At 44.6% G+C, this 115,343-nt stretch carries 113 protein-coding genes and 1 riboswitch (2 of these 114 running past the window's edge); of the genes, 82 read left to right on the top strand and 31 right to left on the bottom strand.

The window, feature by feature from the left end; genetic code table 11:
• Positions 1–721: the 5' portion of an MFS transporter gene (locus ABJF92_RS12405; RefSeq protein WP_446816099.1), read on the bottom strand. It extends 470 nt beyond the left edge of the window; 721 of the gene's 1,191 nt are visible here — the first part of the coding sequence; the start codon lies at positions 719–721; the stop codon falls past the left edge of the window.
• 170 nt (positions 722–891) lie between these two features.
• Here ABJF92_RS12405 and ABJF92_RS12400 point away from each other — a divergent pair, with 170 nt between their 5' ends.
• Both ABJF92_RS12400 and ABJF92_RS12395 read left to right on the top strand, forming a co-directional pair.
• Positions 892–1,689, top strand: a complete 798-nt coding sequence (locus ABJF92_RS12400; protein ID WP_446816098.1) for an AraC family transcriptional regulator — start codon at positions 892–894, stop codon at positions 1,687–1,689.
• Positions 1,690–1,980: 291 nt separating this feature from the next.
• Positions 1,981–2,925 carry an AEC family transporter gene (locus ABJF92_RS12395; protein WP_446816097.1) on the top strand — a complete coding sequence of 315 codons (945 nt, stop codon included), beginning with the start codon at positions 1,981–1,983 and terminating at the stop codon, positions 2,923–2,925.
• A 70-nt stretch (positions 2,926–2,995) separates the two neighbouring features.
• Here ABJF92_RS12395 and galU read toward each other — a convergent pair whose 3' ends face one another.
• Both galU and ABJF92_RS12385 read right to left on the bottom strand, forming a co-directional pair.
• Complete coding sequence (gene galU / locus ABJF92_RS12390) at positions 2,996–3,826, bottom strand: UTP--glucose-1-phosphate uridylyltransferase GalU (protein ID WP_446816096.1); 831 nt, start codon at positions 3,824–3,826, stop codon at positions 2,996–2,998.
• Between the two features lie 97 nt (positions 3,827–3,923).
• The gene (locus tag ABJF92_RS12385; RefSeq protein WP_446816095.1) at positions 3,924–4,805 is read right to left on the bottom strand and encodes an ArgP/LysG family DNA-binding transcriptional regulator; all 882 of its coding nucleotides are present in this window, start codon (positions 4,803–4,805) and stop codon (positions 3,924–3,926) included.
• A 90-nt stretch (positions 4,806–4,895) separates the two neighbouring features.
• Between ABJF92_RS12385 and ABJF92_RS12380 the strand changes: the two genes are divergently transcribed.
• Positions 4,896–5,501, top strand: coding sequence for a LysE/ArgO family amino acid transporter (locus ABJF92_RS12380; protein ID WP_446816094.1), 606 nt, complete (start codon positions 4,896–4,898; stop codon positions 5,499–5,501).
• A gap of 27 nt (positions 5,502–5,528) precedes the next feature.
• On the opposite strand, the gene ABJF92_RS12375 is transcribed toward ABJF92_RS12380, so the two are convergent.
• The 5 genes from ABJF92_RS12375 to betI all read right to left on the bottom strand — a co-directional run bounded on the left by ABJF92_RS12375 (position 5,529) and on the right by betI (position 10,798).
• Positions 5,529–6,812 (bottom strand): MFS transporter, encoded by a 1,284-nt coding sequence (locus ABJF92_RS12375; RefSeq protein WP_446816093.1) that lies wholly within the window; start codon positions 6,810–6,812, stop codon positions 5,529–5,531.
• Between the two features lie 218 nt (positions 6,813–7,030).
• Positions 7,031–8,221: a choline ABC transporter ATP-binding protein gene (choV, locus tag ABJF92_RS12370; protein ID WP_446816092.1), complete on the bottom strand. Its 1,191-nt coding sequence runs from the start codon at positions 8,219–8,221 to the stop codon at positions 7,031–7,033.
• 3 nt (positions 8,222–8,224) lie between these two features.
• The gene (gene choW, locus ABJF92_RS12365) at positions 8,225–9,070 is read right to left on the bottom strand and encodes a choline ABC transporter permease subunit (protein WP_446816091.1); all 846 of its coding nucleotides are present in this window, start codon (positions 9,068–9,070) and stop codon (positions 8,225–8,227) included.
• An 82-nt stretch (positions 9,071–9,152) separates the two neighbouring features.
• Positions 9,153–10,088, bottom strand: a complete 936-nt coding sequence (locus tag ABJF92_RS12360) for a choline ABC transporter substrate-binding protein (protein ID WP_446816090.1) — start codon at positions 10,086–10,088, stop codon at positions 9,153–9,155.
• 107 nt (positions 10,089–10,195) lie between these two features.
• Positions 10,196–10,798 (bottom strand): transcriptional regulator BetI, encoded by a 603-nt coding sequence (gene betI / locus ABJF92_RS12355; protein WP_446816089.1) that lies wholly within the window; start codon positions 10,796–10,798, stop codon positions 10,196–10,198.
• A gap of 283 nt (positions 10,799–11,081) precedes the next feature.
• Here betI and ABJF92_RS12350 point away from each other — a divergent pair, with 283 nt between their 5' ends.
• The 4 genes from ABJF92_RS12350 (at position 11,082) to ABJF92_RS12335 (ending at position 15,090) form a co-directional block, all read left to right on the top strand.
• Entirely contained in the window at positions 11,082–12,233 is a 1,152-nt protein-coding gene (locus tag ABJF92_RS12350; RefSeq protein ID WP_446816088.1) for a MalY/PatB family protein, read from the top strand.
• Between the two features lie 212 nt (positions 12,234–12,445).
• Positions 12,446–13,225 (top strand): sterol desaturase family protein, encoded by a 780-nt coding sequence (locus ABJF92_RS12345; RefSeq protein ID WP_446816087.1) that lies wholly within the window; start codon positions 12,446–12,448, stop codon positions 13,223–13,225.
• A gap of 78 nt (positions 13,226–13,303) precedes the next feature.
• Positions 13,304–13,969 (top strand): YceH family protein, encoded by a 666-nt coding sequence (locus tag ABJF92_RS12340; protein ID WP_446816086.1) that lies wholly within the window; start codon positions 13,304–13,306, stop codon positions 13,967–13,969.
• Positions 13,970–14,046: 77 nt separating this feature from the next.
• Entirely contained in the window at positions 14,047–15,090 is a 1,044-nt protein-coding gene (locus tag ABJF92_RS12335; RefSeq protein WP_446816085.1) for a Gfo/Idh/MocA family protein, read from the top strand.
• A 98-nt stretch (positions 15,091–15,188) separates the two neighbouring features.
• On the opposite strand, the gene ABJF92_RS12330 is transcribed toward ABJF92_RS12335, so the two are convergent.
• Positions 15,189–15,983, bottom strand: coding sequence for an inositol monophosphatase family protein (locus tag ABJF92_RS12330; protein ID WP_446816084.1), 795 nt, complete (start codon positions 15,981–15,983; stop codon positions 15,189–15,191).
• Positions 15,984–16,274: 291 nt separating this feature from the next.
• Between ABJF92_RS12330 and ABJF92_RS12325 the strand changes: the two genes are divergently transcribed.
• The gene (locus tag ABJF92_RS12325; RefSeq protein WP_446816083.1) at positions 16,275–16,994 is read left to right on the top strand and encodes an RNA methyltransferase; all 720 of its coding nucleotides are present in this window, start codon (positions 16,275–16,277) and stop codon (positions 16,992–16,994) included.
• 70 nt (positions 16,995–17,064) lie between these two features.
• On the opposite strand, the gene gndA is transcribed toward ABJF92_RS12325, so the two are convergent.
• Positions 17,065–18,588: an NADP-dependent phosphogluconate dehydrogenase gene (gene gndA / locus ABJF92_RS12320; RefSeq protein WP_446816082.1), complete on the bottom strand. Its 1,524-nt coding sequence runs from the start codon at positions 18,586–18,588 to the stop codon at positions 17,065–17,067.
• A 510-nt stretch (positions 18,589–19,098) separates the two neighbouring features.
• Between gndA and ABJF92_RS12315 the strand changes: the two genes are divergently transcribed.
• The 4 genes from ABJF92_RS12315 to ABJF92_RS12300 all read left to right on the top strand — a co-directional run bounded on the left by ABJF92_RS12315 (position 19,099) and on the right by ABJF92_RS12300 (position 22,859).
• Positions 19,099–20,655, top strand: a complete 1,557-nt coding sequence (locus ABJF92_RS12315) for a phosphoenolpyruvate carboxykinase (protein ID WP_446816081.1) — start codon at positions 19,099–19,101, stop codon at positions 20,653–20,655.
• Between the two features lie 107 nt (positions 20,656–20,762).
• Positions 20,763–21,542, top strand: a complete 780-nt coding sequence (locus ABJF92_RS12310) for a TatD family hydrolase (RefSeq protein ID WP_446816080.1) — start codon at positions 20,763–20,765, stop codon at positions 21,540–21,542.
• Between the two features lie 5 nt (positions 21,543–21,547).
• Positions 21,548–22,435 (top strand): sugar nucleotide-binding protein, encoded by an 888-nt coding sequence (locus ABJF92_RS12305; RefSeq protein ID WP_446816474.1) that lies wholly within the window; start codon positions 21,548–21,550, stop codon positions 22,433–22,435.
• A 22-nt stretch (positions 22,436–22,457) separates the two neighbouring features.
• Positions 22,458–22,859 (top strand): hypothetical protein, encoded by a 402-nt coding sequence (locus tag ABJF92_RS12300; RefSeq protein ID WP_446816079.1) that lies wholly within the window; start codon positions 22,458–22,460, stop codon positions 22,857–22,859.
• 100 nt (positions 22,860–22,959) lie between these two features.
• On the opposite strand, the gene ABJF92_RS12295 is transcribed toward ABJF92_RS12300, so the two are convergent.
• The 3 genes from ABJF92_RS12295 to ABJF92_RS12285 form a co-directional block, all read right to left on the bottom strand.
• Entirely contained in the window at positions 22,960–24,954 is a 1,995-nt protein-coding gene (locus ABJF92_RS12295) for a TonB-dependent receptor domain-containing protein (protein WP_446816078.1), read from the bottom strand.
• Between the two features lie 175 nt (positions 24,955–25,129).
• Complete coding sequence (locus ABJF92_RS12290) at positions 25,130–25,993, bottom strand: hypothetical protein (RefSeq protein WP_446816077.1); 864 nt, start codon at positions 25,991–25,993, stop codon at positions 25,130–25,132.
• Between the two features lie 14 nt (positions 25,994–26,007).
• Complete coding sequence (locus ABJF92_RS12285; RefSeq protein ID WP_446816076.1) at positions 26,008–26,547, bottom strand: YceI family protein; 540 nt, start codon at positions 26,545–26,547, stop codon at positions 26,008–26,010.
• 143 nt (positions 26,548–26,690) lie between these two features.
• Here ABJF92_RS12285 and ABJF92_RS12280 point away from each other — a divergent pair, with 143 nt between their 5' ends.
• Entirely contained in the window at positions 26,691–27,587 is an 897-nt protein-coding gene (locus ABJF92_RS12280) for a LysR family transcriptional regulator (protein WP_446816075.1), read from the top strand.
• Here ABJF92_RS12280 and ABJF92_RS12275 read toward each other — a convergent pair.
• Positions 27,568–28,974, bottom strand: coding sequence for a histidine kinase sensor domain-containing protein (locus ABJF92_RS12275; protein ID WP_446816074.1), 1,407 nt, complete (start codon positions 28,972–28,974; stop codon positions 27,568–27,570). The two genes, ABJF92_RS12280 and ABJF92_RS12275, sit on opposite strands and share 20 nt — an antisense overlap.
• The gene (locus tag ABJF92_RS12270; protein WP_446816073.1) at positions 28,971–29,660 is read right to left on the bottom strand and encodes a response regulator transcription factor; all 690 of its coding nucleotides are present in this window, start codon (positions 29,658–29,660) and stop codon (positions 28,971–28,973) included. The genes ABJF92_RS12275 and ABJF92_RS12270 overlap by 4 nt, the downstream gene beginning before the upstream one ends.
• A gap of 193 nt (positions 29,661–29,853) precedes the next feature.
• Here ABJF92_RS12270 and ABJF92_RS12265 point away from each other — a divergent pair, with 193 nt between their 5' ends.
• From ABJF92_RS12265 to ABJF92_RS12250, 4 genes are read left to right on the top strand one after another with little or no spacing between them, the layout of a single operon-like run.
• Entirely contained in the window at positions 29,854–30,762 is a 909-nt protein-coding gene (locus tag ABJF92_RS12265; RefSeq protein WP_446816072.1) for a siderophore ABC transporter substrate-binding protein, read from the top strand.
• Positions 30,763–30,794: 32 nt separating this feature from the next.
• The gene (locus tag ABJF92_RS12260; RefSeq protein ID WP_446816071.1) at positions 30,795–31,757 is read left to right on the top strand and encodes an ABC transporter permease; all 963 of its coding nucleotides are present in this window, start codon (positions 30,795–30,797) and stop codon (positions 31,755–31,757) included.
• Positions 31,750–32,736, top strand: coding sequence for an iron chelate uptake ABC transporter family permease subunit (locus tag ABJF92_RS12255; RefSeq protein ID WP_446816070.1), 987 nt, complete (start codon positions 31,750–31,752; stop codon positions 32,734–32,736). Before ABJF92_RS12260 ends, ABJF92_RS12255 begins: the two co-directional genes overlap by 8 nt.
• Complete coding sequence (locus ABJF92_RS12250) at positions 32,733–33,491, top strand: iron ABC transporter ATP-binding protein (RefSeq protein ID WP_446816069.1); 759 nt, start codon at positions 32,733–32,735, stop codon at positions 33,489–33,491. Before ABJF92_RS12255 ends, ABJF92_RS12250 begins: the two co-directional genes overlap by 4 nt.
• Positions 33,492–33,562: 71 nt before the next feature.
• On the opposite strand, the gene ABJF92_RS12245 is transcribed toward ABJF92_RS12250, so the two are convergent.
• A complete protein-coding gene (locus ABJF92_RS12245; protein WP_446816068.1) occupies positions 33,563–35,479 on the bottom strand; it encodes a beta-ketoacyl synthase in 1,917 nt (638 codons plus the stop codon).
• A 120-nt stretch (positions 35,480–35,599) separates the two neighbouring features.
• The gene (locus tag ABJF92_RS12240) at positions 35,600–36,520 is read right to left on the bottom strand and encodes a glucosaminidase domain-containing protein (protein ID WP_446816067.1); all 921 of its coding nucleotides are present in this window, start codon (positions 36,518–36,520) and stop codon (positions 35,600–35,602) included.
• A gap of 341 nt (positions 36,521–36,861) precedes the next feature.
• On the opposite strand from ABJF92_RS12240, the gene ABJF92_RS12235 reads away from it, so the two are divergent.
• The 3 genes from ABJF92_RS12235 (at position 36,862) to ABJF92_RS12225 (ending at position 39,349) form a co-directional block, all read left to right on the top strand.
• Complete coding sequence (locus tag ABJF92_RS12235; protein ID WP_446816066.1) at positions 36,862–38,007, top strand: GGDEF domain-containing protein; 1,146 nt, start codon at positions 36,862–36,864, stop codon at positions 38,005–38,007.
• A 73-nt stretch (positions 38,008–38,080) separates the two neighbouring features.
• Entirely contained in the window at positions 38,081–38,725 is a 645-nt protein-coding gene (locus ABJF92_RS12230; protein ID WP_446816065.1) for a TetR family transcriptional regulator C-terminal domain-containing protein, read from the top strand.
• 3 nt (positions 38,726–38,728) lie between these two features.
• The gene (locus ABJF92_RS12225) at positions 38,729–39,349 is read left to right on the top strand and encodes a LysE family translocator (RefSeq protein WP_446816064.1); all 621 of its coding nucleotides are present in this window, start codon (positions 38,729–38,731) and stop codon (positions 39,347–39,349) included.
• Between the two features lie 65 nt (positions 39,350–39,414).
• Here ABJF92_RS12225 and upp read toward each other — a convergent pair whose 3' ends face one another.
• A complete protein-coding gene (gene upp, locus ABJF92_RS12220) occupies positions 39,415–40,071 on the bottom strand; it encodes a uracil phosphoribosyltransferase (protein ID WP_446816063.1) in 657 nt (218 codons plus the stop codon).
• Between the two features lie 265 nt (positions 40,072–40,336).
• Between upp and lon the strand changes: the two genes are divergently transcribed.
• A complete protein-coding gene (gene lon / locus ABJF92_RS12215; RefSeq protein ID WP_446816062.1) occupies positions 40,337–42,772 on the top strand; it encodes an endopeptidase La in 2,436 nt (811 codons plus the stop codon).
• 124 nt (positions 42,773–42,896) lie between these two features.
• Positions 42,897–44,276 carry an MATE family efflux transporter gene (locus ABJF92_RS12210; protein WP_446816061.1) on the top strand — a complete coding sequence of 460 codons (1,380 nt, stop codon included), beginning with the start codon at positions 42,897–42,899 and terminating at the stop codon, positions 44,274–44,276.
• A gap of 5 nt (positions 44,277–44,281) precedes the next feature.
• Here the strand turns inward: ABJF92_RS12210 and ABJF92_RS12205 are convergent, their stop codons facing one another.
• A complete protein-coding gene (locus ABJF92_RS12205; RefSeq protein ID WP_446816060.1) occupies positions 44,282–45,046 on the bottom strand; it encodes a TlyA family RNA methyltransferase in 765 nt (254 codons plus the stop codon).
• 113 nt (positions 45,047–45,159) lie between these two features.
• On the opposite strand from ABJF92_RS12205, the gene ABJF92_RS12200 reads away from it, so the two are divergent.
• Together ABJF92_RS12200 and ABJF92_RS12195 are read left to right on the top strand one after the other, a co-directional pair.
• Positions 45,160–46,005: a sulfurtransferase gene (locus ABJF92_RS12200; RefSeq protein WP_446816059.1), complete on the top strand. Its 846-nt coding sequence runs from the start codon at positions 45,160–45,162 to the stop codon at positions 46,003–46,005.
• A gap of 18 nt (positions 46,006–46,023) precedes the next feature.
• Positions 46,024–46,938, top strand: a complete 915-nt coding sequence (locus ABJF92_RS12195) for an aldose 1-epimerase (protein WP_446816058.1) — start codon at positions 46,024–46,026, stop codon at positions 46,936–46,938.
• A 68-nt stretch (positions 46,939–47,006) separates the two neighbouring features.
• Here the strand turns inward: ABJF92_RS12195 and ABJF92_RS12190 are convergent, their stop codons facing one another.
• A complete protein-coding gene (locus tag ABJF92_RS12190) occupies positions 47,007–47,324 on the bottom strand; it encodes a hypothetical protein (protein ID WP_446816057.1) in 318 nt (105 codons plus the stop codon).
• 213 nt (positions 47,325–47,537) lie between these two features.
• On the opposite strand from ABJF92_RS12190, the gene ABJF92_RS12185 reads away from it, so the two are divergent.
• Entirely contained in the window at positions 47,538–48,563 is a 1,026-nt protein-coding gene (locus ABJF92_RS12185; RefSeq protein ID WP_446816056.1) for a glycosyltransferase family 9 protein, read from the top strand.
• Between the two features lie 3 nt (positions 48,564–48,566).
• Positions 48,567–49,670 carry a glycosyltransferase gene (locus tag ABJF92_RS12180; RefSeq protein ID WP_446816055.1) on the top strand — a complete coding sequence of 368 codons (1,104 nt, stop codon included), beginning with the start codon at positions 48,567–48,569 and terminating at the stop codon, positions 49,668–49,670.
• On the opposite strand, the gene ABJF92_RS12175 is transcribed toward ABJF92_RS12180, so the two are convergent.
• The 4 genes from ABJF92_RS12175 to ABJF92_RS12160 all read right to left on the bottom strand — a co-directional run bounded on the left by ABJF92_RS12175 (position 49,667) and on the right by ABJF92_RS12160 (position 53,631).
• Complete coding sequence (locus tag ABJF92_RS12175) at positions 49,667–50,455, bottom strand: glycosyltransferase family 2 protein (protein ID WP_446816054.1); 789 nt, start codon at positions 50,453–50,455, stop codon at positions 49,667–49,669. The genes ABJF92_RS12180 and ABJF92_RS12175 overlap by 4 nt on opposite strands.
• On the bottom strand, positions 50,442–51,473 hold the full coding sequence (gene waaF / locus ABJF92_RS12170; RefSeq protein WP_446816053.1) for a lipopolysaccharide heptosyltransferase II: 1,032 nt from the start codon (positions 51,471–51,473) through the stop codon (positions 50,442–50,444). Before waaF ends, ABJF92_RS12175 begins: the two co-directional genes overlap by 14 nt.
• The gene (gene rfaD, locus ABJF92_RS12165; protein WP_446816052.1) at positions 51,466–52,413 is read right to left on the bottom strand and encodes an ADP-glyceromanno-heptose 6-epimerase; all 948 of its coding nucleotides are present in this window, start codon (positions 52,411–52,413) and stop codon (positions 51,466–51,468) included. The genes waaF and rfaD overlap by 8 nt, the downstream gene beginning before the upstream one ends.
• A 90-nt stretch (positions 52,414–52,503) precedes the next feature.
• On the bottom strand, positions 52,504–53,631 hold the full coding sequence (locus ABJF92_RS12160) for an AGE family epimerase/isomerase (RefSeq protein WP_446816051.1): 1,128 nt from the start codon (positions 53,629–53,631) through the stop codon (positions 52,504–52,506).
• A 100-nt stretch (positions 53,632–53,731) separates the two neighbouring features.
• Here ABJF92_RS12160 and hldE point away from each other — a divergent pair, with 100 nt between their 5' ends.
• The 7 genes from hldE (at position 53,732) to ABJF92_RS12125 (ending at position 62,542) form a co-directional block, all read left to right on the top strand.
• Positions 53,732–55,159 carry a bifunctional D-glycero-beta-D-manno-heptose-7-phosphate kinase/D-glycero-beta-D-manno-heptose 1-phosphate adenylyltransferase HldE gene (hldE, locus tag ABJF92_RS12155; protein ID WP_446816050.1) on the top strand — a complete coding sequence of 476 codons (1,428 nt, stop codon included), beginning with the start codon at positions 53,732–53,734 and terminating at the stop codon, positions 55,157–55,159.
• Complete coding sequence (gene msbA / locus ABJF92_RS12150; RefSeq protein ID WP_446816049.1) at positions 55,160–56,944, top strand: lipid A export permease/ATP-binding protein MsbA; 1,785 nt, start codon at positions 55,160–55,162, stop codon at positions 56,942–56,944.
• A gap of 2 nt (positions 56,945–56,946) precedes the next feature.
• Positions 56,947–58,173, top strand: coding sequence for a 3-deoxy-D-manno-octulosonic acid transferase (locus tag ABJF92_RS12145; protein ID WP_446816048.1), 1,227 nt, complete (start codon positions 56,947–56,949; stop codon positions 58,171–58,173).
• 24 nt (positions 58,174–58,197) lie between these two features.
• Positions 58,198–58,310: riboswitch (TPP riboswitch) on the top strand.
• Between the two features lie 56 nt (positions 58,311–58,366).
• Positions 58,367–59,371: a thiamine ABC transporter substrate binding subunit gene (gene thiB / locus ABJF92_RS12140; RefSeq protein WP_446816047.1), complete on the top strand. Its 1,005-nt coding sequence runs from the start codon at positions 58,367–58,369 to the stop codon at positions 59,369–59,371.
• Positions 59,355–60,971, top strand: a complete 1,617-nt coding sequence (gene thiP / locus ABJF92_RS12135; protein WP_446816046.1) for a thiamine/thiamine pyrophosphate ABC transporter permease — start codon at positions 59,355–59,357, stop codon at positions 60,969–60,971. Before thiB ends, thiP begins: the two co-directional genes overlap by 17 nt.
• On the top strand, positions 60,958–61,659 hold the full coding sequence (locus ABJF92_RS12130) for a thiamine ABC transporter ATP-binding protein (RefSeq protein WP_446816045.1): 702 nt from the start codon (positions 60,958–60,960) through the stop codon (positions 61,657–61,659). The genes thiP and ABJF92_RS12130 overlap by 14 nt, the downstream gene beginning before the upstream one ends.
• 22 nt (positions 61,660–61,681) lie before the next feature.
• Positions 61,682–62,542 (top strand): DMT family transporter, encoded by an 861-nt coding sequence (locus tag ABJF92_RS12125; protein WP_446816044.1) that lies wholly within the window; start codon positions 61,682–61,684, stop codon positions 62,540–62,542.
• A gap of 2 nt (positions 62,543–62,544) precedes the next feature.
• Here ABJF92_RS12125 and ABJF92_RS12120 read toward each other — a convergent pair whose 3' ends face one another.
• The 3 genes from ABJF92_RS12120 to ABJF92_RS12110 are packed head-to-tail and all read right to left on the bottom strand — an operon-like array spanning position 62,545 to position 65,146.
• Positions 62,545–63,441 carry a DMT family transporter gene (locus tag ABJF92_RS12120; RefSeq protein WP_446816043.1) on the bottom strand — a complete coding sequence of 299 codons (897 nt, stop codon included), beginning with the start codon at positions 63,439–63,441 and terminating at the stop codon, positions 62,545–62,547.
• Between the two features lie 25 nt (positions 63,442–63,466).
• Positions 63,467–64,363, bottom strand: a complete 897-nt coding sequence (locus ABJF92_RS12115) for a DMT family transporter (RefSeq protein WP_446816042.1) — start codon at positions 64,361–64,363, stop codon at positions 63,467–63,469.
• A gap of 57 nt (positions 64,364–64,420) precedes the next feature.
• Positions 64,421–65,146: a MipA/OmpV family protein gene (locus tag ABJF92_RS12110; protein WP_446816041.1), complete on the bottom strand. Its 726-nt coding sequence runs from the start codon at positions 65,144–65,146 to the stop codon at positions 64,421–64,423.
• 265 nt (positions 65,147–65,411) lie between these two features.
• On the opposite strand from ABJF92_RS12110, the gene rpsF reads away from it, so the two are divergent.
• From rpsF to ABJF92_RS12080, 6 genes are all read left to right on the top strand, one after another.
• A complete protein-coding gene (gene rpsF, locus ABJF92_RS12105) occupies positions 65,412–65,819 on the top strand; it encodes a 30S ribosomal protein S6 (protein WP_446816040.1) in 408 nt (135 codons plus the stop codon).
• Positions 65,820–65,842: 23 nt separating this feature from the next.
• Positions 65,843–66,073: a 30S ribosomal protein S18 gene (rpsR, locus tag ABJF92_RS12100; protein ID WP_067013623.1), complete on the top strand. Its 231-nt coding sequence runs from the start codon at positions 65,843–65,845 to the stop codon at positions 66,071–66,073.
• 21 nt (positions 66,074–66,094) lie between these two features.
• Positions 66,095–66,955: a hypothetical protein gene (locus tag ABJF92_RS12095; protein WP_446816039.1), complete on the top strand. Its 861-nt coding sequence runs from the start codon at positions 66,095–66,097 to the stop codon at positions 66,953–66,955.
• Between the two features lie 18 nt (positions 66,956–66,973).
• Entirely contained in the window at positions 66,974–67,417 is a 444-nt protein-coding gene (gene rplI / locus ABJF92_RS12090) for a 50S ribosomal protein L9 (protein ID WP_445975255.1), read from the top strand.
• 119 nt (positions 67,418–67,536) lie between these two features.
• Positions 67,537–68,913 carry a replicative DNA helicase gene (gene dnaB, locus ABJF92_RS12085; RefSeq protein ID WP_446816038.1) on the top strand — a complete coding sequence of 459 codons (1,377 nt, stop codon included), beginning with the start codon at positions 67,537–67,539 and terminating at the stop codon, positions 68,911–68,913.
• A gap of 99 nt (positions 68,914–69,012) precedes the next feature.
• Complete coding sequence (locus ABJF92_RS12080) at positions 69,013–70,575, top strand: methyl-accepting chemotaxis protein (RefSeq protein WP_446816037.1); 1,563 nt, start codon at positions 69,013–69,015, stop codon at positions 70,573–70,575.
• Between the two features lie 57 nt (positions 70,576–70,632).
• Here the strand turns inward: ABJF92_RS12080 and bioA are convergent, their stop codons facing one another.
• Together bioA and ABJF92_RS12070 are read right to left on the bottom strand one after the other, a co-directional pair.
• Positions 70,633–71,931: an adenosylmethionine--8-amino-7-oxononanoate transaminase gene (gene bioA / locus ABJF92_RS12075; RefSeq protein WP_446816036.1), complete on the bottom strand. Its 1,299-nt coding sequence runs from the start codon at positions 71,929–71,931 to the stop codon at positions 70,633–70,635.
• A 91-nt stretch (positions 71,932–72,022) separates the two neighbouring features.
• Complete coding sequence (locus ABJF92_RS12070) at positions 72,023–72,766, bottom strand: ComF family protein (protein ID WP_446816035.1); 744 nt, start codon at positions 72,764–72,766, stop codon at positions 72,023–72,025.
• A 38-nt stretch (positions 72,767–72,804) separates the two neighbouring features.
• On the opposite strand from ABJF92_RS12070, the gene bioB reads away from it, so the two are divergent.
• From bioB to ABJF92_RS11880, 38 genes are all read left to right on the top strand, one after another.
• The gene (gene bioB / locus ABJF92_RS12065) at positions 72,805–73,860 is read left to right on the top strand and encodes a biotin synthase BioB (RefSeq protein WP_446816034.1); all 1,056 of its coding nucleotides are present in this window, start codon (positions 72,805–72,807) and stop codon (positions 73,858–73,860) included.
• A complete protein-coding gene (bioF, locus tag ABJF92_RS12060) occupies positions 73,844–75,019 on the top strand; it encodes an 8-amino-7-oxononanoate synthase (protein WP_446816033.1) in 1,176 nt (391 codons plus the stop codon). The genes bioB and bioF overlap by 17 nt, the downstream gene beginning before the upstream one ends.
• A 54-nt stretch (positions 75,020–75,073) precedes the next feature.
• Positions 75,074–75,877, top strand: coding sequence for an alpha/beta fold hydrolase (locus ABJF92_RS12055; RefSeq protein WP_446816032.1), 804 nt, complete (start codon positions 75,074–75,076; stop codon positions 75,875–75,877).
• Complete coding sequence (gene bioC, locus ABJF92_RS12050) at positions 75,861–76,679, top strand: malonyl-ACP O-methyltransferase BioC (protein WP_446816031.1); 819 nt, start codon at positions 75,861–75,863, stop codon at positions 76,677–76,679. The genes ABJF92_RS12055 and bioC overlap by 17 nt, the downstream gene beginning before the upstream one ends.
• Position 76,680: 1 nt before the next feature.
• Positions 76,681–77,358: a dethiobiotin synthase gene (gene bioD / locus ABJF92_RS12045; protein ID WP_446816030.1), complete on the top strand. Its 678-nt coding sequence runs from the start codon at positions 76,681–76,683 to the stop codon at positions 77,356–77,358.
• 102 nt (positions 77,359–77,460) lie between these two features.
• Positions 77,461–77,931: a helix-turn-helix domain-containing protein gene (locus ABJF92_RS12040; protein ID WP_446816029.1), complete on the top strand. Its 471-nt coding sequence runs from the start codon at positions 77,461–77,463 to the stop codon at positions 77,929–77,931.
• The gene (locus ABJF92_RS12035) at positions 77,931–79,085 is read left to right on the top strand and encodes a sensor histidine kinase (protein WP_446816028.1); all 1,155 of its coding nucleotides are present in this window, start codon (positions 77,931–77,933) and stop codon (positions 79,083–79,085) included. Before ABJF92_RS12040 ends, ABJF92_RS12035 begins: the two co-directional genes overlap by 1 nt.
• 1 nt (position 79,086) lies before the next feature.
• The gene (locus ABJF92_RS12030) at positions 79,087–80,433 is read left to right on the top strand and encodes a sigma-54-dependent transcriptional regulator (RefSeq protein WP_446816027.1); all 1,347 of its coding nucleotides are present in this window, start codon (positions 79,087–79,089) and stop codon (positions 80,431–80,433) included.
• A 67-nt stretch (positions 80,434–80,500) separates the two neighbouring features.
• Entirely contained in the window at positions 80,501–80,863 is a 363-nt protein-coding gene (gene fliE, locus ABJF92_RS12025) for a flagellar hook-basal body complex protein FliE (protein WP_445975242.1), read from the top strand.
• Positions 80,864–80,890: 27 nt separating this feature from the next.
• Positions 80,891–82,570, top strand: coding sequence for a flagellar basal-body MS-ring/collar protein FliF (fliF, locus tag ABJF92_RS12020; protein WP_446816026.1), 1,680 nt, complete (start codon positions 80,891–80,893; stop codon positions 82,568–82,570).
• Entirely contained in the window at positions 82,571–83,584 is a 1,014-nt protein-coding gene (gene fliG / locus ABJF92_RS12015; RefSeq protein ID WP_446816025.1) for a flagellar motor switch protein FliG, read from the top strand.
• A 7-nt stretch (positions 83,585–83,591) separates the two neighbouring features.
• The gene (locus tag ABJF92_RS12010; RefSeq protein WP_446816024.1) at positions 83,592–84,395 is read left to right on the top strand and encodes a FliH/SctL family protein; all 804 of its coding nucleotides are present in this window, start codon (positions 83,592–83,594) and stop codon (positions 84,393–84,395) included.
• A gap of 5 nt (positions 84,396–84,400) precedes the next feature.
• Complete coding sequence (fliI, locus tag ABJF92_RS12005; protein ID WP_446816023.1) at positions 84,401–85,732, top strand: flagellar protein export ATPase FliI; 1,332 nt, start codon at positions 84,401–84,403, stop codon at positions 85,730–85,732.
• 52 nt (positions 85,733–85,784) lie between these two features.
• Positions 85,785–86,213 (top strand): flagellar export protein FliJ, encoded by a 429-nt coding sequence (gene fliJ, locus ABJF92_RS12000; RefSeq protein ID WP_446816022.1) that lies wholly within the window; start codon positions 85,785–85,787, stop codon positions 86,211–86,213.
• 112 nt (positions 86,214–86,325) lie between these two features.
• Complete coding sequence (locus ABJF92_RS11995) at positions 86,326–88,176, top strand: hypothetical protein (protein WP_446816021.1); 1,851 nt, start codon at positions 86,326–86,328, stop codon at positions 88,174–88,176.
• A gap of 165 nt (positions 88,177–88,341) precedes the next feature.
• A complete protein-coding gene (locus ABJF92_RS11990; protein ID WP_446816020.1) occupies positions 88,342–90,051 on the top strand; it encodes a SpoIIE family protein phosphatase in 1,710 nt (569 codons plus the stop codon).
• Between the two features lie 45 nt (positions 90,052–90,096).
• Positions 90,097–92,484 carry a flagellar hook-length control protein FliK gene (locus ABJF92_RS11985; RefSeq protein WP_446816019.1) on the top strand — a complete coding sequence of 796 codons (2,388 nt, stop codon included), beginning with the start codon at positions 90,097–90,099 and terminating at the stop codon, positions 92,482–92,484.
• 110 nt (positions 92,485–92,594) lie between these two features.
• A complete protein-coding gene (locus ABJF92_RS11980) occupies positions 92,595–93,113 on the top strand; it encodes a flagellar basal body-associated FliL family protein (RefSeq protein WP_446816018.1) in 519 nt (172 codons plus the stop codon).
• 6 nt (positions 93,114–93,119) lie between these two features.
• Positions 93,120–94,097: a flagellar motor switch protein FliM gene (fliM, locus tag ABJF92_RS11975; protein WP_445975232.1), complete on the top strand. Its 978-nt coding sequence runs from the start codon at positions 93,120–93,122 to the stop codon at positions 94,095–94,097.
• A gap of 1 nt (position 94,098) precedes the next feature.
• Entirely contained in the window at positions 94,099–94,560 is a 462-nt protein-coding gene (gene fliN, locus ABJF92_RS11970; protein ID WP_446816017.1) for a flagellar motor switch protein FliN, read from the top strand.
• Positions 94,561–94,613: 53 nt separating this feature from the next.
• Positions 94,614–94,985: a flagellar biosynthetic protein FliO gene (gene fliO / locus ABJF92_RS11965; RefSeq protein ID WP_446816016.1), complete on the top strand. Its 372-nt coding sequence runs from the start codon at positions 94,614–94,616 to the stop codon at positions 94,983–94,985.
• Positions 94,985–95,719, top strand: a complete 735-nt coding sequence (gene fliP, locus ABJF92_RS11960) for a flagellar type III secretion system pore protein FliP (protein WP_446816015.1) — start codon at positions 94,985–94,987, stop codon at positions 95,717–95,719. The genes fliO and fliP overlap by 1 nt, the downstream gene beginning before the upstream one ends.
• A gap of 2 nt (positions 95,720–95,721) precedes the next feature.
• Positions 95,722–95,991, top strand: coding sequence for a flagellar biosynthesis protein FliQ (gene fliQ, locus ABJF92_RS11955; RefSeq protein WP_445975228.1), 270 nt, complete (start codon positions 95,722–95,724; stop codon positions 95,989–95,991).
• A complete protein-coding gene (fliR, locus tag ABJF92_RS11950) occupies positions 95,991–96,773 on the top strand; it encodes a flagellar biosynthetic protein FliR (RefSeq protein ID WP_446816014.1) in 783 nt (260 codons plus the stop codon). Before fliQ ends, fliR begins: the two co-directional genes overlap by 1 nt.
• A complete protein-coding gene (flhB, locus tag ABJF92_RS11945) occupies positions 96,766–97,902 on the top strand; it encodes a flagellar biosynthesis protein FlhB (RefSeq protein ID WP_446816013.1) in 1,137 nt (378 codons plus the stop codon). Before fliR ends, flhB begins: the two co-directional genes overlap by 8 nt.
• Before the next feature lie 36 nt (positions 97,903–97,938).
• Complete coding sequence (flhA, locus tag ABJF92_RS11940; protein WP_445975225.1) at positions 97,939–100,056, top strand: flagellar biosynthesis protein FlhA; 2,118 nt, start codon at positions 97,939–97,941, stop codon at positions 100,054–100,056.
• A gap of 129 nt (positions 100,057–100,185) precedes the next feature.
• Entirely contained in the window at positions 100,186–101,466 is a 1,281-nt protein-coding gene (gene flhF / locus ABJF92_RS11935; protein ID WP_446816012.1) for a flagellar biosynthesis protein FlhF, read from the top strand.
• A 102-nt stretch (positions 101,467–101,568) separates the two neighbouring features.
• A complete protein-coding gene (locus ABJF92_RS11930) occupies positions 101,569–102,306 on the top strand; it encodes an RNA polymerase sigma factor FliA (RefSeq protein ID WP_446816011.1) in 738 nt (245 codons plus the stop codon).
• A 55-nt stretch (positions 102,307–102,361) separates the two neighbouring features.
• On the top strand, positions 102,362–102,742 hold the full coding sequence (locus tag ABJF92_RS11925) for a chemotaxis response regulator CheY (RefSeq protein ID WP_445975222.1): 381 nt from the start codon (positions 102,362–102,364) through the stop codon (positions 102,740–102,742).
• Between the two features lie 9 nt (positions 102,743–102,751).
• The gene (locus ABJF92_RS11920) at positions 102,752–103,534 is read left to right on the top strand and encodes a protein phosphatase CheZ (RefSeq protein WP_446816010.1); all 783 of its coding nucleotides are present in this window, start codon (positions 102,752–102,754) and stop codon (positions 103,532–103,534) included.
• Positions 103,535–103,546: 12 nt separating this feature from the next.
• A complete protein-coding gene (locus ABJF92_RS11915) occupies positions 103,547–105,808 on the top strand; it encodes a chemotaxis protein CheW (protein ID WP_446816009.1) in 2,262 nt (753 codons plus the stop codon).
• Positions 105,809–105,836: 28 nt separating this feature from the next.
• The gene (locus ABJF92_RS11910; RefSeq protein WP_446816008.1) at positions 105,837–106,901 is read left to right on the top strand and encodes a protein-glutamate methylesterase/protein-glutamine glutaminase; all 1,065 of its coding nucleotides are present in this window, start codon (positions 105,837–105,839) and stop codon (positions 106,899–106,901) included.
• Positions 106,901–107,638, top strand: a complete 738-nt coding sequence (locus ABJF92_RS11905) for a flagellar motor protein (protein WP_446816007.1) — start codon at positions 106,901–106,903, stop codon at positions 107,636–107,638. Before ABJF92_RS11910 ends, ABJF92_RS11905 begins: the two co-directional genes overlap by 1 nt.
• On the top strand, positions 107,631–108,464 hold the full coding sequence (locus tag ABJF92_RS11900; RefSeq protein WP_446816006.1) for a flagellar motor protein MotB: 834 nt from the start codon (positions 107,631–107,633) through the stop codon (positions 108,462–108,464). The genes ABJF92_RS11905 and ABJF92_RS11900 overlap by 8 nt, the downstream gene beginning before the upstream one ends.
• 68 nt (positions 108,465–108,532) lie before the next feature.
• The gene (locus ABJF92_RS11895) at positions 108,533–109,309 is read left to right on the top strand and encodes a ParA family protein (RefSeq protein ID WP_446816005.1); all 777 of its coding nucleotides are present in this window, start codon (positions 108,533–108,535) and stop codon (positions 109,307–109,309) included.
• A 6-nt stretch (positions 109,310–109,315) separates the two neighbouring features.
• Positions 109,316–110,284 (top strand): chemotaxis protein CheW, encoded by a 969-nt coding sequence (locus tag ABJF92_RS11890; protein ID WP_446816004.1) that lies wholly within the window; start codon positions 109,316–109,318, stop codon positions 110,282–110,284.
• Positions 110,285–110,315: 31 nt separating this feature from the next.
• Positions 110,316–110,807 carry a chemotaxis protein CheW gene (locus tag ABJF92_RS11885; protein ID WP_445975667.1) on the top strand — a complete coding sequence of 164 codons (492 nt, stop codon included), beginning with the start codon at positions 110,316–110,318 and terminating at the stop codon, positions 110,805–110,807.
• A gap of 22 nt (positions 110,808–110,829) precedes the next feature.
• Positions 110,830–111,234 carry a DUF2802 domain-containing protein gene (locus tag ABJF92_RS11880; RefSeq protein ID WP_445975214.1) on the top strand — a complete coding sequence of 135 codons (405 nt, stop codon included), beginning with the start codon at positions 110,830–110,832 and terminating at the stop codon, positions 111,232–111,234.
• Here the strand turns inward: ABJF92_RS11880 and ABJF92_RS11875 are convergent.
• Entirely contained in the window at positions 111,228–111,473 is a 246-nt protein-coding gene (locus tag ABJF92_RS11875) for an EscU/YscU/HrcU family type III secretion system export apparatus switch protein (protein ID WP_446816003.1), read from the bottom strand. The two genes, ABJF92_RS11880 and ABJF92_RS11875, sit on opposite strands and share 7 nt — an antisense overlap.
• Complete coding sequence (fliK, locus tag ABJF92_RS11870; protein WP_446816002.1) at positions 111,473–112,798, bottom strand: flagellar hook-length control protein FliK; 1,326 nt, start codon at positions 112,796–112,798, stop codon at positions 111,473–111,475. Before fliK ends, ABJF92_RS11875 begins: the two co-directional genes overlap by 1 nt.
• A 132-nt stretch (positions 112,799–112,930) precedes the next feature.
• Here fliK and ccmA point away from each other — a divergent pair, with 132 nt between their 5' ends.
• The 5 genes in view from ccmA to ccmE are tightly spaced (at most 6 nt apart) and all read left to right on the top strand, a layout consistent with a single transcriptional unit that may run on beyond the window.
• The gene (gene ccmA, locus ABJF92_RS11865) at positions 112,931–113,542 is read left to right on the top strand and encodes a heme ABC exporter ATP-binding protein CcmA (RefSeq protein ID WP_446816001.1); all 612 of its coding nucleotides are present in this window, start codon (positions 112,931–112,933) and stop codon (positions 113,540–113,542) included.
• The gene (gene ccmB, locus ABJF92_RS11860) at positions 113,542–114,207 is read left to right on the top strand and encodes a heme exporter protein CcmB (protein WP_446816000.1); all 666 of its coding nucleotides are present in this window, start codon (positions 113,542–113,544) and stop codon (positions 114,205–114,207) included. Before ccmA ends, ccmB begins: the two co-directional genes overlap by 1 nt.
• Complete coding sequence (locus ABJF92_RS11855; protein ID WP_446815999.1) at positions 114,204–114,950, top strand: heme ABC transporter permease; 747 nt, start codon at positions 114,204–114,206, stop codon at positions 114,948–114,950. The genes ccmB and ABJF92_RS11855 overlap by 4 nt, the downstream gene beginning before the upstream one ends.
• Positions 114,940–115,107, top strand: coding sequence for a heme exporter protein CcmD (gene ccmD, locus ABJF92_RS11850; protein WP_446815998.1), 168 nt, complete (start codon positions 114,940–114,942; stop codon positions 115,105–115,107). The genes ABJF92_RS11855 and ccmD overlap by 11 nt, the downstream gene beginning before the upstream one ends.
• Positions 115,108–115,113: 6 nt before the next feature.
• Positions 115,114–115,343: the 5' portion of a cytochrome c maturation protein CcmE gene (gene ccmE, locus ABJF92_RS11845; protein WP_446815997.1), read on the top strand. Its footprint extends 196 nt past the window's final position; the window shows 230 of its 426 coding nt (coding positions 1–230); its start codon is at positions 115,114–115,116; its stop codon lies off the right edge, out of view.

The raw sequence follows: 115,343 nt of genomic DNA, 5'->3' as shown, positions 1-115,343 counted from the left end.
AACCGAATTTTTCTACCATGAGGAAACCTGCAAATACAACAAAGATTTGCCTTCTCGCACCACTCATAAATACCAATGCATAGTATAGCCAGTAGCGCTTGCGCAAAATCAGCTTTTTATTCTGTATGGTTTTGCTTTCGAAGGTCGGGAAGGCTAACCAGATAAACAGGACTATGATTAGGGCTGTAGCGCCTGCAATTAAGTAGACCCATTGGTAATCTAGTGAGAGTTGCTCTAAGAGCACCCATAGCACACCATAGGTAATAAGCGAGGCGAGGGCGCCAACAGAAATCATTGTCCCTAATGTTTCAGGTGCCTCTTCTTTACTGAGCCATTGTAAAGAAAGAGATTGCTTTAAAGTTTCGAAATAATGGAATCCTGTAGACATCAATAGGGTCGTACAGAGTAAACCCGAAACAGAGGGGTAAAATCCAGTTATCGCCACGCCAAGAGTGAGCATAAGAAGCGCCAGTATCATGAATTTTTGTTCACGCATAAACAGTAAAATAAACACGGCGGTAAAGGCCAAAAAACCGGGTATTTCGCGAACACTTTGCAGTAAGCCAATTTCGGCTCCAGTGAAAGCCGCTTTTTCTATGGCGAAGTTATTAAGCAGAGCCTGCCAGCTGGCGAAAGATATCGGAAGGATAATCGCCAGCAGAGTGAGCAATGTTTTTGGATTTCGCCATGTGGTATGAGTTGGCTGTGAGGGGGAGGTCATGTCTACTTCCTTATCTTACTAAATGGTTTCGTGCTAAGTAAGTTCGTATTGAGCCAGTTCTGACTGAGTGTCAAATGCTGCTTAAGCTTGATAGTTATTAGATTAGCAGGTATGTTTTTGTCGGTCTTTCTGCTTTAAGCCAAATTGTATCGATAAAGAGACAGATTCTTATGAAGACAGGATTGTCGTTTAAAAACTCGAGCTGGCAAATTAATGAGCACGTGGAAGCTCAAGATGATCAGATGACGTTGGCACGTCAATATAATATGCCTGCTGGGTATCAGGGGAAACGGCATAGTCATGATTGGTTTCAGCTGATGTATGCGTCGAGTGGGTTGTTAAATGTCGAATTTCAAGGCCAGTTTATGGTCATGCCACCACAAAAAGCGATCTGGCTCCCTCCGCAATACGAACACAGTGTACGTGCACCAACTGGGGCAAGGTTTCGTAGTTTGTACTTTAATCCAGATCGGGTCAAAAGCATTGGTCAGGATGCGAAAATTTTTAATGTGTCATCGCTTATCAAAGAGTTAATTTTGGCTGTAGTTGAGCGTTGCGATATAGATATTTCATGGCAAGATCATGATGAGAGATTATTGACAGTGTTGTTAGATCAACTGGCAAATCAACCTGTGAACTCTCTAAGTTTGCTTATACCGAAGGATACTCGAGTTTCTAAATTGGTCGAAGTCTTACAGTCGGACCCGTGTAATGCATTGAGCTTAACCGAGTGGGCAAATACACTAGGTGTATCCAGTCGTACTTTGACGCGTATTTTTATCGCTGAAACAGGTGTGGGCTTTAAAGAGTGGCGTCAGAAAATACGCTTGTTGCATTCTCTTTCCTTGCTTGAGCAGGGGCTTTCTGTGACCCAAGTTGCCTATGAGGTTGGCTATCATTCCTCCTCAGCTTTTAGCTATGCGTTTCAGCAGCTTTTTTCCGTATCACCTAAACATTATTTCTTATAGGCATATGAGGTGCCATCGCCGGAATATTTTTATAGCGACATAGTGAAATTGGCCACTTGATTAGAGGTGATCGAGGAGTTTTTTTACGGCAAGCTGAATAAAATTTCTATTAAGTATTTGTAATTAAGGCTTAATGAGTGGTTCTCTCATCTCTCTAAAGAGCGTTATGTGTTAACTTAGGTGGCGGATAGTAAGTGGCTCGACGGAGAGTTTTCGATCATAGATTGTTGATCGATTTTGCTAAGCCTGTGAGTCTATTTAGAATGTACAAATTGCGTTTAAGGATGACCCGTGTTCGCACTTTCTCTGACAATTCTACCGGTTTTTTTATTACTATTAGCGGGGGCAGTCTGCCAGCGTTTACGTTTTCCATCTCCTGCTTTCTGGCCAAGTGTCGATAAATTAAGTTATTGGTTGTTATTTCCCGCATTACTCTTCCATAAAACCTCACAAATTGATTTTAGTAACCCTCTACTTTCCAACTATGCATTAGTACTGATATTAGCCTTGTTGGTGACGGCTGGAGTGGTGTTTATTATGGCTTGGTTCGCTAAGGAACCTCCACCAACGGCATCGTCTATGCTACAAGCTGGGGTGCGTTTTAATACCTTCATCGTCCTAGCGTTGGCGGGGAGTGTATATGGTGAAGAAGGGTTAGTACTTGCGGCGCTCGGGGCTTCCGTTTTGATTCCTGCTGTTAATGTATTTTTAGTCGTTAGTATGGTGCTGATGCATGGGCCACGATCTTCAACGGGTAAAACATATGGATTAGGGCGGTTGGTGAGCGGTGCGTTAATCCGTAATCCGTTAGTGATTGCTATTGTATTAGGAAGCGGTACGAATCTATTAGGGCTCACTCCGATACTACTTATCTCGGATATGATCGCTATGCTCTCGCAAGCCGCTTTACCTATGGTGTTGTTGGCGGTGGGTGCGAGTGTCCAACTCGATGCTGTTCGCCGAGTTGGTTTGTCTTTTTGCTTGTCAGCGAGTGCACGCTTTGTGGTCTTTCCTATCACAATTGGTTTGCTGTGTTGGTTGTTGGGTATTCAAGGATTACCTGCTTTAGTGGCTGTGCTGTTTGGCCTTGCTCCAACTGCCACATCTGCTTATGCTCTGGCACGACAGCTTGGAGGTGATGCTGAAAAAATGGCCGCCTATATTACATTACAGACTATATTATCGATTCTGACCGTGCCGTTGAGTGTCTGGTTGAGTCAATACGTATTTGGTTGATGAATTTATAGCAAAAAAAACCACCGGGCCTATTAGGCCAGGTGGTTTGTGTGTACTTGAGTAATTAAACTTAATCGTTTTTGTAGATATTTTCGTAGCAGTAATTAGTTGCTTGAACAAAGCCATCAACACTGCCACAGTCAAAGCGCTTACCTTTAAATTTGTAAGCCAGCACGCAACCTTCTTTGGCTTGTTGCAAGATCGCATCGGTAATCTGTACTTCACCATTACGGCCAGGTTCTGTGTTTCGGATTTTGTCGAAAATATCTGGTGTCAGGATGTAGCGACCAATAATTGCAAGGTTAGATGGGGCTTCTTCTTTACTTGGCTTTTCCACCATGTCCGTGACACGATAAAGACCATCCATCATGGATTCACCTTTAATCACACCATATTTGTGCACTTCGTCTTCTGGAACTTCCTCGATGGCCACAATGGTGCAACGGAACTGATTGTAGAGTTTTACCATTTGTGCCATGACACCGTCATCTGTTTCACCGAAGCAAAGGTCATCGGCGAGTACCACACCAAAGGCTTCATCGCCGATTAATGGCTCGCCTGTCAAAATCGCGTGACCTAAGCCCAGCATGTTGTTTTGACGGGTGTAGGAAAAGTTAATGTTGTTCATCAAGTGGCGAATGCCGTCTAAATATTTTTCTTTGGATGTACCAGAAATTTGATGCTCTAGCTCGTAACTAATATCGAAATGGTCAGCAATAGCGCGTTTACCGCGTCCAGTAACGAAGGTGATATTATTAAGGCCTGCGGCTTCCGCTTCTTCTACACCGTACTGTACCAATGGCTTGTTGACGATTGGGAGCATTTCTTTAGGCATGGATTTCGTGGCTGGTAAGAAACGAGTACCGTAGCCTGCGACAGGGAATAAACATTTACGAATCATATAACATCCTTAATTTGAGCGAAAAATGGCATTCAACAATGAAAAAATCGCCATCGTGTTGTCGTGTCATTTAGAGTCAACGCACGGTAATTGGGCATTAGTATAAAACATTTGTTGTGACGTTTAGTATCACTTTACTTAATCTATGCAATACTGCCGAATTTAATTCATACCAGTGCCAATACACAGGAACAGAGATTGTTTGCTGTGGAAAAAGTGACACTAGCTCACCGCGTTTCAACTCTTTTTGCACTTGAACCCTAGGGACTAAAGCACAGACTGTGCCACCCAAAACCAGTTCAACAAAGCCATGGGAAGATGGATACCAATGGCTGTTATCGTTATTTACCGTGACATGCAGGCACTCGTTCTGATATCGACTCCACAATTCATCGTTCTGGTCATATATTAGCGAAGGCACCTTAAGTATGTTTTGGGGGCAAATATCATTTTTTAAATACTGATGAATAAATGCTGGTGTTGCCACCAATTCATACACCATATTTCCCACAAAAGTGGATGTCCCCCCCGATACCGGCGTACCAATATCGCTTAAGCAAGCAATGACTTCTCCTGTTTTTAGTAATTCACGTGTTAGTCCTTGATCGATGGCTTGAATATGTAATTTGACGCTGTCTTGCTGTGCAAATTCAGTGACGACCTGAGGAAACCACGTTGCCAGCACATCATTGCTAACCGCCAGATTAATAGGTTGGCTTTGACTGGCTTGTTGCCAAGTGTCGGTAAGGTCGTCTTCTAACAAAGCCACCTTATTGATATGGGCGAGTAAACGCTCTCCTAATGGCGTCGCCACTACGGGTCTAGCTCGAATCAATACCGGGCTGGCGAACTTTAGTTCGAGCTTTTTTATGGATTGAGACACGGCGGATTGAGTGAGGTGCAAATGTTGAGCAGCTTTCTCGAAACTTTGAAATTGTATAACCGCTTTTAAGCAATTGAGAGCTTTGTAATCCATCATTAGATTAATTAATCCATATTAATTTTGATTAATTATAATTTATCGATCCGCTGTTTTATTATCAAGTTCTAATTTTAGAGTGAGGTGAGTATGTTGGCATTTATGAGTGGTGCGATAACCGGGGGTGGCTTAATTGTTGCCGTGGGCGCTCAAAACAGCTTTTTATTAGAACAGTCCTTAAAGCGGCACTATGCTTTTCCTTTGGCTATGCTGTTTGTGCTCAGCGATGCTTTGTCCATCATGATGGGAGCATTTGGTGTTGGCTTACTGATTGAATCTAACGCATGGCTTCTCGATGTGTCTCGCTGGGGAGGCGTATTGTTTCTGGCTTGGTTTGCCTATATCAAGTGGCGTGCTTCGTTTATGGATGAACAGTTAATATTGCAACAGTCGGCAAAGCGTCTTCCATTAGGTCCTTTGTTGTTAATGAGCCTTGCGGTTACTTGGCTTAACCCGCACTTTTATCTGGATACTATGATACTCATGGGGAGCTTGGCGAACCAATGGCAAGACACCAAGTGGGAGTTTGTTTTTGGCGGTATCAGTGCCTCATTGATTTGGTTTCTAGGGTTGGCCATGGTGGGGAAAATGTGCGCAAGATGGCTTGAAAAGGCGGTATTTTGGCGTTGGTTTAATCGACTTAATGCCATACTGATCTGGGGAATTTCTCTCAAAATTGCGACTCAGCCCCTATAACCTAGGGAACTGAGTCATGACATAGATTTAGAGTTTAATTTCTACTTCGTGAATTTCTTCTTCCACTGGCGTGGAAGAATCGGCTTCAACCAACATCTCTGCGGTGGCCACAGGACTGACGGCCAAGGCGACTTGGATTTGATCACCTTGATCTTCAATGATCATTGGCGGTTGAACGTTAATTCGATAAGCCGCCATCAAGGCAACAATTAAGTTCATGCTGGCGATGAATAGAAACAACGCTTGAATGCTAAATATATCCATTAACGATGCTGCCACCAAAGGCCCCATCATACCGCCTAAGCCATTCAATAAAATCATGCCACTACTGGCCGAGAGAATTTGTTCAGGGCGCAACTGGTCGTTCATGTGAGAAGAGGCTAAGGAATACATAGGGAAGGTGAAGGCCCCAACCGTAAACATACCTATCATCATTATGAGACGATTATCCATTCCTGCTCCTAAAGGAACAATGAGTGCTGTGACTGCGCCGACAATACCTACCCAAAGTATGGTGACTCGCCTGTCTTGGCGATCCGATAATAGACCAATTGGCCACTGTAAAATCATACCGCCGATATAGCTGGCACCAATAAATAATGAGATCTCCCCAATACCCATACCAATACTTTTTGCGTAAAGGGCACCAAGACCAAGCAATGCCCCAGAGGTAATGCCTGCAATAGAGACCCCTGTTGCGCCAAGAGGAGCAGTTTTGATCAGCCCCATAATGTTTAACTTTTCAGGAATACTGATGGTTGGCGAGGGGGTGCGAACTAACAACAGAGGCACCAAGGCCAAGGAGATAAGCACGGAGGTTAAAATGAATAGCCCAAAACCACCCGGGGAGGCGGTATTCAGCAGGAATTGCCCTAGTGTTTGGCTAGCCCAAATTTCAATTATATAAATAGAAAACAATCGGCCGCGTGTTTTATTCGTAGCAATGTCATTGAGCCAGCTTTCGGTGACAATGAATAAACCCGCGTAACATAGACCTGTCCCCATACGCATAAGCATCCAGAACCAAGGGTCGACAATTACGGATTGCATTAAAATTGTGATGGATGCTAAAGAAGCGACAGCAGCAAATACTCGAATATGACCTACGTTCTTCACCCAACCTGGCACCAATAAAGAACCCGCAATAAAGCCCAAATAGTATGCGGACATGATCAAACCAGTCGCCGTGGTATTGAAGGATTCGATAGAAGCACGAATACCAATCAAAGAGCTTTGTAGCGCACTGGCCATGGTTAAAATTGCAATACCAAAGAGTAGGCTCCAGATCGGCACTAGGGTTTGCTTAAGCATGCTGTTTCCTTGGGGGTAGTGGCTTTTTTCTGATTGAAATTCGAAGCGCGTAATTTTTGCAGACTATACCTTTCAAAGCCTTAAATGCAATGTTTTTGCCGGTAGTTTATGAATGAGTGGTTCATCATAAGGCGGCTTTATAAGCGTACAACTAGCTTAGTAAAAAGTTAGTCTAGTTACAAAATCCAGACGCTTTGTAACTAGACTGTCAAGGAGGATTATAAAGTACTCGGGTCAATGCTAAAGTGCTTTCCTAAGAGGGCATGGTAAAAGCGACTATCGGTCAGGATACCGGTGCATAAGCCATCTTTTTCAAGTACTAAGAATTGATTGCACTGGTAGCGAATTTCAACCGCATCACGCATGGCAATGGTTTCAGGGGCACTTACCACAGCGTTGCTAGGTAGGTCACTAATGTTATCACTTTCTTTGAAAGGCGCTGTATCTATCTTACCGTTATGATTGTGGGCGGCGACAAATTTACCCTCGACGATTTCTAACCAGACGTTATCATCTACCCAAGTTTTACCGTCTTCTTGCTTGAGCTCACCTATTGGGGTCATTAATGAGTTGCCGCAAAGAACATTGAGAGGGTTGGTGTGGGCAACGAATTTCTCAACGTAAGGTGTGGCTGGGTTAAGGACGATTTGTTCCGGTGCGTCTTCTTGAATAATTTGCGCAGATTCCATAATGGCAATTTTGGAACCAATTTTTAACGCTTCATCCAGATCGTGACTAACAAAGACGATAGTTTTATTGAGACGTTGTTGCAGTTCAATGAGTTCATCTTGCAGTTGGGAGCGAATTAATGGGTCTAACGCCGAGAAAGGCTCATCCATTAACAAGACATCTGTATCCATTGCGAAAGCTCGGGCTAACCCCACTCTTTGTCGCATGCCGCCAGACAGCTCATCAGGCTTTTTGTCTGCCCATTGATCTAGGCCCACCATCGCCAACTGTTCACGGGCTTTAATAAGTCGCTCTGTTTTGCCCATGCCTTGCATTTCCAAGCCAAAGGCCACGTTTTCCAGCACGGTAAGCCAAGGCATAAGGGCAAAGCTTTGGAAAACCATGGAAACACGATGAGTACGCATATGGCGCAGCTTGGTTTCGTCACAATCGGCCATGTTAACCATGGTATCGCCATCACGAACGAGGCAACGACCACGAGCTATCTTGTTCAATCCGTTGATTGCTCTGAGAAGCGTGGATTTACCTGAACCAGATAATCCCATGAGTACACAAATCTCACCTTCATTAATTTCTAAACAAGCATTCTGAACCCCGACGACATCACCTGTAAGGCCAAGAATTTCAGCACGGCTGTGTCCTTTATCCATTAAAGGTAAAGTTTTTGCCTGTTGCTCGCCAAACACAATATCAACATTTTCAATACTTACGACAGGCATGGCTTAACTCTCTTTTCTGGCGGTTGGGGATTTACAAATACGATCAAGCATAATCGCCACAAGAACAATAGCGATACCAGCCTCAAAGCCCTGGGAAATATTCACCGTATTCAAAGCTCGTACAACGGGTTTACCTAAGCCATCGGCACCAACTAATGCGGCGATAACCACCATAGACAGAGACAGCATAATACATTGGGTGATGCCGGCCATGATGTTGGGCATGGCGGAAGGTAGCTCTACTTTATAGAGCAGTTTGGATTTAGTGCAACCGAAGGCTAAGCCTGCTTCTCGTAATTCATTAGGCACTTCACTGATGCCTAAATAGGTCAGTCGTATTGGCGCGGCAATGGCAAAGATGATGGTGGAAATCAATCCCGGCACATAACCTAAACCAAATAAAATAAGGGTGGGAATGAGGTATACAAACGTTGGGATGGTCTGCATTAAATCCAGTATCGGGCGCAAAATTGTGTATAGCCAAGGACGATGTGCGGCCGCTATTCCTATTGGCACACCAATTAAAACGCTGATGGTCGTGGCCGTGATGACTAAGACGAGCGTCTGCAATGTTTCGACCCAATAGCCCATGTTAATAATCAGTAACAGTGCGGCGGCAATGAAAATGATTAAGCCGATGCTGCGGTGTAAAAACCAAACAAGTCCTAAAATAACGCCGATGACGGCCAGCGGGTGCATCCATTCTATGGCATCTACCATGGAGACGATCATTGTCTCTAGGGTGATTGAGATAAGATCGAAAAAAGCGGCGGCGGCATCAACCAGCCAATCGACAAAATTTTCCATCCAAGCGCCAAGCGGGATTTTATTATCCGTTAGCCAGTTCATAATTGTGTCTCCAAGGTGTAAAAGTCTTTCTCAGCCTATAAGGTTTAGGCTGAGAAAGTTGTGCTGAGTCATGGCAGGAGGCTTATAGGCCCAAGTGAGACTGGACAGCTTGCAGGCCGTTGCCACCAGATTGAGTAGTAACGCCTTCTAACCAAGGCTCGATCGCGCTAGGGTTGGCTTTTAGCCAAGCTTTGGCTGCTGCCGCTGGTTGTTGGCCGTCATCAAGAATGGCGCCCATAATTTCGTTTTCCATCGCAAGGGAAAACTGTAGGTTGCTGACCAATTTGCCTACATTGCCACACTCTTGTAAATATCCTTTGCGGATATTGGTGTGAACATTGGCACCACCAAAGTTTGGCCCGAAAAAGTCATCGCCACCATCTAGGTATTCCATGTCAAAGTTGGCGTTCATTGGGTGAGGCGCCCAGCCTAAAAATGCAATCCACTTATCGCGACGTAAATTACGGCTTACTTGCGAAAGCATGCCCGCTTCACTGGATTCAACCAATTGGAAATCGGCCAATTCAAACGCATTGCTATCAATCATGTCTTGAATGATGCGGTTACCGTCGTTACCAGGCTCAATACCATAGATTCGTCCAGAGAATTCTTTACGGTGTTTAGCCAGGTCCGCAAAACTTTTCACACCAGCATCATAGGCCGCTTTGCTAACCGCTAAGGTGTATTTTGCGCCCATTAAATTAGGACCAAGATCTTCCACCGTACCGGCTTGTAGGTAAGGTTCAATGTCCGCTTGCATGGTCGGCATCCAGTTTCCTAGGAAAACATCGATATCGCCATTGGCAAGAGAAGTGTAAGTAACAGGTACCGAAAGGAGTTGGGTTTTGGTTTCATAGCCAAGGCCTTCTACGATTTCACTGGCGACAGCTGTCGTCGCGGTAATGTCTGTCCAGCCCACGTCTGAAAATCGCACGGTTGAACATTCCGCCGCGAGAGTTAAGCCTGATAGGCTGGCCATAGACAGGGCGAGGGCAGTTTTTTTGGTCTTGCTAAACATAATTTCTCCTTTCAATTTTATGAATACTGTTGAGATGAACGTTTGCTGTGACGCATTTTTGAGCGTGAAAATACACTCAAGATTATTTATGAGCTTTTAACCCAACACTATTGCAGGCGCAATGCGTGGTTGTATCTCATAACGAGATCTAAGTAATACTGTATTTGCTGCATGGTTACAGCTTTATTAATACCGCCATCCAATGATCCTCTTAACCACATACCATCAATCAAGGCACAAACTGTGGATGCCACGTTACGAGCCTGATCAACTTCCAGCTCTTTTTTCAATTCAACCACCAAGGTGGTTTGGAGGCGTTTGGAATATACTCTTTGTAGTCGGAATAAAGATTTTGTATGCATGGATGAGGCCCAAAAACCAATCCAAGCTTTGACCACTTGAGGATGCGTCTGTGATTGACTAAAACTGGCTTTGACGATGGCCATGACTCGGGCATGGGCGGTGGTATTTTCAGGCTTGTTCAATTCGTGTTTAAGGACTTGGAAAAATTCTGCGATTAGGCTTTTCATGGTTTCGTCGAATAAACCACTTTTACCACCAAAATAGTGATTAATAATGGCAGGAGATACATTGGCTTTTTTACCGATGATACTCACGGTAGCACCAGAAAAACCGTATTCATTTATGGCCGAAATTGCTGCTTCAATGAGTTGAGGTTTACGAATTTTTTGCATTCCAACTTTCGGCATAGTTGCCCCTTTTTTATTAAACGCCTGTTCAATAAAACCTATGGTAGGCTGTTTTACTGAATTAGGTCAACTTATATCGGTTAAAAAGATTAGTGTTCTAATAAAATTAACTGTCTGATTTTTATATGAAAGCGCTAAAAAAACGCTCTTTATGAGTCTTTTTTTGATATGCTTTTGTCGGTTTCAGATAACAAAAACGCGTATTTTACCTAGCAGTTTTTATTAAAATAAGGCAATTTTTTAGGAAAATGAAAACGCGCTTAAATTAGAGGAAATGCTAGAGATGACAGCTGAGTCAATTTTTGATCAAGAAATAGATCGTACCCAAATGGATAGTGATAAGTGGTCTAAATATCCACCTGAGATATTACCTATGTGGGTAGCAGACATGGATTTCGATGCACCAGAGGTGGTAAAAAAGGCATTAGCCCAGCGTGTCAATGACGGTGTGTTTGGTTATACCCACGCACCAAAGCAATTAACGAAGAGTATCATTTCGCATTTACAAACGCGTTATCAGTGGTCTATTTCAGCCGCTCATATTCTACATTTACCTGGGCTGGTGTGTGCCTTGCACCTTAGTGTGCGTGCTTATACTCAAAAAGGAGAGGGTATTATTGTTCCTGGCCCTGTGTATTACCACCTAACCAAAGCTCCGGAGCTTGCGGATCGAGATTTGACTCGTATTGATATGCACCTAGAAAATGATCGCTGGGTGATCGATATGCAGCAATTTGAACAAGCTTGTCTGCAAAGCCATAACAAGATGATTCTGCTGTGTAACCCTCATAATCCTGGTGGCACGGTTTATACCAGAGAAGAGCTAGCTAAGATTCATACATTGGCGGAAAAATACGATTTACTGGTAGTGAGTGATGAGATTCACTGTGACTTAATTCTCGATCAAGTGACTCATGTGCCTTTCGCCAGCCTAAATGAAGATGCCGCCAATCGCTGTATCACTCTCATGGCGCCAAGTAAAACCTTTAACCTAGCTGGCCTTGGTTATGCGTTTGCCGTGATTGCAAACAGTCAGCTGCGTACTGTATTTAATCAAGCCAAAGCTGGGGTAGTACCTTCTCCCAATATGTTAGGGTTCACCGCCGCAGCGACGGCTTATGCAGAAGGTCAGTCTTGGCATGAGGAATTATTAGCGTATCTGCGTAACAACAGTCTTTATTTGCAGCAAGCTCTAGAAGGCACGCCGCTGCGCCTAAATGCCACCCAAGCCACTTACTTGGCGTGGATCGATGCATCCAAGCTCAAACTAGAAAGCCCTTACGAATTTTTCCTCAAGGCTGGAGTTGGCGTTTCGGATGGTAAAGACTTTGGTAACTCGCAATTTGTACGTTTGAATTTTGGTTGCCCAATCTCTCGTCTAGAAGAAGCGGTTAAGCGCATTAAACAAGCACTAAAAGAAGCGGGCTTTAGCTAAGCGTGAAGTGTCTGGATGATCTATAGGCTCTTTTAAACAAAGAGCCTATAGATTCTATTTAAAGTGTTTTAAGCCTATTGCCATCATTTTGTTGTTATCATCCTTCCTTATGGACGGAACTAATTCCTGACAATAGCGTCTATTTTATCAAGGTGCACAGTCGCATTTTGCTAGGGGCTCTGATGCCTTTTTATGACAGGGTGGTTCTCTAGATGATTGATTTTTCCCTACGTATGGGAGTGTTCTTTTCAGTTTTAATCCTTTTGCTTATTTGGCAAGCTTTGGCCTTACGAAGCCCTTTGCCGAAATGGCGCCAACGCTGGTGGCACAATGGTTTGTTACTGGTTTTGGGGGCGTTATGTGTTCGTCTCTTCCAACCAATCCTATTTGCTGTTATCGCTTCTCTCAGCCCACAAAGATTCTTTCTTGATTTCCTCGGTTGGCCTTTTTGGACGACCCTGATAATAGGTGTGTTGGTGCTGGATTGTCTGATTTATTGGCAGCACAGATTGTTTCATCAAGTACCGATATTGTGGCGCCTACATAGAGTGCATCATACGGACACAGAACTGGATACTAGCTCTGCAGTGCGTTTTCATCCTGTCGAAATCGGACTTTCTTTGATCATCAAAGCAAGCGTGATTTGGCTGTTGGGCATTCCTCTGGAAGTAGTACTTTTATTCGACATTTTGTTGAATGCTTCCGCTATGTTTAACCATACCAATGTGCGTCTGCCAAACGCTCTGGAGGGTAGAGTTAAAACGCTTCTTGTAACACCGGATATGCACCGCATTCATCACTCCCGTATAGCCCAAGAGGCGAACAGTAATTATGGTTTTTGTTTAAGCATTTGGGATCGCCTATTCGCCAGTTATACCCAGCAAGCGAAAGGGGGTGATGAGGCGATTAATATTGGTTTACCCGATACCAAAACGTATGAAGTTAGCTCATTTAAGGCGCTACTTTTAATGCCGCTTAAGAACTTTAAATAAGATTAATTGATTGTTTATAAAGAAAATTTTCTATATAACTTGCTTGTCTAATGGATCTATTAAAAATAAGGGGAATGCATGAGCTACCATGAACTTAACCCAATTGAGATGCGCGTCATCGGTTGTTTGCTGGAAAAGGAGGTCACTACACCCGATCAATACCCGTTAAGTCTAAATGCCCTCGTAAATGCCTGCAATCAAAAGTCGAACCGTGAACCTGTGATGATGTGTTCTGAGCTTGAAGTACAAGATGCTCTGGATGCCTTAGTGGCTCGTAGCCTAGTGACAGAAATCAGCAGCTTTAACAGTCGAGTTAATAAATACCAACATCGTTTTTGTAACACTGAGTTTTCCGATTTGCAGTTCTCATCTGGACAAACGGCCATTGTGTGCTTGCTGTTTTTAAGAGGGCCGCAAACGCCGGGAGAATTACGTTCTCGTAGTGGTCGTTTGCATGCTTTTGCGAGTCGAGAAGAGGTCGAAGAAGCGCTATCTGCGCTGCAGTCCATGACTGGTGGGCCATTCGTACAACAGTTGCCGAGAGAAGCGGGTAAGCGAGAGTCCCGTTATTTAGCTTGTTTTATGGATGCACAAGAGCAAGCGGACATGGTCGCGAATCTATCGACAGCCGTCAGCTCCTCATCTGCCCCGAGCAATATTGAAAGCCGTATGGCTGAATTGGAGCGACAAGTCGAAAAACTTACGCTACGTATTAGTGAATTAGAAGAAGAACGTGGACTATAATATCGCTAAGCATCAAATAGCGTACTTTCAAGCTGTTCTACATCGCTCATAGCGATGGATTTAATTAGGAGTAATCCATGTCAAAATATCGTTGGGGTATTATTGGTACAGGGGGCATTGCGCACGCTTTTGCCCGTGACTTTCGCTATGTTAAATCAGGAGTCCTAAGTGCTGTTGCCTCTCGCAAGAAAGAAACAGCAGACCAATTTGCCAACCAATTTGATATCGAATTAGCCTTTAATGACTACTTTTCACTGATCAATAGTCAACAAGTGGACGTCATTTACATTGCAACCCCCCATGTTTATCACTACGACCTAGTAAAAACCTGTATTTTGGCTGGGAAGGCCGTGTTGTGTGAAAAACCATTCACATTGAATGAGCGTCAATCGAAAGAGCTTTATGATCTGGCCGAACAGCAACAAGTGTTTGTTATGGAGGCTATGTGGACTCGCTTTAATCCTGTAATAGAGCAAGTCATTGAGTGGGTAGAAGAAGGTGAAATCGGTGATGTGCACAGCATCCAGGCCAACTTCAATTTTGTTGCGCCGACTGACCCCAACCATCGCTTGATGAATATTGAAATGGGCGGTGGCGCGTTATTGGATATTGGTATTTACCCTGTCTTTTTAGCGCAATTGTTCTTTGGTAAACCAGACTTTATTCAGAATCAGGCGGTTATTGGTGATACCGATGTAGATGTTTTCGAACAAATTTTACTTGGTTGGGAGAGTGGGAAGTTGGCGTCACTGGAGTCGTCATTAATTTCTCACAATCCTAATCGCGCGGTGCTGTCTGGGTCGAAGGGTTATATCGAAATAGGCTCTGAGTGGCACATGGCGAAATCTTGCCGCATCGTCAAAGGAGAGGATCACCAAGAGCGCGCGGTGGCGTTTGATTTTCCGGGATTAGGTTATCAATTTGAGGCCGAGGAAGTGAACCGTTGTCTGCAAGAAGGCTTGATTCAGAGCCCTAACTACAGCTGGCAGGATAGCCTAGAATTAATGGCGACTCTTGATGAGGTACGCCAAGATATCGGTCTTAACTACCCTGGTGAGAATGAGATAGACGCCGAGGAATTAGAGCATCACCACCACGAACATCACCATCATAAGCACTGATTCATTTTATATTGAGACATAAAAAAGCCCCCTTAACGGATCGACCAAATCTGGTGATCTATTAAGGGGGCTTTTTATGCTTTATTGGTTCTAATGCATTAAGCGAGTGCTAGGTGCTTTCTTAGCAAAGGAAGCAACGTCTTGAACAGGCGTGGGTTGGCACACAACACATCACCGCTTTCTACACTGGTAGCGCCGTCAAAAGCGCCAAACAAGCAGCCCGCTTCTTGAGCGATGAACAAAGGTGCTTGCATTTCCCATTCTTGTAACTTGATACCCCATGCGGCGTCCAAACGGCCAGCGGCCACATTGGCAAGCATTAGTGCTGGTGCGTCTTGCATAACAGCGCGAGCGCCATGCTCAGCAACACTTGCTAAAACAGCAAGTTGGCCTTCTAGGAAAGGACGAGTACGATCTGTGGCAGGGAATTGTGCTGCTAGGGTCGTGTTTTCTATACCACGAGCATTGCCTGTGCGGATACGGGAATTGTTTAGGTAAGCGCCGCGACCTTTACTTGCGTAAAACTCGTCTTTGCTATGAGGGTTCAGCACGATAGCGTGTTCCACTTTGCCAGCAACCTTGTAGCTCATAGTAATAACATGACCTGTTAGACCACGTGAAAATAAATGCTGACCTTGGATTGCATCAATGATCCATTCGCCTTCTTCACCCTGTTGAACAGAACCTTGTAAACGAGTGGTAATAGTATCCGCAGGGTAGGCTTTTTCTAGGTGATAAACAATGCTGCGTTCAGCTCCAGAGCAAACCGCTTGATAAACTTGCTCGGCGGATTGTCCTTGTTCTTTATCGAAAAGTAATTTTTCTTGAGAGTGAACAATGTATTCTGCTGCAGCACGGGCAGCTTTAAGTGCGATACTGATTCTAGGTTGCATAATTTACCATTAATAATCTGTGGTTAAGGTGCATTTACTGTGAGTAAAACAGTAGGTTGCCATCAAAGTGTTAAAGAGCGACGACAATACCGAGCGTTTTCCACCAAAAGCATATTGTTTTGGCTTTTCTAGTCGATATTGCTGTGTATAAATCTGAGGGCGGATTCTAGCTTAATAGGGTGGTTTTGGCTAGTGAAGTTTTGGTTAAAAAATGATCGTAACAAGGATTTAGCTATAAAATCTGTTACCATGCCAACCAACAAAAGATAGTCAGAGTGGATGTTTTAACACATGCAAAATAAAGTAAGAATTGTACTGGTGAATACCTCTCATCCAGGCAATATTGGTGGCGCTGCTAGAGCCATGAAGAACATGGGGTTGGCGGATCTATATTTGGTTGCCCCAAAAGTTTACCCAAGCGAGGAAGCCGTTAGCCGAGCTTCTGGCGCGACCGATATTTTAGATCAAGCTGTCGTGGTGGAGACGCTTGAAGAAGCTATTGCCGATTGTCAGCTAGTGATTGGCACCAGCGCCCGAGAGCGTCATATTCCTTGGCCATTAGTTGACCCAAGACAAGCGGCAGACATGGTTTATGATGAAGGTTTGGAGGCTGCTTTTGTGTTTGGTCGAGAAGACCGTGGCCTAACAAACGAAGAGTTACAACGCTGTCACTATCACGTACACATTCCATCTATTGAAACCTTCAGCTCACTTAATCTAGCGGCAGCAGTGCAGGTGATCGCTTATGAATTACGCATGAAATCACTGCTGATGAAAGATGCCCCTGTGGTAACCCCAAAATGGGATGTACCCGCAGCAACTTCCGAGCAAATGGATCATTTTTTAGCCCATTTGGAAGAGGTGCTCACCAAGACAGAGTTTCTAGACCCGAAAGTGCCTAGAAAGGTGATGACTCGCTTTCGTCGCTTATACCAACGTGCCCAGTTGGACCAGCAAGAAATGGGCATGCTAAGAGGCATGTTGACCTCGGTTGAGAAGCAAATAAAGTAAACTGAATAACTAAACTTCCATAAAAAAGCCGCTGAAAAAATCAGCGGCTTTTTTGCAAGAGTAGTTTGTCTTAAGCTTTGCGCTCAGGACGACCTTCTTCTTGCCAGTAAGTGTGGAATTTCTGACCCGCTTCAGCATCTACACGCTCATATGTGTGAGCGCCAAAGTAGTCACGCTGAGCTTGCAGTAGATTGGCTGGCAATACTTCAGAGCGGTAACCGTCGAAGTAAGCAAGCGCTGAGAAAATAGACGGTGCAGGAATACCAGACTGAGCAGCTAAGACAACGGTTTGGCGAAGTCCAGCTTGTTTGTCTGCCATCGCGTCTGCAAAATAATCACTCAACAATAGGCTTTCAAGTTCTGGGTTAGCAGTGAAAGCATCGGCGATTTTTTGTAGGAATGACGCGCGGATAATACAGCCGCCACGCCAAATTTTAGCGATGTCACTAAAGTTCAACGTCCAGTTGTATTCTTTTTGCGCCGCACGCATCAATTGGAAGCCTTGAGCATAAGCACAGATTTTTGCACAGTAAAGTGCTTCTTCAATGGCTTTTTCCACATTTTGAGCATCTACTTCGCCACTTTGTACATCGGCAACCAGTTTGCTCGCTGCGTGTTCACGTTCTGCCGTTAAGGTGCTCAATGCACGGGCATAGACAGATTCACTGATGATGCCAGCTGGCACACCCATTTGAGTGGCACTGATAGAAGTCCAACGGCCAGTACCTTTTTGCCCAGCACTGTCGAGAATCATGTCAACGAGCGGTGCACCCGTTTTTTCATCGTACTGCTGTAAAATGTCAGCGGTAATTTCAACTAGATAGCTGTTTAGAATGCCTTGGTTCCACTTTTCAAACAGCTTACCAATTTCTTCTGGCTCGTAGCCTAATAAAGAGCGGAGTAAATGGTAGGCTTCACAAATTAGCTGCATATCAGCATATTCAATGCCATTGTGTACCATTTTGACATAATGTCCTGCGCCATTTGGCCCAAGGTAGGCCGTACATGGCTCGCCTTGTGTAACCGGTTTGCCTGGTGTGTTGCTGACAATTGGTTTGCCGTTTTCGTCTACTTTTGCCGCAACCGCTTCCCACATTGGCTGTAGATATTTCCAAGAGTCTGCGTCGCCACCAGGCATTAAAGATGGTCCAAAGCGCGCGCCAACTTCGCCACCCGATACAGCGGTGCCGAAGAATTTGAACTTCGCTTTGTACTCAGCTTCACGACGAATGGTGTCTGTCCATTGGCTGTTACCACAATCTACGACAATATCGTCGCTTTCTAGACCCGCTTGGATCAGATTGTTGCAAACCGCATCCACTGGCGCACCAGCAGGAACAAGTACGACGATAACGCGAGGTTTTACCAAGTTAGCTAACATGTCTTCCATGCTTGAGCAGCCAATGATGCGGGCTTCAGAGACGTCAGCAGGGCGTTCTTTTGCTTCCGTATCTAATACATCTTTTACTTTTGCTGCATCAAGATCAAAACCTGCAACTCGGTAACCATGGTCCGCAAGATTTAAGGCCAAATTTTTGCCCATCACGCCGAGGCCGACAAACCCTATATTGCAGTTATGATTTGTTTTTAACATAAGTATCGAGCAACCTTTTGAAATAGTTGAAATTCGTTCTCGAATCTTATCATGAAGGTTGGAGTTTCTGGATAAATTAGCGCAATAAAAATGCAAAAAACCGCAAAAAAATCTCTTTTTTTAAGCAAAAACCGCATACTTTATGAGGGGATGTATGGCTAACTGGCTGTTTTTGAGTACTTTGCGTAGTTGTTAGTCGTTCTCATTAAATGCTCTATTTTGTTCTTATCCTACCAAAAAGTAATTTTATTACGGACATTCATTTTTAAAATGATACGTTTTTTCCTTAGAACTCTCTAGATTGTGAAAAACCTTCTGATTTAACTGTTTTTGTCATACAAATCAAAGCGTTAAAGTTGTTATTATTGTTACAAAATAGTAATAAAATAACATATTGTTATAAGGATATGTTTTTTTAGATTGTTTTGTTACTATCGATTTTACCGGCAGAATCATCCAAAAGTGGACTGGATGATCAGATATTACTTATGAGTTCAGAGGGCAGATACAATGAGTTTGGCATCAGGCGACGCGACAATTTTTTCAAATCTAACCACACCTCAATTAGTGGAAAAAGCGCTGCAAAATGGCGAGGGAGTGTTAGCGGATAATGGCGCTTTAGTCGTAGAGACTGGCGAGCGAACAGGTCGTTCACCAATGGATCGTTTTATCGTTGAAGAAGCGACGAGTAAAGACAGTATCCATTGGGGTGCGGTGAACCGTCCATTCCCGGAAGATAAGTTCGGGCCTTTATGGGACCGAGTGGTGGCGTACTTAGACACTAAAGAGTCGTTCCAATCACAAGTTCATGTTGGCGCCGGTGAAGAATATTATCTGCCTGTTAAAATGCGAACAGAAACTGCTTGGCAACAACTGTTTGGCCGCAACTTATTCATTCGTCCAGACGTTTACAACCCAAATGCTAAATCAGAGTGGCAAATTGTCAATGCCGCTGGTTTCCAATGTGATCCAGAGCGTGATGGTACGAACTCAGAAGGCTGTGTCATTCTTAACTTTGCTGAGCGTAAAGTGCTGATTGCCGGTATGCGTTACGCAGGCGAAATGAAGAAAGCCATGTTTTCTGTACAAAACTATCTACTACCTCAATACGATGTTTTGCCCATGCATTGTGCTGCAAACGTTGGTGTTAATAATGACGTTACTTTGTTCTTTGGTCTTTCCGGTACCGGTAAAACCACCTTGTCTGCTGATCCTGAGCGCTTTTTGATTGGTGACGATGAACACGGTTGGGGTAAAGGAACCGTCTTTAATATCGAAGGTGGTTGTTACGCCAAGACTATCGATTTGTCTCAGAAGAACGAGCCTATTATTTGGGATGCCATCAAGTTTGGCACCATAGTCGAAAACGTTGTGTTAGATAGCGAGACACGTGTTGCCGATTACAGTGATACTTCTCTTACCCAAAATGGTCGAGCAGGTTACCCAAGAGAACATATTGAAAAGCGTGCGGCGCAAAACCGCGCGGGTGAGCCCAATGCCATTATCTTTTTGACTTGTGATTTAACAGGGGTGTTACCACCTGTCTCTATCTTGAGTAAAGAAGCTGCGGCTTACCACTTTTTAAGTGGCTACACAGCATTAGTAGGTTCAACTGAGATGGGAGCGGGCAGTGGTATTAAGTCGACTTTCTCTACGTGTTTTGGTGCGCCTTTCTTCCCCCGCGCTGCAGATGTATATGCTGATCTCTTGATTAAGCGAATTGAAGAGTTTGGTAGCCGTGTTTACCTTGTTAACACAGGTTGGACGGGTGGGGCTCATGGGCAAGGCGGTAAACGCTTCAGTATTCCAACAACACGAGCGGTTATTGCTGCTATTCAATCCGGTGCACTTATAGATGTTGCCACAGAACATTTAGATGATGTGAATTTGGATGTACCAACCCATGTGCCAGGAGTGGAGAGCATTTTATTGAATCCTCGTAACACTTGGGCCGATCAAGCTGCTTACAAAGCACAAGCTAGTAACCTTATTTCACAATTTGTAGAGAACTTTAAAAAGTTTGATACAGTTGCTGACACAATTGTAAAGGCTGGCCCTAGCCTTTAATAAAACATTACTTTTGAGTTGTAAAAGCCGTGTAAAATTGCACGGCTTTTTTGTGTCTTGGAGTTTACAAGCTGGTCGTGATCCTAGGCTTGGGGTAATCTATAGGCATGTATATAGACAGCCATTGCCATCTTGATTTTTCAGTATTTGACCCACAACGACAAATGCTGATGCAGCATTGCCAAGATCAACACATAACGGGATTTTTGGTGCCTGCAACCACTTATGCGAGTTGGAAGCCCTTGGCTCTGTTAGCGCAAAAATTCCCGCAATGGCGCACAGCTTATGGGTTACATCCGTATTTCCTAGCAACGGCGAATAAGTCAGAAGTGGCGTTGTTGGGGGACTGGTGTGAGAACCATGACAGTTTAGCGGTTGGCGAAATAGGCTTAGATAATTGGCCTGGATCGGTGGATATGGCTGTTCAAATTGATTTTTTTAACGCGCAATTAAATGTCGCTAAGGCCATTAAACGGCCAGTAATTTTGCATGCGCGTAAAAGTTATGATTTAGTGCTAAAAAGCCTTCGAGAAACGACTTTTGAGCATGGAGGCATAGTTCATGCCTTTAATGGCAGTCTTGTTCAAGCAAAGCGATTTATTGATTACGGGTTTGTATTGGGAGTGGGTGGAACGATTACCTATCCACGAGCTCAAAAAGCATTGCGGGTATTGGCATGCTTAAAGGACAGTGACTTTGTGCTCGAAACGGATTCACCCGATATGCCTTTGCATGGCTTTCAGGGGCAGAATAATACGCCTTTGGCTGTCCCATTAATCGCTGAACAGGTCGCTCAAGTTCGCGGGCAGACAAAAGAGTTGGTGGCACACTATACCTATAATAATCTATTGAGGGTCTTTCCTCAGTGGCATAAGGATTCACTTTGAGTAACATGATAGAAATTAACGCACCGATAAAGGTGCTATTGTTGGGTGCGGACACAGAAATTGGTGCAGCATTACTACAATATTCCAAAGACCGTAGTGAGTTTGAATGGTTGTGCCCAAGTGAGTCGGTATTGCTTGGTCCCCAAAGTATCGATGCCTTGTCTGCTATGGAGCATGACATAGTGGTTGATGCCTTGAGTTTACGTTATGCCTTACAAGACGATTACAGTCGCTACCAGAGCACCTTGTCCCATTTAAGTCAGGCAGATAGCGCGCCACTTATCATGCTAAGCAGCGCTCGCGTGTTTTCTGGGGATAAGTTGGTGCCTTATTCAGAAAATGATGCCCCGGATTGTCTTGAGCCGTTTGCTAAGGCATTGATTGAATCTGAAAAAATTGTGCTACAAAGCGAGCGTAATTTTGTGCTGAGAACGGGTTGGTTGTTTAGTGGGCAGGGGGACGATTTCGTCTGTCGTACTTTGGGGTTGATACAAGATGGCGTTAACCTTGCTTACAAAAATGATTTAGTGGGTAGTCCAACACCTGTATCCGATTTGTCACGAGTGATTTTGTCCATGGTTAGCCAAACCCATTATGGTGCCAAAAATCATGGGGTTTACCATTATTGCTGCGCTGAAGAAATTAGCTGGATTAAGTTGGTGGAAGCAATCGTCGCTACATCAGGTCAATTTGATCCAAAAGCACAAGTAGAAGTAGAAACTATAGGTGATGCGTTTGAAGGGATTGAAGAAACCTTACAGATAAAACGACAGTCTTTGTCTTGTCGCCGTATCTTTAATCACTTTGGTATTAAGCAGCGACCTTGGCGCTCAAAATTACGTAATTTGGTGAAAGAGCTGTACGTATCTGGCTTATCGCACGATAAACGATAGAGATTATTTTTAGAGGAACGCTGTGTACAAAATTAATCATAAAGCCATTATTTTGATTTTCATCTTACAATTATTGGTAGGGACTGTGTGGTATGCCGCTGCACCTATGTCGTTGCTACCTGTAGATGGTGTCACAGCGTCTATGGGGTTAAAGTTATTTTTTGCCTTTGCGACTTTAGTGTATTTGTACTTTACCGCTTGGTTGCTGGTTCGATTGAAGTGGGCTTCAAGTTTTAGCATGATGTTGCTGGTGATTGGTATTTGGTTATTTGTTGTTTTGCCCAATTTCATTTTTGTCAGTGTTCATCTTGGTTTGTCTGCTTCAGATGCGTTTTATTTATTATCTTATGGTGCGATTAATTGTCTGATAGCCGCTTTTATTTTACCTCTATGGCGATCGTCTCGATCTATCTTTAAAGGCTGATTCAGTACTCAAAGTTGCTAAACTCGCCCATTTCTATAGCCCAAAAGAAAGCCCAGTGGCCATTACGCGACTGGGCAAAGGGAATCAAATATTCTGGTTATCAGAATTGATAAGCCGCACTCAGTTTAATGTTTCGTCCAGCCTCTGGGGTGCCAATAACACCGCTATACCCTGAGTTACTCGTGAAGTCTTCAACACTTGCATGATCAAGATACTGACGATCAAACAGATTGTTTACTGTAAGGTTAATCGTTAGATCCTCAATGCTCTCTGGCGTCCAGCGGGCATAAATGTCGTGAACAGTATAACCTGCTTTATCAAGTGATAAGTCCTGGCCGCCTAGGTTGAAGTTAATGTCGTTGATGTCTTTCACATGAACCATGTTCCAACCGGCTTCGAAACCTGTTGTAAACTGATAGCTTGCTTCAAGGGTGATGGTGTCTCCAACGGATACAGCGGAAGAGCCGTATACGTAACGAGTGGCATCAATGCCATCAACAGTAACCTCTGATGTTAAGTAGCTTGCACCCAGCACTAGTTTATCCAATTGGTATTTAACACGCAGGTACTGGCCGTTGGACTTAACATCATCCTCTAAGTTCATGTAGGTGTCTGTCCAAGGTAGCTCGGGTGCAATAAGATCTTCAATTCGAGTTTGATACACACCTGCTACGAAGCTCAGAGCATTCTTTTGGTAGTTTAAGGCGATTTCAGTGTTGTGGGCGTTTTCAGCGGTTAGATCACTCGCATTGTCATAGTCGTCTAGATCAAAGGCATCATGTACTGTGACGCCGCGCAATGCTTGAGCGTAACTGGCGCTTAATGAAACTTCTGGAGTGATTTGATAGTTACCACTAATGTTGGGGGAGACACCACTATCGGTTAGGTTTTGACCATTGATGTCGTCAATCTCATAACGATCTAAGCGTGCGCCAGCGGTCAGTGTTAAGTCTTCATTAACGCTATAAATATCTTGGATAAACAAGCCTATTGCTTGGCCTTCTTCCGTATGAGGAGAAGGTGTTGCTTCTAAAATAGATTCATCTTTACGGTAATCAACGCCATAAATAATCTCATTACGGTCCGTGAAACTGGTATTTTTGATAGTCATCCCGGTGGACTCAACACGACCGACAAAGTTTGAATCAAATCGAGAGGAATAACGTTCTTGTTCGTTATCGGTTTGATATAAGTTAATCGACAAATTAACCCAGTCATTTTGTTTTGGCGAAAAATTGTAATTTAGAATGGTTGTTTCCCTATGGGCAGAAGCGGCGGAAATAGGGCTGGAACTCGTTGATTGTCGCCATTCTGGGCGGTAAGGAATGTCGCCTTCTTCTGTAAGATTCTCATGGCTTATAGAGAGGCTTTGCTCGTCATCTAGGTTAACAATAAACTTAGCGTAACCTAGTTGCTTTTCCGACTCGGTACCCGCCACTTCTGAGCCTTCACCGTCTTCGATATTGTCTTGGTCTGCGTTCAGTAGACTTATCATACCGCTGAATTTCTTACTCTCGTCTTGACCATAAACAGTAACGCTATTTTTAAATCCGTCGCCGTTAGATGAGTAGGTAGATTTGATTAAAGCACCAAGGTTTTGGCCTTCTTTTAGAAGATCTTCTGGGTCTTTTGTTACAAATCGAATAGAACCGCCTAGGGCACCAAACCCTGCTGTTGCACTGCCAGCGCCAGACTCAACTTCAACTTGTTTTAGCAGTTCTGGCTCTAGGGTAACACGGCCCGCATGGTGGAAAATTGGGCCTGCTTGTTCTGCGCCATCGACGGAAATGTTGAGTAAATCTTCGCCTATGTTACGAACGTAAAGCTTTTGCCCCATAGAAACGGTGCCGCCAGCGCTGACATTTGGATCGTGTCTAAACACTTCACTTAGCGTATTTGCTTGAGCTTTTTCAATGTCGTCAGCGCTGACAAGATTATCGACACCGCTAGTGGCTTCGCCGACGACAAATAAAGTGTCTAGCTGCGTAGCGTTTTCACTGGTGAGCGTTTCGGCAACAGCGACAGGGCTAAATAGGGCTGCGCTAATAGCGCTGGCAATAATGGAACGGTGAAACACTGGCGGGATGGACTGCATATCTACCTCTAAATGATAATTATTAACAATTGAGGCTTATTATTTACATTTCCATGACGGAGGATAGCTTATTTACATTTGTTACATTCTCAAATTATCTTATGGCAGAGGGGTCTAGAGCCGACAAGGATTTAGCAAAAGTGCTATCTCTAGTCGGCTCTATAGTTTTGATCATCTAGTAAAGGCTTGAAGCAGGCCAGACCCAATATAAACTTACCGCCATCACCGCAGCGCTTACTACTGCTTGGCGGGCTAATAGCATTAGTGCCTGTTTCAGTGAGGGCGGGCGTTTTAGCGTTAATAAGCTTAAGGGTATCAATAAGCTTGTGAGTATTGATAAAGCGACCACTCCGATTGAAATATCTGCCAGTACATGGCTTTGTGCCATAAGACCTGCATAAATTAGCCAAGCTCCGAAGGGACTCAAGGCTTTTTGTTTGAAACCTACGGCGAGCAAACAATAAGCGAACATTGCCGCAGCAAATGCCCCAAGCAGTTGTGCTAATAACAGGCTACCACCAATGCCGACAACAGGTGCAGCCGCAGCGGCTATCACCATGAGTGCCACATAAGGCAAGACACTGACCAAAGGCGTATTAGAGATTAATCTTCTTCTCGATACTTTTTCAAGCTGTAAGTACACACCACTCACTAGAGTACAGATGAATACACCCAATAGGCTCACGGAAAGGCCAGTGTGCTTTAGGACAGGGTTTAACAGCCAATAAAAAGATAAGGCAACTAGAGAGTAAATAATGGCAATAGAGTACTTTTTATCTGTCTCGCGTAGCTCAATTAGATGCCCAATTAAACCAATCACAATGGTAGCACTTAGGTAATCTATCGCTTGTTTTGGGGGCAAGCTAAAGCCTGAATGAATCAGGCTAAGGCCAACAAAAAATCCCGCTAGATAGCCAAGGTAAGTTCCGCACTTAAGCCATTTTGAGGCGATGTAGCCAATGGCTAAGCTGGCCACAAAAGGCAATAAAGCAGTGTTTAATAGCATTATGAGATTGGCGTTGCCTGCTTCTTGATACATGATGGTTACCTTACTTATTCTTTTATGCCTTCAACAAAGACATCAATCTGTGTTTCGTCAGATACCCCAGGTATAAAGTAGGTGATACCAAAATCGCTACGCTTGAATGTCGTGCTGGCTTCAAAGCCCGCGCGGTAGCCTCCCCAAGGATCATTGCCTTCTCCAACCTTAGTCACCTCGAAACTTACTGGTTTGGTAATCCCGTGTAGGGTGAGGTCACCGGTAAGAGTTTGGCCATCAAATTGTGTACTCTTGAATGACAGCGTTGGGAATTGTTTAACATCCAGAAAATCTGGGCTACGTAGATGTTTGTCACGGGCCTCATGATTAGTATCCACACTGTCGGCTTGGATGATAAAGCTAGCGCTCCCAGATTGACCTCCTTCTGGGTAACTGAATTTGCCAGAGAACTCATTAAAAGAGCCTTGTGTTGTGCTCACCCCAAGATGGCCGACTTTAAAAGAAACAAAAGAATGCCCTGGATCGACATTGTAATCGGCGGCCATGCTTAAGCTTGATAATAGGGCTAGGGTAGTGCTTGCTATGATTTTCATGTACGTACTCTCTGTTTAATTAAGGAATTAGAGGGAGTGTATATTAAAACTTTCAATACATGATCTTCCTAAAAATCAATTCACAATTAACTAAAATGAAATAATAATGGTGTTATGTTGAGTTTTTAAAATCAGAGGTTTAAATGGATAAATTGCAAGCGATGCGAGTGTTCTGCCGAGCATACGAAACAGAGAGCTTTAAACTCGCCAGCGATACGCTTGATATTTCTCGGCCAATGGTGACGCGCTATATCAGCAGTATTGAAGAGCAGTTAGGCACAAAGTTATTTGTCCGTAATACCCGTAACATCAGTATTACCTATGCAGCACAGCGCTATTATCGTCACTGTGTTGATATTCTTGATGCTATAGAGGAAGCCGAGAGCGAAATAGGTGAATTGCTACATAAGCCAAAAGGCCGACTTAAAATGAGTGTGCCGATGGATTTTGGTATGTCTCATGTTATGCCATTACTAGATCAGTTTATTCAGCATTATCCCGGGATAGATTTAGAGGTGGACTTTAGTGATAAACGTGTGGACATGACTGAGTCCGGTATTGATCTTGCTATTCGTGGAGGCAATCTGGGAGGTGATCAATTTGTTGCGCGTCATTTATGTCACTTACGAGGTTACGTGTGTGCAGCACCCTCCTATCTTGAACAATATGGCACACCAGTGCAATTGGAAGATTTGTCGCAACATAAATGTTTGCTCTATAGCCTTTCGTTAACACCTCGGGTTTGGACCCTGAAGGACTCTCAAGGAGGCGAGCGCTCGGTAAATGTCTCCGGCCCTTTTCAGAGCAATAATGGGGGGGCCTTGACGGCAATGGCGATAAGTGGGGCGGGGGTGATTTACCAACCGGACTTTTTGGTCGCCAAGTATATTCGTAATGGTCAATTAATAAATGTATTTCCTGATTACGAGGGTTATCAATTGAGCTTTCATGCCATTTATCCTGAACGTAAGTTGTTGCCACGTAAAACTCGTTTACTACTCGAGTTTTTACAACAAAAGCTTAGCAATGATCCTCTTTAAGTGAAGGCAAATTGATGGTGATGGCTAAGCCAGTAATGTCTTGAGCGTTGCTTTGGTGGCGGTTGAGGGCATAGATACCACCGCCTATGAGGTGGATTTGACGCTTTGCAAGAGCAAGCCCTAAGCCAAAACCTTGTTTACGTTTGCCATCCAATAACGGTAGATGTTTACGTTGTTCTCCCTGCTGAGGATCAATTTGAAAGAAAGGGGTGAACATTTCCCTTAGGAAGGTCTCTGGTACACCCGTGCCTTGATCGAGTATTTGAATGCACACTTTCTCTCCATTTTGTTCCGCATGAACCTGAATTTTATGGTGTAGCGGCGTGTGTTGGTGGGCATTGCGAATAATGTTCTCGAGAGCCTGTGCGAGGGCTCTTTGGTTAGTAAAGTACTCTATCGTTTGTTGGTTATGAGTGAGTTCCAGTTGATGGTTTGGGTATTCAAAGCGAGCGTCTTCACATATCACTTCCAGCAAACACACAACATCAACATTTTCTTTGTTCTCTACATCATGCTCTTGATTCAACCAAACCAGCATCAAAGTATCTTCAACCAGCTCTCTCATAATGCTTGATTCATTGCGCAATCTGATCAGTGCCTGCTTATTACCTTGGGCTGCATCTATATTATCGAGGGTTAACTCTAGTCTTGATAAGGGCGTGCGCAATTCATGAGATAAGTTTTCCAGCAGTTCTCGCTGTTGTTTAATAAGTCGGCTGGTTCTCATGGCCATATTGTCGAAAGTTTCGGCTAAGCGAGAAAATTCATCATTACGATTGACCAGTAATGGGGTGGCGCGAGCCTCAAGATTACCTTGGCTAAATGAGTCAGTAGCACTGGCTAACTTTCGTAATGGCCCCATAGCATGCTGGTAGATCAGCCATGACATTAGACAAAGAATTAACAATGGAAGAGCCAGTTGAAGTACGACATAAGCCTGGGATTGATAAGCACCTGGTCGCATGTGCTGAGGTAGCTGAATCAGAAAGAACATGTGTTGCTGCTTAAAGGGGATTTCCATAATGGGGTTTTCTGGGAAATCCAGATGAACCTTCCGCTCTACGCGTCGACCTAAACCGTAACCACGCCAAAAGCGTTCATTGAGTTGGCTATTGGCACGAGGTAAAACTTGGCCTTCTACTATAGCCGCCCAGGTGTTTTCTTTCGTTTGTAAATCCATGAGCCAGGCATCTAATGCTTGTTTATCTCCAGCTAAAAAAAGCTTCTCAGCGTGTCGGCCATATTCTGTCAGGGTGTCTTGATTTGCTTGACTGATAAAACTCATTTGGGTTTCGGTGTGGCGAGAAACCAGATCGATTGCCCAGAAAAGTGTGACAGAGCCTAGGGCAATGATCGCAAAGAGGCGCAGTAAAAATTTATTCTTCATCGGAATAAATAGCCTTTGCCGTGAACGGTAGTGAATCGTTCAGTACTTATGCCCGCGTCTAATAGTTTTTGTCTGATGCGACTCATATGCATGTCTAAACTACGATCAAAGCGACTGTAATCACGATTGAGAACGGCCTTGTATAGATACAGTTTACTGAGCACCTCACCTTTATTTTCCATTAATTCCCAGAGAAGGCGAAATTGACTATCCGTTAACTCTAGAGCCTCATTCATAACTAGGGCATCACGTTTCTCTCGACAAACCAGTAATTGGTCTTCCTGAATTTGTTCTTTGCGGAGACTGCGATTTGTTTGTGGTGTGCGTGTTCGTTTTAATAAGGCATGGATTCTTAGGACCAGTTCAGTGGCGTTAAAAGGCTTGGCGATATAATCATCAGCGCCACTACCATACCCTAGGATTCTTTCTTGTTGGGAGTTACGACCTGTGATCATGATGACAGGCGTTTGATGCTTGCGTCTAAACCTCTCTAACAATGCGAAACCATCTAAGTGTGGAAGCTGTACATCCAAAAGAATAAGGTCAAATGAGTTACGCAATGCGGTGATAAGTCCTTGTTTTCCATTATGCTCTTGCTTGGTTTTGAATCCTTGAGCTTGCATTATTTGGGCTATTTGATCGCTCAATTGCAAATCGTCTTCAATTATTAGAATGTTTTCTGTCATGAAGTAGGGCTCAATCAAAGATATCAGTTGTTATGAATCAGGGCAGTCTATTATCTTACTTAGATGATAACCTTTTTCATTTGCAATTTAAATGGAAGTAAATATCAAGAAAGTATATGAATATTGACCTTAGTGAATGTGATATATAGAATGCCTTTGATAATTGTTTTCATTCGCATGGTGGTGGTTAAAAATGTTCGCTTCAATTGTGCTGCGTTGCGCTCAGTTCGGTTTTTTATTCTCTTTGGTGACAGCAAGTTATGCTGATACGACACTGACCCATGCTCAAGGTGAGACTAGGGTGGCGACGCCGCCTGCCAAGGTGCTAACGTTTGATTTAGCGACACTGGATACGTTAGATGCATTGGATGTTCCTGTCGCAGGCCTTCCTCAAGCAATTATGCCGGAGCGTTTGCAAAAATATACAACGGGCGACTACGTGAATATTGGTTCTTTATTTGAACCGGACTTCGAGCTTATTGCATCAATGCAGGCGGATTTAATCGTTGTCGCTAACCGTTCATCTAAGTCTTATAAAGATTTATCAGCATTAGCACCAACGGTGGATCTAACGATCTCAACGAAAGGCTTTATGGACAGCTTTAAGTCCGTCAGCCGCGATATTGGCACTCTGTTCCATAAAACTGAACAGGTTGATGCCCACCTAGCTCGTATTGATGAGAAGGTAGCGGCGGCAAAAAAACTTGCAAAATCTGCTGGTAAGAGCCTGATCATCATGACCAACGGTGGCAAGTTATCGGCTTATGGCGAAGATTCACGTTTTGGCTGGATCCATACCGAGTTAGGTTTTGAGCCAGCAATTGCCGATTTCAAGAAAGGCCCACATGGTGATCCGATCTCATTTGAGTACCTATTAGATGTGAATCCTGATGTCTTGTTTGTTGTAGACCGCGACGCTGCGGTAAACGCGAGCAAAGGTGCTGCTCGTGCCACGTTGGATAACGATCTGGTAAAGCGTACAAAAGCTTTTAAAAACAGCCGTATTGTGTATTTAAACTCGTCTAACTGGTACATAGTCATGGCGGGTTTAAACACCGTTGAGTTAATGATTGATGAAATTATTCAAGGTGTTTCTCGCTAAGTGACCGTAGTAATGCAGGTAAAACGCACTTTATGATAACCCCTTGGTATGCTTGGCCATTAGCATTAGCGTCTTTATTGTGTTTAATGGTGGTGAGTTTGCTGGTGGGAGTCGCCGACTTTTCATGGACTGTGAGCACCGTCCATGATCAGCAAATTCTATTTATTAGTCGTATCCCTCGTACTCTCGCACTTGTCTTGACAGGTATGTCGTTGGCTGTCGCTGGCCTATTAATGCAGATGTTGGTGCGCAATCGCTTTGTCGATCCGGGCACCACCGGCACGATAGAATCGGCTATGTTGGGGCTGTTGCTGGTGGCATTGTTGGCACCGGATCTTAGTGTTTTGAACAAAATGCTCGTATGCTCCGTTTTTGCCATGCTGGGCAGTTTTGTCTTTATGGGACTGCTGCGCACTATTCCATTACGCTCTCCTATCATGGTGCCTTTGGTCGGTATCATGTTCGGTGGGGTGATCAGTTCCATAACTTTGTTTTTTGCATACCGTTTTAATCTCTTACAATCTCTTTCTAATTGGATGAACGGAGACTTCTCAGCCATTCTACGTGGTCGTTATGAACTACTTTGGGCGGGAGCAGCACTGACATTGGTGGGATATTTAGCGGCTAACCGCTTTACCTTGTTGGGGTTAGGACGTCATCAAGCCATTAACCTTGGCCTTAATTACCGAACTGTGATGTTTTTAGGTCTATTAATCGTCTCTTTAATGTCTTCAGTGACAGTTGTTACCGCCGGTGTTATCCCCTTTCTTGGGCTTATAGTTCCTAATGTGATTAGCATTTTCTTGGGGGATAACCTAAAGAAGAGCCTACCTTGGGTCGCTTGGTTAGGGGCTATTCTGGTGTTGTTTTGTGACCTGCTTGGACGCCTATTGCGTTATCCCTACGAAATTCCAATTGGAACCGTAATGGGAGTATTGGGGAGTGCTTTGTTTATCTATCTATTGTTGAAACGGACACAAAATAATCATGGGTAATGGCGCGGATAAAGCACAGCATGTCACGGGGCATGACCCAAATGTACGCATGTTAATTATGGGAATTATTGCTCTGCTATCCATCGTGGCATTTTTAACCCTGAATGTACGAGCCAGCTGGGCTTTCACTCTGCCATTTCGAGCTGAAAAAGTACTGGCAATCGTATTCGTTGGGATCGCGATCGCCACCTCGACCGTGTTATTCCAAACCCTTACGCAAAATCGAATTTTAACTCCGGGAATCATGGGCTTCGATGCTTTCTTTATGTTATTGCAGTCTATTATGTTGCTTAGCCTTGGGCGTATTGCTTTTGTGCAATTTAACCCACAGGTTAAATGGCTCTTTGAAGTAGTGATGATGTCGGGAGCGTTATGTGGCTTATATTATTGGCTGTTTTTACGTCAAAAGCGGGATATCGCTGTCTTAGTGTTGGTAGGCATTGTACTTGGGGTGCTGTTTCGAAGCTTAAACAGCCTGATCGGGCGTATGATAGATCCTGTTGAATTTGATGTCTTGCAAGATCTTATGTTTGCCAGCTTTAATCGTATTGATAGTACGTTGTTAACCATTGCTGGTAGCACGATGACGTTAGTGTTCGTTTGGTTATGGCGCCAACGGTTTGTGTTGGATGTATTGCAGTTAGGGGATGCCGTTGCTGTCAATTTGGGTGTGAACCGTCGAGCGGTAACGTTAAAGCTGATCGTCGCAATTGCTTTGCTGGTGTCGGTTTCTACCGCTTTAGTGGGACCGGTGACCTTCTTTGGTATCCTAGTGGCCAACATTGCTTATGCTATTTGTGGCAGTTACCAACACAGGTATGTCATCCCAATGGCTGCGCTATTGGCCATTGTTGCTTTGGTGGGTGGTCAAGCCTTATTGGAATATGTGCTTAAATTTGGCACAAGCCTGAGTATCGTCATCGAATTTCTTGGCGGTATGTTCTTTCTTTGGTTAGTGATACGACAAGGTCGACGATGATTGCAGTACAAGCGGTAAATAAACATTACGGTCGCCATGCGGTGCTTAAAGACATTAATTTTAGTCTTGCTGAGCAAGGTGTGACGGCTCTAATTGGCCCCAATGGTGCGGGTAAATCCACTTTACTAACCATTATGAGCCGCCTACAAGAAGCTGATTCCGGTGTGGTTATGTTGGATGGCGTGGATGTGCATAAAGCTGATAATGCTCAATTGGCTAAAAAAATGGCTATCTTGCGACAAGATAACGCCATTAACATGCGATTGAGTGTGTACGATTTTGTTGCCTTTGGTCGTTACCCTCACAGTCAAGGGCGACTAACCAAAGAAGATTTAACCCATATAGATCAGTCGCTTAACTATCTGAATTTAACGGATCTGAAAGATCGCTATATTGATGAGTTGTCGGGCGGGCAGCGCCAGCGTGCTTGTATCGCCATGGTGTTGTGTCAAAACACTCAATACCTATTGCTAGATGAGCCATTGAATAATTTAGATATGAAGCATGCGGTGGATATTATGCGCCTGATACGCCGCGCGGCAGATGAACTGCAAAAGCAAGTTGTGGTTGTGTTGCACGATATAAACTTTGCCTCGTGTTATGCTGATCGCATTATCGCCATGAAGGATGGGGCGATCGCTTATGATCACCCGCCTGAGAAGTTGATGACCCAGGAAATCATGCGAGACCTGTACGATATTGATATGTCGGTTCACTCGATTAATGATAAGCCTGTGGGCTTTTACCATTGTTAATGCGCTTTTATCGGACATAAAAAAGCCTTGATTCAGTGAATCAAGGCTTTTTGCTTTCTGGTGAGAGAGGCTTATTTTAGATCTGCGAACTCATTCTCAAGCTCAAGATCAACACTTAGATCATAGCCTGGTAAGCTGATGTGCTTATCCGTGATCTCAAGTTCTTCTCCACCAAGTACATTGAAGCCAAATTTATAGATCGGCAAGCTTTCACCGCGAATCATAGCTTGGTTATAACTTTCCGCTTCAGCAGCAACTTGAAGGTTTTTCTCTTGGTAGCTGTCCATTTGTGCTTGGCTGTAACGCTTCGATAGCATGGTCATCACTTGCTGAGGAGAGAGCAACACAGCGGTTGCGTTGTTACCACCAAAACCTTTGGAGTTAAGCAGGGCTGCGTCGAAATACTCTTTTCCGTACATCTGATGCTTCAATTGGAAGCTTAAGCCTTCTTGATAGACATCGTCAGCCAGCTCTTGAGAGGTGGTGATGCCAGGTAGAATACCATCTTTCCAAACCCCTAGAGATAGGTGTAATTGATCCCCTCCAGCAGTGCCTTGGGAGTGACCTAGAAACGCCTTCATGGCGGTGACTGGCATAGCGGTTGCTCCAAAACTGGCTGCGGCTTTGCTCAGTACATGAGACTCTGTAACTCTGTTTTGCGGTGTGCTGGTACCATGGGCTTGAATAAAAGTACGCTGGGTTAGACCATCGTTACCGATGATGTTTTGCAGGTATGCCATGGCTTTGCTCATCGTTAGGTAATTACCAATACCCGGCGCCGAGATGGATTTCTTGTGGCCGTCAGCATAAGAAAACACCGCAGGTACAGCCCCAAATATTTGTGCACCCAGTTCTATGGCAAGCTCATCATCCATGAGCAAGGTCCACTGGCTTGATTCACCTATGGTGAAGCCACAGTTTTGGGCAAAGGGGCGACAGCTGCGACGGTGGTCTGGCTCGGCTTGGTTCTCAAGTTGATCTAATGCTAGCAGGGCGGTATCTTCTGCCAAAGCGCCCATGGTACGGAAGCCTTCGATAATCTCAGGGGTAATCGGGGCATCACTACCACCCACCATGGCAACACGGAATTTACCGGACTTAATACCATCAACCGCTTTCTCAAGATTGAAAAAGTAGGTCGCACAGGCACCGATGGCGGTGCCTATATTACCAACACTGCCTAAAATGTAGGCATTCACAAAATCTGCAGGCATTTGAGCATAACCTAGCGGTAGATGCTTAGAGGTAGTGCGTTTACCCATTAGAGCGGATTTCAGCATGCCACCAAAGCCAAGGTCGTCCATTTGGCCGATAGAGTTTGCTGCGTACACAGCCATTTGGTCTGGGGCGACATGACTGCGAATAGTTTCCCAATCAATACCGCTGCTACGGATAGCATCGGAGGCGCCATAAACCGTCATTTGCAGACCGCGTGGATGGTTACGACTTTGATATAGTTTTGAGGGTTCAAACCCGGTAGGTAATTGGCCTGCCGATTTTACCGAAAGTGCACGTGTATCTTTAATGAAGGTTTCTAGATTGCCATCCACAACAACTTCACTCAACGTGTCAGAAACTTCTGTAACCTGCCAGTTGGTTGGGCGGTTGTTTGGCAGTGAGCGAGTTTTTATAGTGAAACTGAGTTTTTCACTATCATGACCGGCACTGAGTGTTGAGGTCTTGTGAACGACGACTTGATCAACATCAAATAAGCTTGGGTGGATTCGGCGAATGAGAGTGCGTGCTAGTAGAGATTCGCCAATGCTGTCGATCAGAGCGCTAGCATCCAGTGCTTCGCCACTATCTGTGTGCCAAAGGCCATTTTTGTATTCAGCGGCATTCGTAATGGTGGCAAGATCAAGTAATACGTCCTGCTGGATTGACGCTGGAAGAAGTTCTAAAACAATTCGGCGATAAGCTTGATGTGAAGATGTACGACCAGCCGAATTGATTCCGCCAAAGCCAACGATAACAGGTAAACGGGCCAATTGAATTTCCTCGTTTTATGAGTGGGTAAAATATTCGGTTATTGTAAAGGAAGGGGGGTGTAGTTAGCCACCCCAAGCTAATGTAATTTATCCGCAAGGATGATTATATATTCGAATACGTTAGGGTGTGACTTGGTTGATAGGGTGATTAAAGCGCCATAACTTGTTGTATTCAATTAAACCTTTAATTTCATCGACATAGTCCTCACCACGTTGTGAGTAACTAAGCAGACCTTCGGCCAAGGCAAGGCCCGAAATACTTTCTTGGTTATCGCGAAGTGTTTTGCGAGTAGCGCGTAAAGATTTATAGGCAGCATTACGATTAAGATTATCGATATAAGCGAATACCGATTCGCGGGCGTCGTGAAATTTGCGGACTTCATGATCCGCATCGTCATCGCGAGATTCCGGCACTAAGCCACATCCTTTACGGAAACACCATTGCCCAAAGTAATTATTACCCATAGTAGCAAAACGCGAGGTCCCCCAGGCAGATTCATTCGCCGCTTGGGCTAATACTAAGGAAACAGGGATAATATCTAAACGATTTAATAGCGTGTTAATGTCTGCTTTGGCGTAGCTTTCCTTCTCTTCCAACTTAAGACTTTTACGTAAGGCTGAAATCCATTGGACATCATTCGCTGTTAGCTTTCGTTTGTTGTTAAGAAACGTTTTTAAACGTTTGCGGTCCTGCAGGATGAGCTGGTTTTTCTCATCCACATAAGGTTTTAGGAAATTGAAGAACGCTTTCTTGCGCTCTTTGATATTAGCAATGCTGGCAAAGTTAGGTGCTTGTCCTGAAACAGGGTGAGACTTGAAGTAACTTTTTTCTTCTTCTGAAGCATCGTTATCATCAGTATCTGAATCCTTTTCAACCACGGAAGTTTTTGCTTGCGTGGGCTTCTCCTGCAGCTTAACTGCAGGTGTCGTCGTTGTGTTGACTTGTGTATCTGATGATTGATTTGGCGTAGAGTGCTCTACTTTAATCCATAAAATACAGATTAAGACAAAGGATATAAGCCATAAAATTTTTCGTTCCATAAATGATCACAAATCTCGGTTATTTTCTTTAGCGACGACAACACAAAGAAAGAAAAAGGCATTTAGTTTGGTATTTTTGAGAGGCTATTATCGCCAAAAAGGCATTAATTTAATAGACCTATTTGCTCTCCCTTTGTTTGCATGCAGAATCTAGAGAGTTTGTGTTGAGAGAATTAATATCTACTAAGTCTACGGGGAAGTATTATTTTTGAATTTTGTTGGTGCTGTATGCCACGGTCATTGTTCAATCTGTTATTCTTTGTAAGCCGTCTCAGTGCCGTTATTTTATTGGTTATTTCTGAGCCTTTTTGTTAGTGAGTAAGGATGGTTTTATTTTATTTATGTTAGAGCGCTTAAGGTCTTTATTGGTGCCTTTTGTCATTTTTTTGGCAAGCGCCTATGTATGTTTACAGATAAGGGAATTAACGCCTTTGTGGTCGCAGTTGCTGGCATTTTCACCGATTATTTGTGCGTTGATGGGAAGTTTTCTAGCTTGGCACTTTAATAAAGGGCGAGCGCTCATTGCGATTCTTCTATTACTTGCTCCGATTGTTTTATCAAATCTCAATCAGCTAGCATTTCTTTCTGGCTATTGGCTGGCTTCTTGCGTTGGTTTTGCCATGATGACCTTGCTACAGGAGCGAGGATTTTTTAACCGATTCGCCATCAATCGCTTGTTATTGATAGGTGCGCTTATGGCCTGGAACTACGTACTGGATCAGCAATGGTTAGGTTTTGGTGTTCTATCCAACACAAGGGTCTATGGGGATTTAAGTCTGTCGATCCTGTTGTATTGGGTAACTTTCTCTGTTTCTTGCTTAGTGATTGGATTAGGTTGGTGGCGCCATGGAGATATGTATCGAGCCTGTAGCTTAATTAGCCTTTTGGCGATGTTTGTGATGGCGAAGGCACCGGTAACACCAATGCAGTTTACTGTGTTGCTGTCAGCAAGTTTATTGGTTTGGGTTTGGTTTTCGTTACAAGAAAGTCATCGTATGGCTTATGTGGATGATTTAACCCTTTTACCCGGGCGACGTGCATTAAACGAAAGGCTGGTGAGTTTGCCGAAAAACTATGCCTTGGCCATGATCGATGTGGACCATTTTAAGAAGTTTAATGACACTTATGGTCACGATATGGGCGATAAAGTTCTTAGGCAGGTGGCGAAAAAAATTAAACAGGCTGCTAAGGGTCGCGGTTACCGTTTTGGTGGTGAGGAGTTTACGCTTGTTTTCACTCATAAGCGTTTAGAGGATGTTAAAGACATCCTAGAAGGTTTGAGGGAAGAGATCGCAGAGGCGGAAATTTATGTGGTTGAGCCCAAGACACAGCAAGAAATAGAAGTAAGTGTTACGGTGAGTATAGGTTTGGCAATCGCTGAGGCTGGAGACAAAGCCACACAAGTACTTAAGCGTGCCGACGAAGCCTTATATCAATCCAAGAAAAAAGGTCGCAACCGCATTAGTGTCGGGGCCGTTAAGTCTTAACAATGACCAAAGGGATGTTGGCAATTAAAGTTTAGTTTGCGACATCTTAAATTACCTTCTAAGGGGCATATTTTTGGAACCACAAAAGCGCGCGAAGAATCAGCTTAAGACTCATATTCGAGCTCAAAACCAAGAACTCATTTTGGATACGGCAGAGCGTGTGTTTGCTCGTCAAGGTTTGGCGAAAACAACCACGCAAATGATCGCTGATGAAGCGAGCTTACCCAAGGCAAATGTTCATTACTATTATCGCTCTAAGCAAGATCTGCTCGATGCGGTTCTGGAGCGCATTTTAACTATGTGGTTGCACTCGGTAAGTTTATTTAACCCTGAAGAAGGGCCTAAGGTAAATTTGACCCGTTATATCAGTGAAAAAATAGATCAATCCCGTGCACGGCCGAATGCCTCAAAAGTCTTTGCCATGGCGTTAATTGGTGAAGAGGAATTTGTCCTGCAATATCTACGAGATTATTTTGTCACTGAACTGAGTCGCGAAAGGGCCATTATCGAAAAGTGGATTGGTCTTGGTTTGATGCGTCCTGTGGACTGCCAACACCTTTTTATTAGCATGTGGGCTATGACCCAAACTTATGCAGACTTTGATGCGCAAATAAAAATTGTTTTGAATAAAGACGAACTAGATAATAACGATTATGATACAGCGAAAAGCTTTATAACCAGTATGGTGTTGGCTGGCTGCGGTATTACAGAGGATTAGAACATGACATTAGAGAGCTCACTGACTTTTTTTGTCGCCATTTTTATTTTTAGTATCACACCAGGACCTGGAGTGTTCGCGATTTTGGCACGCAGTATGACGATGGGGGCTAAAGCCTGTGTTGGTTTGTGTGTGGGTATGGCGTTAAGCGATATTGTGTATTTAGTAATGGCATGCTTTGGTTTGGCAGCCATTGCAACAACATGGGAGGAGGTTTTCTTAGTCATTCGCTATCTAGGAGCTGCCTATCTCATTTATTTGGGCTGGAAAATGTGGACAGCAAAACCTGTGTCTTCCGCTGAGGGTAACGAGCTGACGAATCATAAAAATGGTTATGCTAGCTTCATACAAGGCTTTATGATTTCTGCTTCGAACCCCAAAGTGATCTTGTTTTACGTGGCCTTCTTACCCACTTTTATGGATCTTACCGTGTTGGATGGTGCCGATATAGTACTGGCATCGGTGCTTGCTTTTGCAGCTTTGTTGCTTGGTCTAACGTTAATCGCTATCAGTGCTGCACAAGCGAGACGCTTGATGAAATCAGAGAAATCTATGGTCACGTTAAACCGTAGTGCTGGTGGCATTATGGCGAGTGCTGGCGCATTTTTAGCGCTTAAGAGCTAATACAAAAAAGCCTCTTCAGTATGAAGAGGCTTTCGTTTGGCACGTCATCTTAGGTGTCATTATGACTACTGAGTACCGTAAATACGATCCCCTGCATCACCTACACCTGGACGGATGTAAGCTTTTTCATCCAAGCCACGGTCAATTGCGCCTATGTACATTGCTGTATCTGGATGCGCTTCTTTAAAGGCTTCGATGCCCTCTGGCGCAGCAAAAAGACAGATAAAGCGTATGTCTGTAGCACCCATCTCTTTCATCTTATCAATGGCCATGATCGCAGAGTTACCTGTTGCCAGCATCGGATCCACAACAATAATGGTACGCTCACTCACGGAATGCGGCATTTTTAAGTAGTATTCCACAGGTTGTTTTGTTTCTGGATCTCGGTACAGGCCAACATGGCCCACACGTGCAGAAGGAGAGAGTTTTAGCACACCTTCTGCCAAGCCATTACCTGCACGCATGATGGTCACAACGCACAATTTTTTGCCTTTTAAAACAGGGCACATAGCCTTTTCAAGAGGTGTTTCTACTTCAATTTCTACTGTATCTAGGTCGCGAGTCGCTTCGTAGCCAATTAAAGTGCCAAGCTCTTCCACCAACATGCGAAATTCACGAGTGCTGGTGGTTTTGTCTCGCAAGCTGGTTAATTTGTGCAGAATGAAAGGGTGATCGGTAAGGGTGATGTCGGAATATTTGCTAAGAATGTCTTCGCGAGTCATTTGGGCGTCCTTAAAATTGATGAAAGGCATGGTCACTGGTTTTGTTGCAGGGATCATACCATAAATTCATCTAGGCCAGAGGCTAATCTTGTCTTTACAGTCAGCAGGTGAATAAATAGCGGAAAAAAAACTCAAATTTTTGCGAGGGATTGTTTTCAGCTAAATTGACATTACATAAATGAATATCGAATTCACCAGTAGTTGAATACTGGGTGACCGCTTGACCAAATCTGGGGGGCACCCAGTGAAGTAATAGAGAAAGTATATGAAAAATGATGATCCGTATTTAGACAAAGAGAATGATGATTTTATAGAAGAAGATACCGAGGTTGTGATCAGCGACCCTAGAGCGTTAGCGCTTCCTGACGATGTATTACCGGACACCTTATATATACTGCCGATTTCCAGCCGACCTTTTTTTCCAGCACAAGTGCAACCTGTCATGGTTGATGCAGACCCTTGGGAAGAGACTTTAGAGCGTCTAGCCGAGCAACCACAAGCCGCGGTGGGGTTAGTGTATGCAGATAAAGTGGGCAAATCGGCGCCATCAGTGGAAACCTTCCGAGATATCGGTTGTGTCGCCCGTATCCATAAAGCAGAAAAACAAAATGATAAAGTAACCTTTCTAGCGCAAGGGGTGAAGCGTTTTGAAGTGGTTGAGTGGCTAAGCGAAACTAGCCCTTTCTTAGCAAAAGTTCGTTATCTACATGATGCCAAAACTAAGGACGATGAATCCAAAGCTTATTCCATTGCTATTTTGGATGCGATTAAAGAACTGATCCGTTTGAACCCGTTGTTTAGTGAGGATTTACGCCAATATCTTGGTCGTTTCTCCTTCTCGGAATCTGGTTTGTTGGCAGATTTTGCTGCCTCAATTACCTCTGCAGAAGCAAACGAGTTGTATGAAATTCTGGCGACGTTAGAGGTTCATTCGCGTATGAATTTGGCGCTAACCCTGCTTAAGAAAGAGCTTGAAATAGCCCGTTTGCAGAATGAGATCAGTGCTGAGGTTAATGAAAAAATCAGCGAGCATCAAAGAGAGTTTTTCTTAAAAGAGCAGCTTAAGGTCATTCAGAAAGAGCTAGGCCTCTCCAAAGATGATCGTACGTCGGATATTGAAACCTTTGAGCAGCGTCTAGAGAGCAAGCAGGTCCCAGAGGCGGCGTTGAAAAAGATACGAGATGAATTGCATAAATTAAGCATTCTGGAAACGGGTTCACCTGAATACGGTGTAACACGCAATTACCTTGATTGGGCTACCGCATTGCCTTGGGGAGTTCACTCCGAAGACAATTTGGATATTCAAGCTGCACGCCGAGTACTAGATGCCCATCATTCAGGTTTAAGTGATATTAAAGATCGCATTATTGAGTTTTTAGCATTGGGTGCACAGCGCGGTGAAATGGGCGGAAGCATCCTGTTGTTGGTGGGGCCGCCAGGAGTGGGGAAAACCTCCATAGGTAAGTCGATTGCAGAATCATTGAACCGTAAGTTTTATCGATTCAGCTTAGGGGGAATGCGGGATGAGGCCGAAATTAAAGGACATCGTCGTACCTATATTGGTGCGTTACCGGGTAAGTTTGTTCAGGCTTTAAAAGATGTCGAGGTTGAGAACCCAGTCATCATGCTCGATGAAGTGGATAAAATTGGCTCATCCTTCCAAGGTGACCCAGCGTCTGCCCTATTAGAGGCTTTGGACCCAGAACAAAACAGTGAATTTTTAGACCATTATTTAGATATGCGCATTGACCTGTCTAAGGCCTTGTTCGTATGTACTGCTAATCAGTTGGATACCATACCTTCGCCTTTGCTAGATAGAATGGATGTGATTCGCCTTTCTGGCTACATCAGTGATGAAAAACTGGCGATCGCTAAACAGCATTTATGGCCTAAATTACTGAAGAAAAACAAATTACTGAAACGTCAGCTTAATATTACGGATGCGGCGTTGCGTCATATTATCGAGCATTACGCCCGTGAGGCAGGTGTTCGAGGGCTGGATAAGTTGTTGCAAAAAGTGTTACGCAAGTCGGTGGTGACGCTCCTTTCTCAAGAGACTGACCATATAAATGTGGGTGTGAAGGACGTTGAGAGCTTGTTGGGTATGCCTTACTTCCGACCCGAAAAAACCTTGCATGGTGTCGGTGTGGTGACAGGGCTTGCTTGGACATCTATGGGTGGGGCAACCTTACCGATTGAAGCCAATAAAATCCATGAGTTAACCCGTGGTTTAAAACTCACCGGTAAGCTGGGCGATGTCATGAAGGAGTCCGCTGAGATTGCTTATTCTTATGTTTTCTCCCATACCAAGAGTTATCAACGTCATCCGGAGTTTTTCGACAAGTGCCTAGTGCATCTGCATGTGCCAGAAGGTGCTACCCCGAAAGATGGCCCTAGTGCGGGGATTTCCATGGCCACCGCCTTGATGTCTCTAGCGAAAGGTGAACCCGTACGCAAAGGTTTGGCGATGACTGGTGAGCTAACGCTGACAGGTCAGGTATTGGCTGTGGGTGGCATCCGAGAAAAGATCATTGCCGCGAAGCGAAGTAAAATCAGTGAAGTGATATTACCCGAGCCGAATCGTCGGGATTTTGAGGAGTTACCAGACTCGGTGAAAGAAGGTGTTACGGTTCACTTTGCAGAGCGTTTTACGGATGTGGAAAAAGTGGTATTTAATCGTGTAAATAACGATATTCACTAATAGATTGGTTTGTTAAGCATTCTATCGTGCCGCTATACATGAGAAAATAAAAAGAGCCAGACCTTGTCTGGCTCTTTTTATTTGGCCCTGCACCAAAGATGCAGATATTGATCAGGGGAACTGAATGCCGGTACAGGCAAAGTTGACACAAGGCTCGACCTTTAAACATGTGGTTACCATGTCGGTAACAGGGGCTTTAGGCCTCATGTGCATGTTTTTAGTGGACTTAGTGGACATGTTGTTTTTGTCCATGTTGGATGAGAAGGAAGCGGTGGCGGCGGTGGGTTTTGCCAGTACACTGGTGTTTTTTACCGTGTCCATCAGTATTGCTGTGTCGATATCTGCAACCGCATTAGTCTCCAAGGCCATTGGCGAGGGTGATCTGGCGTTAGCCAAGCGCCGAGCTGTTAATGTGTTAGCTTTTGGTATTGTCTTTTCTTCCTTTGTGGTCTGGTTATTGTGGCCGAAAATTCCTCATCTGTTATTTTACATAGGTGCGACAGGTCGTACCTTGGACTTATCCACTGAATATTTGCAAATACTGGTTCCGGCCATGCCAGCGGTGATGATAGGCATGATATGTTCAGGCATTATGCGTGCCCTAGGGGATGCCCGACGGGCTATGTATGCCACACTGTTTGGTGGGTTAGTGAACGCCATTTTGGACCCGATTTTAATCTTTGGGTTTGGTCTAGGAGTCCAAGGGGCGGCCATTGCTTCCTTGATTGCACGTTTGTCTATGGTGGCGGTATCTTATTATTGCGTGGTGCATGTGCATAAGATTTTAGGTGAGTTTGACCTAATGGACTTGCTGAAAGATTCTCGCGCTATTTGTAAAATCGCTATACCTGCCATGCTTACCAACATGTCTTCACCTTTGGCAAATGCGATTGTTATGGCGCAAGCGGCAGACTTTGGTGTCGATACTGTGGCGGCTGTTGCGATAATAGGTAGAGTGATTCCTGTGGTGTTTGGGGGCTTGTTTGCACTTTCCGGTGCTGTCGGTCCTATTTTGGGACAAAACTATGGCGCGGGGCGGTTTGATCGTATGCACAGTACCATCAGTAGTGCCGTGGTGTATGCCTTTATCTATTGCTTAGTACTGTGTCTGTCTTTATATCAGATACAGGATTGGTTGGTTCAAGTGTTTAATGCCACCCCTGAAACCGCTAAGTTGATTCGCTTTTTTGCCACCTTCGCATCATTTAGCTTTTTCTTCCAAAGTTTGCTGTTTATCGCTATCGCGGTATTTAATAACCTAGGACGTCCTTTTAATAGCACTATGCTTAACTTCGGCCGAGCGACTCTTGGCACTTGGCCATTGATTGCTTTCTTTGCCTTCTTTATGGACGCGGAAGCCGTATTTTTTGGTCAAGCAGTGGGCTCTATTATTTTTGGATGTTTAGGCTTTGTTATGGCGCGCAACTATATTAGTGAGCTTGAAGAAAAGGATGCTGAAAGCATTGTAGTCACCAACAGCAGCCAATATGAAGAGGTGATTTAGTCTTTTTATACTGGGTTATATTGCGCCCACATCAAATACTCTTGGTTGCCATCTCCTCCCTTAATGGGGCTATCGATATAACATTTAACTTGAAAGCCTAAAGCCTTCACTAACTCTTGCATGTCTTTGGCGAGTTGCGCGATGGGCGCTTTGCCCTTCACTAGACCACCTTTACCGATAAACTCTTTGCCCACTTCAAACTGTGGCTTCACCAAGGTGATCAGGTGGCCTTGGCTTTTTAATAGCGCAGGCAACTGAGGTAAGATCTTGCTTTGCGATATAAAAGACACATCCATAACCACTAGGTCAAAACCTGCAGGCGGGCAGTGTTCACCTAAATCTGCCGGACTAAGATGGCGAGCATTGATGCCTTCTAGGCAGGTGATACGGTTATCATTTCGTAGTCTTTTATCGAGTTGGTCGTGTCCAACCTCCACCCCGACAACATGCTTAGCGCCATGTTGAATAGCACAATCAGAAAACCCACCAGTAGATTGTCCAATATCAAGGACTTGATAACCTGTAATGTCTAATTTTGTGTGTTTTAGTGCGCCTTCAAGCTTTAGTGCCCCACGAGACACATATTTGTCCGCCTCATGAGGTGTTACTTTTAGCTCGCATTCGGAGGCTAATTTGAGGCTAGTCTTAGTGGCGGTTAACCACTTATCCTCTTGTTGATAGCTTACCCGACCTTCGTTAATGAAGGTTTGGGCCTGGGATCGGGATTTAGCTAGGCCACGTTCTGCAAGGAGAAGGTCGATTCGTACCATGGATTACTCAATGAAAGGGTGAAATAAACATGGACATATATTAGCAAATTGCATCGAATCAAAGTAGATTTAAGCTTGAGAATAAGCCTTTATAGGGATCGGATGAGAGAGGAATGCCAGTGATTACACATACTCTAATGAGTGCAGAGCAAATGCAAAATGCAATGAACCAAAATGATTGGGTCATACTGGATTGTCGATTTTATCTAACCGATCACCATAAAGGTAAACAAGAGTATGAAAAAGGTCATATACCCAATGCCATCTTTGTGGATGTTCACAATCAGTTAGCCGGCACAATTACAGAGCTAACAGGACGTCACCCTTTACCGAACGAAGAAGACTTTAGTCGTTGCTTGCAGGTTTGGGGGATAGGACGACAGAGCAAGGTACTGGTATATGATGATATGAGTGGCGCCATCGCCGCTCGTGCTTGGTGGATGCTGGCGCAGCTAGGGATAGAGGTTTATGTATTGAATGGTGGCTTTCCTGCTTGGCGTAAAGCAGGCTTTGCTATTACCACAATTCCAGCGACAGGTGACGCTAGCCCAGACTCTATTGAGGTAAGCTTCCCGTGGGCGGTTAGCGAACAAGAAGTGATTAACAATATTGAAAGCGACCGTTTTCAATTAGTGGATGCAAGAAGTGAAGATAGGTTCTATGGCGAAAATGAAACCATAGATCCTGTGGCTGGGCATATTCCCGGTGCCATTAATCGCCCCTTTGCAGCGAATTTAGCTCCTGAAGGTTTGTTTAAGCCTGCAGAGCAGCTGCATGTAGAGTGGCAGGATTGGCTATTAAATAGTGACGATTATGTCTATTACTGTGGTTCTGGAATTACTGCCTGTCATAATGTCTTAGCTCTTAATTATGCAGGGATTGAAGCTGAGCGTGTGTATGTTGGCTCTTGGAGCCAATGGTCTAAACGTATGCTACGAATGTCGCAAGAGAATAATTAAAAAATGTTAGAGGTAAGTATGAAAGAGCAGTTAAGTCAAAATGTGTGTTTGACTCATGACTCAATATCTGTAGTGATATCCCCTGAGTTAGGGGGCACAATTTTATCCTATCAAAGTCTTGATCAAAACGGCGAAAAAATCGATTGGCTGAGAGCTGCACAAGCGAATGAGCAAAGAGAACCAAAAGCGTTTCAAACGGGCTGTTTTCCATTGTTCCCTTTTTCCAATCGTATTGCTGAGGACCGTTTGTTTTTTGAGCAGCAAGAATACCCATTGTTAAGTAATTTGTCTGGCAGCTTTATGATCCATGGGCATAGCTGGATGGGGGCTTGGCGAGTCACAGAACAAAGTACCTCTAGCCTGAGTATCGTTTTTGAGATGCCTCATCAAGACGTTGCTTCCCACGGCTGGCCATTTTCTTACTTGGCCGAGCAGAGGTTTGAATTGTCCGACCAGGGGTTGAAAGTTACCCTAAAATTGACCAATACGTCGACACAAACCATGCCGGCAGGTATGGGCTTACATCCATATTTTAATTGGCTAGAGGGCATGCAGGTTACGGCTAAATGTGAAGGAATGTGGTTAGGCTCTGACAAAAATATTCCGGAACAAGAGGTTTTTTCTCATGAGGCGACCGCTGCGCTTGCTCAAGGAAAGCTGCTTAAGGGGTTAGATAATAACTTTACCCAGTGGGACGGATTGGCACGTATTGAGTGGCCAGACAACAAAGCCTGTATGACAATTAAGGCCTCCGATATGTTTCGCCATCTAGTGGTATACAGCCCAGAAGGAGAAGATTATTTTTGCTTAGAGCCTGTTTCCCATGTGACCAATGCTTTCAACCATCCTGAATGGAGTGACGCTCAAGGTGGTATGCAAATACTGTCGCCGAACGAAACGATACAGGGTGATATTCGCTTTTTAGTAAAGTGAGTTAGTGTAGTGAGTTTGAGAGTGGTCAGTGGGCAAGTAATTTGCCCACTGACCAGCGGGTAGACGAATTACTTTGGTGTCACTCCTGCCATGAATATTTGCACTTGTTGATGGGCGTCTCCCCAAATATGTGACTTGATAGCTTGTAAGAAAGTCTCGGCTTCTTTGAGAGTGACTATGCCATCAAGGAGCCTGATACCTATGCCTTCATGGGTAAAAAAGAATTGCCAGCTATGGCCGTCGATAAGGACTTCTCCTTCGCCATTTTGATAATTAGTCTGCTGAAATGTGTAGGCGCTGGGAACAAAACACGCCAGCTCTTGGCCGCTTTCCCCGTAGTTTAGATCTGGGATATAACCTTGTCGATCAACCAGTTCGAATTTCATGCAACGCTCCTTTTTGTTTTTCTTTTAGACTAGTGTGAATTAGCCTGTTTGCCTACTCTTTTCGTTGAAAGCCTAGAAAAACCTACTTAGAATGACGTGGATATTAACTACTGTCTGTCGGTTTCACTCGCTATAATAGTGGCTTCAGGTGCAGTGCCTGCATTTAAAGTATTTGCCCTCATGCATGCCAAGTGAATCTTAAGGAAAGATTGAATGCCCGAAATAACCAAAATACTCGTGGTCCGCAATGATAAAATTGGTGACTTTGTATTAGCTTTGCCGGCCATTCAGGCAATTAAAAAAGCCTTCCCTAGCGCTACCGTAACGGCCTTAGTTCCCAAATACACTCAAGCTATTGCCGAATCATTCGCATGGATTGATGACGTCATCATCGACACTAAAGATCCAGAGCATAAAGACGTGTTAGCGAAACAGTTACAAGAACATGGTTTTGATGCGGCAATCTGTCTATTTTCTGATCATTATAATGCAACCTTAGTGAGGCAGGCGAAAATACCTGTGCGCCTTGCTCCCGCAACAAAGTGGGTGCAGTTTCTTTACACCCACAGGCTGAAACAGCGCCGTTCGCAATCCTTAAAACCAGAGTTTCGCTACAATCTAGATTTAGCATATTACTTTATTGAAATTTTAGGGGGCAAGGTAAGCGCTGACGTCTCGGAAATCTTTTCTTACTCTGATGAGGCGTTAACTCAGCAACGGGTAAAGTTGGAAAGTATTGGCGTGCAGGCGAACAAGAAGCTTTGTTTTGTACATCCTGTGACTGGTGGTTCCTCTAACACATTAAGTAATGATCAATGGGGGGAGCTGATTTGCTTTCTCGATGCGTTAGATGACTTTCAATTTGTGATTACCGCAGGGCCAGGAGAGTCTGAAGCATCACAAGGTTTGGTGGATAGCCTAGCTGGTAAGGTGAAGGCCATCTTATATGATAAGAACGATGGCCTTGCAGACTTTATGCGCTCTATTGCCACCGGCAGTTTATTCCTGGCAGGGTCCACAGGGCCTTTGCATATTGCTGGAGCGTTAGATGTGCCAACCATTGGTTTCTACCCCAAGAAGCGTTCTTCCACCCCGTTACGCTGGCAAACGTTAAATACCTCCGGTCGTTGGTTGCCTATTTCTCCTAACGAGCTAGAGGATCAGTTAATGGATATGAAGGTAACGTCAAGGTTCGCTGAAATTGAAGCTTGGTACAAAGAATTAATAAGGAAGAACTGATTCATGGTACAGCCAGTAAATGTCTTGCACATGTGTTTATCCAGCGGTTTTGGTGGCTTGGAAATGTACCCAATTCGCGTTGGTAAAACCATGTTGCAACAAGGTCAAAATGTCTATGGTATTGCTCAATCTGGTACGCCGATTCACCAAAGCATGGCATCCGTATTCAAGGATACCTTTACGCTTTCGAGTCGTGGTGAAGGCTATCGCCAGCTTTTCACAATGGCAAAATGGATAAAGCAGCATGCTATTAGTCATGTGCACTGCCATAAATCCAGCGATCTAATGCTGGCAGTGCTGTTAAAAAAACTCTGTGGCTTTACTCTTATCTTTACTGACCATATGGGAGTGAAGCGCCCTAAACAAGATTTCTATCATAGATTTATCTATCGTAATCTTGATCTATTATTATCCATTAGTCATTTTACTCGCTCCTTTAATGTAAAGGCTTTGCCTGTTCCTCCTGAGCGCAATAAAACCCTATGGCTGGGAACCGAGATGCCAGATCAAGGGTTGCAAGGTTTGGGGTTGAAGCAAGAGTTAGGCTTGTCTGAAACATGCAAAATCATTGGCATTGTGGGGAGGGTATCCCATGGCAAAGGTCATGAGGAATTGCTAAAAGCCTTTTCTGTACTGGCCCAAGAAGATACCCATCTAGTGATTGTGGGTGGCCTAAGTCCAGAAACGGGCGGCTCAAGTGAATATGCTCAAATTTTAAAAGACTATGTCGAAGCGAATGGACTTGAATCCAAGGTGACCTTCTATGGCTTTAGCGAGCAGACACAAGCCTTGCTTATGGACATGGATCTGGTGGTTATTCCTTCTCAATTAGAAGCGTTTGGTTTGACGGTAATCGAGGCTATGGCGGTGGGTAAAGCTATTGTCGGCTCATGCCACGGCGCTATTCCAGAAATTATTGCCGACACAGGGATGCTCGTTGATCCAGCGGATAGCGCCGCGTTTGCTAAAGCACTGGCGCTACTATGTGATGATGTGAGCGAGCGTGAACGCCTATCTGTGTTGTCTAAGCAACGTGCTCAAGAGTATTTTGATCAACACAAACACGTACAGGCGTTGTTAGCTTTATATCAAGAAGCAACCGCTTAGTCTGGTCGTTTAGGTTGGGAGCGAATCCATAGGTCGGCATATTTTACAAAAGTAGAGTGTGCCGATAATACTGCTAGTAAAAAACCTTGCTTACCATCTAAAAAGCCTCGTTTAATCACATACATTTTCACGAAGCAGGCGAAGGCATGTAAGCTAGCATTGCTTAAGGAAGTCGTTTTGCCACGAGCTTGTTTTTGATCGGCGGAAAGCTTAGCGTAAGACGCGGATTTAACCAGATAATGCTGTAAATCATCATAGGTGTAATGAGTAAGGTCTCCTACTAGGCTATCAATTTGGATGCCTTGCTCTAAGATAACCTTTTCATGTACTAGGTCATCAGAATAACGTCCCTCATCAATTTTGTAGAGCCTGGTGACATAATCAGGATACCAACCAGAGTGTTCAATAAAGCGTCCAAATACCCAACTTTTACGGTTTATTTGATAGGCTGTTTGCGGCTTATCGTTAGACACGGCGTGTAAAATATTCTTTTTCAGTTCGTCTGTGACGACTTCGTCGGCGTCAACCCATAGTACATAGTCTGTAGAGACAAATTTTTGGGCTGCTTGACGCTGAAGGCCAAAGCCTTGCCAGTCTTCTTTGAGGTGAAAATGAGGGGTGTATTTTGCTGCGATTTGCTGAGTATCATCGGTACTACCCGAGTCAAGAATGACAATTTCATCAACCCATCCTGCTAGACTTTTTAAGCAGGTCTCTAGGTTTTTAGACTCATTTTTCACAATTAATGCTGCGCTTAGGGTGGGTGTCGTCCTAGGTAAGGTCATGCAGGGTTTCCGAATTGGGTAGATTTAACGCATTAATGATGGTTTCTGGGTAGAGCTTGTTTTGGCAGTCAGTATGACCAAGTGGGCACTGACGTTTGAAACAAGGGGAGCAATCAAGATGAAGGTTGTGAATATCGGCTTTTTCAGTAAGTGGTGGTGTAAAGAGTTCGCTAGTGGAGCCATAAATGCCGTGCACGTGAGTGCCTACGGCGGCCGCCACATGCATTAACCCAGAGTCATTACTGATGGCCTGCTCTGCGGCCCCCAATAAATCAATCGCGTCAATTAGAGAAGTACGTCCACACAGGTTGATGGCATATTCACCAAGGTCGGCGACGATTTTATCTCCATCAGTTTGATCTTTTGGCCCACCCAATACCCAAACTTGAAAACCAGAGGCAATCGCGTGCTGGGCAACTTGATGAAAATAAGCAATAGGCCATTGCTTAGAAGGGCCAAACTCGGCCCCAGCCATTAACGCAATTGCAGGGCGTTGTGAAAGATTGAGGCTGTCATACAAGGCTTGTTGATTAGTTGCATCGAGTTCAAGTTTTGGTTGCGGAAGCTCAAGCGGTGGATAAGCCTGTTGCTTAGGCAAACCAAGGGAGACAAAACGCTTTACTGTTTGGTTTAAGATGCTTTTATCAAGCTTACGACGCTCGTTTAGCAATCCATATCTCTGCTCACCATGAAAGCCAACTCTATGTTTGGCTTTCGCAAAGAAGGGAACCAAAGCCGACTTCCAAGAGCGAGGCATCACAATAGCTTCATCATACTGCTCATGACGTAAGCTATGACCAAGCTTTCGGCGGGTGCTAATACCCCATTCCCCATGACCAGTAGGTAGGGCAATGGCGTTTCTAACTTGGGGCATGCGGGCAAGAATCGGCAGTGACCAATTTGGACCAATAACATCAATAATGGCCTTTTCATCTGCTTGTTTAAGGGAAATGAAAAGGCTTTGTGCCATCACCATGTCGCCAACCCAAGAAGGTCCGACTATCAGGTATTTAGCCATTAGTGTCTAGCCAGTTTAGGTAGTCTTGTACCCCTTGTGCTAAGCCGCGGAAGTTGCCTTGATAGCCAGCATCACGCAATTTAGTAATGTCTGCTTGAGTAAAGCTTTGATAAGCCCCTTTTAAGTGTTCTGGGAAAGGAATGTACTCGATTTCCCCTTTACCATAATGGCTGATAACGGTTTCTGCTATGGTTCTGAATGGCTCTGCGTTGCCAGTACCTAAATTGAAAATACCGCTTTTATCAGTGTTTTCTAAGAACCAAAGTTTGGTATTCACCAAATCTTCTACATAAATGAAGTCACGGCTTTGGCCACCGGCTTCATAACCATCATAAGCACCAAATAACTTAGGGTTTTCGTCAGCAAGCACCTGATTTCTTAAGTGGAAAGCGACACTTGCCATACTGCCTTTATGTTGTTCACGAGGTCCATATACATTGAAGTAACGGAAGCCAACAATTTGGCTACTAGCGGTTGGTAAGATGTTGCGAATGTACTGGTCAAATTGAAATTTAGAATACGCATACATGTTAAGAGGCTTTTCATTTTGACGAGATTCTTCAAATACCGGACCAGAACCATAAACAGAGGCTGAAGAGGCATAAGAGAAAGGTGCTTTATGCGCTAAGCAAAAATCTAATACCGCTTTGGAGTATTGGTAGTTAACATCCATAACATATTTACCATTCCATTCAGTGGTCGCAGAGCAAGCACCCTCATGGAAAACAGCGGTCGGTACAATGTTTAAAGTGTTGTTTTTAATCGCTTCCAGAAAATCATACATATCCATGTAGTCGGCGATGTTGAGATCGGAAAGGTTTAGGCACTTTTTGCCGTCGGTTAGGTCGTCGACTAATAAGATGTTACTGATGCCCTTGTTGTTCAAGGCTTTAATGATGTTGCTGCCGATAAATCCGGCGCCGCCTGTGACGATATACATAATGTTGTGTCCTAAATGAGTCAGTGGAAGTTGGCTCTTATAGAGCCAACCCCTTAATTCAGTGTGAAAAGAAGTCTAAACTCTAGATCCTTAGTTTGCTTGCTGCCATGTTAGCACTTCCACTAGGCCGAGAAAAATGTGATAGCTACTGGTGCCGGGTAATGGGAAATCTTTCGCATTATTTTCTTTGTCTAGGTATTCATTCCAGCGACCATCTTCTTGTAAATAATACTGCTGCATAAATCCCAAGGCGCTTTCTAATCTTAATTGCTTTTCTTCTTTCCCAATCGGTATAACCGTAATGGCTTTAAGGTATTCAGTGATAGGCCAAATACGCTTTTCTTTATCTAGAGGGACATAAGTATTGGCATCTATTTGATTGTAGACGCCACCTTCTTCACTCATGCCATGACGTGTGCCGGTGGAAAACAACTGCTGAGCGAGCTCTAGATGAACAGGGTCAGGGCAGATTTTATAAGCCTGGTATAAAAGCCAGACCCACTCAAAGTGGTGGCCAGGCTCTACCTGATGACCAATTTCTGGGTGTATTTGCCAATCATTAGTAAAAAACTCTCTAAGTGTTCGAGAGTTTTTATCATAAAAGTGCTCATGGGTGAGGTTGAGTAAAAGCTCGATACTTTGTTTATATTGAATATCGTCACTGACTTGGTAGGCAGCAATATAGCCTTCCAGTAAGTGCATGTGTGGATTTTGGCGACGAACCTGAGTGAGGTCTACGGGATAGGCTTCATAAAAACCACCCGTTTTGGCTTGCATATTTGCCATTAAAAATTGGTGCGTTTGTTTCATATAAGACAGCGCACGCTGGTCACCGCTAAATTGGTAATAATGACTAAACGACAGCAATACAAAGGCCAGTGCATAGGCGTCAGATTGTTCGTCTTTGACGGTTAGGTCGTCATTTAATGAAAATATCCAACGATCATCTAGGTAATAATGACTAATAATAAATTCAAACAGTGGTGTGAGCTTATCGCGCCAAGGGCTGTCTTCTTTTAGCTTACAAGCGTGGCTAAAAGTATATAACTGTCGACATTGAGTGAGTAAACGCAGGCGACCTACACTCGTTCGGCTCCAGTCGTGGTTTAAACTTTCATAACTGTATCCGTGTTCTGCATCGATACCGTGCTCCGACCAGTTTGGTAAGAGATGTTCAAAGAGGAACTTTTCACAGGTAGAAAGAGTAGAATTAAGCATTATGTAAATAGCCTTATTTCGTATGATCTTGGTATGTCCAACTTACATTATGAGTATGATAAGATGGTCGCTCTCAAAAATCGATTAATATGTTGTTGATATGAACTCTTCTTATTTAAATTTCAAGGACAAACACATCCTCGTCGTAGGGGATGTTATGTTGGATCGCTACTGGCATGGTGGCACATCTCGTATTTCACCAGAAGCACCGGTGCAAGTAGTTAAAGTATCTGACATAGAAGACCGCCCAGGTGGTGCCGCTAACGTTGCGTTAGGCTTAGCTAAATTAGGCGTGGCCGTTACCTTAGTTGGGGTGGTTGGGGAAGACGATAACGCACAGGTCTTAAAGCGCTGCTTGGAAGCTGAAGGTGTTAATTGTCAATTTGTACACTCACCTGATTTACCGACCATCACAAAGTTGCGTGTGATGAGTCGTCATCAACAATTGATTCGCCTAGATTTTGAAGAACGTGCTGACAGCTTGTCCCAGAACAGAGCTGTTGCAGAGAAAGTGAAAGCCTGCCTTGAATATTCTGATGCGGTTGTTTATTCCGATTACGCAAAAGGTTGTTTGGCCGATGTGCAAACCCTAATCCAACTTTCGAATGCGGCCAAAGTACCGAGCTTTATTGATCCGAAAGGGGATGACTTCTCAATTTATCAAGGGGCAACTCTAGTCAAACCTAACTTGTTAGAGTTCGAAAACATTGTTGGTCCATGTAACTCAACAAAAGAGTTAGAAGAAAAAGCCAAAGCCTTACGGGATAAATACTCGTGGCAAGCATTGTTAGTGACCCGTGGTGAAGATGGCCTAGTGCTACTTGAAAGTGGCAAGGCGCCTTTCTCGTTGGCCACTGCCGCGCAAGAAGTATTTGATGTGACTGGTGCAGGAGACACTGTTGTTGCTGTGTTGACTGCAGTTTTTGTGACCAGCAAGCGTTTTACCGATGCGGTGGAATATGCCAATCAAGCCGCTGGCTTTGTGGTGGGTAAATTGGGCACGGCTTCTATCAGTGCCGAACAATTAGAAGCCATCATGTTTCAGCGTAATCGCACCACTAATTTTGGTGTTTTATCTCCGACCGATATTTTGGAGCAGATTAAACTGGCGCAAATGGATGGTAAAAAAGTGGTCTTCACCAATGGTTGTTTCGATATCCTACACCCGGGTCATGTGGCTTATATGAAACAAGCGAAGGCTTTGGGTGATCGTTTAATCGTTGCAGTGAATACTGATGAATCCGTAAAACGCCTTAAGGGGGAGAAGCGTCCTATCAATAACCTTGCTCATCGCATGGCAGTATTGGAAGGCGTCGGTGCTATCGACTGGGTCACCTGGTTTGATGAAGACACACCAAAAGAAATTATCGAAGCTTTATCCCCCGATGTTTTGGTGAAAGGCGGGGATTACACGATTGATACTATCGTCGGTGCGCAGCATGTGCTCGACCACGGTGGTGAAGTAAAGGTACTGACTTTTGTCGATGGTTATTCAACCACCGCAATCATCGAAAAGGCGAACTTGTAAATGCAAAATCAAGAGCCACTTGAGCTTGAGCAACCGGCTAAAAAAGTATCCAGTGCAAAAGTCTATTTTCGCCTATTAGGGTACTTACGCTCTTCTTGGTTTTATGTGCTTTTGAGTATTGTCGGTTACCTTATGTACTCAATCATGGAGCCTGCATTGGCAGCTCTGCTTAAACATATTGTTGATGTTGTCTCGAATAATAAGGTCTCAGAAAGCCGATTGGTGATTCCTGCGGCGATTTTAGGGGTTTTTATTATTCGTGGTATTGGTACGTTCTTAGGGTCTTACTTCATGGCGAAAGTCGCCAATCAGGTGGTTTTTGATCTTCGCACCAAGATGTTCGATAAGCTGGTGTCTTTGCCGTCGAGCTATTATCACGCAACCCCAACAGGTCGCTTGCTAGCCAAACTCACTTACGATACCGAGCAGGTTATTGGCTCTGTCACACAGGCGGTTCGTGTCTTGCTGCGAGAAGGCTTTACTGTGATCGGCTTGATGGGCTATATGCTCTATACCAACTGGCGTTTGTCTTTGCTGTTTTTGCTTATCATCCCTTTAATCGGTGTAGTGGTTTCTTATGCATCTAAGCGCTTCTTAAAGCTGAGTACACGCATTCAGGATGCTATGGGCGGTGTCACTGATGTGGCATCTGAGGCCATTAAAGGGCATGAGGTTGTCAAAATTTTCGGTGGCAACCAATATGAAAAACAGCGTTTTCGTGATGCCGCAGAAGAAAACCGCCGCTCGCAATTGAAAATGGAGATGACTCGGGCGCTGAATGTGCCAATCGTCCAGTTCATTGTCGCCGTGGCCTTAGCAAGCTTAATTTGGCTGGCGCTTGATCCTACGATTAGTGCATCCATGTCGGCTGGTGATTTCGTTGCCTTCATTGGTGCTGCCGGCATGCTAAGTAAACCAATGCGTCAGTTAACGGAAGTGAACAGTATTCTGCAAAAGGGTATTGCAGCGGCCTACAGTATTTTTGCTTTTCTAGACATGGCGGAAGAAAACGATTTTGGTAAAAAAACAGTCGGCCGTTTCACTGGCGCCTTGGATTGGAACAGTTTGACCTTCCAATACCCTGGTGCAGAAAAACAGGCTTTGAAAAACATTAATCTATCGTTGCCAGCAGGTAAAACCCTAGCCTTGGTGGGCCGCTCTGGTAGTGGTAAGTCGACCATGGCGAACCTGATTCCACGTTTTTATGATGTGGCGGAAGATCAGATTCAAATCGATGGCCATTCGATTAACAGTTACCAGCTGAAAGATTTACGCGCCAACATCGCTTTGGTTAATCAGCAAGTGGTCTTGTTCAACGGCACTATTCGAGAGAACATAGCCTATGGCAGTTTGCGTGATGCTAGTGATGAAGCGGTTATTGACGCAGCCAAGGCGGCGAATGCTTGGGACTTTATACAACAGCTAGAATCTGGTCTAAACACCATGGTTGGGGAAAACGGTGTACTGCTTTCTGGTGGCCAGCGTCAGCGCATTGCGATTGCTCGAGCCATCTTGAAAAATGCGCCGATTCTCATTTTGGATGAAGCGACTTCAGCTTTGGATACCGAGTCTGAGCGTGCAATTCAATTGGCGTTGGAAAACTTGATGCAAAATCGTACCACCATTGCTATTGCTCACCGTCTATCTACCATAGAAAAAGCCGATATTATTGCGGTTGTAGATGATGGGCAGATCATTGAGCAAGGAACTCATGCTGAGCTGTTGGCGCTTAAAGGTGCCTATGCTCAACTTCATAGCCAACAGTTTAGTGATGTTAAAGACTAAGTATGTGGTTTTATAGCCTCCTTCTTTTGCTGTTATCGCCGGTGATCTTGTGGAAAATTATCGGTTTTAAGCGACGTTATCCTAATTATCGTTTGGCTCAGGCCTTTGGTCTTGGGCCAAAGGTTGAGGCAGATTTATGGATACATTGTGCGTCGGTAGGGGAGGTGTTAGCCGTTAGACCCTTGGTGTTGGCTTGGCAGAAAAGACGTCCAGCAGGTCGATTGTTAATCACTACCGTTACCCCAACTGGGGCAGAACAGGTAGCGAAAAGCTTTCCGCAGGCGCAGCATAAGTATTTGCCTGTGGATTGGCGTGTCGCGGTAATGTTGGGCTTATCTCGTATTCAGTGTCCGCATTTGTGGATAGTTGAGACAGAACTTTGGCCAAACCTATTGCGGCAAGCTAAACGACAAAACCTCACGGTAGACGTGATCAATGCTCGCTTAAGTGATCGCTCATTTCGCCAGTATCAGCGTTTTGCTCTGGTTTCGAAACCTTTAATGTCTTTGCCTGATCGTTTTTTTGCCCATGCTGAAGACGATGCTCAACGTTTAAAGCGGCTTGGTGCCAAGCAGGTGTTGGTCACGGGCAATGTGAAGTTTGATCTTACCCTACCAGATGAGGTCATTAACTGTACTTGGCGAGAGCAAATATCTTCCTCTTTTGTGTGGATTGCTGCCAGTACCCATGAAGGGGAAGATGGCTTATTTCTCGAAGCTCATGCACAACTGCTAAAACAATGCCCTGATGCCTTGTTGCTGATCGTGCCTCGACACCCTGAACGTTTTGAACAGGTCTTCCAACAAGCCCGTCAATGTTTTACCAAGGTGGCGCGTCGTAGTGCTCATTATCTGACGACATGGTCTGACCATGCCGTTGTGGTTGGAGACTCCATGGGGGAATTGTTGCAGTATTATCAAGCATCGGATGTGGCGTTTGTGGCGGGCAGCATGATTGAGCGGGGTGGCCATAACCCTATTGAAGCAGCATTGTTGGCGAAGCCTGTGCTGGTTGGCCCACATACTTTTAACTTTAAAGATATCACTGAGCAATTAGTAGCGGCTGGTGGTGCTCTGCGCTGTGATAATTTGGCTGAGTTACAAGAGGATCTCAACGCACTGGCTGCGAACCCTACAAATAGGGTTTTACAAGGCCAAAAAGCTTTGGCCTTTGCTCAGCAGAACCAAGGTGCTGTAGAGCGCATTCTTTCTCAAATAGACATCGCCTGAACGACTCTTTACAATAGTCTCTCAAAATATCTCATGGGGTGCTTTGTGTTTAACAAAGCTGAGAAGCGGGTTTGCCTGCTAACCCACCGAACCTGATCCAGATTATGCTGGCGTAGGAATCGAGATAGCAAGAGCCCTATTACGCCTTGCCATTTCCCTGTACGCCGCTCATGTTTTTTATAGGAGCGTCACGTTGAAAAAATCCTTACTTCTTAAAGCCGCGGCTTTGTCCATTGCAGCAAGCTTTTCGCTATTGGCGACAGCTAAAGATACCTTGAATGTTTATACCTATGATTCCTTTGCGGCAGAGTGGGGGCCAGGTCCTAAAATCAAGAAAAATTTTGAGGCTGAGTGTCAGTGTGAGCTAAATTTCGTTGCCATGGACTCTTCTGTGGGGATCTTGTCTCGAGTGCAATTAGAAGGTAGTGCAAGCGAAGCAGATGTTTTGTTGGGTCTAGATTTAAATCTAATGCAAGCGGCAAAAAACAGTGGCTTATTGGCGGCTCATGGTGTGGATACGAGCCCTGTAAACCTTGCTGATGGCTGGAGTGATACACATTTTGTACCTTTCGATAAAGGTCATTTTGCTTTTATCTACAACACAGAAACCTTATCGACCCCCCCTGTATCACTAAAAGAAGTGGTAGAAAATCAGGACTTGCGAGTTATTTATCAGGACCCTCGTACTAGTACGCCAGGACTTGGCTTGTTGTTATGGATGAAGGCCGTATATGGCGATCAAGCACCAGAGGCTTGGGAGAAATTAGCGTCCCATACGGTCACTGTGACCAAAGGCTGGTACGACGGTTACAGCTTGTTTTTGAAAGGTGAGGCTGATGTTGTGTTAAGTTACACCACATCACCGGCTTACCACATAGTTGCGGAAGATGAGCATAAGTACAAAGCGGCTTTGGCCAGTGAAGGTTATTACCCACAAATTGAAGTGGCGGCGATGCTCAAGAATAGCCAGAACCCAGAGTTGGCTAAACGCTTTATGCAGTTCATTTTACAGCCAGGTTTTCAATCCACTATCGCGACCGGAAACTGGATGTTACCAGTGGTGGATCAGGCGGAAGCTCTGCCCACTGCCTTTGATGCGCCTTTAGCGGTTACCAACACATTGTTGCTACCAGCAGAACAAGTGGCAAAACAGCGTAAAGCTTGGGTGAATGAGTGGTTAAATGCCACAACTCGCTAAGTCTTTAGCAAACTCCTTACCTTGGCTGGCGCGTTTGAGCCCAGCCTTGCTAGGAGTGATGATATTCGTTTTCATAGGGGCGGCCAGTTTGGCGGCTCTTTTGCGTTATAGCGACCTTAGCTTATGGCCTCAGTTCCTCGGTGAGGCCTATTTATGGCGGGTGATACGTTTCTCTTTGTGGCAAGCCTTATTAAGCAGTGGCTTAAGTGTCATGGTTGCCATTCCAGTGGCATCTTGCTTGATGCATCGAAGTTTTCCTGGTCGTGGATTATTATTGCAGCTCTTTGCTGTGTCTATGGTGGTGCCAACCATAGTAGCGATCTTGGGTATTGTTGTGGTGTATGGTCGCTCAGGTTGGTTATATCAACTGTTTGGCCTGCAGGTGCCCTTGTACGGGTTGTTCGGCATTCTTATTGCGCATGTGTTTTTGAATATGCCCCTCGCCACACGTTTGTTGTTGCAAGGCTATGGTTTGATACCTGCTGGGCAATGGCGACAAGCCAGTCAATTAGGACTAGGGCGCTGGCAAGCATTTCGGTTAATCGAATGGCATTATCTTAAGAAGGTTTTACCGGGCACTTTTGTGCTCACCTTTATGTTGTGCTTTTCAAGCTTTGCGGTCGTGCTGAGTTTAGGGGGAGGGCCCAAGTCTAGCACTCTAGAAGTCGCTATTTATCAGGCCTTACGCTTTGACTTTGACTTAAATAAAGCGAGTTTTTTGGCCATTCTGCAAGTGTGCATTTGTACCTTATTTGCCATGCTTGTTTATCGACTCACGCCTACTAATCGTCAGGATATGAGTCTATTGGGTAGTAACCGTTACTTACTGCGTGACTCTTGGGAGGCCAAAGCAAGCGATGGTGTGTTTTTTGCTGTTATGCTATTGCTAGTATTGCCGCCTTTTATTGCCATTTTTGATCCACTGTTTTCAGTCACCTTCTGGCAAACCCTGCAGTCTGCAGGTTTGTGGCGAGCGGTTGGCATTTCCTTGAAAATAGCACTGCCCGCTGCGTTATTGAGTGTGATACTTGCGGTGTGCTTTGCTGTATTGGCTCGGCATTGTTTAGGACGTGTTGGCGTACGATGGTTGCCGGATAAATTGGAGCATCTGAGTAATTTGATTCTAATGGTGCCAGGCTTGGTGATCGCTACTGGGTTATTTTTATGGCTTCGAGATTTTGGTTGGGGATTGTCATCCGGTTATTGGGTGGTGGTATGGGTGAATGCTGTCATGGCTTTGCCTTTTGTAATGCGTGCCTTAATGCCTACCTTATACCAACAGGAAAAAAGATTTCGGCATTTGTATTTAGGTCTAGGTGTCTGGGGGATTTCTCGATGGCGGTTGGAATGGCCCTTGATACGTTTAAGTTTGGCGCAGGCCTTCGCCTACGCGTTGCTTTTATCGCTGGGGGATATGGGAGTGATCGCGATTTTTGGCAGCCAAGATCTGTTGTCTTTGCCGCTTTATTTGTTCCAGTTGATTGGATCTTACCGCCTAGAAGAAGGTGCTTGTGTTGCGGTTGTGTTGATAAGTTTATGTATCTTGCTGTTTTATTCTTCACTGCGTTTGATTGGAGGAAAGTCTCATGCTGTCCATTAATATAAAGTACAGCTGGGAGCGATTTTCGGCGGATTATCAGTTGGAGATTGCGCCGGGAATGACCACCTTATTAGGCGCGAGTGGTGAGGGCAAAAGTACGCTGTTGCATTTACTTGGCGGTTTCTTAAGTGGTCAGGGTGGGCTGAGCTTTCAAGGCCAGTCATTATTGCCATTACCCGCCTATCAACGACCCATTACTACTTTATTTCAATCCGATAATCTATTTCCGCAATTGACGGTCTGGCAGAATGTTGCCATTGGTTTAAATGCTAGTTTAGCCTTGAGTACTGATCAAAAACAGCGAGTGGCTTGGGCTTTAGAGAAAACTCAGTTACAAGATAAGGCCGAGCGCTTTCCGCAGGCTCTATCGGGCGGGCAGGCCCAGCGGGTGGCTATCGCCAGAGCCTTGGTGCGCAAAAAACCAATTCTGTTATTGGATGAGCCTTTTAGTGCCTTGGACCCAGCGTTACGCGAAGAGATGTTGCAATTAGTGGCGGCGGTCACTGAAGAATATGACTTAACCACCTTGCTGGTTTCTCATTTGCCACAAGAGGCGCTGTTGGTGGGCGGGCGTGTGGTGTTGATTGAAAAAGGCAAAGTAGTGGCCCATGAATCAGTGGCCGTTTTGCAACAACCGCAAAAAATAGCGGCTTTTGCCGAATACTTTGGTCACAATAAAGGCTCATAATTTTCCCTAAGGTGGATGTATAGTGGAACCCAAAGCGCTAATAAAAAAAGGTATTCTGCTGACCATAGTTTATGCCTTTATTATGTCCATTACAGCGCTGGTGGCGAAGCAACTGCAAACACAGGTGGCAGTATTTGCTGTAGTGTTTTGGCAAAGTGTGATTTGCTTGATTATTCTCTTACCGCAGATGAAAGGACGCATAAAGGCCCGCTCATTTGTGATTTGGAAAATCCATTTAGTGAGGAGTGTCGGAGGTTTTGCGGGTTTCCTATTTTACTATTGGTCCTTGAATCATATTCCGCTGGTTGAAGCTTCGTTGTTGAGAAGCTGTGCGCCGTTATGTGTACCGTTAGTGGTGTTGCTAATCCATAAGATAGGTATGCCAAGAAACCGTTGGTTACCCATGGTTGTAGGTTTTATCGGAGTGGCTCTCATCATTCAGCCTATTCCGAGCCACATTAATCCTTGGCATCTTATCGGCTTTCTTTCTGCTTTGGGTCTAGCGCTTTCTATGGTGACAACTCGTATGCTGTCCCGGCATGTGACAGGGCAAGAAACCTTGTTTGTTTATTTTTTCCTATCTTGTGTGTTGTCTGCAGTGCTTGCAAGCTTAATGTCGGAAAGCCTATTTGTACCTATGGGGTTATGGCCGCAAATGCTCGTCGTCGGCCTGACCTTATACGTTGGAATGTTTTTATACAACAAGGCTTACAGCTATGCTCCGGCCAGTGTAATTTCTCCTATTAGCTATATTGGTGTGGTATTCAGTGGACTGTGGGGCTTGCTGGTGTGGCAGCACCTACCTGATGTCTATGCACTATCCGGTATGGTGCTGATTTTTATTAGTATCTTGATCAGTGCTCGAATGGTGAAAAACGCTTAATATTAAAGCGTTTTTTTCTGTAGTCTCTGGTTCAGCAGAGTGGCAACAAAAATGCCTGAGAAAATTAACACAATGCCAATGTAATGAAAGCTGTAAAGACTCTCTCCTAGAAATATTACCGATAAAGCAATGCTGAATACGGGCATGAGATGTATAAAGTGCCCTGCTGTGGCGGCACCTAATTTTTGAACACCTGTATTCCAACATAAAAATGCGCCAATGGATGCAAATATCCCCATGTAAACAATGCTGCCCCAATGAGTGCTGTTAAGTTCTGCTATGGGGGTGTGTCCAAACAGTAAAAACAGTGGTGCTTGAAAGCCTGTGCCAATGAGAGCTGTGCAGGCGAAGAAGCCGATAAGGCTCATGCCTTTAGGACGTTTCGCAATCAGTACTGAATAAACAGCCCAGCTTAACGCTGCCGTTATAATCCATAAATCCCCTTGTGACATGGTGAGGTGTAGTAGAGTATCTAAGCTGCCGCGACTGACGATTTCTATGGCACCAATTGAGGAGATAATAATACCCACATTCTGTAACCATGTGGTTTTTTGGCCAAGCAAAATACGCGCTGTGATCAGAATAATAACGGGCATAACCGAATTAAGTAGTACGGCATTCGTAACACTGGTGGAACTGAGTCCGATGTATAAGAAGAGATTGTAATTACAGATTCCTAACCAGCCAAATAGGATGAGTAAAGGAAGGTTTTCTCGGATGATTTGACGCTCCTGCCAGAGTTTTTTATAAGCGAATGGCAAAATAAGCACGCAGGCAAGGCTCCATCTTAAAAAAGAGATGGTGTATGGGTCTATGCCGGTGGAAACGGAAACACGCCCTAGAATATAGTTGCCAGACCAAAATAGAATAGGCAGTAATAAGTAGACAAAAGCAGGCATTGTTAGTCCTTATAAGAGAAGGGTTTTATTGTTGTTTTGAATTGGCACTATTTTGAATAAAGAGGCCGATTAAAATGCACCCTAAGCCGACTAGGGTGGAAGGTAAGATTGGCTCATTAGCGATTTGAGATAGCCATATTATGGATAATAATGGAGCTAAAAAAATCAAATTAGCGACCTGGCTGGCTTTAGTGGTAAGTTTTAAAGCCTTGTTCCAAAGTACAAAACTTAACCCCATTTCAAATAAACCAACATATACAGCCCCCCATAAACCCTCTGAATTCCATTCGCTTAGCTCTCCTGTAAAAGCGGCGTAAGTCAGAATAAGGGGTAAAGCAAAGGCAAAATTTAAAGTTAAACCGATCAGGCTTGGACGAGTATCTTTGGCATTAAATAGCCAATAGCTTGCCCAAATAAAGGTGCTGAACAGGGCAAAGGCAACCCCAGGTAAATTGGAAAACTCTAAATCAGACAGCTCCCCTCGGGTGGCGATATAGAGAACGCCAAAATAACAAGCACAAGCTGCAATATAATCTTTCGCTTTCAGCCGTTGCTTTAAAATAGGCACGGCCATAAAGCTCAGTACAATGGCCCATGTGTAATTGATGGCTTGGGCTTCTTGGGCGGGTAGTGTGTCGTAGGCTTGAAGTAATATTAGGTAATATAAAAAAGGATTTATGGTGCCGAAGAATAGGGAGGCTTTCCAAGAGTTTTTGGCTTCTTGTTTTAGCTTTGTGAAATCTCCTTTTACAGCGGTTAAGGCAAGTAAAAATATAAGCGAAATACTGCAGGCGATAATGAGAAGTTGGACGGGCGATAAATGCTGTAAAGAGATGCTGAACGCTGTGGCTACAGTCGACCATAATACAACTGCTCCGAAACCAAAGAGCATCGCTTGAGCGTTGTTAGAAAGTTTATTCATATATACTGACGAATCCTTTGTCTAAAATAATGCGACAATCTGCCATGAGCCATGACGCTAAAAGTTATAAAGCAGAGCCGCCGTAATGGAGTTGATCTTGTTTCCCGTCACGATAGGGCTTTGTTTGATCTCTTCGTCATATTCTGTGTGCTTTACATTTAACATAAAGCTGGTGTTTGGTGAGATCGGATAGATAGCACGTATTCCCACAGATAGCTCTGTGGTAGAAGGCGAATCATAGGTGCTAATACTGCCGCCAGTGCGACTAGCATCACTTGAGGAAACGCCAAATAAGTAGTTGCTCATTTTATCACTCAAATAGCGATAGCTTACTGAGGGGATCAGTTGCCAGATGGATGTTTGGATCGGATAGCCTAATGATACTTGTCCAAAGTAGCCATCATGAACACCACTGATATCTTGCGCCATTTTTAGGCTTACTGGCCCCCAGCGATAATTAACAACGGCCATAGTGCTGTCATCTCTGTCATCCATTAATTGAATGTGGTTGTCATTGCTGTCATCTGGATCAAAGGCTGAAGGTTGGTATCTTAATCCTACTGAAAGACTCTGGTAAGAAGCTTTTGGTGTTAGGTGATACCCTATTTCAGGCAATTTTACATAGGCGCGCTCGCCTTCGTAAGAAAAAGCCGGCAACACTTTTGTTTGATTATCCGTGTCTTTGTATAGGCTTTGTGAATAGTCACCAACAATACCAATACTCCCATTTGCTTTGGCAAGCAAAGGCAATAAAGTGAAACATGTTAGAAGGACTTTTTTCATTGTCGAAACATCCATTAATTCGCTGATTCCTAGGTGCGTTAGATTCTATAGCGCTTATCCTTTAGCTGCAAAAGCATTCCTTGAATAATGCTGTTCTTTACACAAATAATTTCTTTCATAAGCTTTTGTTTCTAGGGGGGGACAATTCGTTTACATCTTGACCATTAGTGCTATATAATGCGCGTCCCTGTAAATCAATACTCCTTGTCTCACAGCTTTATAACAGGGGAAGCGTGGAGACTAAGAACCCATAAGGAGAGCTTAAATGCGTCATTATGAAATCGTCTTTCTGGTTCACCCAGATCAAAGCGAACAAGTACCAGCAATGGTAGAGCGTTACACTAACCTAATCACTGAAGATGGTGGTCAAGTTCACCGTCTAGAAGATTGGGGTCGTCGTCAACTAGCTTACCCAATTAACAAAATTCACAAAGCACACTATGTTCTTATGAACGTTGAGTGTTCTGAAAGTGTTTTGTCTGAACTAAACGACACTTTCCGCTACAACGATGCAATCATCCGTAACTTGGTGGTTCGTCGTAAAGGTGCGGTTACTGACGTTTCTCCTATCAAAGCTTCTGAAGGTCGTGAAGATCGTCGTTCTGCTCCGCAACGCGAAGAGCGCAACAATGATACTGCTGCTGAAGAAACTACTTCAGAATCTGAAGATTAATTTATTTGAACTAGGAGATACTCATGGCTCGTTTTTTCCGTCGTCGTAAGTTCTGTCGTTTTACTGCAGAAGGCGTTAAAGAGATCGATTACAAAGATCTAGAAACACTTAAAGGTTACATCACTGAAACTGGTAAAATCGTACCTAGCCGTATCACTGGCACTAAGGCTCGTTACCAGCGTCAGCTAGCGACTGCCATCAAACGCGCTCGCTACATTGCTTTGCTTCCTTACACTGACAGCCACTTTAACTAAGTTGCGGATCGAAGTGCAAAAATGAGTACGCTAGCGAACTGGGTTATGCAACGTCGACGCAATGCCATTATTGGTGTTGCCTTGTTCAGTGCTATTCCAATGTTATTTTGGCTAGCGGCGGCCATATTGGGCCTAGTTGTACTTCGAAAAGGTGTTAGCGAAGGAATACCTGTATTAGCTTGGGGTTGTCTGCCAGCATTGATTGTGTGGACGCTTCAAGGCGATGCAACAGCGTTAATGGTGTTATTAGACGTGGCTTTGTTGAGCTATTTACTTAGATCAACCATGTCATGGAGTTGGGTGTTATTGGCGGGCAGTTTCTTGGCCGTTGTTAGTACCTTACTGCAACCTCTATTGATGTCGGACATGTTGAACTTAGTGGTTGCACTGATTCAGCAAATGTTGACAACAGAAGGTGGTGATGTGCCAGAGAAAGCCTTGATTTATAGTCAGGCGGTTATGGCACTTTCCATCATTCAAGTGGTGGTTGCCGTTGCGTCGCTATTTTTAGCGCGTAAGTGGCAGGCAGGACTCTATAATCCAGGTGGATTACGTACCGAGTTTCATCAGTTACGATTGCCTGTTGTATTTGTGCTTGTGTTGGGGGGGATGCTGCTAGTAGGTGAAAGCCTAGCAGGTGGTTTCTCGATACTCTCTCAAGCGGCTGTGCCAGCGTTGGTTTTACCTGGATTGGCTTTGGTACACGGTATTTTAGCAAAAAGAAATATTGGGGTTGTTGGACTTATTACGTTTTATCTTGTGGGATTTTTCGTTCTAAATGTGTATTTTACCAAGCTGTTGATTGTCCTTTGTGTGGTGGACAGCTTCGTGGATATACGTAAACGGATCCAAGATAAGCCGTCCAATTCAAGTAATGGTTAATTATTAGAGGTGATCGAGATGGAAGTTATTCTACTCGACAAAGTAAACAAGCTAGGCGGAATTGGTGACGTTGTTGTCGTTAAACCAGGCTTTGCTCGTAACTTTTTGATTCCAAACAAAAAAGCTGTAATGGCTACGAAATTGAACTTGGCTAGCTTTGAAGAGCGTCGTGCAGAGCTTGAAGCTCAAGCAAACGAGCGTAAAGCTGCTGCTACAGTACGTGCAGAAAGCCTAGAAGGTAAAACTTTCACTATCACGGCTAACGCTGGTGACGAAGGTAAGCTTTTCGGCTCTATCGGTACTCGTGACATCGCTGATGCTATCTCTACTGAAGTAGAAGTATCTAAAGCTGAGATTCGTCTTCCTGAAGGCGCAATCCGTCACACTGGTTCTTTCGAAGTTGATGTTCAGCTACACTCTGAAGTAGTGGTAACTGTTACTTTAGCGGTTGTTGCAGAGTAATTTAGTTTTCTAAATTATCCTGTAAAAAAGGGTATCTTGCAGATTGCAAGATGCCCTTTTTTTATGGGCATGATAAGCTCTTTTACCAGTTTTATTCTGTTTATTCGCGGGTGTTATTTGTGCAGTTAAATGATTCTAGTGTCGCTTCGATTAAGTTGCCGCCTTACTCCATAGAGGCTGAGCGTTCTGTAGTGGGTGGCTTGATGCTTGACCCGAATGCTTGGGAAAAAGTGTCTGAATTAGTCTTGGCGGATGATTTTTATCGCCCGGAACATAAGCTGATTTTTGGCGTCATCGCACGACTTGCAGATGAATCCGAACCCATTGATGTGGTCACCATAGGTGAGCGTCTCGATAAACGCGGTGATTTAGAATCCATCGGTGGCATGGCGTATCTCATTGAGATCGCTGAGGCGACACCAAGTACCGCCAACATTGCCTCCTACGCAGATATAGTACGAGAACGTGCTTTACTGCGTAACCTTATCTCCACCACCAATGAAATATCGGCTCGGGCATTTCATCCTGAAGGTATGACTGCAGCGGAAGTACTCGACGAAGCTGAGCGCAAAATTTTTCAAATCGCGGAAGGTGGCGAGAAAAAAGGTGGGCCAAGAATTGCCTCGGATATTTTAAGTGCCACTGTTGATAAAATTGATGAGCTGTATCATCAAGAGGGCGCGATAACAGGGTTGAGTACTGGTTTTACCGATTTGGACGCTATGACCGCTGGCTTACAGCCCTCTGATTTGGTCATTGTCGCAGGGCGTCCTTCCATGGGTAAAACCACATTTGCCATGAACTTGGTGGAAAATGCCACCATGATTAGTGATAAACCTGTCATCGTCTTTAGTTTGGAGATGCCAGCGGAACAGTTGATGATGCGTATGCTTTCCTCTCTTGGCAAGATAGATCAGACCCGTATGCGTTCTGGGCAGCTTATTCAAGAGGATTGGGATAAGCTTATGTCGGCGGTTAAAATGCTAAAAGACAGAAAACTTTTCATAGATGACACGGGTGGTATTAGCCCGACAGAAATGCGCTCTAGAGTACGAAGAATTGCACGTGAGCACGGTGGAGTGGCCATGGTGATGGTGGATTACCTGCAACTGATGCAAATTCCTGGCTTTACAGAGGGTCGTACTAACGAAATTTCTGAAATTTCCCGTTCTTTGAAAGCCATTGCGAAAGAAATGGAATGTCCTATGGTGGCTTTATCTCAGCTGAACCGAAGCTTGGAAAACCGCCCTAATAAGCGCCCTGTAAACTCGGATTTGCGGGAATCAGGTGCCATCGAGCAGGATGCGGACGTTATTTCCTTTGTCTATCGTGATGAGGTGTATCATGAGGATACACCCTATAAAGGTATTGCCGAGATCATTATTGGTAAGCAGCGTAATGGTCCAATTGGCACTTGTCGTCTTTCATTTGTTGGTAAATACACGCGATTTGAGGATTTAGCACCGGATGCGTACCGAGATTTTGACGACGATTAAGGAATAGTCTAAAAAATTGTAATATTATGTTGTTTATTATCTATTCATAAGTTTCTTAGTTGGCCATAACAGAATAATTTGTCGAGAAGAGAGCACCGTATGCGAAAGATGTCAGTTACAAACAAGGAAAATGACTTTCCGAAGGACTATGTTCTTGTCTCAAGCACGGACACAAAGGGAAAAATTACATTTGTAAATGATGTGTTTTGTGAGATAGCAGGCTATCCGCGAGAAGTCTTGATCGGCTCTCCTCATAATGTTATTCGTCATCCAGATGTGCCGGCTGGCGTGTTTGCGGACATGTGGGGGAATTTAAAGCAGGGCAACAGTTGGATGGGCTTGGTGAAAAATCGTTGTGAAAATGGCGATCACTATTGGGTAAGTGCTCATGTCAGTCCGCTTTTGGATAATGGTAAGGTCATTGGCTATGAGTCGGTAAGACGTAAGGCGACTAAAGATGAAATCGCCCACGCCCAGACTGTTTATGATCGTCTGAATTCAGGTAAAACACTGCTGCCTTTTTCGGCAACTATCGCGAAGCACTTATCCAATGCTGCTTGGGTTGTAATGTCTTGTTTGGCCGTATTGGCGCTAGTTTCGCTTCTAAGTGGCCATCTCGCTCTACAGATTGCAGGGCCTTGCGTGGCCTTGTTGGGGATATGGTTGAGCTTTCATCAAAAACACTCGATGCAGCAGGTCGTTAAGTCTTTACCAGTAGAGGCTCATAATCCTATAGGGCAGTATTTATATTGTAAGGCGGTTGGCAATAGTGCGGCAGTTAAGTTTGCTCAAGCTCATCAGGAAGCGGCCAGTAATACTTTCCGCTATCGCTTGAAAGAAGGGGCGGGACAGCTTAGAGAAAAAGCCACGGAAGCAAAAAGTCATGTACTGACCAACTTGGATAACTTTAATAAACAGCGCAACACTTTTCAGGAAGTGGTAGCGGCTAGTTCTCAGCTCTTAGTAAGTGCTCAGAGTGTTTCAGAGCATGTACAAGAGGCTGCGGAAGCAACGGAATCTGTAGGTATTGTGTCTCGTGAGAGCCGTTTATTGGCTCAGCAAACGGGGGATACAATGCGCCAAGTGTACGCAGAAGTTGCTCAGGCAAAAGATGTGGTAACCGTGCTGGCAGAGCACAGCGATAGTATTAATGTGATGGTGAATTCCATTAGCGATATCGCAGAGCAAACCAATTTATTGGCGTTAAACGCAGCAATAGAGTCGGCTCGAGCAGGTGAGGCCGGGCGAGGTTTTGCTGTGGTTGCTGATGAAGTGCGTGCCTTGGCGATTCGTACCCAGAATGCCACACAAGATATTAATAACATGACAGAAGAGCTGAAAAAGAATACTGCCGATGTCAGTAAGACCATAGATAAAGGCGCAGACGTTGCTCAACAAGGTGTCGAGCGCGTATCTATGGTCGCGGAAAAAATGAGCGACATAGAAACGGCCATTAAGCGCATTGTTGATATGACGGCGCAAATTAATGTTTCAACGGAAGAGCAAGCCAGTGTTGCCCGCAATCTCAATGAAAAAATGCAAGAGGTGGACGACCTAAGTGTGAATAGCATTGAGAAGGCGAAAGGTATCGTGGCGAATATCGCTCATATTGAAGAAGAAGCTTATGAGCAAGGCAACCTTGCAGAACGCATGAAACAGTAAAATAAGTCGGTTTGAAGAGGCCCTTTGTGTATCAGCGCAAAGGGCCTTTTTTATGGACTATAGTTCGTCGGCGATTTGATAGATGGCCTTTCCTAGCGCCTCTATTTGCTGCTGCTCGATAATATAAGGAGGCATTAGGTAGATGAGTTTGCCGAACGGCCTTACCCATACACCTAGCTCAACAAACTTAGGTTGAATGAGATGTTGGTTGACTGGCTCATGCAGTTCCACTACACCAATGCCGCCAAAGCAGCGCACTTCTTTAACGCTGTCTAGTTGTTGGCAAGGACTTAGGGCTGTGCGCATCCAGCCTTCAAGTTGTCCTATTTTTGCTTCAATATCATACTCTTGTAGTAGCTTTAAGCTGGCGTTGGCCGCAGCACACGCCATCGGGTTGGCCATGAAAGTGGGGCCGTGCATAAAAACCCCTCCTTTATCACTGATGCCAAGAGCAACTTTGTCATTGGTGATGGTGGCTGCTAACGTCATATAGCCACCTGTTAGCGCTTTGCCCACACACATAATATCTGGGCTGATTTTGCTGTGTTCTGTGGCAAAGGTTTTTCCGGTACGGCCAAACCCTGTGGCAATCTCATCGAAAATGAGCAGGATGTCGAACTCATCACACAGTGCTCGTAAATGATTTAAGTACTCTGGGTTATAGAAGTGCATGCCCCCGGCATTTTGCACCACAGGTTCAATGATAAACGCCGCTAGTGTGTGGTGATGTTCGTTAAATAGCTCGCGTATTTCCTGAAGGTAGGCTTGGCTAATGCTCTGATCAATGCCGGTAGGTGGTGGAGAAACAAAAAACTGTTGGGTCAGGGCGCCTGTGAACAGGTTATGCATGCCATTCTCTGGATCACACACCGACATGGCGGCAAAGGTGTCCCCGTGATAGCCGCTTTTGGGTGTGGCGAAAAACTGCTTTTGTGGTTGGCCTTGGCTATGCCAATACTGAATAGCCATTTTGAGTGCAACCTCAACTGATACAGAGCCAGAATCCGAGAAAAATACTCGTTGTAGAGGTTTGGGGGTCATGGCGACCAATTTTTGAGCTAATTCAATGGCTGGCTTGTGGGTAAAACCACCAAACATGACATGAGCAAACTGACTTAGTTGATGTTGGATTTGCTCGTTCATATAGGGGTGGTTATAACCGTGTATGACACTCCACCAAGAGGACATACCATCGATCAATTGGCGGCCATCTTCTAGTTCGATGACACAGCCTTGAGCCTGCTTTACTAAAAAGTGTGGCGTCGGGTGGCTCATGGATGTGTAGGGGTGCCAGAGCAACTGTTTGTCGAGTTCAATGTAATCTTGGATGTTTTTGGTGGTGTTTAACGCAGGCATCAGTAGTGGACCATCTATCAATTTAAGCCTGGGCATACTAAACAAAGGCTTTACGGCTGGCTATAGAAAAGCTGTTTTTTGTTGTACTGGACTAATGGTTTTTATCAGCTGTTCGGGCAATGACCCAGATATCTACCTTTTCTGCTCCTGCTTGTTTGAGTGCTTTGCAGCAGCTTTCGATGGTACTGCCTGTAGTCATGACGTCATCGAATAAAGCGATATGGGGAGCTGGCTTAATGGCGCAGTGGTAAAGGTTTTTAGTGGCCTTAATGCGCTCTTTTTTATGTAGCGAGTGTTGAGCTTGGGTGTTGTGTTGTTTGGTTAACAAGTTGGCGGAGGGAAGTTCAATGGCTTGCTGTAGGTGGCTGTCTAACAAGAAGTGGTGCAAAAGTGTCGCCATTTCCTTTGTCTGGCAAAAGCCTCGCGACTTGATGCGTAGAGGGTGGCTTGGTACATACCATAGTTGGGTTGGCCATTGTCTCTTGTAGTGTTGAATAATTTCCTTGTGTAATAACTGGATAAGAGGGGTCATATAGTGTTTTTGTTGGCGAAACTTTATGGCCTGTATCATGGCTTTGGTGGTGGCTTCGTAAAGTAACGGGGCGATGCAGTAATCGTAGTTGGGCGGATGTCGCTGGCACTCACCGCATAAGTTTAGTGATTGTTCACTCGGTCGTCGACAAAGAGTGCAGTGGACTTGATTAGTATGTACTCCTAGTAGGCAAGTGTTGCAGATGTGCTGATCACTAGGGGCTTGGCATAAAATGCATTGCTCAACTATTGGTCTTTTGTAAACCCCTCTAAAAAACAAGGTTGACAGTGAGTTCCAGTTCATTAGTATGGCTTCCTTGCCTATATGACATCGAGGATCTTATGTCTCAACTACACGCTTCTGAACCCCGTTTTGATTGGACTCAGCCTGAAATTAAGGCGCTTTTTGACCTGCCATTCATGGATCTATTGTTTCGAGCCCAAACGGTTCATCGCGAAAATTTCGCACCCAATGAAGTTCAGGTTAGTACGCTTTTATCCATCAAGACAGGTGCTTGCCCAGAAGACTGTAAATATTGCCCACAAAGTGGACACTATAATACTGAACTTGAAAAAGAGAAATTAATGGAAGTTCAGAAAGTATTGGAAGAAGCAGCGTTGGCAAAAGAAAAAGGCGCCAGCCGTTTTTGTATGGGTGCGGCTTGGAAGCACCCTTCCGAGAAAGACTTTCCCTATGTGCTTGAAATGATCAAGGGAGTTAAATCTCTTGGCCTCGAGTCTTGCGTGACGTTAGGGACGTTGAACGATGAACAAGCGAAGCGACTATCGGATGTGGGTTTAGATTACTACAACCACAACTTAGATACCTCAGCAGAGTATTATGACAGTATTATCACCACCCGTAGCTATCAAGACCGTTTAGACACCTTATCACGAGTGCGTGATTCCGGTATCAAGTTATGTTGTGGTGGCATTATGGGCATGGGAGAAGAGCAAAAAGACCGAGTGGGCTTATTGCGTCAACTGTCTGCCATGGCACCGCACCCTGAAAGTGTGCCAATCAATATGCTGGTTAAAGTGGAAGGTACACCTCTTGAAAACGTGGATGACCTAGACACATTTGAGTTCATTCGTACCATTGCGGTCGCTCGAATTATTATGCCTAAGTCTCATGTTCGTCTATCTGCAGGTCGTCAGGGAATGAATGAGCAAACCCAAGCCTTGTGCTTTATGGCCGGAGCGAACTCTATATTCTATGGCGAAAAATTACTGACCACAGGTAACCCGGAAGCAGATAAAGACATGGCCTTGTTTGCTAAGCTTGGAATTAATCCAGAAAAACGTGAAGCGCATTCGGACGAAGCTATGGTAGAAGCCATAACCGCTCAAGTTGTCCAGCAAGAAGAAGCCAAGCTGTTTTATGATGCCAACGCCTAAATCACCAGATTGGCTATTGGCGGCGCTACGGGAAAGGCAAGCACAAAGCTTAATGCGCCGCACAGTCACTTTGGCTGGACCGCAAACCCCTTTAGCAAACATTGGCGGTCAGGACTATCGAGCCTTTTGTTCGAATGATTATCTAGGCTTAGCGAATCATCCGGATATTATTGCGTCCATGCAGCAAGGGGCGGCTGAATACGGTGTTGGTGGCGGGGCTTCCCACTTGGTTTGTGGTCATTTGACACCACACCAAGCTTTAGAAGAGGCCCTAGCGGAATGGTTGGGCTACGAAAGAGTGATGCTGTTCAGCACCGGTTATATGGCCAATTTGGGGGTGATCTCCGCATTGGCAAGTAAGGATAGAGCCGTGATCCAAGATAAACTTAATCACGCCTCATTGATAGACGGTGCGGTGTTGGCGCAAGCCCCTCTAAAGCGTTATTTACATGGGGATATTCAAAGCGCCGAGCAACGCTTAAGAAAATCTACATCTTCAGGCCTTTTGGTAACAGATGGTGTGTTTAGTATGGATGGTGATATTGCGCCATTAACGCAATTGTCTCGGTTGGCGGCGACCTATCAGCATGTGTTCATGGTGGATGATGCTCATGGCTTAGGCTGTATTGGCGCTGATGGACGAGGTTCTGCGGCGTTAGCTGGATTAGATGCCGAGCAACTGCCGATTCTGGTGGGTACTTTTGGTAAAGCTTTTGGTACGGCAGGGGCATTTGTGGCAACCAGCCATCACTTTGCTGATTATCTGACTCAATTTGCTCGCCCTTATGTTTATACAACGTCTATGTCCCCGGCAATCGCTGTGGCGACGCTGGCTTCGCTTAACTTAATACGGTCTGCGAAAGGGCAAGTGCTACGAGAATCTTTACAAGACAAGATTGCATATTTTCGTCAGCGTATGGCAAATATTGATGTTAAGCTTATGGCTTCAGAGACCGCTATTCAGCCAATCTTAGTGGGCGATGTTAATGACGCCATGGTGCTAAGTGATAAGTTAAAAGCTCTAGGCTTTTGGTGTACCGCTATTCGACCGCCAACCGTACCCGTTGGCAGCGCCCGACTGAGAATCACTTTAAGTGCGGCCCATTCACACAAGGATTTAACGCTGTTGTGTGACGCCCTTGAGCAGCTGTTAGGGTAAGATAGCGAATAACATTGTGCCATTGCACCTTCAGTAAGATAGAAGAGGAAGCCTATGCGTTCACGCATTGAAACAGAAGCCTTAGGAAATATTCAGAATCCAGCCATTTTTATGGTTTCAGGTTGGGCTATGCCAAAAGAGGTGATGCGTCCTTTTGCTCTTGCGCTGAGTCAGAAATATTATGTTGTATTGGCAAATTTACCGGGTATTTCCAATGATGAAAGCTGGGTAGACCGCAGCCGTACAGGTATGAACTATGATATTGATGCTTTAACGGAGCAGCTAATTGATGTCGCGCCAGATGAGGCATGGTGGCTGGGTTGGTCTTTAGGTGGGATGATTTCAGCCTATGTTGCTGCCCGTCGCTCCAGTTGTGTGAATGGCTTAATTACTATCGCCTCTTTACCGAGCTTTGTGGAAAGAGAAGGCTGGCAATATGGTATGTCTATCGAGACCTTTGATGAATTCGTAGGGTCCGTTAAGGCCGCGCCGAAGCAAAGTCTAAAACGCTTTTTGGGCTTGCAGACCCTTGGTGCTCAAGATCCTAAAAATCTAATGAAGACTCTGGCTCAAGCTATTCCAATGGAGAGTTTGAATCCCACGGCCTTGGTAGGTGGTTTACGATTACTCAAGGGATTGGATGTGCGACGTGAGTGGTCTTTGCTCAATGTTCCGAGTCTGCATATTCTAGGGGCGAATGACACCTTGGTAAGCAAGGTTGCTTTAGAGGATTACACAGTAGATCAGCCAATACAGAAAAATGTCATTCTTGCTGATTGTGCCCATCAGCCCTTTATTGAATACCCACAGTTATGTGTGCAGGAAATAGAAAACTTCATTGATGCCAATCACCCTTAAATTAGAATCAGAGGATTATAAGCGTCAGGTAGCGAGACGCTTTGATCGGGCCGCGCCCAGTTACGATACTTATGCTAAGTTTCAGCAACAGGTGCTTCAGCAGCTTTTACGAAAACTACCCCACGAAGCGTTTTCTAGGGTGATGGATCTCGGTACGGGAACAGGGCAAGCGTTGGCCTCGTTATGCTCCCATTCTCCAGTAGCTCAGTGTGTAGCAGTGGACCTTTCTAGCAGTATGTTGAGTACGGCTCGTGAGCAATGCGGTGATAAAAGTGCGCAGTTTGTTTGTGCGGATGCCGAAGCCTTGCCTTTTGCTGGTGGCAGCTTTGATCTATTGTTTTCCAGTTTGGCTTTGCAGTGGTGCTTATCTCCAGCCATTTTGTTTGCAGAGTTATCTCGAGTGCTAGAAACAGACGGTTGGCTGATGTTTGCAACCTTGACCCAGGGTTCCATGCCAGAAGTCACTGAGGCTTGGCAAGGGTTGGATGACAATGATCATATTCATCATTATATGAGCTTTGAAAAACTGTTGGACGCAGTAGCGTTTGAGACAGGCTTGACTGTAATGTCGAAGCAATTATCAAAAATCACCATGTGGTTTGACTCCCCTCAAAGTGCCATACATTCTTTGACGAAAGTGGGCGCCAGCTTAATCTCTGCTGATCAATCAGCTATTTCTCCGACTAAATGGAAAGCGTTTCTTGCCCAATATGAACAGCAAAGAACTGCGGCGGGAGTGCCATTGAGTTATCAGGTAGCCTTTGTAGTGGCTCGTAAGAAAGAGACAGGGTTAGGAAATTAATATGAAAAAAAGATACTTCATTGCGGGAACGGATACGGACGTAGGAAAAACTTATGTCTCGGTAGGTTTGCTAAACGCAGCGGCGCGAAAAGGTTTAAGAGTGTTAGGTCTCAAACCCATTGCGGCGGGTGCAGAGCTTGTTGACGGCTCTTTAAGAAATGAAGATGCCTTGCTGCTGCATGGAGCGAGTAATGTTAAAGTGAGCTATGAGCAAGTTAACCCTGTTGTGCTAGAGCAGGCAATCGCTCCCCATATTGCCGCCTCTTTGGCGGGGCGTTTAATTACAGCGTCTCGCTTAGAAGGTTTTCTTAAAGGAAGTCTATTAATGCCCCATGATTTTGCTTTGGTGGAAGGGGCTGGTGGCTGGCGGGTTCCCCTGAATGATCGTGAGTCCTTGTCGGATCTTGCTTGTGCTTTAGGGTTTCCTGTCATTATGGTGGTCAATATGAAGCTTGGCTGTTTGAATCACGCGATTCTAACGGCGGAGGCCATTCATCGAGACGGTTTAAACCTTGTGGGCTGGGTAGCCAATACTCCCCAAGAAGCTCCCATGCCTTATTATCAAGAAAATCTTGCCTCTCTTCAGGCTGCGCTTACTTCACCTTTGCTGGCAGAGTTGCCTTGGCAACCAAATGATCCACAAGGTGCGGCCTTTGATGCGCTTTTTGAGGCGTTATAATCTTCTAAAGGGTTGAAAATAGGCGAATAAAACGCATTATATAAGCTTTAAGAATGATAACGTAAACCATCTAGCCTAATTGAGGTGGTGAGAGGAAATGTTGTGAAAGCTTGGTTGTGTGGTCTAGACGATGAAGAGTTGCCTGAAGTCGCTAGTGTTCTTACCTTTGTTGGTATAGATCACAGTACCTCTTTTACGGCCTTCGAACTGCCTGATTTTGTGGTGGTGGGGGCATCGATTGAGCGTCTTGAAATGGACGAATTGATACCTGTTATCTCATTGAATGCCAACCTCGATTGGTCCGCGGAATATAATGTTTGGCAATGCCCATTGCCTTGGCGCTCAAAACGACTATTTAGCGTTTTTAGAGAAATTCAACAGTCCCGCCGTTTGCCCATGCTATCAGGGGTTAACCTCAATTTACATGTTCGCCATTTAGAAGCATTGCTGATTCGTCAGGCTTTGTTATCAACGCAAGGTGTGGTGTCCAAAGCGGCTCAGAATTTACAGATTCAACGTACTACTCTGATTGAAAAGATGCGTCGTTATAATATAGATAAGTCGGAGTTTTAGTGACTAAAGATGAAGAAATAGCCGAGCTCAAGGCGGCCTTTAAGGCCTTTTCTGAATCTTCGGATATGTTGGCCAAGTCCTACCTAGATTTGCAGCAAGAGGTGGCGCAATTATCACGTCAACTGGAGCAATCTGAGCGAGATAAGCGAGAAGAGCAAGATAAAAACCGTATTCTCGTACAGCAATTTCAGCAACTGTTTGAGTCCATGCCGGTGGGAGTGTTGTTACTAAGTGGTAGTGGTCAGATTGTAATGGCCAACCCAGTTGCTGAACATTTATTTCAATTACCGCTAATTGGTAAAGCGTGGGGAGAAATTGTCCCGGTCAGCTTTAAACCTCAAAAAGATGACGGTCACGAAGTCAGTATGACCTCGGGGCGTCGAGTAAGGGTAGAAACTGCTTCTTTAGGAAATGTGCCTGGTCAGCTAATTATCCTGGTGGATTTAACCGAAGCCTACTTGTTGCAAAAGCAACTGTCTCATCACGAACGCCTGTCCAATATGGGCAAAATGGTGGCCGCTTTGGCGCATCAAATCCGCACACCTCTTTCTTCCGCCACTTTGTATGCAGGGCATTTGCAAAAAGCAGACCTTGCGCCCCTTATGCGACAAACCTTCGCAAATAAATTGTCTGACAGACTGGCGAACATTGAGCGTCAAATACGAGATATGTTGATTTTTTCTCGTAGTGATATCAAGCTAGATGAAACCGTGCCTCTAAAGAGCTTTTTGGCGGATTTGTGTACTAATTGCCAGGATGTCTGCGTTCAAAAAGGTGTGGAAATTGCATTGCCGGAGTTATCTGCTGAATTAACAGGTTCGGTTCAGTGTAATAAAGAGACGTTGGTGGGCGGGTTGCTGAACTTGTTAAACAATGCCATTGATGTACAACCCCCTGGAGAACGCTTACAGCTCGAATGGCAGGTTAGCCAAGATAAAATTACCATCGCTTTTAAAGATAAGGGGGCTGGTATGTCTGCCGAGCAGTTGACTAAGGTTCAAGAGGGCTTTGTGACCACTAAGCAACACGGTACAGGATTAGGTCTGATGGTGGTAAAAGCCATCGCCAGAGCACACCATGGAATTTTCGAAATAGACAGTGTAGAGGGGGCTGGTACAACCGCCAGTCTAACATTGCCTCTAGTAAGGGTATGAAATGTCTGAAGTAAAGTTGTTAGTAGTAGAAGATGATAAAGGGCTTGCTGAGGCATTAGAAGATACGCTCATGCTGGCCAACTATCAGTGTAAGTTGGTGTACAGTGCCGAAGATGCCGTGTTGGCGTTAAAGCAAGACAACTTTGATATGGTAGTGTCGGATGTCAATTTGCCGGGTATGGATGGTTATGGCTTGCTTCATCATGTTATTGAGAGCTATCCAGAACTTCCGATAATGCTGATGACGGCTTATGGGGATATTGCTCATGCGGTTGAGGCGATGCGTGATGGCGCTGTCGACTATTTACTTAAGCCATTTCAAGAAGAAGAGCTACTAAACGTCATCGCTAAACATACAGTACAAGCGGTGGCCGATAATAGTGACCAACCTATCGCCAAAGATCCATCCAGTATTGCGATGTTGGAATTGGCTAGGCGCGTCGCCGTTACCGATTCCACCGTGCTGATTTGTGGTGAGAGTGGCACAGGTAAAGAAGTGCTGGCAAGTTATATTCATCAACAGTCTCCACGCAATGGCGCGCCTTTTGTGGCAATTAATTGTGCGGCCATTCCAGAAAATATGCTCGAGGCTATTTTATTTGGTTATGAAAAAGGCGCATATACTGGTGCTGTATCTTCCCAAGCAGGTAAGTTCGAGCAGGCAAATGGTGGTACCTTGTTGCTTGATGAGATCACCGAAATGGACGTGGGCTTACAGGCTAAATTGTTGCGCGTGCTTCAGGAACAGGAAGTTGAGCGCTTAGGTGGTAAGAAGGCTATCCCGCTGGACGTGCGAATCATTGCTACTACAAACCGTGATCTCGCTGAATATGTGCGAGAGGGTGGTTTTAGAGAAGACTTATATTACCGTTTGAATGTATTTCCTCTGCGCTGGTTGCCTATTCGTGAGCGAAAAGGTGATATTTTGCCCATTGCGAACCACTTACTTAGTAAACATGCTACAAAAATGCGTCTGACTGGTGTAATACTAACACCATCGGCATTAAGTAAATTGGAAGCACATCCTTGGCCGGGTAATGTGCGCGAGCTAGATAATGTGATTCAAAGAGCGTTGATTTTAAGTAATAATTCACACATTACTGAGCAACATATCGCTTTTGACATGATGAGCTCGCCAGTTATCAATGAAGAGGTTGAAGCCGAAGAAGAAAATGCCGCCTCTATTCTCGGACGCGGGGTGCAAGAGCACGAGTTCCGGATTATTGCTCAAGCCTTGATCGATGCAAAAGGCAAAAGAAAGGTGGTGGCAGAGACTTTAGGCATAAGTCCTCGTACTTTACGCTATAAAATTGCCAAAATGCGTGAATGTGGCATAGAGGTTGATTGATTTTTATATCTTGTTTTAATTAGCTTTATGCTAAGCTGTGTGAGAATAATTTTATTGGGTGGGTAGCATGGTCACTGATCGACCAGACATTAATCAAGTATTGTCTCAAATGAGAGATATGCGATCGCAGGTACAATCGCCAAGTTCGGCTATGCCTAACATCAATAGGATTGGTGGCGAAGGCGATGGCAATCAGGTGGTTGAGCGAGCAGATTTTGCAGAAATGTTGAAGAATGCCGTTGATAATGTAAATTCCCTGCAACAAGAAGCATCCCAGTTGGCTCAGTCCTATGAGCGTGGGGATGAAGGGGTGGATTTACCTCAAGTTATGATCGGTCTGCAAAAATCCAGTGTGTCGTTTGAAGCGATGACGCAAGTGCGAAATAAACTGGTAGACGCGTATGAAAAAATCATGAACATGCCTATTTAGGTTGTATAAAACGCTTGGCGCTTTTTAATGGATAATGTCCCTGCAGAACAATCGGAACAAAAGCTCTACCTTGAGCTAGTCACAGGCTTTAACAAGCTGACGGTGATTCGTCAGCTTGCGTTAATGGTCGGTCTGGCTGCGTCCATCGCCATCGCTTTAGCGGCTGTCTTATGGACCAATGGTCCCGATTACAAGCCCGTTCTTAGTAGTATTACGGATTATAACGCTGACCAGATCGTTGAAATTCTCAGTACCAATAATATCCCTTTCAAACTTGATCAAAATACCGGTGCTTTGCTGGTCGAAGCAGATTATTACCATCAAGCTCGCTTGAAATTAGCAGGCTCAGGTATCGTTTCCGACAAAATAGTTGGTATGGAGATCATGGATCAAGAGCAGGGATTAGGTACATCTCAGTTTGTTGAGTCCACTCGTTATCGTCGTGGTCTTGAAGGTGAATTAAGCCGAACCATCTCCAGTTTGCAGAGCATTAAATCGGCCAGAGTACACTTGGCTATTCCCAAAGAATCCGTGTTTGTTCGTGATACCCGTAAGCCTTCGGCTTCCGTTTTTCTAGAGTTGTACCCCGGTCGTCGTCTCGACAGCAGCCAAGTAGATGCTATCGTGAATTTGGTGGCGTCAAGTATTTCCCAGCTAAGTGACCAAAATGTAACCGTGGTAGACCAGCGCGGCACTTTATTGACAGAAAAAGACAGCCAATCTGAACTCTCTGTTGCGGGCAAACAGTTTGATTACGCCCGTAAAGTGGAAGATGTGTTGTTGCGTCGAGTGAATAATATCCTTGGCCCAGTGATTGGTGAAGGGCGCTTTAAAGCAGAAGTCTCAGCGGATGTGGATTTCACCGCTGTAGAAAGAACGGCTGAGCAATATAACCCTGATTTACTGGCATTACGCAGTGAGCAAACCTTTAAAGAGAACTCTTCAGGCGCTGGCGGCAGTGCTGGGGGAATCCCCGGTGCGCTAAGTAATCAGCCGCCTGGGGCGGTGACAGCGCCAGAAACCTTCGATCAGAATGGTGCCCCTGTTGGCGGCAGAAGCTCCAATAGCTCCACTGGTCAATCAAGAGAAGAAACTACCCGTAATTTTGAGTTGGATCGCAGTATTAGCTATACCAAACGTCAACAAGGGACCGTTCATAGGTTATCTGTTGCGGTCGTCGTTGATGACTTGGTAAGTTTAGATCCTGAAACCTCAGCGTTGGTGCGTACCCCGTGGAGTGATGATGAGCTAGGGCGACTCACTTTATTGGTTCGTGATGCGGTAGGGTATGATCCCTCAAGAGGTGATAGCGTGAGTGTGATTAATTCCCCTTTCGCTTTGCCTGAGCCGGAAGAGCCTATTGCTGAGATTCCTTTCTATCAACAAACTTGGTTCTTGAATTTGCTACAGCCTACTTTGGTGGGGATGTTTGTTCTAATCCTATTGCTCGTTGTGGTTCGACCTATCCTCAAAACACTTAGTGAACAGAGTAAAATTGCGGTGGCCGAAGATACTGAAGCTGCGATTTTTGCTGACGAGACAGATGAAATTTCAGATGATCAGGTCTCTTTGGTCAGTGCAGAAGATATTATGGTACCGGGATCGCCGGAGAAAATTGATCGCCAATTGAATGCCATTCGTGGTTTGATAGCTGAAGAACCTGAGCGAGTGGCGCAGGTGGTTAAACAATGGGTTATGGAAGGTTAGATGAGTGATACTGGCCAAGGTGAAAATTTAACTTCAGTACAAAAAGCAGCGGTTCTACTTATGTCGCTGGGTGAGTCCGATGCTGCGCAAATACTAAAACACATGGGGCCGAAAGAGGTTCAGCGCATTGGGCAGACGATGGCTCAGTTGGCGAATGTACAACGTCATCAAGTGGAAAAAGTACTGGATGATTTTCTAGTATTGGTTGGCGATCAAACCGGTTTAGGTTTGGGTGCTGATGGCTACATTCGAAATATGCTGAAAGAAGCACTGGGTGAAGAAAAAGCCGGCAGTCTAATAGATCGCATACTTTTGGGTGGTAATACTACAGGTCTTGATACCCTCAAATGGATGGAGCCCAGAGCGGTAGCGGATGTGATTCGCTACGAACACCCGCAGATTCAAGCGATTGTTATCTCTTACTTAGACCCGGATCAGGCGGCGGACATTCTTGCTAACTTTGATGAGCGAGTGCGTCTGGATATTGTATTACGTGTCGCATCTCTAGAAACCGTACAGCCAGCGGCTCTACAAGAGTTAAATAACATCCTTGAACGTCAATTCTCTGGTAATCAATCGACACAATCCACCACTATTGGTGGTATTCGTACAGCGGCGGATATCATGAACTTCATTGATAGCTCGGTAGAAACCGAGTTAATGGAGTCTATCCGTGATGTGGATGAAGACTTGGCGAACACCATTCAAGATTTGATGTTTGTGTTTGGCAACTTGGCCGATGTAGATGACCGTGGTATTCAGGTTATCTTGCGTGAAATCGAGTCTGAGACCTTGATTCTAGCCTTGAAAGGTGCTGATCCAGATATGCAAGAAAAAATCTTCAAAAATATGTCTTCACGTGCCGCCGATATGCTCCGAGACGACTTGGATGCGAAAGGACCTGTGCGACTCAGTGAAGTGGAAGTAGCACAAAAAGAAATCTTAGCTGTGGCTAGACGACTTGCTGATAGTGGTGAGATTGTTCTTGGCGGCGGCGGCGAGCAAATGCTTTAGGTAATCCATGTCAGATCCAGACAGTAAGTCAACGCAAAAACTCACAGCCTATGAGCGTTGGGAGCTGCCTCACCTAGAAAATAAAGAAGCGGGGCTCAAGACTGGGCCTGCTCTACTGTTAAAAAAAGAGCAAGAGGTTGAAACTGAAGAAGTAGATCAAGAGAGCTTGGTCTATGAGCCACTAACGGCCTCACAACTAGAAGAAATACGTTCAGCGGCTTATGATGAAGGTTTTGTTCAAGGTGAATCTGAGGGGCATGAGAAAGGCCATCAGGATGGCTATTCCAAAGGTGAAGTGGATGGTTTTGAAAAAGGTCATGAAGAAGGCTTCAAAGTCGGCCAGCAGGAAGGTCTAGAAGAAGCTCAGCAACAAGCCGAAGAAAAGTTTGCAAAAATTGAAACCTTGCTATCTGAAATCGTCGCAGAAATCGTGTCGCCACTTGAAGCCAGCCGCAGTGCAGCGGAGAGTTTGTTGTACCAAACCATGGCGCGCATGGTGGAAAATGTCTGTTTAACTCAATTGGAAGAAACAGCTCAGACGGCCTTGAAAGAGCAGTTGAATAAAACCTTTGCCGCGATTGGTGAATATGAAGGGCGTGTTCGTTTGAGTCTGCATCCTAATGATGTGGAGATTCTTGAGACGCTTAATATAAAAGAAAGATTAGCGCTACAAGTAGAAGAAGACGCAACCATGCTTGAAGGTGGTTTTGTGATCGATTCAAAAGCCTTCCATGTTGATGGTCGTGTGGAACAGAGACTTGACGAAGTTTGCAATGAACTGCGCCAGCTCTCGACAGCAAAGCAAGATTAACGACCGTGACCAGTCTCGAAGATCGCCTCCAAAAACTCAACGCCTTATCAGTTACTCCCTTAACGCCTCAGCTGGAAGGTAAAGTCACTCGTATGGTTGGGCTAACAATGGAGGCTGTAGGTTGTGTTGTGGCCCTAGGTGATCGCTGCTTAGTGCAGGTTCGCAAAGACAAGTGGGTGGAATCTGAAGTGGTGGGGTTTACTGGTAATCTTACCTATCTGATGCCAACGGAAGCTATTGATGGCATTTCTCCTGGAGCAAGAGTTAAACCTTGCCTTGAAGACAGTTTGATGCCAGTAGGTGATGAGCTATTAGGTAGAGTCGTTAATGGCTTAGGAAAACCCCTTGATGTTAAAGGTAAGATAAAAACTCGGGATGCGGTGAGCTTACAGGGAGATATCATCAACCCCTTGCAGCGTAAGCCCATAGATGAGCCATTAGATGTCGGCATCAAAGCGATTAATAGTTTACTCACTGTTGGTAAGGGTCAGCGTTTGGGGTTGTTCGCTGGCAGTGGTGTTGGTAAAAGTATGTTGTTGGGCATGATGACACGCTTTACTAAAGCGGATGTTATTGTGGTTGGCCTCATTGGTGAGCGTGGTCGGGAAGTAAAAGAGTTTATTGAACAAATCCTTGGGGAAGAAGGGCTAGCCCGTGCTGTGGTGGTGGCTTCACCGGCGGATGATTCGGCACTAATGCGTTTGCGTGCGGCCATGCTGACGACCCGTATTGCTGAGTATTATCGTGATCAGGGGAAAGATGTTCTGCTGCTGATGGATTCTCTTACTCGCTACGCTCAAGCCCAGCGTGAAATCGCTTTATCAGTAGGCGAGCCGCCTGCTACAAAGGGTTATCCGCCATCGGTTTTTTCCAAACTGCCACAACTTGTGGAGCGTGCGGGCAATGGTCGTGCAGGTGGTGGGTCCATCACAGCGTTTTATACCGTGTTGACTGAAGGGGATGACCAGCAAGATCCTATCGCTGATGCCGCCAGAGCCATATTGGATGGGCATATTGTGTTATCACGACGCTTAGCAGAAGAAGGTCACTATCCAGCCATCGATATCGAAGCGTCGATTTCCCGTGCTATGCCGCAAATCGTTAGCGAGGCCCACTTACAAGGGGCTATGCGAGTTAAGCAACTTTACTCTAAGTTCCAGCAGAACCAAGACCTTATTGCCGTAGGTGCCTACGTAAAAGGCAGTGATGAAGATCTTGACCATGCCATAGTGCAAATGCCAGAAATACGAGGGTTTTTGCAGCAGTCTCTGTCAGAGCGCTTCACCATAGATGAAAGTCTAGAGGCCCTTGTTATGGCAATGACAAAAGGCCAGTAGACGGCCTTAGGTAAAAACGTCTACTATGGCTGTAGACGTTTTGGGGTGATTCATGAAGAAATCAAAAAGAATGCAACTTTTGGTTGATCTGGCTAAGCGCAAAGAAGACGCTGTAGCGACTCAACTTGCCCGAGATAAGGCTAAAGTGGTTGATGATCAACGCAAACTTGAAGAGCTTAAAGAGTATGCTGGTCAGTATGAGTCAGAGCGTAATCTACTGGGTTTAAGTGCTTATTTAACAACAAACTACCAACATTTTACTAATCGGGTTCAGCAGGCTGTCCAGCAGCAAGAAGCTGCTGTTGGGCGTGCTCAGCAACAGGCCGATATGACCCAAAGACGTTGGCTACAGGCTCGTAGCAAAACACAAAGTATGGACTACTTACGAGACAAAAATATCAAGATTGAAAACCTGCTGGAAGATAAGCAAGAGCAAAAGCAGAGTGACGAGTTCGCCATGCGCCGTTTTATCAGCCAGTAGTGGAGTGGGTGTAATTGCCGTCGTAGTTCTGAGCGGAAATTCATGAAGGACATTGAAACGAGAGTTCTCTCAGTTTTCTCTTTATTTAATCTTCTACAAGTGATCTTGTTTAATGAATCGATATAACACCAGTTACAACCTACCAAGAAAGTCTCTCGCACACACCTTTTACAAAGCGGTTTTGCTGATGGCTGTGCTTTTTGCCATTGTTATGGGACTTAGCTATCACCACGCAAATAATCAATTGCATCAAATGGATATTCGTCAGAAGCAGCTAGCAGATTTGAGTTTGCAACTTAACCGTATCGAAGGCTACTTATTGGATATCGTTTTTGCCCCTGAAACGTCTGAAGATCTTACCGCTAAAACTAACGCTAGTTTCTTAACCGCCTTATCTTTAGTGAAGGATAGAATTGCTGTCTACGATGTGCTGCCAATAGAGGATATTGATGAGTTATTCGCATTTTTGGCAGGTTTTACTGAAGAAGGTCAAGATTTTTCAGACTTAAGTGCTCACCAAAGAAAGGAGCTTAATACCCATTTTCATGATGTGAAAACCTTGCTGTTAAGGTTGAGTCAAGAATCTCAATCATTGGTTCTTCAGCGTCAGCAGTTGGTGAATCAGGGTTGGTTCTGGTTGGTCGGTTTGTGGGCTGTTTTGGTGGTGACTTTAGGTTTAGTGGTATCTTCTTTGCGGGGAAGATTGACGCAGGGCATTGCAAATTTACACTATATTGTTGAACGCCATAAGCATAAAGAATATCGAGTTGAGCTGGATCACAAGAGACAAGATGAGTTCTCAGATTTTGGTTTGTCCCTTGCTCATGAACTAGCCTCGCGAGACTTGCAGTTGGATCATCAAGCAGAACAGCTTGAGAGAGTAGAGCAAGCGTTTTCTGTGATGCCTCTCGCTATGTTGGTTACCAGCGATGAAGGTGATGTGGAGTGGCTAAGTAGAGGGTTCGAGGCTTTATGGCAAACCAATACAAGAGTGTTGGAAGAGCTGTTAAGGGTCGATGCGGGGCTAGACTCTATAGTGGGTGAGTCGATTAGTCACGAGCTTTTAAAGGAAAGCTCGAAGGTGAAGCTTAAAGAAGGAAGTTATACCTTGAATGTCTCCCCGCTGGGCTCGAAAACTCAAGCTTGTTGCATAGCGTTTGTACCTCATTATGAACTTGCAGAACTGCAAGTACTGCATAAAAGCGTCATGCTAATGACGCAAGATATCTGGTCTACTCCGATTAGATTGCTCAGAAAAGACTCTGTCTATTATGAATTGTCGGTTGGTCTGGAAGCTTTACGAATTAAAGGTTTGAGCGTGTTGGCAGATGTTAATTTGGTGCGTGCAGATCAATCGGGTTACGAAGAGTTCACTAAACTACAACAAATAGCTACTTACATTCAGGCGCAGATTATTGACAATGGGAGCTCGCAACAAGAAAAAATGCCTGTGGTATTACAGCAGACCAGTGAATCCCACCATAATTTGAGTGAGATGGCTGAGCTTTCTGAACAAATTAAAGATGTTGTGTTGTTAGGGTATGAATCGACTCTGCAAAAATTAGCGTTATCTGAGCAAGATAGAATAGCCTACCATGATTTACTCGGTGAAATTGAACGCTGTATGAGTGAGGTAAGGTTAGGCGTGCTACATAGTTTGCAAGCGACAGAGCAAGAAGGTGAATTAATTCGCCAGCGTTTTTCGAAGGACTTGAATCATGATATTGATACCGTCCAAGAACGCATTTTACGGATGAAGTCCAAGTCGCAAGAAAGCTTGCCTCTATTAGAAATGGACCGACAAATTAGTCAGGAAAGGCTAAGTACGGCGCAAGCGGATGTGGAAGAGTTGCTTGCCTTGGTGCATAAGTTGTTGGCCGATAATAATATGGTGAATGAAGAAAGTGGCGTGAATGGCGTCACTTTAGGGGTGACGCAAGCTTCTGAAGAGGAGTCTTTGTAAGTCGAGTGTTAAAGGCTTGCGAAAATTGGCTTTGCTTTTGGCGTCTTATTAGCGAGGGATCTTACTGTAGATGTGGGCGGCTGTGAGTCCATGTGGTATCAGTGAGGGTGTTGAGGAACAACAAAAAAACAACCTGCAATACTCATTAAAAATGGTCTAATTTATATGCCCGATATGCCTCTGAATATATTATTGATAGATGATGATCCAGCTGATCGTAACGACCTAAGTGGTATGTTGGCGGCGTTTGGTCACAATTTAGTGGCTGTAGATGGTGCTTCAGCCGCCATGGCAACTTTTACTACTCATGTTGTGCATCTTGTACTGCTAAAAAGTACTTTCTTATTTAGAGCAGATGAAGGGGTTGTCTCCATTTTGCACAACGCCGCTAAAGATATGGGGATTCCCGTTGTTTTTTTGGCTGATAGTGATATTGCTTCCTTAGCTCCATGCCTAAAACAAGGCGGTGCTGATTTCTTTGTTAAACCTTACAACGCTGATTATATTTACAATAAACTTGATTCGCTAACGAGAATCATAGATGAGCAAAAGAGCTTTGATAGTCAGCGTAAAGCGGTAAAGAATTGTGGTGAAAGGTTATCCCAACATTACAGTATCAGAGAGTTGTTTGATCAAAGTATCGTACACCTTAATTGCCTTGATACCCCTTCCATTCAAAGCTTTAGTCAAAGTAAACAACCCTTCAATCGCTGTATTATGCTTGCCGCCAATAAACCTGATGGCGGCAAGCACTTATTGTTAGGTGAATTTAATGCTCATAGATTAGAAGCCGCATTGAGTGCTTTCCCTTTGGCCGACATTTTTTTCAGTCTAACTGAAAAAGGCTTCTTAATGCGTCAGATACTGGTTGAGCTGAACCGTCGTTTATCCTCAATCTTACCTGTTGATATCGTTTTTAATGGCGCTTTTATTGATGTGAAAGTCAATGAAGAGAGTCTTGAAATATGGAATGCTGAAGCACCAAATGTCTATGTTTATTCTCAGGGTGAGGCAGAGCCAATTGTGTGTTCATCGCAAAATCAGCCTTTAGGTATCGCCTCTCGCTGGGCTCAAGATTACCATGTTGATTTGGTTCCCTATAAGTCCGGTGACCAGTTGATGATGTTTTCTAATGGTGTTTGCCGATTACAGGAAGGTTCAGGGGGTGTCAGTTATCAAGCTTTATTAAACAAGATGTTGTCGAGTGTTACTCCTTCAAAGAACAAACTGGATTGGCTAAAAGAAAATTTAAATAAGCAAGGTTTGCTTGACGCAAGCCATGAAGATGTCTCATGTCTTACTATGACATTGAATACAGATTTGGTGCTTCCTAAGGCCTACGAGAAAAAAATAGTGGTCCAAGAAGACAGGCCTGCGGATTTTTCTCTGGATTATGTTTTGAATGCCACCACGCTGAAAAACACAGATCCATTGCCTTATATTTTGCAGATCCTCACCACTGTACCAGGTTTGAATAATAGTTCTGCTCAGGTATTTATGATTCTGTCGGAGCTTTATTCTAATGCCTTAGAACATGGTGTATTGAAGCTGAGTTCAGTAACCAAAAGCTGTCCTGATGGCTTTGCGAAATATTACGAATCTCGCCAAACGGCCCTTGATGAGCTTGATGACGGCTTTGTAAAAATCCACATCAAAGTCAAAGCTGATATCCAGAAAGCTTTATTGGTTTTGCGGGTAGAAGATAGTGGTGATGGTTTTGACTTTAGTCGTCTAACTTATCAAGTTGATAACACTGAAATGCTTTATAATCGAGGCTTTGCCTTAGTAGATCAACTTTGTGAAAAATTGGAATTTTCCCACGATGGCCGAGTCGTGACCGCCTACTATGATTGGCAACGAGGCGCTTTTAGCTAGGTTGGCCTTGCTATTGCATAGTTCCTTACACGGAGGAAAGGAACTATGCGTACAGCGTCGAATTTGTTGTTGCCTGTGTCTGCAGAGACACCTAAAAATCTATCAAAATCTATTTCAACTGATGGTCAGGGGCAAGGCTCCTTTGCTGATGATTTGCGTCAGGCAAAAGTAGATCAGGATTTAAAAGAACAATCTAAATTGTCTGCGGCTTCGTCAGAGTCAGGGACGCGTCCATCAAATCCCAAGTCAGAGTCTTCACAGCTTTCGTCGACATCTTCCACCTCCAAAGAAATTTTGAATACGACTCAGACTGTTAATGCTCAAACTGTTAGCACGCAACCGAACCAGGATTCTGAAAGTCTAACCGCCAAACAATCAACTGTTTTAGCACCGGCTGCGCCTGCACAATTAACTGAACCAGAAGGTGTTCTGGTATCCTCTAATGAAACGGTGACGCCTGCCAACGATCTATTGTTAAGCGAAAGTACGAGTGGCAATAAATTGCAGTCTCTAGGCACAATCGATCCTCAACTAGAGGAGGGTGCCGCTGTTTTATCTGGGGTGGGGTTGGCATCTACTGTTGATAAGAATACCGACGGGGGCGAGTTAGTCGGCAAAACACTTTTATCTTCCTCTGCACAGACATCATCCCCAGAGCAAGCACCTATCGAATCTAAAGACTTAATCAGTGCTACTCAAAGTCTTACCGATGTTGGGTCGACCAAAGAGCTTGTTAATACTCTGCCTGTATCTGAGGAAAACTTTGTGTCGAAGCCAATTGACGGCATAGCGGAGGGAGCTGTATCTGAGCAAAAGCCAAAAACACAAGCTCAATCTCTTAATCTAAATTCAACGCAGGGGTCTTTTCAACAAACGCCGTTGGCAGAGCAAATAGATCTAGCAAATACGTCACCTCAAAGTGAATCTACAGTGCTACGTTCTGGGGTGAATCCGCCAATTCAAACGCCGTTGGCAGAGCAAATAGATTTAGCAAATACTTCATCTCAAGGTGAATCCATAGTGCTACATTCTGGGGTGAATCCGCGAATTCAAGTGCCAGAGCCAGTGACAGATGTTAGTAGTGATGAAGCTAAAGCAGCCTTACTGGCTTCATCAACTGGCTTAACGGCAGTTGTGAAGAAACAGTCTGATGAAAGCGTGGCAACGGGAATGCCATCATCCGAATCTGAAACAAATTCAGCTGGGCTAAGATCAGCAAAAGAAAGTTCGAGCTCTTTGTTAGCCGATCAAGAGGCTTTGCCGAAAACCACGGAAGGTGCTTCATTTGCAGAATTAGATGGACTTAAATCCAGTGAGTTGGCGCAAACGGATACGACCGATAGTCTCCCAATAATGGACAACAAATTAACGGATGGGGATAAAAATCAGAGCTCGATAGATTTATCTCAGGCACTGCTAGCTTCCACTATGAAGGCTACTAAAGCTGATGCTGGGGGCGTGGAGCCAAAGGCAACCTTAAGCACTGACCAAAATGTTATTACCCCACAAGGTACGCTTGTAGAGCCGCCAGCAGAAGATGGTGTCGCATGGGTTATGTCTCAAATGCAGGCCACACAGGCGCGCCCTTCGATGAGTAAAGCAAATAGTATAGAAGGGGATGGGCGGCCATTATTAGCGGATGCTACACAAAAAACAGTTTTAGAATCACCTTCGACAAAAACTACCTTGGCGACAGAGGGCGTAAGCTTGTTAAGTGACGGTTTGTCCGAGTCGTCTACAGTAGATGCTACGGAGTTTGAAGTAGAAAGCGACGGTATGTTAGAGGAGTTTGTTGCTAAAGATCCTGTTGAATTGCGTAAGAAAGAGCAAGATGCCTTAATTACTCGAATGTCCACAACGGTTGAGCGTGCTGCGAATGATGCGGGCGGATTGGGTAGCTCTTTGCAAACAGGACAAATGGCGAAAGCAGCCCCAGCTGGATTCACGGCTGGAGCTGGGGCTAACGCTACCGCTCCAACCGCCCAAAATTTGGCGATGAATTTACCGCCCCAACATCCTGGTTGGGCAGGAGAAATGACACAAAAAGTGGCTTGGGTGGCCCGTGATGGTGGTCAATCTGCGCATATCCGCTTAGATCCACCTGAGCTTGGCAGTTTAACGGTTAAGATCTCTATTGATAAGGATGCTGCAACACAGGTGAGTTTTGTGGCAGCCACACCACAAGCTCGGGATATGATTGAAGGCCAAATGCATAGATTAAGAGAAATGTTGGCTCAACAAGGCATGGAGCTTAATCAGGTTAATGTGGATGTTTCTCAGCATGATCCTTCTGGCAGCCAATTTGCCGATGCACAAGATCAGCAGAATAACTCTAGTGCTGGCAGTTCAGGAGGGCTAGATGATGCTGATATGGCTCTTACCGCTGAAAATGTCAGCTATGTTTCGGCCACAGGTGTGGATTACTATGCATAACAGCTAAGAAATTGATGGTGCTAAGTTTTATTCTTTGTAGAATAGAGGTTTAGCAGTAAGACACTGCACAAAATTACTTTTTTGAGTTTGATAGACCTAAGGTTTGCGATATGGCTGAAGATGATGCTTTAGATGTGGGTGCTGAGGAAGAGAAAAAGGGCGGTAAGAAAAAGCTCATAATTATCCTTGTTATTGTATTGATACTACTGGGCGGTGGTGGTGCGGCGGCGTATTTTCTATTTTTGAGTGGCCCAGATGACGCAGCACAAGGTGAGGGTGCTGTCGCAGAAGAATCTGCTCCAATCGAAGGGCCTTCCATTTATCTAGAGCTCGACTCTCCATTTGTTGTCGACTTTATGGTGTCTGGTAAGCAGCGTTATTTACAATTAAATATGACGTTAAAATCCCGTGACGCCGAGCAAATCGATGCGGTTAAGGTTCATATGCCTTTGATCCGTAATAGTTTGGTTTTACTGTTTTCAAGTCAATCATTCGATGAGTTGCAATCATTAGAAGGTAAGAAAGCTTTGAAAGAAGCCTCTGTGGTGGCTGTTAACAGTATTCTAGAGCAAGAAACTGGACGCGGCGGGATGGATGATGCCTTGTTCACTAACTTTGTGATGCAGTAGCCATATATGTCAGCTCAAGACTTATTATCTCAAGATGAGATCGATGCGCTTTTACATGGGGCAGACGAACCGGCGGTAGAAGAAGATAACCGTGACCCTAACGGTGTTGCTTCTTACGATATCACCAGCCAAGAGCGTATTGTTCGTGGGCGCATGCCTACGCTGGAAATGATTAATGAGCGCTTTGCTCGTTATACTCGGATAAGTTTGTTTAATTTGTTACGCCGCACAGCTGATGTATCGTCTGGCGGACTGCAGATTATGAAATTCGGTGAGTATGTTCATACTCTATACGTTCCCACCAGTTTAAACTTGGTCAAATTTCGCCCTTTACGAAGCACTGCTCTGTTTATACTTGATGCAAAGCTGGTGTTTAAATTGGTGGATAACTTTTTTGGTGGAGATGGTCGTCACGCTAAAATCGAAGGGCGTGAATTTACTCCAACCGAAATTCGCATAGTGCAGTTGATGTTAGAGCAGGTGTTCGTGGATTTAACCGAAGCTTGGGCGCCTGTGCTCAAGCTGGATCTTGAGTACATGAGCTCCGAGGTTAACCCCGCCATGGCCAATATTGTTAGTCCAAGTGAAGTGGTCGTGGTGTCCACTTTTCATATTGAATTGGATGGTGGTGGTGGTGAACTGCATATTACCTTGCCCTATTCTATGATCGAACCAGTACGAGAGCTGTTGGATGCTGGTGTCCAAAGTGATGTAGATGAGAAAGATGACCGCTGGGGTAAATCCTTAGAGCGTGACATAGAAGATATTTCAGTGAATTTGAAGGTCAATGTCGCCAAGCGTAAAATCTCATTGCGAGACGTATTAAAATTCAAAGAAGGTGATATTATTCCAATCGAGATGCCAGAATATGTCACGGTACGTGCTAACGAAGTACCAACTTTTAAAGGTAAGCTAGGCATCAGTAATGAACACTACTCTGTTCAAATGGAAGAGAAAATCAAAATTACCAAGGTGAATAAATAACATGGCTGAAGAACAATCTCCAGATCAAGAAGGCATGGACGAAGGCTTAGCAGATGAGTGGGCCGCAGCCATGTCGGAAGCGGGTGAAACGGATGGCGGTTCAGAAGGGGCTGAAGATGAATGGGCCGCAGCGCTTTCAGAGCAAGAAGTAAAACCCGCACAACTGGATAATTTGACCAGTCCAGCACCTGCAGGAGCGGTAGGTTCTGATCTGGATTTGATCATGGACATACCTGTGACCTTAGCGATGGAACTTGGTAGTACAGAAATCGCTATCCGTACATTAATGCAATTGACTCAAGGTTCCGTGGTTGAATTAGATCGTTTCGCAGGTGAGCCACTAGATGTCTTGGTTAATGGTACCTTGATTGCCCATGGTGAAGTGGTGGTGGTGAATGATAAATACGGAATCCGTTTGACCGATGTGGTCAGTCCAAGTGAGCGCATTAAAAGGCTGAAATAACCCCAGTGACTTTTTCTTTATTACTTAAAACTTTCCTAACAGCCATGCTTAGCATGGCTGTTGCGTATGTGTATGGCGCAGAAAGCAGAGATATTTCTGCACCGTATTCGATCTGGAAAGTGGTCGCATCACTGTTGTTTATTATTGCCTTTATCCCTCTTACCTTATGGTTGGTGAAAAAATTTCAGTTGGCTCAAATGAAGCTCAGCCAATCGCAAATTAAAGTGGTTAGCGTGCAATCCCTAGGTACAAAAGAGAAGCTGATGTTGGTGGACGTTGAAGGGGAAAGGATGTTGCTAGGGGTGACGAGTCAGTCCATTAATCATCTGAAGAGCTTTTCATCCAATGCGCGTACATTTGCAACCATGATGGATGAGGCCGGTTCGCCTGAGGCTTCTTCTCCCACAGAAGAGAAAAAACTGTGATGCGTTTGTGGCTAGTCCTATTAGTGTTATTACCGGGTGCTGTATGGGCGGAAGTAGGCTTGCCTGCAGTGAAAGTCATCACCAATGCGGACGGAAGCCAAGACTACTCAGTGTCTTTGCAAATTCTGTTCATTATGACGGCGCTGACGCTGTTACCAGCCGCTTTAATGATGATGACAGCCTTTACCCGTATTGTGGTGGTCTTGGCTATTCTGCGTCAGGCGATAGGTTTACAGCAAACACCTTCCAACCAAATTATGATCGGCATGGCGTTGTTTCTTACCTTGTTTATCATGACACCAACGTTAGATAAGGTGAATGAAGTTGCCCTCCAGCCGTATTTAAATGAAGAAATAACGTCCGTACAAGCGATCGAGGCGGCTTCTGGGCCCATGCGTGACTTTATGTTGGCGCAAACCCGTGAAGATGATGTGGCTTTATTTGTTAAATTGGCGGGCAAAGAAGGCACGATTGACTCAATGGATACCTTGCCTTTTACGATTCTCATGCCCGCCTTTGTAACCAGTGAATTGAAAACTGCTTTTCAAATTGGCTTTATGATCTTTATTCCCTTCCTGATCGTCGATATGGTGGTAGCGAGTGTCCTAATGGCCATGGGTATGATGATGCTATCGCCTGTCATCATTTCTTTGCCCTTCAAAATAATGCTCTTTGTTATGGTTGACGGCTGGTCTATGATAATGGGTACTTTAGCAGCAAGTTTTGGCATTTAGCTATGGATCCACAAGTAGTATTAGACCTATATGGGCAAGGTTTCTACCTGATCGTACTGATTGTGGGGGCCGTTATGTTGCCCAGTTTGTTGGTGGGCTTGGTGGTGAGCGTGTTTCAAGCGGCCACACAAATTAACGAACAAACCCTCTCGTTTTTGCCGCGTTTGATTGTCACGATTTTGGTTATTATGCAATTAGGCCCTTGGATTTTGACTGAGCTAATAGACTTTACAACGGCTTTGTTTATTAATATTCCGATGATCATTGGCTGATGCTTGAGCTTAATCCCGATCAACTTCTTAATCTAACCATAAGCTTTTTGCTGCCGTTTTTTCGCATTGGTGCTTTTTTGATGGCTTTGCCGCTGTTTGGGAGCCAGCTGGTCAATGCCAGAGCTCGTATTGCTTACGCTTTTTTAATTTCGGTCATAGTGACGCCACTGGTCACTGTGCCTGATTATGACCCCATTTCTCCTGGCTACGTGGTCTTAATTGCTGAACAGCTAGTGATAGGTTTTGCGTTAGGGTTTGTTATTACCATCCTTTTTCAACTGTTTGCTCTAGCTGGGCAGCTTGCGGCGATGAAGGCTGGCCTAGGTTTTGCCATGTCTAATGACCCTGCTAATGGCGTCTCGGTTGCGACCCTAGGGCAATATTATCTTTCCATGGTGGCGTTAGCCTTTTTAGGGACTAATGGCCATCTTGTGGTGATGGAATATTTGGTTGAAAGCTTTAACTATTGGCCTATAGGCCAAGGCTTCGACAGCCAGCATTATTGGCAGTTGGTGCTACTAGGTGGCTGGATGTTTGAAAAGGCTTTGTTGATCGTTTTACCACTAGCCATAGCTGTGTTGGTCATTAACCTATCCTTTGGTGTGGTGGCCAAAGCCTCCCCGCAACTCAACATATTCGCCTTGGGTTTTCCTATAATTATGTTGTTTTCCCTGTTCTTTTTCTGGATCATGCTGGAAGATTTCTTAGATATCTATTTGTTATTTTTTGATGAAATAATAGATTGGTTAAAAACTACATGGGGGATTCGTTTGGATGGCTGAAAACGAAGACGGTAGTGAAAAAACGGAAAGTGCCAGTAGTAAGAAACTACAAGATGCACGAAATAAAGGTAATTTACCCAGATCAAAAGATTTGAGCTCGGCTTTATTATTGATCGTGGCGGCGGCGACCTTGTACGGCACGGGAACCTTATTAGTAAGGGATCTTGCTATCCTGTTTGATTTTAATTTTGTGATTGAGCGGGAAGATATTTTCGACCTAAGTCGTATGGTATTCCATCTGTACGAATCCATTGTGGCGATTATGGATTCCATGGTGCTGCTAATGGCGGTACTTGCTGCAGCGGGTGTTGTCGGCAGTATCGCTCTAGGCGGGTTGAATTTTTCTTGGGAGCCACTCCTGCCTAAATTGAGCAAGCTGAGCCCTATTGCAGGTTTGAAAAGAATGTTTTCGGCTCAATCCTTGGTAGAGTTATTAAAATCGATTGCCAAGGTGCTGTTGGTAGCTTTGGTGTCGGTTATTGTTATCAACTATTTTTTGGCCGAGTCTTTAGGGCTAACCTTTCAGTCGATTGAGCAGGCTATTGCTCATGGTATTGATATGGTGATTTGGTCCTTCGTGTTTGTTTCCTTGGCACTCTTGTTGATCGCGGCCATTGATGTACCGTTTCAGATTTGGTCACACAAAGAAAAGCTGAAGATGACCAAGCAAGAGGTAAAAGATGAGTACAAGCAGCAAGAGGGTGATCCGCAGGTAAGAGGGCGTATTCGTCAATTACAACGTCAAGCTGCAATGAACCGCATGATGGCAGATGTGCCAGATGCAGATGTGATCATCACCAACCCGACACACTTTTCGGTGGCATTAAAATACGATCAAAAAGGTGGCTCTGCTCCGGTGATGCTGGCCAAAGGTGGCGACTTTATTGCATTAAAAATAAGGGAAGTTGCCAACCACTATGATATACCTGTAGTACAATCGCCTGAGTTGGCCCGTGCGATTTATCATCACACTGAAATTGGTGATGAAATCCCCGAAGGTTTGTTTAAAGTTGTCGCGCAATTACTGGCGTATGTTTATCAGTTAAGAAATGCTCGTTACGGGGCGACGGCTCCAAATGGTATGCCAGATTTAGACGTTCCTGCAGAATATCAGTGGGATGGGCAGTAATAGTGTGTTTGCTGAGTGTTTTTTTAGAGGTTTTTTGTGATTTTTGACCGCAATCGTGTGGCTGGGCAAGTTCAAAGTATTTTTAGCGGCAATCTAGGTATTCCTATTTTGCTGTTGTCATTGTTAGCAATGATGATCTTGCCAATTCCAGCCTTTCTGCTGGATGTTCTCTTTACCTTCAATATCGCCTTGGCGATTGTTGTGCTATTGGTTGCTATCTATTCTATGCGACCTTTGGACTTCGCCGTTTTTCCTACCGTTTTACTAGTTTCAACCTTAATGCGTTTGGCCTTAAATGTGGCCTCTACTCGCGTGGTCTTATTGAATGGTCATGAAGGAGGCGATGCGGCTGGTAAAGTCATTGAAGCCTTTGGTGAGGTGGTAATTGGCGGTAACTATGTTGTTGGTTTTGTGGTCTTTGCCATTTTGATGATCATCAACTTTGCCGTAGTTACTAAGGGTGCGGGCCGTATTTCAGAAGTGAGTGCACGTTTTACCTTGGATGCTATGCCCGGTAAGCAAATGGCCATCGATGCGGATCTTAATGCTGGCATGATTGATGCGGATCAAGCGAAGCAACGCCGTATTGAAATATCATCCGAGGCAGAATTTTATGGGTCCATGGATGGTGCCTCAAAGTTTGTGAAAGGGGATGCTATTGCAGGTCTGTTGATTCTAGGGATCAATATTATCGGCGGATTAGCCATTGGCATGGCGCAACACGATTTATCCTTTACCGAGGCGATTGAGCGATATTCTCTGTTAACAATTGGTGACGGTCTTGTCGCTCAGCTACCCTCTCTAATGCTGTCTACTGCGGCGGCAATAATGGTTACCCGAGTAAATGAAACGGGTGATATGGGTACACAAGTGGTTAGCCAGATGTTTGGTTCACCAAAAGCCTTGTATGTGGCGGCTGGTGTTATGGCGATCATGGGTATCGTGCCAGGTATGCCTCATTTGTCATTTTTGTCTCTTGCGGCTTGTATCGGTGGTTTGGCTTACTTCCTTGAGTATCGTAAAAAACAGAAAGCTAAGCAGGGTGTTAAATCCAGTGCTAAGTCATCCTCAAGTAATGCTCCAGCCCCTGAAGTGAAAGATTTGAGTTGGGATGATGTCGCCCCGGTCGACATGCTGGGCTTAGAGGTGGGTTATCGACTTATTCCTTTGGTGGATAAAGGTCAGGGTGGCGAGCTACTGGCACGAATAAAAGGGGTAAGACGTAAGCTTTCTCAGGATTTGGGCTTTCTGGTGCCTAGTGTGCATATTCGTGACAACCTTGATTTGATGCCAAATGCTTATCGCGTGACCTTGATGGGGGTTAGCTTAGCCGAGGCAGAGGTGCACCCAGATAAAGATTTGGCCATAGACCCAGGGCAGGTGTTCGGAAAAGTGGATGGTATTGCCGGCAAAGACCCATCCTTTGGTTTAGATGCAGTTTGGATAGATCCAAAGAAACGCGATCAGGCACAAACCTATGGATACACAGTGGTGGATGTAAGCACCGTTGTGGCGACACATATTAATCAGATCATGCACAAGCATGCTTATGAGCTGATTGGTCATGATGAAGTACAGCAATTGCTTGGTTTGCTTAAACAATATAATCCAAAACTCGCCGAAGAACTGGTGCCAAATACTGTTCCTTTGAACGTATTATTGAAAGTCTTACAGAACCTATTGATTGAAGGTGTGCCCTTACGAGATATGCGCACGGTGGCGGAAGCTATTATGGGAGTTCAACCAAAAACTCAGGACCCTATGATTTTAACGGCGGCAGTCCGTACGGCCTTGTCGCGTTTGATAATCCAGACCTTAGCAGAGGGAGCGGAAGAAATTCCAGTGTTAACCTTAGAGCCTCAGCTTGAGAAGATGTTAATGCAGACGGTTCAGCAAAGTCAGCAGTCTGGCATTAAAAATGAAGAAGCGCTTATTTTGGAGCCGCAAATGGCAGAGCAGTTGCAAGCTTCTCTCAAACAGTCTGCTGAGCAGCAAGAAGCGATGGGTAATACGCCAATTTTGATCGTTTCAGCGCCAATTCGTCCAATGCTTGCACGATTCATGCGTTACGGTATGGTTAACATGTCAGTGCTTTCTTATCAAGAAGTGCCAGATCATAAACGTATTACTGTGGTTGGCGTAATTGGTCAATAGTATCCGTTAAATGGAATGATTTAGTCTCTATATTTATCCTATCCTTTCGGGTAAGCTATGGATTTGTAAGAAAAATAAACTGGAAGGATTGAAGTATTCATGCAGATTAGGCGGTTTCGAGCACCTGACATGCGGCAAGCGATACGGAAAGTACGCGATGCGGTAGGCCCAGACGCGGTCATTTTGTCAAATCAGCGATTGCCTACTGGTGAAATTGAAATTGTTGCAGCGTTAGACTATGACGGATCACTGCCCTCTAGTATGTCGTCTAACAAATCGGCAAAGCCTGAGTCTACTTCCCTTAATCGAGATGTGCCCAGCCAAGAACGAGCTCGTCCAAGTGATGATTATTTAGAACGCATAGAGCGTGCGAAACAGCAAAAAATCGATAAAGAAACTACAGCAGCAACCTCTAGTAGTAGCAAACCTTTATTTGATATGCCGGATTTGCCACCCGATTATCAAGACCCTTCTGTAGAAGAGGCGCTTTCCCTTCGTAACCAGCAAGACGCAAAACAGCTTAAAGACATGGAACGTGAGCTATTGCACGTGCGTGAAATGCTAGAGCAAAGCCAAAACATGGTACAGGCGAGTAGTGGGTCGAAAGTGGATCCTATTGAGTCTCAAGCTAGAGATAAGTTAACTCGTTTGGGACTATCAGATTTTGTTATTTCTCGTCTGCTTGATGATATTGATCTTAAAGGGCGGGAAGATGACTGGAATCGATTATTAGCCCACTTGGCAGATTATATTCCTGTCCGTTCCAGTGCTTCAGAACTAAAAGGTTGTATCGCCTTTATGGGGCCAACTGGGGTAGGTAAAACGACTTCCATAGGCAAAATTGCCGCTCAACATGTTTTGAAGCATGGGCCTGACAGTGTTGTTCTTGTAACGACAGATACTTACCGAATTGCAGCCCATGAACAATTGCGAACTTTCGGACGTATTTTGAACGTCGCGGTGGAAGTGGTCAGTGAATACTCTGACTTGAATGAAGTCTTGGCTAAATACGCGAATTATTCTTTAGTGTTGATCGATACTGCGGGTATGAATCCAAGAGATTCTAACTTAGAGCGTCAATTGCTGATGATGAAGCGAGCGCGAGCCAATGTTAAAAAACTGTTAGTGTTACCCTGTACAAGTCAGCGCCAAGTATTAAAAACAGTTATTGATGTCTACTCACAAATTCAACTTGATGGTTGCGTGTTGAGCAAACTAGATGAGTCAGCCTCCTTAGGTGAAGCGATTAGTGTGGTAGTTGAAGAAGGGTTGCCTGTTGTATATATTGCAGATGGGCAGAGAATCCCAGATGATATTGAACCGGCCCGAGCCCACAATATTATCAGCCGAGCTGTCTATACAGCAGAGCACTATAACCAATTGTATGGGGCACTAAAGTACGGTAGTTAGTAAAGTTATGTTACTACCAAGCACACAATAGCGGACTATGTAGTAAGGTTGTGTGTAGCCATGAAATTTATTTGTGACTAATAAGGTCGTTAAGACTCATTTATGCAGAGCAAAAACGGATATAACACCTATAACAAAAAGGCTACTGTTTCGGTTGATGCAATCGTAGATCAGTATGCTTATTTAGTGAAAAAAATTGCTTTTCATCTATTGGCTAGGTTGCCAGATAGTGTCGATGTGGACGATTTGATTCAAGCTGGCATGATGGGGCTTATTGAGGCCTATAAACGTTTCGAGTCAACCAAGGGTGCTAGTTTCGAAACTTATGCAGGCATACGTATCCGTGGTTCCATTATGGATGAGGTGCGAAAGTCCGACTGGGCGCCACGCTCTGTGCGACGTAATGGTCGTGCAGTGAATAATGCGATTAAAGAGTTAGAGGCCAAAACCGGCCGTGATGTAACAGATTTAGAAGTAGCTGCTCACATGGGAATAGGTATCGACGAATACCATGATATTTTACACTCCTCCATGTCGAGCCAATTGTTTAGCTACGAAGAAATGCTAGATTCAGAGTCCAGTAACTTAGATACGCCTGTTTCTAGCCATGAAAATACACCTTATTCATTAACGGAAGATGATGGTTTTCAGGTGCAACTGGCCAAAGAGATTGATGGCTTACCTGAACGTGAGAAGATGGTTCTTTCGCTTTATTACAATGACGAGTTGAACCTTAAAGAAATTGGTGCTGTATTAGGCGTCAGTGAATCAAGAGTTAGCCAAATCCATAGTCAGGCGGCTATGCGATTGAGAAGCCGATTAAGTGATTGGCAGGATTAAATTATGAGTTGTGAAATATTACCTTTAGGGTATGGAGGTTGCATTGGATAAAAATATGAAAATCCTGATTGTTGATGACTTCTCTACGATGAGACGAATTATCAAGAATCTGTTAAGGGATTTAGGCTTTACCAACACGGTCGAAGCGGATGATGGTACCACTGCATTGCCTATCCTTCAGGCTGGAAGCATCGACTTTCTAGTAACTGACTGGAACATGCCAGGCATGACAGGGATCGAATTGCTACGTGCGGTTCGAGCAGACGAAAAACTTAAAAGTACCCCAGTACTTATGGTAACCGCTGAAGCCAAGCGTGATCAAATCATTGCTGCGGCGCAAGCTGGTGTAAACGGCTATGTTGTTAAACCTTTTACGGCTGTTGCTCTTAAAGAGAAAATCGAGAAGATTTTTGAACGCATAGACGCGACGAAATAGGGGCGATAGATGTCAGGTAAATTGGGGTCTGAAATAAGTGAGTTTGAAAGCCTAGTCAAAAACGGTGCCACAGATCTTGTCAATCATCTTGAGGCGGGCGATTTTGGTAGTGCAATTAAAATCATCCAAGAGCTGAGTGAAGCTCGTCACAAAAGCTTTTATAACGAAGTGGGATTTTTAACGCGTAGTTTGCATGATGCAATTCGTGATTTTCAATTCGACTCGGCAGAACTTATTAATAAAGATGATGATTCTGCGACGCGTATCACAGATGCTTCTGATCGACTCAATTACGTTGTTGAAATGACCAGCGCGGCGGCCAATAAAACCATGGACATGGTAGACGACAGCGTGCCAGTAGCGAGTGAGTTACAAGCTCGAGCAAAAGATTTGCGCAAAGATTGGGGTCGTTTAATTCAACGTGATCTAACGCCACAAGAATTCAGAGATTTATACAAACGCATTGATGCTTTCTTGGCTTATGCAGATGACAGTGCTACCACACTACATTCTAATCTTAATACGATTTTACTTGAGCAGGGTTATCAAGACCTTACCGGGCAAGTGATTACCAAGGTGAACGGTTTAATCCATGATGTGGAAGAAAAATTGGTTCATTTGGTTGCTGTGGCGGGTCGAGTAGATAGTATCTCCGGAATGGAGCATGCGGTAAAAGAGAAAAAGGTCGATGACACGCGTGGACATGGTCCAGCGATCAACATTGCAGACAACCCAGAAGTACTTAATAACCAAGATGAAGTCGATGATTTGTTGTCGAGTTTAGGTTTCTAAAAGGGGCTGAGGATGAGTTTCGAGGTCGATGAAGAAATTCTACAAGATTTTTTAGTAGAAGCAGGCGAAATACTAGAACAACTATCTGAACAGCTAGTCGATCTAGAGCAAAACCCAGATGATAAACCTTTACTGAATGCTATATTTCGTGGCTTTCACACAGTTAAAGGTGGGGCTGGATTTTTACAATTAACCGCCTTGGTTGATTGCTGTCACTATGCCGAAAATGTATTTGATATTCTACGAAATGGTCAACGTCAAATTGACTCTGACCTCATGGATATTGTGCTACGAGCCCTAGACTCTGTTAACGAAATGTTTGAAACAGTTCGTGCTGGTGGTGAGCCTGAACGTGCCGACCCTGAGCTTATTTCAGCACTGAGTGCTTATGCTAAGCCGCCAAGTGAAGAAGAGCTTGCGGCCAATCAAGAAACGCAAGAAGAAGTCTCTGAACCAGAAATTGAAGCGTCTAGTGGCGAAGGAAATCTTGATATTTCTGATGATCATTTTGAATCTTTGCTGGATGCTTTGGGTGAGGAAACCAACACGTCGAACGATAAAATCGAGGAAGTGTCCAAAGAGTCTACAGCAGACAGCGATGATATCACCGAAGACGAATTCGATGCCTTATTGGATCAATTGCATGGCAACGGTGCGCCTGGTGTAACAGATGAAGACAGCACTCCCGCAGTAGACAAAGCACCAGCTGAATCAGATGATATTACTGAAGATGAATTTGAAGACTTGCTTAATCAGCTTCATGGCGGAAGTGCACCTGGAGTAGATAAAAAACCAGAAGAGACAAAAGCTGGTACCAGCTCTGCGTCGGATGCTACGCCTGCAGATAAAGCAGCTGAGGGCGGCGAGTCAGATCTCATTACCGACGATGAGTTTGAGTCTTTGCTCGATACTTTGCATGGTAAAGGTCAGGCGCCAAAAGTCGAAGAACCGAAAGCGGCAGAAGAGCCGAAGAAAGCTGAAAAGTCAGCACCTAAACCGAAAGCAACGCCAAACGCTACACCTAAAGCTCAACCTGCTGCGAAAGCAGCGGAGCCTGCAAAAGAGTCCTTGGCACCAAAAGCTAAAGCACCAAATGCTCCCGTGGTTCAAGAAACCACGGTACGAGTGGATACCAAGCGCCTAGATGACATCATGAACATGGTTGGCGAGCTGGTACTTGTTCGTAACCGTTTAGTTCGTCTAGGTCTTCAAAGTGAAGATGAGTCAATGGGCAAGGCAGTGTCCAACCTAGATGTGGTGACGGGCGATCTTCAAAACGCCGTAATGAAGACCCGTATGCAGCCAATCAAAAAAGTATTTGGTCGCTTCCCTCGAGTGGTACGCGACCTTGCGCGTAACATGAAGAAAGAAGTGAACTTGGTACTGCACGGTGAAGAAACGGATTTAGATAAAAATTTAGTCGAGGCCTTGGCCGATCCCCTAGTTCACTTGGTGCGAAACTCTGTTGACCATGGTGTAGAAACACCTGAAATTCGTGAAGCCAAAGGCAAGCCACGTGTTGGACGAGTGGTGTTATCTGCGGAGCAAGAAGGCGATCACATACTATTATCCATAGAAGATGATGGTGCCGGTATGGACGCGGATGTGTTGCGTAAGAAAGCCGTGGAAAAAGGCTTGATGGACAGTGATGCAGCAGAACGCTTGTCTGACAATGAAGCCTTTAATCTGATCTTTGCGCCAGGTTTTTCTACCAAAGTAGAGATTACAGATGTGTCTGGTCGTGGTGTGGGTATGGATGTGGTGAAAACCAAAATATCCCAGCTCAATGGTACGTTGGATATCAAGTCTGTGTTGGGGCAAGGTTCACAGTTTATCATCAAGGTACCATTAACTTTGGCGATTATGCCGACGCTAATGGTTACTCTTGCGGACCAAGCTTTTGCTTTCCCACTTGTAAGTGTGAATGAAATATTCCATTTAAACCTGAAGAAGACAAACATTGTCGATGGTCAACAGGTGGTGGTAATTCGTGGTAAAACTTTGCCGATTTTCCATCTAAAAAACTGGTTGGTGAAAGGGGCGAGTGGTAATGAACAGCCTAATGAAGCGCATGTAGTGGTGGTTCAGGTAGGTATTAATGAAGTCGGCTTTGTTGTTGATCAGTTGGTCGGTCAAGAAGAGGTCGTGATTAAGCCGTTAGGTAAAATGTTACAAGGTACCGTAGGAATATCTGGCGCGACCATCACTGGTGACGGCCGAATTGCATTGATATTAGACGTACCAAGTATGATTAAAAGTTATGCGTCACGATAGAGCTTTATAAAGTCTGGGAGCCTGAGTTATGCCTGTAAAGGTTTTAGTTGTCGATGATTCTGGTTTCTTCAGACGGCGTTTGGCGGAAATATTTGAAGCAGATCCACGCTTAACGGTTATTGGTACGGCTAATAACGGTAAAGAAGCGGTGGAGAAGGTTCAGTCTCTCTCTCCAGATGTTGTGACCATGGACTATGAAATGCCAGTATTAGATGGCATTTCAGCTGTGGTTAACATCATGAAGATTAAGCCGACCCCAGTGTTGATGTTTTCCTCTTTGACCCATGAAGGGGCAAAGGTGACGCTGGACGCTCTCGAAGCGGGAGCCGTCGACTTTATGCCAAAGAATTTTGAAGATATTTCTCGTGATTCAGCGGTTGTTAAGCATACCCTAGTCGATAGAGTGTTAACGGTCGCAAGAACTCGCCTTTCTTCCTCACGTGGTCCTGTTGAAGCCCTAGCGCCTAGGGTGGCCCACAAACCAATTGTAACGGAACGTGGTGTTATTATTCCACGTAGCCGGAAACGTATTAGCCTAGTGGCGATTGGTACTTCCACCGGTGGTCCCATGGCTCTGCAAACAGTATTGAGTAAATTACCTAAAGATTTTTCCGTGCCCTTAGTGCTTGTTCAACATATGCCAGCCGCTTTTACCGGTGCTTTTGCCGAGCGTTTGAATAATATTTGTCAGATCACGGTGAAAGAAGCCAAAGACGGCGATAAGCTAGAGCCTGGTGTTGCTTTGCTGGCTCCAGGTGGTAAACAAATGATGGTAGATCCGAGAAATGGCGGTTGTGTACGTATCCTCGATGGGGATGAACGTTTGAATTATAAACCTTCCGTGGATATTACTTTTGGCTCTGCTTCTAAGTGTTTCCCAGGTAAGGTGTTGTCTGTTGTCATGACAGGGATGGGTTCTGATGGGCGTGAAGGCGCTAGGATGCTAAAAAACTCAGGATCAAAAGTATGGATCCAAAGTGAAGAGTCCTGTGTAATTTATGGCATGCCAATGGCGGTTGAGAAAGCCAACTTGGCTGACGAAACCATTACCTTAGAGCATATCGGTGAACGTATTGCCCGTGAGGTGAATTAGTGGATTTAGTTACTTTAGCCGGACTCATTCTAGCCTTCAGCTCGGTTTTCTTAGCCAACTGGTTGGGGGGCGGTGAAATAGTCCTACTACTCAATTTACCTTCAGCCATCATTGTTATTATCGGAAGTTTCGGTGCCACGTTAATCCAGAGCAGTATTAAAGACTCTATTCAAGCTTTAGGGTTGATGCGATGGAGTTTGTTTCCTCCCGTTTACGACTTCAACTCAGCTCGAAACTCAATTATTGCTTTATCCAACAAAGGCCGACGCAGTTCCATTCTTTCCCTTGAAGACGATATAGCGCTTCTCGATAATATGTTTGCTACCCGTGCAATGCGCATGGCCATTGATGGGGCTGACCCAGAACTCCTTGCCGATCGTTTGCATGATGAAGCCATGCGGATTCGTGATCGTCGTATGGTGAGTGTGGAATTTTTAGAAGCCATTGGTGGTTACGCACCGACGCTAGGAATCATGGGCTCAGTTTTGGGTCTTATCCAAGCCATGGCTAACCTTGATAGTCCAGAAGCCCTTGGACATGGTATTGCTGTTGCTTTCGTTTCAACTTTATATGGTCAGGGGTTTGCTAACTTAGTGATGTTCCCTATCGCTAAAAAACTGAAAGGTTACATCGACAAAGAATTGCTTTTCCATCAGTTAATGATTGATGGGATTCATGGTATTGCCACGGGTAAACACCCTCAGCGCCTAGAAGTAGAACTATACGCCTATGAGTAATGGTGTCTCAAGGGGAACTCGGCGACGCCGAACTCAACCAAACAGTGCACCTCCTGAAGGGCAGGGGAAAGATCGCTGGATACTTTCCTATGCGGACTTTATTACTCTTTTGTTTGCTTTCTTTGTCGCGCTCTATTCGTTGTCTTTGAAAAACGCCGGCGACAGTAAAAAGCTCACCGAGACTCTGAATGGTGTATTTGATGCAGTACAGCTGTCGGTGAAACCTATTAATATTGGTGAGCCCGTTATCGGCGAGCCTAAAACGGGTGATGCAGTAGAAGCTCCGCCTATTCCTCCTGCTACGCCATTGGTAGAAGAAGAGCCTGTGGCAGCCGATGTGCCTTCTAATGTCTTTACCATGCTAAACCAAGTCATTGAAAGCCAATATCAGGGTTTACAGGCTAGTGGTCAAATAGCCATCACGGAATCCGCAAACTGGGTCAATCTAGAGCTGAAATCCAATTTGTTATTTGGCAGTGGCGAGTACGAGCTAAGTAATGAGGCCGTGGCCTTGTTGATGCAAATTGCACTGATTTTGCAACGTTATCCCTCTGTCGTTTTGGTTGAAGGGGATACGGATGATTTGCCTGTATCCTCGGATCGACTGATTTCAAATTGGCATTTATCCAGCCTGCGCTCTGCCTCAGTGGTGGAAGAGTTAGTATATCGAGGTATGGACCCAAATACCGTCGCTCCCATTGGCTTTTCAAGCACCAATCCTAAAGTGCGTAACACTAATGAATACTCTCGCCAGCAAAACCGTCGAGTGGTTTTGAGGATAAGTAAGCAAGAAGCGGTTAATCTACACGATTACTTGTTTAATTAGTCGGTTACTGTATATGATTGTTAAGGATTTTTAGGCAAAATAACGGAAAACAGAGCAGGGGAAATTGAGTGCACATTTGGGCAGTGGCGAATCAAAAAGGTGGTGTGGGGAAAACAACCACGGTCGTTAGCCTAGCTGGCTTATTAGCTGACGCTGGTCATCGTGTCTTGATGATTGATTTAGATCCTCATGGTTCACTCACCAGCTATTTTCGATTTGATCCAGATTCAATAGAGCGTAGTGCCTATGACTTGTTTCAAGTGGCGGGAAAAATCCCTGCAGACCTGCCACCATCCTTGGTATTAGATACAGGCCACCCGAATTTATCTTTACTACCCGCTTCAACTGCTCTTGCGACCCTTGAACGTCATGCTCAAGCGCAAGGAGGGATGGGCTTGGTCATTTCCAAAAGTCTTGCCATATTGTGGGACAGTTATGACTACGTATTAATCGATAGTCCACCAGTGCTCGGCGTGTTAATGATCAACGCTTTGGCCGCTTGTCAGCAATTGGTCATTCCTGTGCAAACGGAGTTTTTGGCCATTAAAGGTTTGGAAAGAATGGTGCGTACCCTAACCATGATTAATCGTGCGCGCAAACGCCCTGTCCCATATACCATTGTTCCGACCCTGTTTGATAAACGAACGCAAGCGTCCACCAAGAGTTTGCGAAGCCTAAAAGATACGTATGAAGAATTAGTGTGGGATTCCGTTATCCCAGTAGACACCAAATTACGCGATGCAAGTACGGCAGGCATTGCGCCTTCGGCTTTAGATTCAAATGCACGTGGTATAAAAGCCTACGGGGATTTATTGGCGTCTTTACTAAACCCTGTGAGACCCTAAACTGTTATGAAAGACACAAAGCACCAAGATGACGTATTGATTGGCCCTCAGGCAGCTTTGCAGCATTATTTGGATGATTTATTACAAGATGCGACGAACCAAGCAATTGAGAGTGACTCCGAGCAACAAGCAGAGCAAGAAGTATTAAATGCTGCTGAAACTGAGTCCGTAATAGAGTTTGATTCGCCAGTAAATAGCCCAGATGAAATCGTCTCTGAAGCTGCTGAGCCGATCGCTGCGACAGAATCTTCAGTAACGGAAACCGATACGACCAATCTAGACGTTGAGTTAGAGGTTGAAGTTGAAGAGCCTGAAATAGAGGCGTCTGATGCAGCGACGGCTGTTGCAACGGATACTGAGGAACCTGTTGAAGCGGAAGAATCATTACCTGTCGAAGCGTTAGTAGAACCTTCACCTAAGGTAGAAGAAACCATAAATGATCAACAGTCCTTGGAAACATACCACGAACCGGTTGCTCAACCTAAGTTGGCAAAGACAGAACCGCTACCTTGGGCAAAAAGCCGTTTTGAATGTTTGTTATTCTATGTCGGTGGTTTGAAAATGGCGGTGCCCTTAGTTGAACTTGGTGGTATCCATCAAGGTAATCATGAAAAGCTGGCGTCTATTTTCGGTCAACCTGATTGGTTTATGGGTGTGTTAAAGCTTCAAGATCAGAATATTCGTACCGTGGATACCGCCCGTTGGGTAATGCCAGATCATTACCAAGGAGAGTTAAAAGATCACTTCCAGTTTGTTATTCAGCTAGATAGAACAGACTGGGGTATCGCTTGTGAAAAAGTGGCTGAGGCCATTAGTCTAGAGCCTGGGCAAGTGAAATGGCGAACAGATAGAAGTAAAAGGCCTTGGTTGGCTGGAACGGTAATTGAGCACATGTGTGCAATTTTGGATATTCAAGGTTTTATTGAGCTGCTAGAAGACCCAAGTAATGGCTTCAAGGCGCTTTCTAAAAAGTAATACAGTCCTATGGTAATCCTGGAGGCTAATGATGAATACGAGCGTAGCATTGAAAAGTGGCAATCAATCCGAAGACCCTATGTTGCAATGGGTAACCTTCCGATTAGAAAATGAAATTTATGGCATTAATGTCATGCAAGTGAAAGAGGTGTTGCGTTACTCAGAAATTGCCCCAGTACCGGGAGCACCAAAGTTTGTACTGGGTATTATTCATTTACGTGGCACCGTGGTGACCGTTATTGATACCTGTCAGCGCTTCGATCTACCTTCAGGTGAAATCACCGATGCCACGCGCATCATGATTCTAGAAGTAGAAGGTCATGTGATCGGTATCTTAGTGGATGCGGTTTCAGAAGTGGTTTACCTACGTCAGTCTGAAATTGAGATTTCACCGAGTGTGGGCAACGATGAATCTTCTAAATTCATTCAAGGGGTATGCCACAAAAATGATACACTGCTTATTCTGGTTGATCTCGATAGATTGTTGTCAGAAGATGAGTGGTCAGAAGTCGGCTCGTTATAATGTTGCAAGGTAGTGTTGTTTAATGGAATCCCAATGGCTATTTAACTTGTTGTTGATTTTGCAGTTTGTGGCGTTGATCGCCCTAGCTGTTTGGGCGCTGCGCTTGTCTAAGCGCCTTAAAGCCGCTGATAAAAAATATCAAGAAGCAGATATTAATCAAAAGAAGCAAGTTCAGGTTTTGGCGTCGGGCTCCATCGGCATGGGGCGGCGTTTAGTCGCAATAGAGAAAAAACTGAATATGGCTGTAGAACGCCAAACAGAAATTTTATCCAAAGAGGGTAATGTTTCCTATAACCGTGCCATGGAGTTGCTGGAAATGGGAGCGACTGTAGATGATCTAGTGTCTAAATGCGGCCTTATTCGAGCTGAAGCTGAGTTGATCAGTCTGTTAAAAAAAGAGTCTCGTCGTAATTCTGACTATCACTGATGCCCATTGATTTTATGGGCAAAAGCGATGATTTCTGCCACCGCTAAATAGAGCGCTTCGGGTATCTCATCTCCCAATTCTAAGCCGCTTAATAATTCAACCAGTTCCGGGCTGTGATGTATCAATACATCGTTATCCTGAGCGATATCCATAATACGTTCCGCCAGCAGACCATTGCCTTTTGCGCTAACTGTAGGGGCGGCTTGATAATCATATTTTAAAGCGACGGCCTTTTTCATCAACTTCTCACATCTATTAATGTTGGCCCCTGTGACGGCGCTTCATCTTGGGCGGTTAGTTTGGCTTGAAAAGATTCAAGTCGAGAGACTTCTATATCTCTTTCCATCAGCTTTTGCTTTAACTCTGTCAGGTTATTTTGTAGTAGGCGCTGGGTGGATGCTTCTTCCGCGGCAAACATGACGCTGACTTTATTGCCTTGAATGGCCGCTCTGGCATCAAACCTACCGGTCTGCTCCAAATCAAACTGTAACTTAACGAGCCAACGTCTTAGGTGAGGTTCAATTTCTTGGTTAGCGGAATCTTGATCAATGTCTAACTTAACCAAATGTTGGCTACCCAGCTCTTTGATGGGTAACTCGATGTGCAAAGGAAAAACTTGGCTCTGGCTGCTACCGATATCATTAAGGTGCCTGAGCTGTCCAGTGGTAAGCCTTTCTATAGCATTGGCGATTTGCTCGGTTGGCAGTCTAAGGTTACTTGCTTGTTGCTCTGTCGCCACTTGGTTTAAGCGCATAAGGTTGAGCTTCAAATCTGCGTTGAGCTGAGGGTGTTGTTGTTTTAACAAAGACTCAGTAAAAACACCGCTGGCTTGCACCGCTTGTTTCATCCCTTCAGGAGAGGCGGTTAATTTCTCAATACTGGGCAAATGTTGTAATAATTGACTCAAAGCCTGCTGGGCTTTTGGTGTTAACTGATTTGCGCTATTGCTGAGGCTTTGCAGTTGGCTGATTAAATCCGCCATACCTTGTGCTGTCAGTTGTTTCGGAAGGCTTAACTTTAAAGCATCTAATTGCGCCGTTTGGAGTGGGTTGGTAAGCTTGTTCGGTAATAGTTGTAGCTGGTTATTACCATCAACCATGACTCGTAGACTATCGCCTTTGGCCAGTTTTTGCTGACTTTGTAGAGTGAAAATTTGCTTCCCATCAGATACTTGCACTGTATAGCCAGAAGTGGATGGCTTGGGGGTGTCAACCACCGTCATCGTCGTGATTCTTGAGCCAAGGGTGACGTCTTGTTTCAGCGTGCCGTCCAGTGTATGTAGGCTGGCTTGATTCGCCGGCAAGCGAACCAATTGACCATTGCTTTGTGTATCTAATGAAATGGGGGCACCGCTATTAATGATAGTAAATGGCTTGTTTTGACCATCTCTAGCGCTGATAAGTTGTGTACTCTTACCATGTGAGTTGAGTGTCTCAATGGTTTGTAACTGAACCTTGCTAGAGGGCGATAAGTGTTTAGTATCTTGAGATAACGTATCAATAACGGTACCAGCAGTAGACACCGAGTTACTGGGCAGATTCGCTGTTTTGCTCTGAGCTAACATTGACTGTATCTTTGAGATCATCTCCGCTCTGCCTGCTGATTCGTTATTTAAGAAAGTTTCTCATATAATAGGCGCGTTTAAACATCTACTTGATTGAGTTAAGTAGGTTATCGACCTTAATGGATAAACCTTTTGCAATCACCTACGTCTTTAACGTTAAAAAATGTGTCGCTTGAACGTGCTGAGCGAAGCCTGTGCGAAGGTTTTTGTCTAACCATCCAAGCGAGTGAAGCTGTGCGGGTGGTGGGTGAAAACGGTGCTGGCAAAAGTTCCCTACTAAAAGCCATTTTGGGCTTGATTCGTTTACGTGAAGGCGACATTGAATATTGCTCAAATCACCATATGCTTTCTCGAGAGGAAATGCTCAAGCAGACACTCTATATCGGCCACAGTGCAGGACTTAAGCCCACTTTGACGGTAGAGGAAAGTTTACGCTATTACGCTCCTAGCGCCAGTTCTGCCCAGATTAAGTCTGCTTTGGGGATTTTTGCGTTGGCTGAATTCGTGCATTCCCCGATTAAAAAATTATCAGCAGGGCAAGTAAGGAAGGTCGCCTTGTGCCGTTTATGTTTATCCCAAAAAACACTCTGGTTGCTAGATGAGCCATATACCGCCCTTGATATTCAGGCGATTGAAGCCTTAGAAAACTTGATGCAACAACATCTAATAAACGGTGGCATATTGTTGTTGACCAGTCACCAAGCGCCTGTGAGCTTCAAGCCTCGGCAAGTGGAGTTGTCATAATGACGTATTTAAGTTTCGTAAAGTACGAATGTTTAGCCTTATACCGTAATAAGCAAAATTTATTCAATGCTTTGCTATTTTTTGTCATGGTAAGCCTGTTGTTTCCGCTAGGAGTTAGTTCTGAGGAAGCCTTTTTAGCGCCCGCGGCAGGAGGCATAATATGGTGTGCAACCTTACTAGCAGTCCTTATGGTCGTCGATGGTTTGTTTAAAAACGATTTTCATGACGGAGGCATAGAGCAATTGGCGGTGAGTGGCCTATCTTTTGCTTGGCTTATGCTGTTAAAAGTGATGATTCATTGGTTGGCAACCATTGGTCCTTTATTATTGATTACGCCGTTGCTTGGTTATATGTTGTTTTTGCCGACGGACAGTTTAGTCGTTGTATTGTTAAGTTTATTGTTTGGTAGTCCTAGTTTGTTTTTAATTGGTTCGATCGTGGCAGGTTTGACTCTAACCTTGCGACAAAGTGCGCTTTTAATGTTAGTGCTTATCTTGCCCTTTTATTTACCCGTATTAGTGTTCGCTACGGGGGCAATCAAAGCGCAACAGGCCGGTCTAGATCCGAGTGCTCCATTGGCTATTTTGTTAGCCATATTCTTTTTAAGTTTAGCGATTTCACCCTTGTTAACGGCAATTTCCCTTAGAGCGAGTTTAGCGTCATGAGTTGGTTGTGGATTCACAAATTAGGCTCTCCAAAATTTTTTTACGGCTTTAGTAAGCGATTTGCCACCCCTATATTTTTTAGTGGTTTATTGTTCAGCTTGCTGGCGCTTGGTTGGGGGTTAGGTTTTGCACCCAGCGATTATCAGCAGGGTGACAGTTACCGTATTATGTACATCCATGTACCAGCTGCCATGCTGGCACAGTCGTGTTATCTTGCCATGGGTATAGCAGGGTTGGTTTTTCTTGTTTGGCAAATGAAAATGGCCGCTATATTTATTCAAGCCGTCGCGCCTATCGGTGCTGTAATGGCCTTACTTGCTTTAGTGACGGGCTCCATTTGGGGGAAGCCTACCTGGGGAACTTGGTGGGTTTGGGATGCGCGCTTAACCTCAGTGTTGTTATTGTGGATTCTCTATATGGGAGTAATTGCACTGCAAAATAGCCTTGAAGAGAAGGTCCTAGCGAATAAGGCAACAGCGGTTTTAAGCCTGGTTGGCTTGATCAACCTCCCTATCATTAAATACTCGGTAGAATGGTGGAACACTCTGCATCAGCCAGCGTCTTTATCTTTAATCGAAAAACCCACCATGCCTATGGAAATGTGGTTACCTCTAGTCATTTCAATCTTAGGGATGTATCTATTTGTGGCCGGCTTAACCTTGTGGCGTATGCAAACGCACGTGCTATTAAATGAACATAAGGCCAGTTGGGTTAAGAAAGAGGTGTTGAATAATGGCATTTGACTCGTTGGCCGAATTTTGGGCTATGGGGAACTATGGGGCTTATGTCTGGTCTGCTTATGGCATCAGTTTTGTCACTATTGCTTTTATAACACTGCTCAGTGTTGTTAAAGGGCGAAAGGTTCGTGCAGAACTCCGCCAACGATACCTAAGAGATTAAAGAATCATGCAAGGAGCAAGAAAAAAACGCTTATTAACCGTGTTATTGATGGGATTGGTTTTGGCCGCGGCGGTAAGCGCTTTGCTTTATGCTTTGCAGCAAAACATTAATTTGTTTTATTCACCCAGTCAAATACATGAAGGTGAAGCACCGCTTAATACCAATATTCGTGCGGGAGGCATGGTTGTTGAGGGCAGTGTTCAGCGAGATCCCTACAGCTTGAAAGTCAGCTTTGA

The organism is Marinomonas sp. (assembly GCF_039940335.1).
In the GTDB taxonomy this organism is placed as follows: domain Bacteria; phylum Pseudomonadota; class Gammaproteobacteria; order Pseudomonadales; family Marinomonadaceae; genus Marinomonas.
Note: the sequence above shows the minus strand (reverse complement) of the source record. Positions and strands in the feature narration are given on the sequence as shown.

Excerpts from the sequence above, each read along its gene's own strand:
- bioF (WP_446816033.1), top strand. The coding sequence starts at position 73,844 with ATGATGCCAACGCCTAAATCACCAGATTGGCTATTGGCGGCGCTACGG.
- ABJF92_RS12145 (WP_446816048.1), top strand. The coding sequence starts at position 56,947 with ATGTGGTTTTATAGCCTCCTTCTTTTGCTGTTATCGCCGGTGATCTTG.
- fliR (WP_446816014.1), top strand. The coding sequence starts at position 95,991 with ATGCTTGAGCTTAATCCCGATCAACTTCTTAATCTAACCATAAGCTTT.
- ABJF92_RS12270 (WP_446816073.1), bottom strand. The coding sequence starts at position 29,660 with ATGACAGAAAACATTCTAATAATTGAAGACGATTTGCAATTGAGCGAT.
- betI (WP_446816089.1), bottom strand. The coding sequence starts at position 10,798 with ATGCCGAAAGTTGGAATGCAAAAAATTCGTAAACCTCAACTCATTGAA.
- ABJF92_RS12305 (WP_446816474.1), top strand. The coding sequence starts at position 21,548 with ATGATAGAAATTAACGCACCGATAAAGGTGCTATTGTTGGGTGCGGAC.
- ABJF92_RS11855 (WP_446815999.1), top strand. The coding sequence starts at position 114,204 with ATGAGTTGGTTGTGGATTCACAAATTAGGCTCTCCAAAATTTTTTTAC.
- ABJF92_RS12120 (WP_446816043.1), bottom strand. The coding sequence starts at position 63,441 with ATGCCTGCTTTTGTCTACTTATTACTGCCTATTCTATTTTGGTCTGGC.
- ABJF92_RS11925 (WP_445975222.1), top strand. The coding sequence starts at position 102,362 with ATGAAAATCCTGATTGTTGATGACTTCTCTACGATGAGACGAATTATC.
- ABJF92_RS12295 (WP_446816078.1), bottom strand. The coding sequence starts at position 24,954 with ATGCAGTCCATCCCGCCAGTGTTTCACCGTTCCATTATTGCCAGCGCT.
- ABJF92_RS12275 (WP_446816074.1), bottom strand. The coding sequence starts at position 28,974 with ATGAAGAATAAATTTTTACTGCGCCTCTTTGCGATCATTGCCCTAGGC.
- ABJF92_RS11920 (WP_446816010.1), top strand. The coding sequence starts at position 102,752 with ATGTCAGGTAAATTGGGGTCTGAAATAAGTGAGTTTGAAAGCCTAGTC.
- ABJF92_RS12235 (WP_446816066.1), top strand. The coding sequence starts at position 36,862 with ATGTTAGAGCGCTTAAGGTCTTTATTGGTGCCTTTTGTCATTTTTTTG.
- fliE (WP_445975242.1), top strand. The coding sequence starts at position 80,501 with ATGGTCACTGATCGACCAGACATTAATCAAGTATTGTCTCAAATGAGA.
- fliM (WP_445975232.1), top strand. The coding sequence starts at position 93,120 with ATGTCAGCTCAAGACTTATTATCTCAAGATGAGATCGATGCGCTTTTA.
- hldE (WP_446816050.1), top strand. The coding sequence starts at position 53,732 with ATGAACTCTTCTTATTTAAATTTCAAGGACAAACACATCCTCGTCGTA.
- fliJ (WP_446816022.1), top strand. The coding sequence starts at position 85,785 with ATGAAGAAATCAAAAAGAATGCAACTTTTGGTTGATCTGGCTAAGCGC.
- ABJF92_RS12285 (WP_446816076.1), bottom strand. The coding sequence starts at position 26,547 with ATGAAAATCATAGCAAGCACTACCCTAGCCCTATTATCAAGCTTAAGC.
- ABJF92_RS11900 (WP_446816006.1), top strand. The coding sequence starts at position 107,631 with ATGAGTAATGGTGTCTCAAGGGGAACTCGGCGACGCCGAACTCAACCA.
- gndA (WP_446816082.1), bottom strand. The coding sequence starts at position 18,588 with ATGTTAAAAACAAATCATAACTGCAATATAGGGTTTGTCGGCCTCGGC.
- ccmD (WP_446815998.1), top strand. The coding sequence starts at position 114,940 with ATGGCATTTGACTCGTTGGCCGAATTTTGGGCTATGGGGAACTATGGG.
- fliQ (WP_445975228.1), top strand. The coding sequence starts at position 95,722 with ATGGATCCACAAGTAGTATTAGACCTATATGGGCAAGGTTTCTACCTG.
- ABJF92_RS11910 (WP_446816008.1), top strand. The coding sequence starts at position 105,837 with ATGCCTGTAAAGGTTTTAGTTGTCGATGATTCTGGTTTCTTCAGACGG.
- ABJF92_RS12185 (WP_446816056.1), top strand. The coding sequence starts at position 47,538 with ATGCCCGAAATAACCAAAATACTCGTGGTCCGCAATGATAAAATTGGT.
- ABJF92_RS12345 (WP_446816087.1), top strand. The coding sequence starts at position 12,446 with ATGATTGATTTTTCCCTACGTATGGGAGTGTTCTTTTCAGTTTTAATC.
- ABJF92_RS12330 (WP_446816084.1), bottom strand. The coding sequence starts at position 15,983 with ATGCAACCTAGAATCAGTATCGCACTTAAAGCTGCCCGTGCTGCAGCA.
- rpsR (WP_067013623.1), top strand. The coding sequence starts at position 65,843 with ATGGCTCGTTTTTTCCGTCGTCGTAAGTTCTGTCGTTTTACTGCAGAA.
- ABJF92_RS12200 (WP_446816059.1), top strand. The coding sequence starts at position 45,160 with ATGCCAGTGATTACACATACTCTAATGAGTGCAGAGCAAATGCAAAAT.
- fliP (WP_446816015.1), top strand. The coding sequence starts at position 94,985 with ATGCGTTTGTGGCTAGTCCTATTAGTGTTATTACCGGGTGCTGTATGG.
- ABJF92_RS12310 (WP_446816080.1), top strand. The coding sequence starts at position 20,763 with ATGTATATAGACAGCCATTGCCATCTTGATTTTTCAGTATTTGACCCA.
- ABJF92_RS12335 (WP_446816085.1), top strand. The coding sequence starts at position 14,047 with ATGTCAAAATATCGTTGGGGTATTATTGGTACAGGGGGCATTGCGCAC.
- ABJF92_RS12180 (WP_446816055.1), top strand. The coding sequence starts at position 48,567 with ATGGTACAGCCAGTAAATGTCTTGCACATGTGTTTATCCAGCGGTTTT.
- ABJF92_RS12195 (WP_446816058.1), top strand. The coding sequence starts at position 46,024 with ATGAAAGAGCAGTTAAGTCAAAATGTGTGTTTGACTCATGACTCAATA.
- ABJF92_RS12190 (WP_446816057.1), bottom strand. The coding sequence starts at position 47,324 with ATGAAATTCGAACTGGTTGATCGACAAGGTTATATCCCAGATCTAAAC.
- lon (WP_446816062.1), top strand. The coding sequence starts at position 40,337 with ATGAAAAATGATGATCCGTATTTAGACAAAGAGAATGATGATTTTATA.
- ABJF92_RS12265 (WP_446816072.1), top strand. The coding sequence starts at position 29,854 with ATGTTCGCTTCAATTGTGCTGCGTTGCGCTCAGTTCGGTTTTTTATTC.
- ABJF92_RS12380 (WP_446816094.1), top strand. The coding sequence starts at position 4,896 with ATGTTGGCATTTATGAGTGGTGCGATAACCGGGGGTGGCTTAATTGTT.
- ABJF92_RS11930 (WP_446816011.1), top strand. The coding sequence starts at position 101,569 with ATGCAGAGCAAAAACGGATATAACACCTATAACAAAAAGGCTACTGTT.
- waaF (WP_446816053.1), bottom strand. The coding sequence starts at position 51,473 with ATGGCTAAATACCTGATAGTCGGACCTTCTTGGGTTGGCGACATGGTG.
- rplI (WP_445975255.1), top strand. The coding sequence starts at position 66,974 with ATGGAAGTTATTCTACTCGACAAAGTAAACAAGCTAGGCGGAATTGGT.
- ABJF92_RS12175 (WP_446816054.1), bottom strand. The coding sequence starts at position 50,455 with ATGACCTTACCTAGGACGACACCCACCCTAAGCGCAGCATTAATTGTG.
- ABJF92_RS12280 (WP_446816075.1), top strand. The coding sequence starts at position 26,691 with ATGGATAAATTGCAAGCGATGCGAGTGTTCTGCCGAGCATACGAAACA.
- fliN (WP_446816017.1), top strand. The coding sequence starts at position 94,099 with ATGGCTGAAGAACAATCTCCAGATCAAGAAGGCATGGACGAAGGCTTA.
- thiP (WP_446816046.1), top strand. The coding sequence starts at position 59,355 with ATGCCACAACTCGCTAAGTCTTTAGCAAACTCCTTACCTTGGCTGGCG.
- ABJF92_RS12290 (WP_446816077.1), bottom strand. The coding sequence starts at position 25,993 with ATGTATCAAGAAGCAGGCAACGCCAATCTCATAATGCTATTAAACACT.
- ABJF92_RS12160 (WP_446816051.1), bottom strand. The coding sequence starts at position 53,631 with ATGCTTAATTCTACTCTTTCTACCTGTGAAAAGTTCCTCTTTGAACAT.
- fliG (WP_446816025.1), top strand. The coding sequence starts at position 82,571 with ATGAGTGATACTGGCCAAGGTGAAAATTTAACTTCAGTACAAAAAGCA.
- ABJF92_RS11885 (WP_445975667.1), top strand. The coding sequence starts at position 110,316 with ATGAATACGAGCGTAGCATTGAAAAGTGGCAATCAATCCGAAGACCCT.
- choW (WP_446816091.1), bottom strand. The coding sequence starts at position 9,070 with ATGAACTGGCTAACGGATAATAAAATCCCGCTTGGCGCTTGGATGGAA.
- galU (WP_446816096.1), bottom strand. The coding sequence starts at position 3,826 with ATGATTCGTAAATGTTTATTCCCTGTCGCAGGCTACGGTACTCGTTTC.
- ABJF92_RS12375 (WP_446816093.1), bottom strand. The coding sequence starts at position 6,812 with ATGCTTAAGCAAACCCTAGTGCCGATCTGGAGCCTACTCTTTGGTATT.
- ABJF92_RS12095 (WP_446816039.1), top strand. The coding sequence starts at position 66,095 with ATGAGTACGCTAGCGAACTGGGTTATGCAACGTCGACGCAATGCCATT.
- ABJF92_RS12260 (WP_446816071.1), top strand. The coding sequence starts at position 30,795 with ATGATAACCCCTTGGTATGCTTGGCCATTAGCATTAGCGTCTTTATTG.
- ABJF92_RS12205 (WP_446816060.1), bottom strand. The coding sequence starts at position 45,046 with ATGGTACGAATCGACCTTCTCCTTGCAGAACGTGGCCTAGCTAAATCC.
- ABJF92_RS12055 (WP_446816032.1), top strand. The coding sequence starts at position 75,074 with ATGCGTTCACGCATTGAAACAGAAGCCTTAGGAAATATTCAGAATCCA.
- rpsF (WP_446816040.1), top strand. The coding sequence starts at position 65,412 with ATGCGTCATTATGAAATCGTCTTTCTGGTTCACCCAGATCAAAGCGAA.
- ABJF92_RS11890 (WP_446816004.1), top strand. The coding sequence starts at position 109,316 with ATGAAAGACACAAAGCACCAAGATGACGTATTGATTGGCCCTCAGGCA.
- ABJF92_RS12250 (WP_446816069.1), top strand. The coding sequence starts at position 32,733 with ATGATTGCAGTACAAGCGGTAAATAAACATTACGGTCGCCATGCGGTG.
- ccmB (WP_446816000.1), top strand. The coding sequence starts at position 113,542 with ATGACGTATTTAAGTTTCGTAAAGTACGAATGTTTAGCCTTATACCGT.
- bioA (WP_446816036.1), bottom strand. The coding sequence starts at position 71,931 with ATGCCTGCGTTAAACACCACCAAAAACATCCAAGATTACATTGAACTC.
- ABJF92_RS12115 (WP_446816042.1), bottom strand. The coding sequence starts at position 64,363 with ATGAATAAACTTTCTAACAACGCTCAAGCGATGCTCTTTGGTTTCGGA.
- ABJF92_RS11990 (WP_446816020.1), top strand. The coding sequence starts at position 88,342 with ATGCCCGATATGCCTCTGAATATATTATTGATAGATGATGATCCAGCT.
- ABJF92_RS11915 (WP_446816009.1), top strand. The coding sequence starts at position 103,547 with ATGAGTTTCGAGGTCGATGAAGAAATTCTACAAGATTTTTTAGTAGAA.
- ABJF92_RS12080 (WP_446816037.1), top strand. The coding sequence starts at position 69,013 with ATGCGAAAGATGTCAGTTACAAACAAGGAAAATGACTTTCCGAAGGAC.
- ABJF92_RS12400 (WP_446816098.1), top strand. The coding sequence starts at position 892 with ATGAAGACAGGATTGTCGTTTAAAAACTCGAGCTGGCAAATTAATGAG.
- flhF (WP_446816012.1), top strand. The coding sequence starts at position 100,186 with ATGCGGCAAGCGATACGGAAAGTACGCGATGCGGTAGGCCCAGACGCG.
- fliO (WP_446816016.1), top strand. The coding sequence starts at position 94,614 with ATGGCTGTTGCGTATGTGTATGGCGCAGAAAGCAGAGATATTTCTGCA.
- ABJF92_RS12255 (WP_446816070.1), top strand. The coding sequence starts at position 31,750 with ATGGGTAATGGCGCGGATAAAGCACAGCATGTCACGGGGCATGACCCA.
- ABJF92_RS12325 (WP_446816083.1), top strand. The coding sequence starts at position 16,275 with ATGCAAAATAAAGTAAGAATTGTACTGGTGAATACCTCTCATCCAGGC.
- ABJF92_RS12385 (WP_446816095.1), bottom strand. The coding sequence starts at position 4,805 with ATGATGGATTACAAAGCTCTCAATTGCTTAAAAGCGGTTATACAATTT.
- fliK (WP_446816002.1), bottom strand. The coding sequence starts at position 112,798 with ATGTTAGCTCAGAGCAAAACAGCGAATCTGCCCAGTAACTCGGTGTCT.
- bioC (WP_446816031.1), top strand. The coding sequence starts at position 75,861 with ATGCCAATCACCCTTAAATTAGAATCAGAGGATTATAAGCGTCAGGTA.
- ABJF92_RS12240 (WP_446816067.1), bottom strand. The coding sequence starts at position 36,520 with ATGGAACGAAAAATTTTATGGCTTATATCCTTTGTCTTAATCTGTATT.
- ABJF92_RS11875 (WP_446816003.1), bottom strand. The coding sequence starts at position 111,473 with ATGAAAAAGGCCGTCGCTTTAAAATATGATTATCAAGCCGCCCCTACA.
- ABJF92_RS12130 (WP_446816045.1), top strand. The coding sequence starts at position 60,958 with ATGCTGTCCATTAATATAAAGTACAGCTGGGAGCGATTTTCGGCGGAT.
- flhB (WP_446816013.1), top strand. The coding sequence starts at position 96,766 with ATGGCTGAAAACGAAGACGGTAGTGAAAAAACGGAAAGTGCCAGTAGT.
- ABJF92_RS12360 (WP_446816090.1), bottom strand. The coding sequence starts at position 10,088 with ATGTTTAGCAAGACCAAAAAAACTGCCCTCGCCCTGTCTATGGCCAGC.
- ABJF92_RS12010 (WP_446816024.1), top strand. The coding sequence starts at position 83,592 with ATGTCAGATCCAGACAGTAAGTCAACGCAAAAACTCACAGCCTATGAG.
- bioB (WP_446816034.1), top strand. The coding sequence starts at position 72,805 with ATGTCTCAACTACACGCTTCTGAACCCCGTTTTGATTGGACTCAGCCT.
- rfaD (WP_446816052.1), bottom strand. The coding sequence starts at position 52,413 with ATGTATATCGTCACAGGCGGCGCCGGATTTATCGGCAGCAACATCATT.
- ABJF92_RS11995 (WP_446816021.1), top strand. The coding sequence starts at position 86,326 with ATGAATCGATATAACACCAGTTACAACCTACCAAGAAAGTCTCTCGCA.
- fliF (WP_446816026.1), top strand. The coding sequence starts at position 80,891 with ATGGATAATGTCCCTGCAGAACAATCGGAACAAAAGCTCTACCTTGAG.
- ABJF92_RS12225 (WP_446816064.1), top strand. The coding sequence starts at position 38,729 with ATGACATTAGAGAGCTCACTGACTTTTTTTGTCGCCATTTTTATTTTT.
- ABJF92_RS11985 (WP_446816019.1), top strand. The coding sequence starts at position 90,097 with ATGCGTACAGCGTCGAATTTGTTGTTGCCTGTGTCTGCAGAGACACCT.
- ABJF92_RS11980 (WP_446816018.1), top strand. The coding sequence starts at position 92,595 with ATGGCTGAAGATGATGCTTTAGATGTGGGTGCTGAGGAAGAGAAAAAG.
- bioD (WP_446816030.1), top strand. The coding sequence starts at position 76,681 with ATGAAAAAAAGATACTTCATTGCGGGAACGGATACGGACGTAGGAAAA.
- ABJF92_RS12070 (WP_446816035.1), bottom strand. The coding sequence starts at position 72,766 with ATGAACTGGAACTCACTGTCAACCTTGTTTTTTAGAGGGGTTTACAAA.
- upp (WP_446816063.1), bottom strand. The coding sequence starts at position 40,071 with ATGACTCGCGAAGACATTCTTAGCAAATATTCCGACATCACCCTTACC.
- ABJF92_RS12340 (WP_446816086.1), top strand. The coding sequence starts at position 13,304 with ATGAGCTACCATGAACTTAACCCAATTGAGATGCGCGTCATCGGTTGT.
- ABJF92_RS12210 (WP_446816061.1), top strand. The coding sequence starts at position 42,897 with ATGCCGGTACAGGCAAAGTTGACACAAGGCTCGACCTTTAAACATGTG.
- msbA (WP_446816049.1), top strand. The coding sequence starts at position 55,160 with ATGCAAAATCAAGAGCCACTTGAGCTTGAGCAACCGGCTAAAAAAGTA.
- ABJF92_RS11880 (WP_445975214.1), top strand. The coding sequence starts at position 110,830 with ATGGAATCCCAATGGCTATTTAACTTGTTGTTGATTTTGCAGTTTGTG.
- ABJF92_RS12030 (WP_446816027.1), top strand. The coding sequence starts at position 79,087 with ATGTCTGAAGTAAAGTTGTTAGTAGTAGAAGATGATAAAGGGCTTGCT.
- ABJF92_RS12315 (WP_446816081.1), top strand. The coding sequence starts at position 19,099 with ATGAGTTTGGCATCAGGCGACGCGACAATTTTTTCAAATCTAACCACA.
- choV (WP_446816092.1), bottom strand. The coding sequence starts at position 8,221 with ATGCCTGTCGTAAGTATTGAAAATGTTGATATTGTGTTTGGCGAGCAA.
- ABJF92_RS12350 (WP_446816088.1), top strand. The coding sequence starts at position 11,082 with ATGACAGCTGAGTCAATTTTTGATCAAGAAATAGATCGTACCCAAATG.
- ABJF92_RS12110 (WP_446816041.1), bottom strand. The coding sequence starts at position 65,146 with ATGAAAAAAGTCCTTCTAACATGTTTCACTTTATTGCCTTTGCTTGCC.